Origin of the sequence: Granulicella sp. S156, from assembly GCF_009766105.1 — a bacterium.
Classification (GTDB): domain Bacteria; phylum Acidobacteriota; class Terriglobia; order Terriglobales; family Acidobacteriaceae; genus Granulicella.
The window spans coordinates 3725-99486 of sequence record NZ_LMUH01000022.1 but is presented as its reverse complement, the minus strand read 5'-3'; the positions used below and the strand labels follow the sequence as shown (position 1 = coordinate 99486).

Genomic DNA, 95762 nt, shown 5'->3' with positions numbered 1-95762 from the left:
GATGAACTGCTGACGATTGCCAGCGCCGGCGAGTTTGACGAATTCGACCTAAACGAGTTTTTTGCGGCGACTGGCACAGGAAAAGCCGCACAGTTCAAGCACAAGGTCGATGTCCAGAAGTGGCTCAACATTATCCGAGGCCAAGACACCACGAAGTTTATCGATAGCCTCAAGACGGGCACAACGCCACCATTCCCATATTCAGATACGCGGCTGCTCCCGTACCTACAGCACTCGTTCTGGTTTTTGCCAAACGTGGCTGCCTGCCATGCCATGAGGAACCTTCTGGCCGAAAAGCACAACATCTTCTGGAAAGAGTACGACGTTGTCGTAGCGGCTGGAGCGTCGGCTGGTATTGGATTGGCGGCGCTACCTCCTGTGCGTAAGGCCATTGCAAGTGGGTTCTCAAGCAAAACGATCACGCTTTCATGCGGCAAGCTCACGACGGGCGTGACCGTGCCTCAATGGTCGTCGATCCTGATGCTGCGCAATCTGAAGAGCCCGGAAACCTACTTCCAGGCAGCATTCCGCGTGCAGTCTCCGTGGTCTATCAAGAACCCGAATGGTGACAATCCGAACGAGGAGGAAATCCTCAAGCCAGTCTGCTTCGTGTTCGACTTTGCACCGACGCGTGCGCTGCGGCAGCTCTCCGAATACGGCATCGGCCTCTCTCCGAACGAATCAAATCCGGAGATCGCCGTCAAGGACCTTGTTTCGTTCCTGCCGGTGCTTGCCTACGACGGCGCGAACATGACTCAGATCGATGCTGGCGGCATTCTGGACATAGCAATAGCAGGCACCTCGGCCACGCTGCTGGCGCGCAAATGGGAGAGCGCGCTGCTGGTAAACGTGGACAACGACACGCTGCGTCGAATCCTGGATAACGCCGAGGCGATGGCCGCTGTAGAACGTATCGAGGGCTGGCGCGCGTTGGGTGACAACATCATCGAGACCATCATCAACAAGAGTGAGAACGTCAAGGAGCTAAAGAAAAACGCCAAAGGCAAGGAGCTGACCGAAAAGCAAAAGAAGCAGCTCACCGAGGAAGAGAAGGAATACAAGTCCAAGCGCAAGCTCGTGCAAGAAAAGCTGATCAAGTTCGCGACGCGCATTCCCGCGTTCATGTACCTGACCGATTTTCGCGAGAACACACTACAGGACGTGATCACTAAGTTAGAGCCGGATTTGTTTTTGGCTGTCACTGGTCTAACGGTGAAGGACTTCCATCTGCTTGTGCGCCTCAAAGTATTCAATACCGAGCAGATGAATCAGGCGGTCTTCGCGTTCCGCCGCTACGAGGATGCCTCGCTACGGTACACGGGCATCGAGAGCCACGAGGGGCTCACACACTATGGACTGTATGACACCGTAGTGGGAAGAGAGTGAAGCGCAACGGCCTCCCACCATTACGAAAGTTGATTGAAGTAGGCTTGGGCAGATTGGAAGTCCTGGAACTTCTTACCCCGGAGGTCGGTTAGCTCCATCTCGCCGGCGCTTTCACGATCGGTCCAGTAATGGCCCAGCAGCTTTTTCGAAGGCTCGTCAACGATCTTCAGCCATACTGCGCCGTAGTGAATGGGACTTCTGTCACGCACTTGGAACCGGGGTTCATTCCGGTAAACGCCACTAATGCAGTAAAGGCCGTCGGCAGAGCACACGATTTCTGTTCCTACTAGTTCAGAGCTGGATTCGGCTGTCAAAAGCCTCATGCTCAAAGTGGAGAATGTCTGTCGCACCGTCATGAAGCCTGCAACCGGAGAAATCCCGGAGCCAGTTGCCGGGTTCTTCCAGTTTGACCGGATTTCAACCTTCCAGGTGCCTTCAATGACGGGTCGCTTTACGAACCAACCGTGCAGGAAAGGCAACTTCCAAAGCCAGAGATCAAATGCCAGCACCGCGTAGAGCACGACAGTAGTTACCGTAGACAGGGGCTGGAACCAGGAGGAATGTATTGCCTCATGGTTGATGAGTAGGACGATGGTCCACGCTAAGACAGCGACATAGATGATTGCCTTGATGTATCGCTCAGAGGTCATGGCTATTCAAACCCAATGTAATCCCAGGCTGCCTGCAAGAATGTATTCACTTCGTTGCGATTCCACGGCTGCCATGAATTGAACAGGTATTTGAGTTCATTGACTTCGCCCCATTCGCCACAGCTTTCATCCGTGCGTGTCTCGTTCCATAAATGGGCCAGTGCGTGCCGCACATCCTCAGTCCAAGTGTAGTGGCCGAAATCTTCATTTGGGACATTCCAGACGAGGCACTCTATGAGATATGAGGGTATCGGCTCTGCGGCATCGTATCCCTCATCGGCCATTTCGTTGCGCAGTCGCTTCAAAATCCGCGTGACGGCCTTAAATCTCTGACCTGTATCCTCATTTTTCTGGACACCATTGTCATAATTCTGCCGGGGCCAGTTGATTATCTCTCCGCCATCATCGGGGAGGATCTGCGTGCCTGAGTCAGACCAGTTGTTCTGCGGTGTGCCGTGGAAACGCAGGTGCTCAAACGCAGGAACCACATCGGCATCAATGCGGTAGGTGTTCGCGTGAATATCGAATGCCTTGTTTCCCCGCGTAACCGAGTCCTCGTCGAAGTACGAAACCAAGGCGGCTTCCACGTCGTTCTTGAACTCGGCATAGGAATACTTGCCGTCTGTGTAGCCGAAGACCGCATCGTTCAGCCCGTCACTCATAGAATAGTCGGAGAAGAACGCGCCGGTGTACATCACGCATACATCAACGTCACTATCCTCGCGGACATTAGTGCGGTTGGCGTAGGAACCCTGTGTGAAGACCGTGATGTCCTTTGAGCTGAGCTTCGTGCTGGCACAAATCGCCTTGCGTACCGCGCGCTCTGCGTTCTCACACTTCGTCTGCTGTGTTGTTCCGGGCGCCGCTCCCCAGTTGGAGAACGTCGCTTCCCAGTCGCGACCCGGCATGGCTCCGCCGCCTTTCGTCGTTGTTGTGCTGGAGTTTGCCATCGTTCACTTCTCCTTCGTGCTTGTGTGCCACCCGGTCGATCGAGATGCGCCGGTAGTCCCCGGACTCTCCGCGCTCACCCCTTCTGGATGTGCCGGAATTTTCCATTCAATCCCTTCAGCTTGATGTCGCCTTCGGGAGCCAGTTCCTTGGCCCGACCGATAGCTTCCTGCTGGGTGTCTTCAATCGCGCTGGACCGCTCGGCGTGCGGCTTCTTGATACCCCAACGTCCGTCGTCGCGCTTCTCGATAATCAACTCGTCATGTTTAGCCATTGTCGTATATCTCCTGAGCAAGGTCGTGAGACCCGGTTAGAACTGCGTTGAACTACTGGAGTGGAAGGCCGATCCACGCGCGTGTTGCAGCCTCCGTCACAAAGACGGCATTACTCTTTTTCGTGGCGTTGGCAGCGTCCCGCGCAATGTCACGCACTTGCGCGCTGGTGAGGTTACCTGAGCCGTTGTATTCGGCCCAAGGCAGGTGATAGGTCTGGCCGTTATCGGCGGTTATCAGCCGGGAAAAGCCCTTCTGTTCCATTGCGGCATGAAGAGCGTCATAGTCGGCCCCGATTGCCTGGTGAAGTTCAACGCGAACGGTAAAGTTAGCCATACGAAACATCCTCCTTGTCTCTAAGTCAGGCTCAGTGAGCGGTAGGCGTCGGTCCACTCCAGCCGGGTTGTCGTACCGAGGAAAAAGCGCAGGAATGTGTCATACACGAGGCGGCGCATCATCTTGCCACGCGACGACGTGATGTTCTTGATCAGATCCTGGTACTCGTCGAGGCCGAGCGGGTCTTCGTTGGGTTGTTTGAGCAGCAGGATGAGCTTCTCCAGTGCCCCTTCCAGCATCTTCATGTTGTTGCGGTTGCGGACGTAACCGCAGGCCGCCGCAAATCCAGTGAGGAACGTGCCACCGCCAGAAAAGTAAAACTTCTTGCCGGGTTCGTCGGTGTAGATAAGAAGCACCAGCGGGTGAATATCCTGGGCAACACGCTTGAGCATGTACACCACGTCGGCAATATCCCCGAAATCGACGCCGGTGGCGGTGTAGCCGCTGTCCTTTTCCAGCAGGTCTTCCGCGATCTCTTTCTGCGATGTCTGTGCGTTATTGGTAATGAAGGCTTCCGCTGCTACGGCTATGTCGGAAGCGGCAAACTGGTCACGGGGCTTCTGAGTCTTCCCGGTCGCCTCGATATCGAGCGAGTCTCGGAACACCTTAATGCTGGCGGCGGCCTCAATCTCATCAATCAGGGGCTTACGCATAATTTCGAGCTGCACTTGCAAGCTCATCCGGCGCTGCGCGGTGTTGAAGGTGACCATGTAATGTAGCAGGCCCTCAAGGTCGATGTTGTAATAAATCTCGTAGCGGATAGTCCGGCTTAGCATGGTCCGCGCTGCCGTTTCAGGATCGCCGAGTTTTTCGATGAAGGGGCGAAAGTAGTCCCAAGCCTCGACCGTGATACAGCGGTCGGTGACCAGTTGGTCGCGGTGCAGGGCAATCAGGACCGTGGTCGAATAACACCATGACCGCTGTAGCCCGTCGATGATGCTGTAGTTGATGCCGGTTTCGTCGAGCGATTTGATACGCCCGCTTAAGTCGCGCAGCGCGGCGATCCTAGCTTCCGGCATCTGCGCCCCCTGGATGAAGTCGCGCATCAACCGCCGGTAGATGGGATCGGTGACATGGTCGAACGGTGGCCGTTGCGACAAGTTGTCTTTGATGGAAGTGCGTTGCAGGTACACGGCGAGAGTTTCCTCGACGTGCCCGATTCGCGCGCTGGTCTTCTCATCCACAACTTCACTTGCCACCGGGCGGATCGGCACGAGCGGAATAAGCAGGTCGGTAAAACCGGCTCCTGTAAGCTCCTCCGACAAACCGACGATGCGATTTTTCAGGGCTTCCCGGCGCTCGAATTTCTTGGGAGCCGGAGCTGCTTTAGGGCGTCTTCCGCGTGGCATTTTAGTGATCTCCTTAGGGTCAATCTCGTTATCCGGGGCCGGTGGAGCTATGCTCTCTTCCAGACCGCTCAGTAGCAGTGAATCCATTCAATGGCCTCCTCATGCTTTCTGCCCGAACAACTGAGCATGGAAGAATGTTTGCATATTTGGCTCTAATTTGTCGAGCCAATTTCACAATAAAGCCAATTATATTTTGAGCGCCGTCATGGAGAATCTGTCATATTTCCTCGTAAGCTAAACATTCTAAGGAGCATGGATTGAATTTACCAAGAGCCGCAGGTGCCGAATTTCCTACCGAATAGCTCTCATAAGACTGCACCGACATCGCAAGAGACGATAGAGCACGGCTCTCCTATTGATTCAGGGAGGAAGTTTCCTCCCTCATTCCAGCCGCGTTCCGCGTCTTCCATGACCCACCTCTGCGGGCCGTTCCCTCCCGCAACGCCCTCCCTTACAATTCCTGCGCTCTGCGCCCAGCAAGGTAGACAAGCCTGCTAAGGGGAGCTCCGCCCCTCGCGCCCGCAAGGGGTGTCCCCAGGCTTCCGCGCTGCGCTTGTGCAGCCCTCCGCTGCGCTTCGCCCTTTCCACTCTCGCTGCGCTTCGTTTCAAGGGTGGGAGATCCCCCTCCCCTTGCAGTTGCTACCCCCCGCCTTCGCCAGGAGGCGTTCGGCATGTAGGTACATGCCACGCATGGCATGAAAAGCAACGGCCAAGGCCAAGGAGGAAACACCCATGAACACCATCGCCACCACCAGCAGCGTCACCCCGTCCACCCCAAACCCCAAACAGCCGCAGCAACGGCAGACCGCCAAAGAGATCATCGCCGCCAACGTCAAGGAGCTTATCGAGCAATTGGAGGCAGGTCGTAGCAATGCGCTCACGGCGTACCTCGACGCCATGAGCCGCTTTCACAATTACAGCTTTGGCAACGTCCTCGAAATCGCACGGCAGAGGCCAAACGCCACGCGGGTTGCTGGCCTGTACGCATGGAACCAGTTAGGACGCAAGGTGAAGAAAGGTGAGAAGGGCATCCGCATTCTGGCTCCCATCATCGGCATCAAGCGCAAGAGAAACGAGGAAGCCGAGAAGGACATCACCAAGCAAAACACGGCCGTCTTGGTTGGCTTTCGCAACGCCTACGTCTTTGATGTCTCGCAGACCGACGGCACGGAGCTTCCCACCATGCACGAGGTACACGGCGACGTGGGCGAGAACCGCGACCGTCTTGTTTCATACATCGACCGGCAGGGAATCGAGCTTGTCTTTACCGAGAACATCGCTCCCGCGTTGGGTGTCAGCTACGGCGGCAGGATTGCCATTCTCCCCGGCCAATCGGAAGCCGAGGAATTTTCCACGCTTGTCCATGAACTCGCGCATGAGATGTTGCACAAGGCCGAGCGCCGCACAACGACCACCAAGGTTGTAAAGGAGACGGAGGCCGAGGCCGTCGCGTTTGTTGTCGGCAAGGCGGTTGGTCTGAAAGCAGGAACCGCATCGGCTGACTACATCCACCTGTACCACGGCAACGCTTCACTTCTGGCCGAGAGCTTGGAGGTGATTCAAGAGACCTCCGCTGTCATCCTTGCCGCGTTGGAGCCGTCCCGCACCGAGGAGATGGCCGATGCAGAACTGGCGCAGGTGGCGTAATGAAAACCATCCTCGAAATCCTCAAAAAGGCCGGAGGATGGCACCACGGTCTTTACCTCCGCATCGAAAACCCGCCCTTTATGGCGTTGGTAATCGAGGCGACCGATGAGTCCGGCCCGTGTGGATTGCCTGTCCTGTCTATCGCCCACTATGGCGAACAGAACGGCGACCTCATGCGCGACCCGGAGATGTGTTTCGAGCTGGGCTTTGCGGCAGGAGCGCACCTTACTCCGTTCTATTTTCGCAATGACTATCTCGGAATCGAACAGTTCTCCCGCACCATCGAGGGCGACAACTACGTTTTTGACCGCCACCTCTACGACCAGCACGAAAAGTTCGCTGGGTTGTGGGACAAGAACCTTTCCCGGCAGGGCTTTATCGAAGCCCTCGCCCGGAGAGGCACACGAAGCTAACCGCTTTCCCGTCATGGGCGGGCGAAGCAAGTGTGTCCGTCCCGTTTACCCACCGAATATCCAACCGCTCGAAAGGAGCAATCGCCATGAATACCGCCGTCAACAATGCCACCGAGTACCGCAATCTCCCCCTCGCTTTGCTAACTGAATCCAAGACCAACCCGCGCCGCACCTTCGAGGATGATTCCTTGAAGGAACTGGCCGAGAGCATACGCACCCAGGGCATCCTCTCACCCTTGCTAGTGCGGCCACTCACCGAACAGGGCTTTGAGATCGTCTTCGGAGCGAGGCGTTACCGCGCCGCGCAGATGGCCGAAGCCGCCACCGTGCCCGTCCGCATCAAGAACCTCACCGACGCCGAAGCGTTGGAGGCGCAGTTGATTGAAAACCTCCAGCGCCGCGACGTTCATCCGATGGAGGAGGCCAACGGCTTCCGCGCTCTTCTGAACTTGGAAGAGCCTAAATACTCCGTTGAGCAGATCGCAGCGCGAACAGGCAAGTCGCCCGCGTATGTGGCTGGCAGGTTGAAGCTGACCGAGCTTGCTCCCGTTGTGGTCGAAGCCTTCTACCGCGAGGACATCGGCGTCGGCCATGCGCTCTTGCTGGCAAAGCTCCAGTCCGACCAACAGGAACAGGCACTTGGAGCTTGCTTCAAAGAGGATTGGAGCAACGGCGGGCAGAAGGCGAAACGCATCCTTCTCCCTGTACGGAGCCTCCAATTCTGGATTGAGAGCAACATTCTCCTCATCCTCAAACTCGCTCCCTTCGACAAGCGGGACGCGCAGCTTGTCCCGGCAGCGGGGAGTTGTGTGGACTGCCCCAAGCGGACAGGGCATAACAAGCTCCTGTTTGCGGATGTAAGGCAGGACGCTTGCACGGACCCAAGCTGCTATCACGCGAAGGTCGATGCGCATGTTGCCAAGACTGTTGCGGCGAAACCCAAGCTCGTGCAGATCAGCACGGCCTACGGCCAGCAGCAGGAAGGCAGCGCGACGTTGCCGCGCAACAAATACACCGAGATTCGGCCAGAGAAACCCTCAACCAAAGAAGAGGCGACGCGACCGGAGTTCAAGATGTGCAAGTACACCACCGAAGCCATCGTGTCGGACGGCATCGACAAGGGCGAACTGCGAAAGGTATGCACGGAGCCAACCTGCCCGGTACATCACCCCAAGAAGCAGTCCAGCGCGGACGATGTGAAGTGGAAGGCCGAGCAGGAAAAGCAGCGCAAAGAGGCTGCGATTGCCAATACGACCGGCATCCGCATACTTGCCGCCATCACCGCAGCCGTTCCGGTGCGGTTGATGAAACGCGACCTGCTTTTCGTGGTGGAGCGGCTGGCATCGTTGCTGGACGAAAACCGTCTGGCAGCCGTCGCCCGGCAGCACGGCATCAAGAAGGCGAAGGACAGCGACTCCATCGGGAAGCTGTTTGCTGCCTATCTCCGTCGTGCCGAAGAAAGCGCACTCGGCGGTCTATTGGTAGAGATAACCATTCTCCACGCGGCCACGCGGCAGAACGCAGCACAGATTCTCCGTGATGCCGCAAGCGCGTACAAGGTGGATGTGGATGCCATCGGCCTCAAGGTCAAGCAAGAGTTTGCCGCCAAGGAGAAAGCGAGGCTCACCGCGAAGTCAACAACGAAAGCCGTTGCGAAAGCGCAACCCAAACCCGCGAAGAAGGCGAAGGCCGCATAGCTTCCGCACGTTCGCTAAGGGAGTCTGTCACCCGGCAGGCTCCCTTTTTCGTGCGCCCGTCTTCCCACCCTGGGCGTTGCTCCTGCACGGCAGGAGCTACTATGCCCGCCCACCCGACGGGCTTGCTCCCCGAAGTGTCGTCTGAGTGCCTTTGACGAAGCTAGAGATTACGCCCTTGCGACTTTGGACTGTTCCACGCCGCATTAGAATGTTAGGAAGCGGCGATGTCTTTTGCGCGCGTCTTCTCGGACCCACAAGGAAAACTCATGCCCACCGAACTCCAATACCTCGATACGCTCTTCAATAGCCGCGTCTTCAGAATCCCCGATTACCAGCGCGGCTACGCATGGGAAACGCGTCAGTTGGAAGATTTTTGGAACGACCTGAAGAGGTTGAGAGCTGACCGCAATCACTATACGGGGCAGCTAACAATCGAGAAAGTACCTGAGAATCAATGGCAGAAGTGGGAAGAAGAGAAATGGCTCATTGAGGGTAAAGGCTTCAAGCCCTACTATGTTGTTGACGGTCAGCAGCGACTCACAACGGCAATCATCCTCATTAAGTGTTTGCTCAATCGAGTGGCCGAGGGGCAACAACTCGCATTTACTGAGAAGCCTGACCTCGTGAAAAAGTACATCTTGCAAACGGCAGGCAGCGTGAGTCGTTCATATTTGTTTGGCTACGAACGAGATAATCCAAGTTATGAGTATCTAAAGACAGAGATACTAGGCGAATCATCCAATCAATATCAGGGAGTGACGACTACCTACACAGCGAATCTTGCCGCCGCACGCGATTATTTCCAGAGCCAACTGCAAGGACTTCCGCATGAACAGTTAGAGAGACTCTTCAGAGCAGTAACTCAGAAATTTGTCTTCAGCATATACGAGCTGGAAGACGAGCTAGATGAGTTTGTTGTGTTTGAAACCATGAACAATAGAGGGAAACCTCTGTCACGCTTAGAACTCTTGAAGAATAGGCTTATCTACCTATCAACACTGTTTCCTTCTTCGAGTGAAGGCGCTGACGGAACAACACTCAGACACAACATCAACGAGGCTTGGAAAACCGTCTATGAGTACTTAGGCAAGGTGCAAGGAGAGGCACTTGATGACGACGAGTTTCTGAGAGCGCATTGGATTATGTACTTTAGCTACGCTCGCGACAAAGCTGGTCAATTTGCTTCCTTTTTGCTGGACGATTATTTTACGACGGATGGAGTGCTGTCTGGTGATCTCAAGATTGCAGATATTCAACGCTACGTGAACAGCATCCAGGCCTCCGTTAGGAAGTGGCATTGTATTCACTTTCCGCATCTCGCTACGGATCTAAATGATAGCGTCGGTATTGCCTTGGAACGGCTAGGCAGATTAGGTCGGGGTGCGTTCGAGCCGCTGATGATGACCGCACTTCAGAAAGGTTTTACCGACAATCAACTGTTGAAACTTCTTAGTTTGTCCGAAAGATTCGTATTTCTGGTCAATAGAGTATGTCAAAGGCGCTCCAATGCTGGCGACAGTGAGTTTTATCGAATTGCAGGCCAACTCTACAGAGGCGATGTGACTTCTTCGGACATACTTGAAACGATTACGGAGCGCACCACTCACTTCTTCCGTATTGATGCTGCCGTTGTTGGGATGCGTGATCTATTCGACCGTTCCGAGGGCTTCTATAGCTGGTCGGGGTTAAGGTATTTCCTATACGAGTATGAGCAACAACTGCGGGGCGAGGCCGGTATGGAGATTCCGCGTCTCAACTGGAGTGACCTTGTAAAGTCTAAGACGGATCATGTCACTGTAGAACACATTTACCCCCAAACCGCGAAGTCGGCGGAGTGGCCGGCATTTAGTGATCTTGCGAAGAAGCAGCGAGCGGTTTTGCTCAACTCGTTGGGGAACTTGTTGCCGCTCTCCCGGAGCCGTAACTCCAGATTCTCCAACCGTCCATTCGGAGTTAAGAAGCAAGATTCTGACGGCGTGCAAGGTTATTACAACGGTTCATACAGTGAAGTTCAGGTAGCACAGCGCGATGAGTGGACTCCCGAAACGATCAAAGATCGTGGACTAGAAATGGTGAAATTTCTGGAAGAACGCTGGAGCATCTCTCTAGGTTCCCAGGAAGAGAAACTTCAATTTCTGAATATCCAATTCGAGATCACATGACGTGAGCGGAATACCCCTCGACGAGCAGAATGGGCAGTAAGTTGGCGTGTTGGAAGCAGCAGGCCCAACATCAATGAAAATCATGCGAACGCAGTTCCATCGCGCCATCGACTAGCGCCATGAGCCGCGTAGCCTTCACATGAACCACGCCATCCTGATTTTGCAGGATGCCCTCGGCCAAGAGAAATTTGCTACGCACCACGGTCAGCCGATCCCTCTCGTAGAGATCGGGCGTCACAATGACATTCGCAATGCCGGTTTCGTCCTCCATCGAGATGAAGATGAAGCCCCTTGCCGTACCGGGCCGCTGGCGGGCGATGACGCAGCCCGCCGCTTTCACGAACTCACCATCCCGGCAACGACGAAGCTCTACGGCCGAGAGCACATTTCTCGACTGCAATTCTTGCCGTCGATAGTGCATGGGGTGTTTCCCAACGGTAAGGCCAGTCCCGGCGTAATCGGCTACCAGACGCTCCTCAGTATTCATCTGCTGCAGAGGTAGAGCATCGGAAGCCTCTCGGAGCCAGTCGCTATTCTGTCTGAGTAACGGCCCTTCCAGTTTGCCGGCGCGTTCCACCTGCCAGAGGGCATCCCGACGATGCTCAATTCCATCGAGCTTGTTGAGAGCACCCACACGCGCCAAGAGGGTTAGCTCTTTGCGGTTGAGGAGGGGAACGCGCAGCGCGAGGTCTTCCGCTGAGCGGAAGAGGCCGTCTTGCGAACGAGTCGCAACGACGGCCTCTGCGGACTGACGCCGCAGACCCTTCGCGTAGCCCAGGCCCATCCGCAACGAGAGCGCACCATCGACCTCATGTTCGATGGTGCAAGCCCAATTCGATACTTGAATGTCGATTGGCCTAACGCGCAGTCCGTGACGTTGCGCGTCTTTCACCAGCACGGCGGGCATGTAGAAGCCCATTGGTTGGTTGTTCAGGATCGCGCAGGTAAACGCGGCAAGATACTTCACTTTCAGGTAGGCCGAGGCATACGCAATCAGCGCGAAGCTGGCCGCGTGGGACTCAGGGAACCCGTATAGCGCGAATGAACTGATGTTCTGAATGATGTTCTCTTGCGTCGCAGCATCAAGTCCATTGGTCGTCATGCCCGCACGGAGCTTGCCTTCGAGATTCTTCATCCGCTCCCAGGACCGCCGCATCCCGACGGCGCGGCGCAACTCTTCCGCCTCAGCGCCGGAAAAGTTGGCAACTGTCATCGCTATACGAAGCAGTTGCTCCTGGAAGAGTGGAACACCAAGCGTTCGCTTGAGCACGGGTTCCAGCGAGGGATGCGGATACGTCACCGCCTCTTTCTTCTGACGACGCCGCATATAGGGGTGCATCATCTTTCCGACGATGGGGCCGGGACGAATGATGGCGACCTGTACGACGAGATCATAGAAGCGTGTGGGACAGTTCCGAGGCAGGGATGCCATCTGTGCTCGGCTCTCCACCTGAAACATGCCTACGGTGTCGGCCTGTTGCAAGACCCTATAAACATCCTCATCCTCCGGCAGTTGGGCCAGGTCTACAGACTCCCCATAGTGCCGAGGTATCAGTTCGATGCAGTCCTTCAAGACAGCCATCATGCCGAGACCGAGCAAGTCTACCTTGATGATGCCGAGATCAGCACAGTCTTCCTTGTCCCACTGGACTACGGCGCGACCGGGCATGGACGCGCGTTCGAGCGGCACGACGCAGTTCAACTGACCCTGACAGATCACCATGCCGCCCGAATGCTGTCCGAGATGACGCGGCAGGTCTTGAAGGCGCATACAGAGTTCGAGGTATTTTGCGATGCGTGGGTGCTTGAGGTCGAATCCCGCATTTTGGAACGAATGCGCCATCGTATCGGTCTTGCCGCGCCATTCCCACTGACTGACGAGACCAGACAATCGGGCCAGCGATTCTTGATCGAAGCCGAGGGCTTTGCCAACCTCTCGCGCCGCCGACTTCCCGCGATAGGTAATGACGTTCGCCGTCATGGCCGCTCCCAGTTCGCCGTATCGCTGGTAGACGTATTGGATGGCCTGCTCTCGCTTGTCTTCCGACGGAAGATCGAGGTCGATGTCCGGCCACTCGCCCCGGCTCTCGCTCAGAAACCGCTCAAAGAGCAGTTCCATCCCTACCGGGTCGATAGCCGTTATTTCGAGCGCATAGCAGACGGCAGAGTTCGCCGCACTGCCGCGGCCTTGAATCAGGATGTCGTTTTTCTTGCAGAAACAAACGATGTCCCAGACGATCAGGAAGTATCCGGCAAAGCCGAGCCGCGCGATCAGATCGAGTTCGTGATTGACTTGCTTCTTTGCTCGCTCCAATAAACCCGGATCATTCTTCGGCCCGTACCGGCGCATCACGCCTTCGGCGACTCGCTTTCTGAGAAAGCTGTCCATCGTCTCGCCGTCCGGCACCGGGTAGCACGGAAACTCATACCCAAGATCGTCGAGTTGGAATCTCAGACGAGCGGACAGTTCAAGCGTCTCCGCTACCGCACCTGGTATATCGCGGAAGAGCGCCGCCATCTCTCGCCCAGAGCGCAGATGCCGCCGATTGTTGAGAGCCAATAGACGACCGGCGTGGTCGAGATCGGTGTGATTGCGCAATGCCGTAAAGACATCGAGCACCTCGCGGTCGTATGCCGTGGCGTAGCGAACTCCGTTGGTGGCGAGAACCGGCAGCTTCAAAGACCTTGCGATTCGGATTGCCGCTTGACTGCGCCACTCCTCCTCGCGTTCACGGTGACGCTGAACCTCGACGTAGACGCTGTCCCGTCCGAAAATCCTTACCAGTCGTTCGACTGTCTCACGACCTGCCTCCTCACCGTCGCTTACAAGCGCGGCGGCCAACGGGCCTTCGTCGCCACCCGTGAGGCAGACCAGGCCGACAGAGTATTTCTGCAAGTCGTCGAAGGTAGCCGCACCTTCGCACTTGACCCTCTCCCGCATTTTGAAACGGGTGATGAGCTGACAAAGATTCTGGTAGCCGACTCTCGACTCGCACAGCAAGGACAGCCGCGCGGGTTCGGCGGTATGCAGGTGCGGGAGCCACGCGGGAGGGGTGAGCCGGTTTCCGAAACTCGATACGGCAATCTCCGCTCCGACATGAGCGTGGACGTTATTCCGTTTCGCGCTTGTGTGGAAGCGCGCCGACCCATAGACCCCGTTTCGGTCGAGTAGTGCCATCGCGGGCATTTCCAGTTCGACGGCCCGCTTGATAAGCTCCTCAGGTTGCGAAGCGCCTTCAAGAAAGCTGAAGGCGCTTGAGGAGTGCAGTTCAATGTATCGCTCAGTCATAGAGCGTCACCACCTGCCACGATTGTTCTTTCAGATCGCGCACCAGGCAGCAACAGAGCATCGCTCCGTCCCTGGATCGACCAATCAGATCCCATTGCTCCAGTGCCCAGGTCTGACGGTTCCACCAGTCGCCTTCGGCCAGCCATGGGCCGTAGGCGTGTTCCACTTGATACCTGCAATCTCGAAAGACAAAGGATGCCGGTTGCCGATCGCGCAGCGTGATCGCCGCCCTCTCCGGTGGACGGAGTTGCCGCATCGCCGCCGAAGAGCTAATAGTCGCGGGCGAGGAGCTATGAGCTGACGGTACTTTGAAGGGCTCGACACGAAAGCCGTCCGGCTGATTCGTGTCTCGGAGTACGGGACTGCCCACGCACTCATCCCCCACCAGGGCGCGGATGCGGGCAAGCGTTACATCCAGACGCATCTGCTCCGGCAGTTGCGGAGAGAACAAGCCGAGTTGCACCTTGCTGGTGCTACCGGGTTCAGCGTTGAGCGTGACCGCAACAATCGCCGCTTGTGGCGGATGCGCTTCAAGATCAAGTTGCAACAGCTTGAGCCAGAGAGGACGATCATTCGTTGGTAGAGCAGGCCGCACCGTCCGCGTGTGGACAGCTTTTCCTTCCAGAGACAATGAGATCGTGACCGAAGCGAGTGCAAGCACACGAGCCGTCACTCGGAATATGAACTGTTCCAGCATCACGTTGACGGCGAAAAGCAGACGTTCAAGCTCCTCAACCGGCGTGTCCAACTCCATTCGCTCTTCGAGTTCAAACTTCGCTTCATATGGCACGAAATGATGTGGCAGTTCGCCGCGCCCCAACTGACGAAGGCGTCTACCTTCTTGCCCTATACGCGAAATCAGTTCTTCTTCTGGAAGGGCGGCCACGGCCCCGAGTGTGCGGATGCCCCAAAGTCCGAATGTCTCCGCGTGCTCACTGGATATGTCCAGAACTTTGAGCGGCAGCGGGGCGAGAGCTGGGCCTTCGTTACCGGGCGCAATGAAGGCAATGCGCGAAGATGAACCGCGAACATAAGACAGAGCAGCGTAGAAGTTCCTGCTGATCGCAACCGACGCGTTCACACCAAGAACTTGCACGCGACGCAGCAGTTCCCGCGCCAGCACTTCGGGCGGGCCAAGCAGTTTCTCTGTCCCCGCAATATCAATCACGCAAAGGAAGGCGCAGCCATCGCTACGATCTTCGATGCGCGGGGAGAAAGCGCCCGCACACTCCAGCATGACAGCGTGTGTCGAATCCTCTTCCATGCGTGATCGTGGAAGCACAATCAACGAGGAGAAGGTGTCCAACTCTACCCTCGTCATCCCACGGACTATGCCCAGATAGCGGGCCTTCGCATTGAACGAGCAAACCGTTTGCAGTGGAGGTTCACCTTCAATGGCAACGACGGGCTGCTCTCGCAGCTCTGGCCGCAATCGCAAGACCGCTTGCGCCGGAAACTCCTTCGCATAGAGGCACGCATATAGTTCGCCGGCAGGTTTCATCGAATGGCTGCCCAAGCTGTTTTGCTTTGCCAATCGGCACCGCTTGCACGTTGCGGAGGTTTCCGAAAGGGAACGACCTTCACCGAGGCTTCGGTGAATCGCTGGCGCGATACCTCGATATGGCGTTCAAGGCCGGCAAGCACTGTGCTCTCCCCGGAGAGCGGCGGCCTTGCTTGCAGACGCAGGACAAGACCCGCGCTGCTCTTCGAGCAAGCGTGTTGCGTCAGCAGGAGCACGCTCGTTCGGCTCCTCTCCGCAGCAGCGCCGTAGCGGAACCACGTCGCCAGCGGTATGCGCGAGACGTGCTCAGGCGCAATGCTTCCCAGATCCAGCACGATTGCACTGAATCCACCTGCCTGCAGCAACAAATCGGTGACCCGCAATGCCTGTTCGATCCTCGACCAGGGCTTTGCCGTGCGGGTTGAAGGACTGTGGCGTTTGGAAGGCAGGAAAATATGCGGCTCAACAGTCTCTCGTTCGACTCGAATCCTTCGTTGCGGCTCGGCGCAACGGGGAGCGACGGCATCGCGTCGCAGCAAGTCGCTGACTCCATCGGACAAGCCCTTTGTTTCAGTCCGAGGATGCGGGCCGAAGCCGCCACCGTGCAGCCCTCTCTTCGCTGCGGGTGGGGCAAGATACTTCTCTGGTAGTGCGAAGTCACATTGAGGAGGTGACACAGGTTGGCTGGCAGGCTGTACGCCGCAGCGAACCCAGAGAAGCCGTTTCAGGTCTATGCCGGATGCGGCGGCGGACTCAGGGCTGAGCGCGTTCGACACATCGATCCACGCACAAACTCTCTCCGCCTTCGTGAGCTGCGCTAGGAACGATAGGGCAAGAGCCGTCCTCCCGGAGCATTCAGCGCCGATCATCTCCGTTACGGCGCCCACCGGCAGTCCGCCATCCAGGACGGAATCAATCGCTGCGATCCCCGTAGACACGGCCTCACGAATCGTCTTCGCAGGAGGAGTGAGCGCGGACGGAATTCGGTCCGCCAAGGCAGCTTCGATTTGGGAGCGCAATATGGCAGCGGAGCTCATGGTCTTCGCCTTATATTCGCCTATTGGCGCTCAGCCTGCAAATGCCTCCTGCAACAAAGATTGTGCAGATTCCCTCCCAAGTGACTGCAATAACACGAGTTCACTATGCACAAATTTCGGCAATAACATACTCGACGCAGGTATCATCAGGGTCACCCTTTCAGGAAGCGTACCCTTCACGTGACATTGTCCAATCGCTCGACATAGGATGTTGGAAGATCTAAATATCATCAAGCTGGGTAATCGCCTACGGCGAACGTCTCAAATCATGGGGAAGTTTATGCCAAAGCAAGTGAACATCTGGGCACCAATCTTGAAGGGAGACAGCAAGCCGACGATGAGCTTGGCCGTCCCGTGCGGGGAGAAAGCCCTGAATCGGGAGATGTATCGCCTACACTTGCAGGATCATCTGGACAGCAAAATCCTCTCCAACCCCAAGCGGTCGCGGGAGGAGATGCAGGCGATGGGCAGTACCTCCGAAAACCCCAACCCGGATCTATCAGGCATTCCGGTAGGGTACCCGCCCCACCAGTGGGCAGCCCTGATATTACAGCTCGACGAGATGGGAATGTTGCTTTCTCAGATCGACTGGCAGAGGGACAATCCGCCTCGAAGCCTGTCCGACAAGAACCTGCCAAGCCTGATGGACGTATTGCAAATGCTGTAGACGAGAACTGCCGCGGCTGGAAATGTGCGTCGGCGATTTTGCGCTTTCTAAGGCCCGGTAGATATCGAGGGGCTGAGCGACTTCTCCCGAGTGTTGCCAAGAAGATCACTGAGGTGATGCTGAGTGGGTGAATCGCGGCGCTCACACGGCTTCTTGATCTATCGACTGATACGAATTCACCATCCTCGCCGATTTCGCACCCCGCACCAACACACAACTCCCGTCGTCCGACGATTCAGTGAGTTAGAGTTGTTGCATGCCCTACGGTTTCAAGCCAGATCATCGGGACAATACCACTCTCAAGTCTCAATGGGTGATCTTATGCGCTGATGAAGTCAACTGCTTCAATCTGGCCACCAGTCAGGACTGGTCATCGGACGCCAGCACGCGGTGGGGGCTACATTTTAATCCCAGCGTCGCCAATCTTGGACAATCCGCCCTTGCGTTTGGAATACCCCCTCGAGCCTTATTCATTGCGAAGTTCATCGATGGCAATGCCAATGACTTGTGGCACGGCTATCCAGCCGACCCTTATCGGAATCAGCACGACCTGCCTCCAACGAGCGTATTGAAAATATGGCAATCTGAATCCCACCTTCGGCCAGCTCTGATACGGAAGCTGGTGAAAGGGCAACTATGCGCCCTTTAGAGATTCGGATTGCCGGGTCCTTTTATGATTCACAGATTTACTCAGGAGAACTGTACCTCTGGACGACCACCGGGGCTATTGTGCGCGTGGACTGGAACAAACTCGTGGATTCGGTTGAGAAGAAAGATCAATATCGCGCCACCTTTGAATTCGCCTTCCGCAGGAGCGAATACCTTTACGATCCAAATGTCTCAATCTTGCTTCACGATCCCGAGGTCCGCTCAGTTCTGGAACGGCGCTTCCGTGCACTGTCTGAGTCGCCGATCGAAGTGTCACCTGGTTTGCTGGAGAGATGTACTATCGCGCAATATGACAACCGTTTTGGATTTCCTCATGCCGATTCGGGATTCTACAACGGAAATATCTTTGTCGGCGGACAAGACGGCGTGGAATACGCGTGGCCAAGGGACGATGACCATGCGATGCAGTCCACTAAGTTAACGGATTTGCCTGCGCTCGGAATCGCGCTGGGCTCATCTCGACTTGCGATCGCTGCGGGCAGCGAGGGCGTGTTTCAACTTACCGCCGCTCCCTATATTGAATCTAACTTGAAAATGGTAGCGCCAAGCTTCTCGAACTCGGTTAGATGGATGGAAAGCGCACTATTTGCTTCCAATCGCAGCTCTGCGGGTACGTTCGTCGATTTCAAGCCGGGGAAGAAGAATAAAGATCGTCCGGACGAACCACGGGAAAAGGTCGTTAGACAATTGCTTCCGGTCGAGGAACTGGGTGAGTTTCACGAACAGGTTGAGTACGTTTGGGGTGGCGAGGATCGGCTGTGCATCGCTGCCACGGGACACATCGATGTAGTCAAGTTTTTTCCTCGCCGCAAATTGGCAGATCGCTTCGTTGTTCAAGGCCGAGTAGAGGTGTCCGCAAAGGAGCCGCATCACTTTATTGCTGCCGACAATGCGGTCTTTGGATTTGTGCTCGAGCATGCAACAGGATTGGTGGTCCTCGCTAGCTCGTCTGAGACTATATCCCTCGAAGGGGAACCTGTGAACTGGCGAGTCTTTCCTCGCTCCAAATACTACACAAATCAACTACATGTCGTACGCGAGGAGTTCATGTCGGTTCTTTCCTTCAATGACGACTTCTTCGTAAATCAAGACGAGAAGCTATCAGGGGTCAACGTCAACCGGAATGCCCAGTTTGGTAGCCGGCCTCGTTCTGGACGGCCAGAGCCGCTCGTCTATCCGACGCCAGAAGAACGCTCGGGGCCGCTCGCCTTTCCAATATCAGACGACGACATTCCTTTTTAGCTTTATGCGCCCTCGAAAAAGGCAAATTGTCGGACGAAATCAGGCGGCCCTGAAATCGGGTCGGCTGCCAGCGAACCATATTGTCTCTCGTATTATCGGAAGATTACCGACTCGGACTCATATCGATACGATCGGCTTTGTTATCTCCCGATCTCAGTTGACGCTAACAGGCCGAGTCACTCATTGAGCCCTGAACGAGGAGCCTTGCCTCTCTAAATGTCCGCAATGCGCACGGGCCGGACCGTCGAAGTTGTAGGCTAGAAAACTGGCGGCGTTGGTGTCCAAGAGAGGATGGCGTATGTGCGGCAGGTACTACCGTCGATCCGACAAGCAGCGAATCGCCGAAGCCTTCCATCTCGGGACGCTCGACGACATTCCATTGGAGGCTGCACCGTCATACAACATCGCGCCAACTACCATGCAGCCGGCCATCCGCAATAACCGCGACACCGGAGAGCGCGAGATGGTAGCGATGCGATGGGGCATGGTGCCAAACTTCGCCAAGTCTCTTGCCGACTTCAAAGGCTTCTCAACCATCAACGCAAAGGCCGAGACTTTGCTTTCAAAACCACTGTGGCGGGTTCCGTTTCATCGCCGGCGCTGCCTAATTCCCGCCGATGGCTTTTACGAATGGAAGCGGTTGGATGAGAAGACCAAGCAGCCCTACGCCTTCGCCCTGCGAAGCGGCGAGACATTTGCCTTCGGCGGGGTATGGGACGCCTGGAAAGATCCCGCGACCGAAGATTGGCTCCAGAGCTTTAGCATCATCACCACCGACCCCAACGAACTCACGGCGACCGTTCACGACCGAATGCCAGTGATCTTGAAGCCATCCGATTACGACCGATGGTTGGATCGAGCCGATGCTGAACAACCTCCGACTGATTTACTAAGGCCATACGTGGCTGCCGAGATGACAGCACATCAGGTGGACCCGCGTGTTGGTAGTGTCAGCAACAATGAGCTTGGACTTTGCGCTCCGTGGACCTGTCCCCCAAACTCCCGATAACCAGCCGGAACTCGTCTATGCCGATTTACCATTGTCAAGGCGTTGGAGATTGATCGGCATTTCTGTCATACGGGTATGTGGATATTGGCACGGCAAATAATCACGAGGAGCAGGACTCGACAGATAAACCAACCGCCAAAGCACCGGGTAGGGCGAGCAGAGCAGGAGGGTGAATGTGGATTCGACAGCTCCAGATTGAGAACTTCCGAGGCATACGAAGCGCGCTGGTGAAGTTCAGCGAGCGGCAAACCGTATTAGTAGGATCGAACGGTGCCGGCAAAAGCACCATATTGGAATCCCTCGCTCTTTTGTTCGGTCGTGATCGTCTGGTGCGCACCCTCACCGAACATGACTTCTTTGGGAGCAACCCAGCCGCGAGCGATCGCATACGCTTGATCGCCACAATTACGGGGTTTGGTTCAAATCTAGCAAGCGCGCATAGCCAATGGTTCTCAGAAAGGCGAGGTATCCCCAAGTGGCGTCAAGAATCCACTGGGAAGCTGCTGGCGGAGCCACAGTCGGCCGAAGACGAACTGACAGTCCAGGTGGGGCTTTCCGCGAGATTCGACAGAGGCGAGTTGAACGTGGAGACCATCAGGTATTTTCACGATGACGATGCGGTAGTCGATCCATTCGACGAGGAGGTCGTCCAGATTGTTCCGGCACGACTTCTAAGTGAGATCGGGTTTTTTCTGGTGCCAGCGCATCGCACCTGGGACAAACTCGTATCGTTCAATTCGGAACTCTTCAGAAGGATTCTAGACAGTAGTGGTTCGCTCGAAGCGACAGAAATCTTGGCCGAGCGTGATCGACTACGCCTAGATGAGCACCGCGTGGACCTTCAGGGTTCATTGAAAGGACTTCGGGAAGGCATCAATAACGAACTGAAGCATCTGTTGTCAGGTGATCCCAGCCTCGAACTGCGCCTGACCGGCACCGATTCGGAATCGCTTCTCTACGCGCTTATCCCGCATTACCGTTACGGCACCTCGGTGTCGCTTCCCGCCGGTCGCCACGGCTCGGGCCTGCTCTCGCTCCAGACAGCGCTATTGGTGTTACAGGTCGCCGAGCGTCGGCGCAAAGCCAATCAAAACGTAATCATCGCGGTTGAGGAACCCGAGCTGCACATGCCGCCGGGCGTTCATGCGCAAGTCCTCCACAGGCTTAGGAATGCGTCGAACCAGCTCGTCTGCACGACCCACTCCCCGCGGGTGGCCGCTGTCTGCTCGGCACTCGACATCCGCGTCGTTAACTCAGCTAACACCGTTCAGTCACCCGTGGCCCCGCTTCTTAAGACTCCGCTTCTAGGCTCATCAAGAAACGGCGTGCGCAAGTTATTTCAAGAGAGCAGGCAGGCTTTTATCGAAGCGCTAATGCATCGTTTCGTACTCGTTCCAGAGGGCAGGGTGGACGCCGAATGGTTCAAGCTCTTCTCGCTATGCGCGGTCACCGACCAGGAGCTCGGCTCATGCGCAGAGCCGGTTCCGTTTGGAACTATTTTTGGAATCGTTCCGACTCACGATGCGTGCGTGGTGGAAACGATTGAAAGGATCAACGATATCCGTTCGGGTGTTGTGGCGCTCGTTGATGGGGACGCCGCCGGCGACGGTTACATGAAGAGTCTTCTCAAGGCCAACCGCCCTCCTGAGCATGTTGTTCGCTGGCAAGACGGCTGGGAGATGGAGGATGTGGTCGGCTGGGTACTTGGAGACGAGGAGACTTTAGTGCCGCTCATCCGGGCAGACATGCCGACCGCGCCGGCGTCGATCTCGGAGATCGTGACTTGGATAAAGACCCGTCCAAACGAAAAAGGCGCGAAAGCCGATATTCTTGCCTATGAGGCGATCACTGCGGCGCTACTAACATCTTCCTCGGCCAAATCCAGAGTGAGGAAATTATTGGAGGCGTTGGTCGATCTAACAAGCGAAAAGCCTTCGTCGCAATTTCTACTCGCCGATCAAGCTCGCACGACCTCCGCGACCTCCGTCTGGAGGATTGTTCTTGAGCCTTGAATATTTCGAGGGACCAGCCGGATGCGGGAAGACCTATCAGCTCATCGAAGCTTTGAAGGCGCATCTTGTCTCCCGTCCACTCAGTGAGGAACAGGCGGTGCTCGGGCTCACATACATGCACGGCTCGCGTCGGCGCATGCACAGCCGACTAGCGACACTATCTTCCTTGCGGGGCCGCTTTCTCGCATCAACCGTCGATAGTTTGGCAAGATCAATCGTTTGGCGATGGAGGACTCTCGCGAGGGATATTGATCCACTATTGGATGCCAGTGAAGCAGCCGATTTTGAAGCAGTATGTAAAGTCGCCGCAATTCTATTGCGCAAAGAAATTGTGTTCAGTTGGCTTTGCGTGCGGTATCCAATCGTCGTCGTCGACGAATTTCAGGACTGCAAAGGAGATCGTCTCAAAATCGTCCAGGCAATCGAATCATGCTGTCATGTGATCGCGGCAGCAGACGAATTCCAGGATCTACAGCCGAACGGTTCAAATGCAGCAGTCGCGTGGCTGCATGCAAGTGAGGGTAAAAAAACTGTACTGAGCGGAAACCATCGAACGAAGCAAGCGGTCCTCCTCCAGGCGGCAGGCCATCTGAGATTGTCCCAGGATTGCGGAATCGCGCTGGGGAACACGCTAATGTCAGGTCGCAATGCCAATGCCGCCGCAGGTGGCGTAGCGCGAACGCTCTGCTGGAAGCAATGCAAGGACGTTGTGATTCTCACTCCTACAAGGCCGGAGAATAGCCGCTTTGTTCACGATGTGGTGGAGCGTTTGACATCAAAGCCCATTCAGCCGAGGGGCATCACGAAGCCGGTAGGCCCGTTCCGAGTAGTCTGGGAATCCAATAGCATTGAAGAGAAGTCAGAGATCGTTTCCACCCTTGCCACCATGGCCGAAGGAACAACGCTGCAGGAGATTCAGGATCGGACCGCCGGGGGCGCCGGAGCGTTGGGCGATCTACGCGAATGGGCGGAGAGAAAATACCGGATGAAGGGTCAGGTGAGATTTTCCGCTGTGGAGATTTCGGCGGCGGCAGACCGGATTCTTCAATCCAGGCGTGCTTTCCTTCCATCCGAACATCGTGGCATCATACGGGCGATGACGATTAGCCAGGCTAAGAACCGGGAATTCGAGGGAGTGATTGTGCTGTGGCCGTTTGCAATCGGGGGAGATTTAGACTCGCAGAGACGCCGACTTTATAACGCTCTGACGAGGGCCCATAATTGGGCAGTCGTATTCGTTCAGGACGATGCGAGAAAAGCATCACGTCTCCTTGGGCCGCCTTTCTCGAAACAACCTCAAGCTGTGGTAGCGAAGAAGAACGGGACAACGGCAAATTAGGTTTGCGTTACCTCGTTCTCTGGGCTTGTCGTACTCAGGGGTGAATGGGCAGCGAATCTTTTTCCTCGGGACCGGGAAACGTAGACACCAAAACGGTCACTTCTGATAGACTTGATCTTGTCGTTGCGGTGCTGGTTTTGGTGTCTGTTTGGTGTCTACAGAAGCCCAAAATTGAGTCCACAGCAACGACAAGGTAGAAACGAGCGAAAATAGCGAAAGCTGCGAAACGCTTGATTCTATGTGACATATTCCAAGTGTCTGAAAAGACTCGTGGGGACGTAGCTCAGTTGGTTAGAGCGCTGCCCTGTCACGGCAGAGGTCGCGGGTTCGAGCCCCGTCGTCCCCGCCATACATTCCAAAGGACTTACGGAATATATGGGACCTAAGTGACAAGCAAATCAGGACACAATAAGGGCACAATAAGCGAATTACGCTTCTGTACCCGTTCTTGCTTGATCCCGCGTTGTGCCCACGTTTGTGCCCACGCCTGGCACCATCATTTGAACAATCTTGCTCTGTGCGGCTCGTTTGTGCGAGTTCACGGCCTGCGTGTAAACGTCGAGCGTGATCTTGCTGTTGGCGTGTCGTAAGAGCTCCTGGACGGTCTTCACGTCTTCCCATTGGCCTTCAGCAACGTGCCGAAGGAATGGCAGAAGGTGTGCCAACCGACGTTCTTGTTAATGCCAGCCTTCTTTGCCGCTGGCTTGATATATCGCTTCAAGAGATTGTCCGGCCAATAGGGCTGCTTGCCGTGCATGGCCGGGCTCGCAAAGACCCAGTCGGACTCCATGGGATAAGGCGCAGTTCTTTCTCCAACGCAGAAGATCCTCGGCCATATAGCCGTCCATTGGGACGGGTCTGGCCGACGCCTCTGTCTTGCAGACACCTAACACCTGATGCCAGATGGACTCTGTGACTCGACTCTCCAGGTTCTCGAAATCAATGTCGTCCCAGCGGAGGGATGAGGAGTTCACCGACTCGTAGGCCGGTCGCCGCATCGAGCAGAACCAGGGTGCGTTCTCTGACGGCGAGTTCGGCGAGAAGAGCCTGAAGTTCGTGCAATTCGAGTACATCGGGAATCTTTTCCCTCTTCGCGCTCTGCCGAACGAGCTTGATCGGGTTCTTATCCGACCACTCGTACCGCATCGCGTGACTGAAGAGAGCGCTCATGATGTTCCGAGTCTTCGCTTTTGTTCCTCGTGCCCGCTCGATGCTGCCTAGCCATTCTTCAACGGCTACCGACTTGACCCGTTCCAGTGGATGGTCACCCCACCGTGGAAGAATCCAGCCGTTCAAGTAGCATTCGTAAGCAGCTCGCGTCGAGTGCGCCTTGCGTCCCTGTTCGTCTTCGGTCAACTCCTTCAACCGATAGTGTTCGATCAGTTCTGCTACCGTACTCGGGCAGCTCACCGCCCGCGGGGTTTGTTGGTTGGCGTCGATGCGCAACGCTTGGGCTGCTTTCAGGGCCGATGCTTCTGAAGGGAGGTTGATTAGAGTGCCGATGACGGCTTTGCGCTGAACGCTCTTACCGTTCGGTCCAATCTCTCTCCAGCGGAATACCCAAACATCTGGACCATTCTGCCGCTTGCCACGCTGCACGCTTCCTTGCTGATACCGTGCACGCGTTGCCATGAATACTCCTGGTCTCCGGCGCAACGGATGGCTCACTTAAAGGCTACCGCCGCGCTGGGCAGAGGTCTAGGGAAATCAGCTCGCGAGCTGTTCGGATATCCGTGTTCTTGTTGGCTTTCGCAATGCCTATGTCTTTGATGTCTCGCAGACCGAAGGCGCGGAAATTCCCGCATTGCGTGAGATGAGCGGCGATGTTGGCGAGAACCGCGACCGTCTTCTCTCGTTCATGGAGAAGCAGGGAATCGAGCTTGTCTTCACCGAGAACATCCGACCCGCGCTCGGCAGGAGCTACGGCGGGCGCATCGCCATCCTTCCGGGACAGTCGAAAGCCGAGGAGTTCTCTGTCCTCGTGCATGAAGTCGCGCACGAGTTGTTGCATAAGGCCGAACGTCGCACTGCAACGACGAAGGTAACCACGCGTGGAGAGCGCCACGTTCATACAGTGACGCCAGAGGGTTTGCAGTACTTGTACAAGAACCATCAACGTGATCTCTTGAGGCGTGGCATCCGGAATCTGTCGCTCTTTGAAGCGGAGCCAAGGCCGAGACGGACGTTGCTGGGAAAGCTGCACAGGCCGAAGTGGGTGCGAAGAAGCTTGCCGCGACGAAAGAGCCGCTGAAGGCAGAGCCTGCGAAACCGGTTCCAGCCGTGAAGCCGGTCGAGGTTGCCAAGCCAGAACCGCCGCCGACCTTCAGCTTCTTCGCTACCCATGCTGACGCAACGCGGGTCGCGGATGATGTGGATAAAGAATTGGAGATCCTTACGGAGGCCGCCGCAAACAACGATGAAACGCGGGTATGTTTCGAAACGTGCAGCCTTGGCTGCGAAGGCGACTTTCAATAGGGTTAAACCGTTATAGGATCAAAAGTTCTATCGGGGGTTCCAATCCCCACTCTCCACTAGTTTGTTTTAGCCGTATCCAGTTTCCTCGGAAAGGATACGAAAGAGCCCGCAAATAGCGGGCTTTGTGCGTCTGGGGATCATCAGTCTGATGACTTTCTCAATCCACAACGCGGACGCCACAAAAGGAGCCGGACAGGTTCATATCCGGACGTGCGTAGACATCCTCCCCAGTCGATGGATTTACCGACACTTAACGGCTGCTGCGTTGAGATGGAGTGCGTCCAGAAGTTAATACCAGTAGATCCACAACAGCGTTAAACGCGCAACGCGTGATTGGCGTATGGCGTCGCACGTTGCTGCGCTGCTGGGATGCACGTACAGATTAAGACCACGTTCGAGAAGGTTCCCAAGGATCTCTTCGATATTCTCAGCGGTCTATAACGATCGGGCCAGATGTCATCAACTCAACCTAACAAAGGAGATTCCATGCTGAATCAAGTATGCAGACTTATGGCTTTGGCCGCGCTCGCCGCAACTACCTCGGTGGTAGCAGGTGCGCAAACGATCTCGACTGTCATCCCTTTCCCGGCCGCGACTGCCGGCATTTCCGTTGACCCGGTGCGAAACGAGGTCTATGTGGTCTCCCCGGACACAACCGATACAATCTTTAACCTTGCAGTCATCGATGGAACCTCCAACACGGTAACGACAAACATCCCGCTCCCCTCAGGAGCGTCGTTCCCTGCGGTAGACTATCTGGCCAACCGGATCTACGTAGCTGGCTGCAATTTCCTGGTTACGCCGGCTGCCTGCAGCGTGACGGTGATCGACGGCAATAAGGACAGTGTGGTGGCCACCATTCCGATCACCACGACTGCTGGCGGCGGATTGACTGGCATCGCGGTTAATCCGCTGTGCGGACTAGTATATGTAGCCAATGCGAGCGATAACGTGATCGACGTTATCAACGGTCGGCAAGCCAAACTGGCGGGCTCGATCAGCCTCAACGGCAACTCTCCCAGTGCTATTGCCCTGAATCCGGTTCTAAACCTGCTCTACGTTCCCTACGGCACCAACCAGACCGCAGTTATAAACGCCTGGACCAAGCAGATTTTGACGACAACTACTTTCGGAAACGCAACAGTCGGCGCGGCGGTGAACGTGCTTAACGGAAATGTGTTTGTAACGGACGAGGAATTCAACGGCTCGTCCTTAACCGGTGTGCTCGGCGCGAACGGCCACGTTGTGACGAGCGTTTCGGTGGGTGCCTTTCCGGCGGGTGTGGACGTGGATCCGTTTACGAACTTAACCTTCGTCGCGAGCCCATTGTCTGCGCAGGTTGCTGTGATCAATGGCTCCAACAACACGCTTCAGGCCACGGTGCCCAACGTTCATGCGCAGTACGTTGCTGTGAATCCGGCTACGGAGTTGGTCTATACATCAGGTCAAGATGGCGTGACTGTTCTGACGGAGAAGTAATCCGGACTAGTCATAGAAGCAGTTACAGCGCTCCAGGTTGAACATCTTCTTCCATATCAACCGGGAGGGTATTGCAGTACATAGCCTCTGGGGCCGTCTCCAGCCTCCAGAGGCTATGTGTTGAAGGCCAGGTGTGTACCCAAGTGGAATTTTGTCGGGGTCATGATCGTTCGATCATGACCCCGATCGCCAATTGTAGTTTCAGAAGTAAGGCGTGTAGAGGGGCCAGAAGCCACAGCGATCCTTCTTAGTGCGCGCTCCTCGCCTCGGCGGTATTTTCAGAACCCAATTGTTCTCCGAGCCATTTGACAATGCCGTTTGTGCCCAATGCCTTTGCTTCGGCGGCGATGTCCGGATAGCGCATTACTTCGTCGGGTGCAGGTGCAGCCTTGGCGATCTTTTCTTTCGCGGCATTTGGGGTGATCGTGTCGGCAAGGACCTGCTGGATTCGGATTGCCTTCCCCTTGAGTTGAGGCAGGTAGACGACCGGATCGAGGCCAGAGACCTGCTGTAGAAACTCCGGTTTGAGATATGCAGCGCGCTCCTCTTCTGGGATCTGTTTTGAGCCCTTCAGCCAGTCGGGCCAATCGCCCCAAGGATCCATCAAATCGAGCGCGCGGATGCGGGGATCGGCGGTAGCGGCCAGAACCGCAATGGCTCCTCCCGAGCCTTGGCCCACTACCCCCACATGCTTCAGATCGAGGTCGCCGCGCGTTTCCATATAATTCAGCGCCATCTGCACGTCGTGCGTGGAGGTTGCCAGGGCCTCCTGGAGTTCACTCACGAACCACTCCTTCAGGGGCCTTGGCGGGCGAATCCGTTGCAAGGAGAGCGCGGGCGCAAATCCCGCCACGGCAAATCCATTGCGCGTAGCCACATCGCACCAGCGGTCCTGCGAGAAGGTAGTCGTCGTGTCGACGGTATAGTCATAAAGAAACAGGACAACCGGCAGTTTTTGTTGCCCCCGCGGCCGAATAAGGTAGAGATCCACAGGATCGTTCGCACGCCATGTCAGGCGATGCAGCTCTCGCGTACATCCTTGTACGTCGGTCTTGCTCAGGGGAACGCTTCCTGTTGCTTCGAGCGGAAGACCGCTCTTTGCCAGGTAGATAGTGGTCCAGTCTTCATAGGTGGGCGTTTGTTTGGAGAGCGACTGGGGAACTTCCTGGACCGGAGGCTCAAGCGTGAGTGGGGCTAGAGCCGGTTGCTGGGGAGAGGCTACCGTTTGCGCGGCCAGAATCGTGGGTGCGAACATAACTCCTGCGCACACGGCTATACGAGTGAGAAACATTCTTGGCTCCTGTGAGGTGAGTGATCGACGGAGTGTTATCGAAGGTCATACTGCAATTGCGCAGTCCGGAGGATGTTGCTTGAGGAAGTTTTTCATTGATCTCCCTTGCAGCGGAAAAGGTACTAACAAAAAGACAGGCAGACCCCGTTGAACGGGGTCTGCCGTGTTGAAGAATGCAGTAAAGAGACCAAATCTGCCGAAGGTTACCGGCGATCTCCTGTCTGGCCCGCGGTGGCGGTGCCGCCGGCAGTGCAGACGCTCTCTTCGCTCTTGGTCAACGGACTCTGGCTCAAGGAGGCTGTATTGAGGCCGGCCACTACGCCGCCCACATCGCCACCGGTTTCGGTAGCGGAGCAAGCGGCAGCTTTGTTGCTGCCGAACGCCGAGCTGCCACTGCCATTCGAGGCCGTGAGGGTCTGGGCCGGAGGAGCGAAGTGGGAACGGACAACTAACATATTGTCCAGAGCGACGAAGTCGGGATGGGTGGAGGTGGAAAAGGTTTGTGCAGAGGAGGACAGAGCAGCGACGGCGGTGTTTTGAGTCGCGCCAACGTTCACCAGACGAAGCATCGACCAGATGGGGTACTTTCCATCGGCTGTGGTAGACAGAGAGACGCTTGCCAGTTCGGATGAGGTGGTGGGAATGACGCCGGCCGAAGCCAATGGATCGACACCGTCGACGGTATAGTAGCGGGCGCTGCTGGTTACTGCGGAGAAACCGGCAAAGTTCGCGGCGCTCCAGAAGCCATAGCCCAGCGAGTTGGAGGTGTTTCCGACCACCGAGCTGAGTTCCTGGCCGGTGCCGATGGCCCGCAGACGTACGCCGCCGCCGGTTGTAGCGAAGTCCAGGGGGTTCTTGAGGACAGTTGAGGGGGTGGTTGCGGGAACAGGCCAGGGTGAGGTGACGGTGCAATTTCTCTGGGCGGCGGGCTGGTTAAGACCCACATCCTGCGAAGTTGCGAAGCTGCCACCGCTGGTACCAACCCGGTTGGGAACATTGAACTCCGTCGTGTTGTAGGTCCCGGAGAGCGGTTCGCGGATGTAAACCGTTACTGGCAAGCTTGACGCCGTGCCAGTCGTTCCATCCAGGAAGAACGCGAGGTTCTGGCTGGTGATGTTTGAGGCGGCGCGGAGCCCGGTGCCGGCAGCGTCGTTGACGGCAACGATGATCGGTGTGGCACCGACGGGGGTGACGAAGAACGAGGACGGGAGCGCGAAGTTAATCACATTGAAGGAGCTGGTCGAACCTGTGATACCAGTTTTGATGGCGCTGCCGTTGGTGTAACCGAGCCCCAGATATTGGGTGCTTGTGCCCACCACAGAGCCGCAGTTGGTGAGTGCGCGCGTGATCGCGAACTCAGCATCCTCCGGGCGAATGTCAGTGCCCGCGAAGTTAACCACAGCCGAATTGAGCTTTGTCGCAACGGCTGAGGGAAGCGCTACTTCATTAGCGGCGCCGAGAATGATGCCATTGGAGGCCGGTGTGGTCGTGGGATAGGCGATGGAGCACGTCGATCCAGTCGAGAGATTTGCGTTGTACAGGCAACGGTTGCCGACTACGGAGTCCGTCGATACGTACGCGTAGATTTGTGAACTTGTACCCGGAGCTGCACAGGTTCCTCCCCCCGTTGTCCACGCAACCCAGGCGCTGCCTTTGTCGCTGAGGGTGCTGCCTGTGCTGGTGTCGTTGGCTTGGACAGAGTTCGTGTTCTCGCTCCACACGCAGGAAGCATTGATCGCTCCAGTAGGAGCGTTTGCACCCAACCCGAGTTCGAGGAACAGGCCGGAAGAGCCCAGTCCGTTCAGAGTAACGGTTTGTGCTTTAACTGACGCCGAACCTGCGACGGACGCCAAGCAAACGGCGAATGCAAATTTCAGAATGCCCTTCATAGAGATTGCTCCTTGGTAGCTGCACTGATTTTTTAGAGGATGACCTGGCCTGGATAACTGCAACGAGAACAAGCCAAAGCCGTTCTACCCGACTTGCCCTCGTGAAAATTGGAGAGGCTTGCCGAGTGCTTCTGTGAGACAGGGGAATTGCCGATGTTCTATTCGGGGCGGCGCATAGATGAGTACGCCCCTGTTCACGTAGACAACCAGAGAACGCGCTCTCAACGGGGCATACTTACAATTCACCGCAGAGCAATCGGGAGTTTACGGCAAGTTCAAGAGAAGCTCGCAACCGGCAATTCTGGCGCTGCTGGAGCCTCGAACGAATCGACGGCTACGCTTTTGTGGTTGTCTCTGAGATAGGCACCAGGGCGTTACCTCAGCGGCTAAAGCCGAGTTGCCATGTAGGCATTTACGGCACCCATTCGACTGCGCTCAGGGCAGGCTTTAAACGCGTGCCCTTAACGAAACGTGACTTTTTCGGCGCCCTCTAAAGCCCGGACCTATTCTCAGAAACAGAAACTAGAGACAAAGCCGATGGCTGCCATTGATTGTGAGTGAGCACTTTTTTATATGTCGTTAACATGAGTTGGTGGAGCCATGTGTAACTATGGTTTTCGAAACGGCCTAAAGAGTCTAGTTACTCGAAGCGACCCTCCCTGCGCACTCTGGGAGCTGCTTGTTGCGTTCCGTTTGGAACGAAAGAGACTGGTATGTCATGCTCTTTCCCCTTCTACATTTCTTCTCGATCACACAATCAGAAAATCCAAAAATAATCGCAAGCAGTCGTTGAGAACCGTATTCCCGATTGTCATTTAAGCGTAGCTGTATCTGGGCCCTCATTCGCCATCATTGAGAAATTCAGAATGACCAGGCTTCTGTGATTTTCCAGAAGACTGAAGGAAAAGGTGTGTCGCATGCAGGATGGAATGGGTACGTTGCGTAAAGTTGCCGGGAAGTTTTTGATCGTCGGCTTGGCTCTGATGGAAGTGCTGGCGATGGCGGGGTGCAGCGGCGGGTCCTCCTCCACATCAGGCAATCAAACCGCGACGCCCGCTTTCAGTCCTGGCGGCGGCTCTTACCATGCGTCACAGCCCGTGACCATCTCGGATGCGACCCAGGGGGCGGTGCTCTACTGCACGACGGACGGAACAACACCGACTACATCCTCGCCCCAGTGCAGCCAGCCGACTACGGTATTCCAGTCGGAGTTCCTGCAGGCCATCGCCGTTGCTCCGAACCTCTCGCCCAGCGCGGTAGCTTCAGCGGGCTACACCATTGGTCTGCCCGCCGCGGCGACGCCGACATTCTCGCCCGGTGGCGGTACCTACACGTCCGCGCAGACCGTGACGATTGGCGACACAACCACTGGCGCGACCATCTACTACACTACCGACGGCACCGTGCCTGCAGCGCCTACGTCCACATCGACCTCGAAGCTCTATACCGGTCCGGTGACGGTCTCAGTGAGCGAACCGCTCAGCGCCATCGCGATAGCGTCGGGTTACGTCGACAGCGAAGTGGCGAGTACAAAGTACACCATCAGCCAGCCTATTGCAGCACCCACATTCTCCGTTCCAACAGGAACGTACACCAGCGCGCAGACCGTAACCATCAGCGATACCGCAGCCGGCGCTGCCATCTACTACACTCTCGACGGCTCCGCTCCAACAGCGAAATCCACTCCTTACACAGGTAAGATCACCGTTTCTAAAACCGAGGTGGTGAGTGCGGTCGCGATCCTCGCAGGCAACAGTAGTGCTGTCTCGACTGCGGCCTATGCGATTGTCCAATCTATTCCCGCGCCGACCTTCAATCCCGCCAGCGGCGCCACTATCACGGCAGGGCAAACCGTAACGATTACAGATGGAGATACAAACGCCTCCATCTACTACACCACTAATGGCACGACTCCAACCGCCAACTCCACTCCTTACACCGCTCCGTTTGCGCTTTCCAACGCGGGTACGGCGACCATCGAAGCTATCGCTATCGATGCCGGCAACAACAGTTCTGTGGCGACTGCCACTTATACGGTCGGGGCGGCTGCTCCTTCTGCACCTAGCTTCAATCCCGCCAGTGGCGCCACTGTCTCTGTGGGACAGACCGTGACGATTACAGATGGAGATACAAACGCCTCCATCTACTACACTCTCGACGGCTCTGTGCCAACAGCGAATTCCACCGCTTACACCGCGCCGGTTGCGCTTACAACTGCCGGCACGGCGACTCTTGAAGCTATCGCTATCGACGCCGGCAAAAGCAGTTCGGCGGCGACTGCCACTTATACAGTTACAACCAACGGTCTTCCACTCGCCGGTGTCGTTTCGAGCGGGGCAAAGTTTATCAACGGCGCCAAGGTGCAGTTATACGCGGCAGGACAGCTCGGCTATGGGTCCGCTGGGACCGCAGTGGGAACTGCAGTGACCACGGACAGCAGCGGCGCCTTTACCTTGAACTACAACTGCCCCGCCGCACCGGGCGATCAGATGTACGTAGTCGCCACAGGGGGCGATAGCGGAAGCGGGGCTAACAGCGGCATCGCGCTGCTGGCGGCTCTGGGCACCTGCAGCAGCCTTCCCTCGTCCGTCACGGTGAACGAAGTAACGACCATTGCTTCGGCTTACGCCCTGTCGGCCTTTGCCACAATTGACACAGCGAATGGCGGCATCGATATCGGCGCGCCGGGCACCGTGACGACCACGGCCACTACCTGCAACGCGGCGAACAACTGGGCGAGCTCCGGCCCCAACACCTGCAACTACACCGGACTGGTCAACGCCTTCAACGCGGTGAACAATCTGGTCAATGTCTCGACCGGGCAGGCGCTTACCCATACTCCCGCTTATCCGACGGACCTAGCAGGCGATTCGAATATCGTGAACAACAGCCAAGTGCCGACGACGCGTATCAATGCGTTGGCGGATATGTTGGCCTCCTGCGTGGAGAGCAGTGGCTCTGGTTGCAGCAGCGGCGGCGGCCTGTTTACTGCGGCGTCAACCACAGGTTCCACACCTATCACGCCCACTGATACGCTGCAGGCGGCGCTCAACATCGCGCAGAATCCTGGTAACAACGTCGCGGATCTGCTGAAATTGGTTTCGACGACCCCTCCTTACAGCATCACAAGCACAGATACCGGCACGCTTGTCTTGAGCGGCAGCGGCGCGCCGGTGGATCTGACCCTGGCTCTCACCTTCACCGGGGCCGGTCTGGGGATTTACCCCGCTACCACTACGCTTTCAGACGGCAACCAAGGGATCGTCAATACGTCCCTCGGTATTGATGCTGCGGGAAACATCTGGGTCGGGGCATTCCTCACAGGAAACCCATACTTTGGTCAGCTCAATGGCGAGATGGTTGCGGAGTTCAACGCTCTTGGCGCGCATGTGACGCAGCCAACCACCTTGAGTCCGGGGGCTACTCCTCAGCCGGCTTATGGCGGGTTCAATCCGCAGCCGACCCTTACCCCCGCGAACTCGGGGATCACGATGCTCACCATTGATCAAACGGGGAATATCTGGACGAACAATGGAGGCAGCGGAGGTAGCTCTCTAGATCAATATCTGCTGGAGATAAGCTCCAGCCTTTCCCTGCTGAACACAGAGCGTCAGAGTCAGAGTGGAGCTCCGACGAGCGTCACTCTAGATTCCAGTGGCAACGTCTGGTACACCTCGTCCTTGCCCAATGTGGTTGAGCTTCCGTCCACCGGAACTACCGGCGTCACCGGACCGAACCTTGGCAACACCATCTCCGGCCTCGCCCTGGCCTATCTGGCTTTCGACTCCAACGGGGGATTATGGGTATCTGGCAGTAATGCTTCCGGCACCGATGTGTATCAGATCAACACGTCGGACGGAAGCATTCTCTACGACGCATTTCCGTCGAGTTCTACCGGTCTTCCAACAACTCTGGCAGCGGATGGTGCCGGAAATATCTACGCATGCGACCCGACCGGTTTGAATCTGGATGTATTCAACGGGGGCGTCCTCATAAACTCCCACTCGATTACGACCCAAAGGGCTTGCGGCTCGCAACTGGTTCTGGATGGACAGGGTCACCTGTTTGCGGTGCTCGACAACGGTTCCGGTTTCCCAATTCGCAACCAATACCTCGGTATCGACGAGTACACAATCGGGGGGACGCCGGCTTTACCGGCCATAACGCTGATTTCACCGGCCCTAACTGGTTATACCGGCAGCAGCAGCGCGGAGGCGCCGACACTGAATCCCGATACCACTAACTACACCCAGGCACCTCCAGGAACCGGCGCAGCCATCGACCGCTCGGGCAACCTCTGGGTTCTGAATGTCGACACAGACGGTACCAACTTCAGCGTCCCCGGTGCCCCCACTGTCCAGCCGGGCAATGTGCTGGTGGAGTATATCGGCATCGGAGCGCCGGTGATCACACCCGCATCGACCGGCCTGGCGACCTTCATGCTGGGATCGCGTCCATGACGAGCGCAGGCTGGCGCGGAAAATACTCGGAGAAATAATGTGGGCATCGCAACCGTTTCGCATAGATATGCAAATCTCGACTCTGCTTTCACCGCCCTCTGTATCCACGGCTCACGCTCTGGACACGGAGGAAAGACGACATCCGTCTTCGCTGAGAGATGCGAAGCGTCAAGGACCAGTTGCGCCCTGCGGGCAGGGTATAGGAGCAGCGAGAATGCAGATCGTTCAGAGAACACAGATCTATGTTCGTCGGAACAGCGGCCCAAGCTTTACGGAGCCGGAATTGCCTACGGAGGATGCAACGTATCTGGAGCCGACACCGCTCGAAGAGCGCGCCTCGACTGGAGACAAGGAGTGGCAGGATTCTGTGCAGACTCTCCAGGGCGATTCAAGGGAGGCGTTCATCCTCGCACTGTACGACGAGTACCGGCCCAGGCTCTACCGGTACATGCAGAGCATGCAATTGGGGCGCGATCATGCGGACGAAGTCATCCAGGAGACTTTTATGCGCCTCACCATAGAGCTTCTCAAGGAGAACAAGATCGAGAACGTCCAGGGATGGATCGTTCGGGTGGCCCACAACCTTGCCATCAACGTATTGAAAAAGGAGCGCGGGACAGTGGTGAATGACGAGGCTCGCAGTTTTGTGATGGAGAATCGAGCCGATCCTGCGTTGAGCCCGGAAGAGACCTATGCGAATAAGGAGCAACTCAAGCTCATGAAAACTGTGCTTTCAAGCCTGAAACCGCAGCATCGGCAGTGCTTTCAGATGCGGGCGCAAGGCTTCCCCTATAAGGACATCGGTCTCGCGCTGGGGTTCAGCGAACAACGGGCTGCGTTTGTGGTGAAGCAGGTGGCAGTGCGCCTGGCAGCAGTCTATGGGTTGCGGAATGGTGGGCAGGGTGATCGATAAGCTGCTGCGGCATTTTCATCCAAATCCCGATATCCATCTCTCGGACGAACGATTGGCGGCCTTGTTTTGCGGGGAGCTTTCGCTCTTCGAGAGATGGGCGGCACGGCGGCATCTGGCGCAGTGCATGGAATGCCGGATGCATCAACGGAGCCTCGAAGGGCCACGCGCCGAACATATGATCCAGCTGTTTCGCGAGAGCCTGAACGACGCGGACATGATCCCTCAGGAAAAGTCCCGCACGGCGTTTGCGATGTGGCTGAAGTTTCAGTTGCGGCAGGAGGCTTCGCGGCAAAAATGGACCGTTCCGACTTATGCCACCTGGAGGCCGAGCTTCGCATCGGCGTCGATCGGAGTGGTTTTTGGGCTGGTTACGGGAGCTTCGGTCTTTACGTTCCTATACCGAGAACGCGTTCCGAGTATCAGCGCGAATTCTCTGCTGGTTCGTGCCGAGAATTGGGACACGCCCCATGCCGCAGCGAGCCCCGGAGTTGCGCACCAGACAGTTCAAATTAAGACGGAGAAACAGACATTCAAGCGATCGGTCTACTGGGATGTGCAAGGAAGGCACCGCCCGAAGACAACGGCCTTGTCCGTTGACGAGGAGCAACTCCGTTCGACACTTGGCGAGGCGGGAGTCGACTGGAACCAACCCATCTCCGCCTCCACGTATCAGGCATGGCACGATCGTCAGCACATACGCACCGATCGCATCGACCGTAGCGGCCTTCATCTGCTAACGCTGACAACAACCGTGCCGGACGGGGAAGTGTCGGAAGAATCGTTGACCGTGCGCGACACCGATTTTCATCCGGTCGCACGGAGAGTTGGCTTCCGAGACAACGAGACCGTGGAGATTGCCGAACTCGATTTCACGATCCTTCCGTGGAGCGCCGTCGATCCGAACGCCTTTGAACCGTTGGGAGGGATGGAAGAACAGGTAGGCGGGGTTGGCGGCCATAAGATGGCTGAGTCGCAACCTCTTCTCCCGGTGCTGCATGTTCCGCTGGCGCCCACTCCCGAACAACTGGATGAGACCGAGCTTACTGTCAGGCTCATTCTGAACCAACTCGCCGCGGATACCGGCGAGCAAATCGAGATCCATCGGCTTCCGCAGGCCATTGAGGTGGATGGCCTGGTCGAGACGGAAGAGCGCAAGCGGGAACTGGCATCTCGACTTGCGTTAGTGCCACGGTTGAAGCTCGTCCTCCAGAGCGCGGCGCAGATGCGGGAAGCTCCGCTCACTGGAAGTGAACCGGTCAGCGTGCAGGCGGCGTCTTTGCCCGATCACCCGTCGGCGCTGGAAAAATATCTTCGGGCTCGCGGGCGGAACGTTGACGACATCAATGCTATGGCGCAGCAGGCCTTCAGCGCTGCCCTCGCGATCAGTCATGAGAGCGGCGCGATAGCCGATTTGAAGACGCACTTCGTGACCACACAGCAAACATCCGTCGTCGATTCGGCCACGATCGTGGAGTTGCTCTACAGCCATCATGCTCGTCTGGAAACCGCTCTACGCCAGGAGCATGCGCTGCTGGCGCAGATGGAGGGGGGAGTGCCCTTCGATGGACGCGCACTGGCACAGGGCGCAGGCTCGCTTAGCGATGAGGCGTCCAGAAATCTTGCGTTTGTGAAGGAGTTGACACGGACCGATGCTCCTGCTGAGCGAGGTGCGGAAGCGATCTTCGCCAACATGTCCTCGACGCTGGATCGCATCGCCGGAGCTGCGGACCAAGCCTATGGGGAGTCTGCGAAAGACTCTCGCCGGAATACAGAGAAGTAGGAGAGCCCGGTCATGCAGCACCTTATCGTTCCCAGTCCGCTTTCACGTTTTGCATCTGCCCGGCAATGCCGGAGGCGGCAGGATAGGCGTGCAATCGCCGGTTTTCTCTCCGCACTTTGTATAACAGCGTTGGCCGCAGTGACTGCTGGCTGTGGCAGTGCCTCTACCTCGAAGGCGACTGCTGGGCCTATTGCAACGAGTACGTCCAGCGGGACAGCGGTGAAGACCAGCGTCCTCGCTGTAGGTTCATCTGTGAACTTCAGCATGATGCCGGTTGGAGACAAGAGCAGCGCAGGCGTCGATTGGACCGTGACCTGTGAAGGCAATCCAGTTACGGGCAGTATTGTTAATGGCGCGTGCGGCACACTGGCTCCGGCTCACACCTCGGACGGGGCGCCCACGGTCTACACGGCTCCGTCCGTAGCGCCGATCGGAGGAGCTATTACTGTCACTGCGACAGTGACCAGCAATCCAGCGCAAAGCAGCAGCGAGAGCCTCACCATCGTCGCATCGCCAATTGGTGTTGCGTTCACTACTGCTGTACCAAGCTCTCTGCAGATCAACGTACCGGTAATCCTCAACGTTGCAGTGACCAATGATCCGTTGGCTGCGGGCGTGATCTGGACGGCCACCTGTGGCGCAACTGGCGCGTGCGGGTCGTTCAATCTGCCCCAGGGGCTGTCCACGACGTATACCGCGCCCTCCGTCGTGCCGGCGGGCGGCACGGTAACGATTACAGCGACCTCGCTAACCGACACTACCAAGTTCGCAAGCGCAAAGGTGACGATCACTGCGCCGCCCCCGCCCGTCCCGGTGACGGTGAGCGTGTTGCCATCGAGTGTGTATGTGACAAGCACCAGCGGCCCAGCTCACTCGACCTCATTGACGGCGATCGTTGGCAACGATCCGGCTGCAGCCGGTGTCGACTGGTCTCTCAGTTGTGGTGCGTCGACTTGTGGAACGTTGAATGCGTCGGTCAAGGCGCATACCGCGAGTGGGGTTTCAGTAAGTTATGCGGGCCCCTCCACTGTTCCTCCTGGTGGAACAGTCACCATTACGGCGACGTCCACGACGAATCCGGCGATATCGGCATCGGCTACAGCGACGGTCCTTACGACTGCACCGATTGTCGTTACGATGTCCTCCGCGCCTCCTGCCGCGTTGACTGCGGGAACGCAAGCGACGCTTGCGGCTACGGTAGCTGCTGATCCGAACAGCCTAGGTGTGAACTGGACGGCGAGCTGCGGTGGTACAGGCGGGTGTGGCAGCTTCAATCTGTCTCCCGCACACACCGCAAGCGCAGGGAAGATCGTCTACACAGCCCCTGCTTCGGTTCCCACGGGCGGCCTGGTGACGATCACTGCGTCTTCGCCGGCATCCACGCCATCGAATTCCGCTATCGCCGTCATCACGGTGGTTGTTGCGCCACCCTCTCTCACCTTCAAGCAGGCACCGCCTGCCATGATGACAGCCGTGACGCAGGCTCCTATCAGTGCCACGGTTACGAACGATGTTGCGCCCGGAGGCGTCAACTGGTCGGTGCAATGCAGCAGTACCGTTCCCGGCGGCTGCGGCTGGATCGGTCCTGTCCAGACGGCGAGCGGTGCGACGGCCGTCTACACCGCACCGCCGGTCACGTCGGCTGGAACCACGGTGACGGTTACGGCAACGTCAGTCGCAAATCCCAGCGTGAGCATTAGCTCGAGTGCCATTGCGATTAGCCCGTCGACAGTTCTTTCGGTTGGCTTCATTCCGTCATTGCCTGCGCAGATCCAGACGAATGCAACCGTGAACCTGACCGCCGCAGTGGCCAACGATACGACGAACGCGGGCGTGGACTGGCAGGTATGTGCGAGCGGCTGCGGTTTCTTTACGGTGAAGCCCGCGATCCCAGCGATTCCAGCTACGACGACTACACCCTACGTTCCGGCAGTTCCGGCGGTGACGGCGCCCACCGTCTCGGGCTGGTCCAATGGCCTGCCGATTCCTTACACCGCTCCATCCGAGCCGCCCACGTCGGGTGTGGTTGTGGTGGAGGCGTTGTCCCATGCGGACGGGACAACGGCGAACTCGGGAACCATTGCTGTCACCACAAGCTTGACTGGGCCAGCACTGAGCGGTGAGGTTCAGGCAGGAACGCAGCCGGTGGTGGGTGCCTCCGTCTTTCTGTATGCCGCCGGGACAAGCGGATATGCCTCGGCCTCTTCGAAGATCGCGACAACTACGACAGACAAAAACGGCAACTTTACGGTGCCTGCCGGTTATACATGCCCATCCTCCACCAGCGAGATGTACGTGGTGGCCACGGGCGGAAAAGTTGGGACCAACGCCGCGAATCCGAATCTCTCTATGATGACGGCGCTGGGAAGCTGCAACGGGCTTGGCTCCAGTGCGGTTGTCGTCAACGAAGTCACGACCGTTGCTTCAGCATGGGCAACGGCGCCTTTCGCAGCCAACGATGCGCTCACCGGCAATGGTAGTTCTCTCTACCTGGGCACGAGCAGTGGGAATCTCTCCGGGCTTGCAAATGCGTTTGCCGCGGTGAACAACCTGGTCGACATCACAACTGGGCAGGCAAGATTCGTGACACCTGTCACGAACGCGGCGGTTCCCTATGTGGAGATTGATACGCTGGCCGATTTCTTGAATGCCTGCACGGCAACCTCGGGCGGTGTGGAAGGTGACGGGAGTCCTTGCGGCGTGTTGTTCGCCGCGACGGATACGCTCGGAACAGGAACGTTCAGCGGATCCATTGCGCCGTCCGACACACTGCAGGCTGCGTTCAACATCGCACAGCAACCCGTGACGAACTTTGGCTACACATTAAATTCCACGGACCTCATCAGCCTGGCAACTTCCAGTGCGCCTTTTCAGCCGATCCTTACTGCACTGCCGAATGACTGGTCGATCTCACTGAACTACACCGGTGGGGGCGGCCTTACTACTGCGAGCACAGTTGGTTCATTCGCAGTCGATGCCAGCGGCAATCTTTGGATTACAGACACTACGGCTGGCGATGTCATTGAATGGAATGCTGCAGGCGCCGCACTCTCCCCCTCCAGCGGCTTCCCCGCAGGCGGCGGTCTGGTTGCGATCGATGCAAACGGTAATGCGTGGGTTTCCGGCAACGGCGTCCTAAGCGAACTTACGAACCTGGGAACACCCGTACTTGGAAGCCCCTTCGCAGGGGTGGCTGGAGGCGGTAGCGATATGACTTTCGATGCCCAGGACAATCTATGGATTGCCAACGGCGTGGGTGTAAACGAGTTCAACAATCTCGGAGTGGAGCTGTCACCGGCATCCGGGTTCACCAATACAGGGATTTCTGGCATCACCGCCGTCGGCGTCGACAGCTCGAACAATGTGTGGATCGGAAATCTAAACATCGCCGCTCCCGCTCAGGCCTCTTTTTCCGAACTGACGAATCCAGGCGGAGAGCTGATTACGGATAGCGCTAATAGCGGCGGCGTCGGGATACCAGGGACGGTCCTCCCTGGGTTGGCCGCGGATGGCGCGGGCGATATTTGGGGCATAACCACAGACGATGAGGTATGCAAGGCTCCGCCATACGGCGGCAAAGGATTGAGCTTGATCCTCAACTGCCTCACCGCCGCCAATACCGCTAATGCAGGCGGCGGCTACTTATTTCTAAATGCCAACGGCCTTGCACTCGATGGTGCCGGGACGCTGTGGGTATCGAGTGTTGGTGGACCGGCAACCGGTGGTGGGCCAGCGGTTTTACCGAGCATCCTTCCTTTCTCCGCGAGCGTTGCTAGTAGTCAAAATTTTCTTTCTTCGCCCAGCCTCGCCGCCGGACCACTGCGCGTTGCCGTGGATGGATCCGGCAATGTCTGGGTGCTACTCGCCAACAACACAGTCACGGAATATGTGGGAGTTGCCACGCCGGTGGTCACGCCTATCGCATTGGGCGTGAAGAACAAGAAGCTGGCGGCGAAGCCATGAGAGAGGCAGTTGGATTGTCGCCGGCCCGTTCCTACCGAATATCTGAACAAGAGGAAGTGATGAAGATCCCTGTGAGCACGCTCAAGAGAATTTGTATTTCACAAAGCTTTCGTCCGGCAACGCTTGCCCTGCTGTTAGCCGGCTTTGCAGCGGTTTCGGGCTGCAGCTCCAACAGCTCTGTATCCAATATTAAAGTCGGGTCGATTGCTTTCACGGACACGAATGGAACTCCTTTGAAGACCCCTCCGGCTTCGCTCACAACCGGACAAGGCACCTATGTCGACGTGACGCTGACGAACGACCCGCAGTTGTTGGGCGCGGACTGGAGCGTCTACTGCGGCAGCGCACTGCCGCCAGGGTCCCCGCTGCCACCGGGACAGACGCAGGACGAATCGTGCGGCACGTTTACTCCCGCGCACACGATGAGCGGCCCGATACCAAGTTATGTGACTAGTGGAGCCGGCTACGTGGCGTCCTATACCGCGCCCCTTGCTACACCGAAACTCGGGACGGTCACCCTCTATGCTGTCGCGACCAGCGATCACAGCAAGTTCTCCAGCGTGACGCTGACCATCGGTGGCCTTCCCATCTCGGTTGGATTCGCGCCGACGCCGCTAGCCACCCTGCACACAGCTGATACCACTCAGCTCAGAGTGGTGCTGAATAACGATGTGACAGATGCCGGTGTGAACTGGACTGTGATCTGCGGATCGAGCGATTGTGGCTCGTTCGATCCGGTCAAGACTACAAGCGCTGTGGATACGATCTACACCGCTCCCGCAACGGTGCCGACAGGGGGCACTGTAAAGGTGACTGCTACTTCGATTGCGGATCCGACAAAGGCCGTCAGCGCCACGATCTCGATCAATTGACAGAGATATTTCCTCATAGGGACAACAGGACCAAGGGAGAAGAAAAATGCACAGATTTAGACGGATGGTGGCTGGGCTTGTTTTAGCATCGTGTGTCGTGGCGCAGGCGCAGAGCGGTACGGATCAGGCGTCAGACAAGCCAACTAAGACAAAGACCGCGAAAGCGAAGGCGCCGACGCAGGAAGAAATTCTGCTGGAGCAGTTGAACGAGAAGTTTCAAAAGCTCGATCAGCTCAATAGCAAGTTGAACGATCTGGAGCAGAAGTACGAGGCTCTCCAGCAGCGGATGGCAGCGCGCGATGGAGAGTTGGAGCAGGCTCGCAAGGACGCAGCCGATGCCAAGCAGAAGCTCGAAGCCACGCAAGCTGTTATCGGCACGGATGGCTCCGCTGTGACGACGTTGCAGAGCGACGTGGCAAACCTGAAGACGGAATCGAGTTCGCTTTCATCGCAGGTTCAGGCTGGCCAGCAAGAGACGAAGAAGCTCGAAAATCCTGACACGATTCACTACAAGGGAATCGATCTCAAGCCGGGGGGCTTCCTGGCGGCTGAAACCGTCGACCGGCAACGCGCGATCGGCGGCGATGTGAATACCCAGTTCTCCGGAATTCCATTCGCCGGTACAACAGCCGGCGAACTGTCGGAGTTCAACGCTAGCGGCAGGCAGTCGCGTATTTCGCTGTTGGCAGAAGGCAAGCTGCCGTCCGCGACACTGCGAGGATATTTCGAGGCGGACTTTCTTTCCGCAGGTACTACCTCGAACGACAACCAGAGCAACAGTTATCCATTGCGCTTGCGCCAGGCGTGGGCACAGGCCGAACTGAACAGCGGTTGGATGCTGACGGGCGGTCAGATGTGGTCGCTCGCCACTGAGTACCGGCACGGTCTGAGCAACAACGCAGAAGCTGTGCCGCTGACGATCGACTCACAGTACAACGTAGGGTTCACATGGGAGAGGCAGTACGGTTTTCGTGTGGTGAAGAGGCTGTCGGATAAGTTCTGGATCGGCGGATCTGTTGAAGAGCCGCAGACACTCAACATCGGCGGTCACAATCTACCCACGATTGCTTATCAGGAGACAGGGAATTCGGGCGGCCTTTATAACCCCACGGCGAACTACAGCTTCAACGAAGCACCAGACCTGCTTGCTAAGGCGGCCTACGAAACCAACTGGGGACACTTCGAACTCTTCGGCGTAGCCCGCTTCTTCCGCGACCGTGTCTACCCGAATGGCCCCGCTCCCGCCGGCGCTTCCCAGCCGGTTACGACTTCTGCGCTTGGCGCTTATACAACGAAGACCGATGGTGGCGGCGTGGGCGCGAATGCGCGGGTGTGGTTGTTTGCCAAGCAGCTGGAGATTGGCGCGCATATTCTCGCCGGGAACGGCATCGGACGCTACAGCTCTGCGCAGTTGCCGGACGCTACGGCCCATCCCGACGGCTCGCTCGAACTGCTTACGGGCGGTTCGGCGTTGGGTTCGGTCGAATGGCATGCAACGCGGCGTCTCGATCTGTACGCCTATTACGGAGGCGAATACGCAAAGCGTGCCTGGTACAACACCGGATATACCGTCACGACTGCCGGTCCCACGCTGGGCCAGCCGATCCTGGGCGGTTACGGCGCTCCCACCAATAATGTGGCCGGCTGCTATGTGGAGGTGCTGCCTGTCACCTCGCCAAACGGCGGTGGCAATGTGGCTTCCAGCCCATCCAACTGCAACGCGGATAACCGCAACATCCAGGAAGGAACCTTTGGCTATTGGTTCCGCTTCTACAGGGGGACTCGTGGGACTTTGCAGCAGGGCTTTCAGTACTCCTATGCCGAGCGCCGGACGTGGCAGGGTATTGGTAATCCAGCAGCCGGCTTGACCAACTCTCCAAAGGCCATCGACAACATGTTCTTCACATCGTTTCGCTACTACCTTCCGCAATGAAGACGGGAATGGGAACTGCAACACGGAAACAAGGACTAGGAGCCTGTAAGAAGATGCTTCGATCATTTCGATGGCTGCTGCTCGCGATGGCGCTGATCACAGTGTTCAGCGCCTTGCGCCTTGACGGACAGACGGCCACTGGGCGCTTTTCTGGTCAGATTACCGATCCGGACGGAGCCGCGATTCCTGAGGCAACCATCCAGATCGTCAATCAGGACACGCTGGTGAAGCGTGAGGCCAAAACAGATAGCGCTGGTTCGTACACTGTTCCCGGTCTCCCTCCCGGGCACTATCAGCTCATTGTGGAGGCGCAGGGATTCAGCCGGAGATCGAGCCAGATTCTTTCTCTTGCCGCCGGGCAGGCGGTCGTCTTCAATGCTCAGATCTCGGTCACTACCGTCAGTCAAGATGTAAATGTCAGTGCCGGGGCGCTCACTACGGTCGACACAAACTCGGCGTCCATGTCTACGACATTGAACAGCAGCGAGGTCACCGGCTACGGGTTGAACGGCCGCAATTTTTTATCTCTCAGTGCTCTCTCTCCCGGTGTCAGTAACCAGACTGGGCAGGATGAGGCCAAGGTTGGCGTGTCCGGAAGCGCGAAGTTCAGCGTCAATGGCGGTCGCGTGGAATACAACACCTTCGAGGTGGATGGTAGCGATGTGCTCAACACCAGCATCAACACCAGCCGCGGGCAGGGCGAGCCGCTTGTTGTCTATCCGAGCGTCGACTCTATTCAAGACATGAAGATCCTTACCGCCGACTACAGCGCGCTCTACGGCAAGAGCGCCTCGGGAAGCGTTCTGGTGACAACGAAATCGGGCACGGAGAAGTTTCACGGTGTCGCCTATGATTTTCTCCGCAATGAGATGTTCAACGCGAGAAATTATTTCGATCAACCAAATCCAGAACCTCAGGGTTTCCAAGGGAAGCCCACCTATCGCACGCCGCTCTATCGCCGGCTCGACTTCGGCGGCACAATTGGCGGCCCCATCTATATCCCTGGCGTTTACAACGTCAGCAAGACAAAGACCTTCTTCTTCTTCTCTGAAGAGATTCGCCGCGAAAAGACCCCGGTCGATTACAACCAGGCCGTGCCTACGATGGCCGAGCGGGCCGGGAATTTCTTCGACGTATGTCCGACGCCGTCTCCAGGGTGGTCCGGAGCGTTCAGTACGTCACAGTATCCCGATTGTCCGCAAGCAGGCATCAATGCCAAATCCTTCAACAGCACCGCGGGCGCAACCTACCAAGCCGGCCTTCAGCTACCGGTGGATTACACGAGTGCGGCGATTCTCAACTCCGGTCTGATCCCCGCGCCCAACTCGGCCAGTGGCTGCAATTCGACCAACTCCTCACCGCTGTTTCATTGTTTCGTGGCCTCCGTTTCGCCGCCGACGCACTGGCGGGAGGAGTTGTTTCGCATCGACCACAACCTGACGGAGCGGGAACGTCTGTCGTTTCGTTATGTGCATGATGCGTGGGATACCGTGACGCTTGCTCCGCAATGGGGCATCGTCCAGAACAGCTTTCCTACGGTCGAAAACCAGTTCAATGGTCCTGGCCTGGATATGGTCGTTATGCTGGCGCAGGTCCTGCCGCATGGAATCAGCAACCTTATGTCGGCAGGCTACGAGGTTGAGCACATCTCCCTCGCTCCGCAGCCGGGAGTCGGAGTCGCGTCCCTCAGCCGACCGCCGAGCCTCGGCGATCCAGCTTCTCAGGGAGGAACACCTGTCACCGGTACGTCCTGCGCTGTGTTTTCGGCGCCGAACGCGGCCTATGGTCCTCCGTCCGTGACCGAGTGCCCCATGGGTTACATCTTCAACAATGGCTACGGCGGCGACAAGCTGCCGGGATTGGTCTTTCAAGGGACCAACGGGGCGTATGGGGGGCATGGATTTGCCGTGGATACGGGGTACGCGCCGTGGAAACAGGACAATCCTACGTTTACCATCCGCGACGACGCGAGCGTGATTGTCGGAAAGCATATCTTGCAGTGGGGATTCTGGGGATCCTATGTGCAGCAGAACGAGCTAAGCGCTGTTACAGGAGCCAACTCCGGCGACCTGCAGGGATTGCTCACCTTCAGCAATCAGCAATCGACTAATACCTCTGGCAATGCCTTCGCCGACTTCCTGAGCGGCTCAGGCTTTTTGCCGGAAGCTAACGCGAACCTACAAGCGCAGCTCCCCGGAGTCGCTATCAAGAGTTACACGCAGGATAGCGGACAGGCGGAGTATCACAGCCGCTACAAGACAGCCGACCTCTATCTGCAGGACGACTGGCGGATACTGCCTCACCTGACGATCAACGCCGGCTTCCGCGCCAGCCTCCTCGGCGCGTGGTACAACCCCAACGGCACGGCCTATAACTGGCGGCCCGAGGCCTTCAGCCAATCCCTTGGCTCGTCCATCTATATCGACCCTAAGCAGGGAAACCTGGTGTTCAAGAACAGCGGAAAGGCGGTTGGCCTGAACCTTGCCGCGCTCGATCCTACGATCGTGAACGGATTGATGCAGTGCGGAGCCAAGGGCGGCGTGTCCGATAGCTGCATGTCCAATAGTTTGTTCCATCCCTCGCCGCGCGTAGGGTTTTCCTGGGATCCGTGGGGCGATGGCAAGACCGCGATCCACGGTGGTTATGGTCTTTTCTGGGAGCATGGAACCGGCTATGAAGCCAATGTCGGCTCGCTGATCGGCAGTGCACCTTTGGTCTTGAGCGAGACTCAGTCGAATATCAGTGCGAGTGCGGGCTCCTCTAGCGACGCTTACAACCTCATTGGGGGCTTCTGCCAGGACGGCACTACACAGTGCGGGGGCAACACTGGCGGCGCCACCTTCCCCTTGAACGTAACTTCGATCCCCAAGAAGGCCGTGTACTCCTATACCCAGCAATGGAGCCTGAGCATTCAGCGCGAAGTGAGCAAGGGGATGATCGGCCAGATCGCCTACGTCGGCACCAAGGGCACGCACCTGACGGCGGTGAGCGATCTGAATCAGTTGCAGCCGCTCAGCAACGGGTTGAATCCCTTTGGGCCGGGGCAACCGGTCACTGCTGCCGTCTGCACCACCGGGGCCAACAATGGTGCTTTTTCCGTAGCAGGCCAGAATGGTAGCAGCGGCATCACGATCCCCAATTCTTCTGCCATCGGCCCCAACGATCCTGGTTACGCGAACATATTCATCGCCTGCACCGGCAATCCGGGGTTCGCCAGTTTTGCTGGTGTGGGTCCCAAAAAGCTTGGCGTAAGCGCCGATGCTTTGCGGCCCTATCTTGGGTTCAGCAACATCATCTCGGTCCAGAACGTAGCCGATTCCGAGTACAACGCCCTTCAGGCTACGCTTCGCCAGACGACCGGGCCGCTGACTGTCGGCATCGCCTATACCTACAGCCACTCTCTCGACGACTCCTCCGACCGTGCCTCGGCGAACTTCGCCAACTCACTCGACATCCACTCCAATCACGCCACCTCAGACTTCGACCAGCGGCAACTACTGAACGTCAGCTACATCTATGATCTTCCGCTACTGCATCTGCTCCATGGCTTTACCCATCTGACGGGCGACGGTGGCGATTCGGATGATGCCCCCGTCCCCAGCCCCGCTCCAACCGCAACGGACTTCTCGCCCCTTCTGAAGACAGCGCTGGGAGGATGGCAGATTAGCGGCATCACCAGCTACTCCACCGGGACGCCCTTCAGCGTCATCAACGGAGGCGGCGGGGACGGCACGGGCGCAGCGGACAATGCCGGCGTAGGCGATGGGCTGGGGGTGGGGTCCTATCCGGATGTGATCGGCAAAGCGGGCGCAGGCAAGCCGTTTGTCGCGCAGAGCGCCAATAATGTGGGGCCGCTGCTGCTGAACCCGGGCGCCTTTGCTGCGCCGCGCGGCCTTACCTTCGGCAATGCTGGACGCAACTCCTTGAACAACCCTTCGCGCATCAACTTCAACGTCTCCCTGTTCAAACACTTCAAGCCGACGAAGCTCCTGGATATCGAGTTTCGCGCCGAGGCTTTCAACGTCTTCAATCACACCCAGTTCCGCATCACCGATCCGAGCCATCCGGGCAATACCGGCAACAACGTCATCAACTGTTACGGCAGCCAGACCGAACTCTACTCCGCGGGCGCCTCCGGCTGCCTCGCCGGAAACTCCTTTCTGCATCCGGTGGACGCGCACGACCCGCGCATCCTGCAGTTCGGCCTGAAGGGCAGTTTCTAGCAAAGAGGGAATAGTTATGCAACGTTTCGAATCGCACATCGATCCATCCGGACAATTCGCGAGGGCGGCCGCTCGCCTGGGGACAGTCCTGCTTCTCTGCTGGCTTGCCGGATGCGGCAAAGGCGTGGCTCCGGTCACGCAGACGGCCCCTACCACAACGGGTCCGCAAACCTACTTTGCGCCGTATGTTACTGGAGTCACCGGTTCAACAACCCCTCTGACTTATACCATCGACGATGTGGCCCCAGGGACATTCTCACAGACAACCTACCAGCCTCTGACGCAGCCCGGTCCTCAGGTTCTCAATGCCGGTGTTCTTACGGTCGGCCAGCGCGGCCTGCGAAGCCTGGGCATCACGGCCACTTACACATTTAGCAATGACACAATTTCGTACCAAGTGACTCCTTACCCCATGCCCGGACTGCCCGGAAGCTTCGCGGTGGAGCTCGCCGGCCAGGCCGGAGGGCTTGTGCAGCTGGTTGGGCAGCCGGTCCAGCCTCTCGTTGCGGCCACTCAATGTCCGAATTCCTCCGTGCAGACCTATCAGTTCGTCACCATCCCGACTGCGCAGTGGGACCCGACCACCGATACCGCTTACGGCAGTGTGGAGATCGCCTCCAGCGGCAGCGACGTCACCTTCAAGAACATTTCTCAGTCCACCCTAGCGGGGGGAGAGCCCACCCAGCGCAGTGCTTCGTCGGTAACCGGAGCTTGCGGACCTACGTTCTTTGGCAATATCACCAATGTTCCAGGGCAGTTGGTTGTCACGGATCCTGGAATTGGGACGGTACTGCCTGCGCAGGCGCAGATAGGTATCGGCTCCAGTGGCCTTCTGGTGGAAAATAATGGGGCCGGTGGAGTGATGGCGGGAACGTCTCCTCCCCTTGATTACGAGAATGTTCTCGGTGCAGGTACCGGCGCCGTCGGCTTGCCTAAGCCGACGAGCGCGTTGGACACCGGTACGCTCGTTGGCGCACAGTATCTCGGCTTCATCTATGAAGCTGGGGCAAACAGCCCCGCCGTGACCTGGTCCTCGAATCTCGCCTCGTTCGGCTTCTCCAGCGGGCCCTCCGGTTGTCCATCCGTGAAAGGCAACAACCCCTCTAGCACGATCTACGGAGGCGATTTTCCTGTGAACCTCAAGACGGGTCTCTCTGACCCCGGCCCCAACAATAGCCAAAACCCCAACTATCCTTACGGCAACTGCGACTTCGTTATCGATCTCGGTGCGCCGCAGGATTCTTCGAATAGCTTGTATACCCAGGCCAAGGTTTGGCTCGGCGCGTCGTATCCGGGGTATTCACCGAGCATCACGTATCCCTTTTCAGCCGTGGCCGTTGCCGGACAACTGGGTGACCAATACGCCATCTTTGTCATTGGGTTCGACTCCACGCAGCCCTGGGCCATTTATCTGCTGCAGTCGTCGAATTGAAACGGGGCTGCGGCACACCACCGCAGCATCCGCCTTATTGAGGATGTCGACGATATGACGACGTGCTTCGAAAACAGTGCGGGATGCTGTTGCGCCAAAGCCCCATTAGGCCCTGAATCAGCCCGAAATACTGTTGCTCGATTCCAGGACTTCAGAAGTGCAGCTCCGATTTCGTCAAGAGAGAAGTGCGCCTTGGGTAAAGGATGTTTCAGTGGATGCCGGTTTGCTGTTCCATCGCTTCGCAAGCAAGGCGGCTGCGATCAGAGAGCACACCACGAATAAATTGAAGATGCTGTTCCAGCCAAACCAGCGTATACAGAGTGAGATGAGTAAGGGCGAAAGCATTTGCCCCAGAGAGCCGACTCCATTGACATAACCGCTTGCCCGCCCTGCTTGCTCCGGCGGCACTGCCTCAAGCACCGCAGTGGAAGATATCAGCACATCAGGGCCGAAGATCAGAATGCCGATGACGGAGATACTGATGCCAACCGCCACGGGCCCAGCTGTACTGATGATCGGGTGAAGAAGAAAAACGAATGCGGCGAGGAACAACATCGTTGCTCCGACAGGATATCGGCGTCCATCGAGAAGCCGGTCAGAGATGTAAGCTGCCAGAAGCGCACCGACGAAACCCACGAGTTCGAAGAGGGATGAAAGTTTCAACGCCGAGCGACCTGTTGCATGCTGCGATTCTATGAGATAGACCGGTAACCAAAAGAGCAGCGAATAACGCGTCAGTTTCAGGAAGAAGTACATCGTTGCGAGCAGCTGAAGCTCACTGTTGTATAGAACTGATTTCCAACTGCTCGTGCGTGCTGCGAGTGGGGGATTTGAGTTGATCGGTTCAATCCCTGCGTCGGATGGAAGATCCCTACTCCTCCAAAAGAAGAAACACGTTGTAACCAGAAGTACTCCCGACGGCACCAGAATGGAAAGCCGCAAGCCGGTCTGGATTGGAATAGAGTCGGCGGTCGAGAGAGCTGTCGCAAGTGCTGTAGCGAGGAAGCTGCCGAGTGCGTAGGACGAACTCCACCATGCCATGCCGATGGCCAGACTGTGGCGCGGCAACCATATGCTGAAGAGTTTGTTGATTGCCGGCCATCCAAAGCCCTGACCTAAACCGTTCAAAACTTGCAGCATCATTACGACAGAGATCGGTAGACTCAACGCCAGGAACGCCGTTACGGTCAGGGACAAGAGGCCACCGCAGAGTAAGGTGCGCCGCCCTCCAAAACGATCGGATGCCCACCCCCCGATAATTTGGCCCAATACATAGCCGAGGCTGAAAAACATCAACAGGTCTGCAAAGCCACCCAGCCAGGCATGTTTGCTCGTAGCCGGAAGAGGTGTCCACGCGATATTTTTCCTGCAAAAATAGAACCCCGCGTAACCTACCCAGGCAGCCACGAAGATTCGGGCGCTCCAGTAGGATCGCCGATCCATCTCGATTTCAGACTTCTCCACCTCCACTTTAGGAGGGCTCTCTAGTGCGGCCATGGTTCGCCGCCAGATGCTGCACTCTGCACTGTAAGTTTTTGACCTTCCACAATGCGGATGCGCGTGGGCGTTTTGCGTCTCAGTGCCATCTCCAGCGCTTGAGGAAAGGTATCCGTACTGCTCAACGAGTGTATTGCCAACTCGATCGCTGCTCTGGATGTACCTGCGATCCACAACTCTGGCTGGCTTCCTGGGACGACGGAGAGATAGGCTTCTTCCGGCTCTTCCGGGGATGTAGAGCTACCTGAAAGTAGCTGGTGCGTGATGTGAATTGGGACAATCGTAGCCCCATCCTGTTTCTGATCTGCTGAGGTGCGCACCTGTGACTGGACGTGTAAGGCATCCGTTGCTTGTAGGAGGGGACGCACCGTTTCCAAGTCCTCTGTAGTAACCGCATGTGGATCCGCGGGGTCCGCATCCAATATCAGTGCGACAGCCGAATGTCCGGCCATCAGCGAATCCCAGAAATCGAGATAGGGAGTGCCGGTGAAGATTTGCCACCTGAATGTAGCTACACAGAGAAAGAGCGCAACTAAGGTTGGCATCATCATTTGAGAGAGCGTCACCACAACTCGTGGGACAGCAGGAGTTGCTACAGGTTCACGCGGAGCAAGGGCTAGTACTGGATTGTCGAACGGCAGCTCGGGCAGAAACTTGGGCACATAGCTGCGTAGTGGCATTTGGATTCGCCACCCGGACTGGGAGGGGTGCTCTTCGTAATAGCACGCGAGCCGCTTGCGTACTTCATTGGCCCGTACCCGAACCACCGCATCAGAGCCTGTGTCATACGTGATAGGTCGCCCGAACAGTTCGGCGCCTATTGTTCGCTCTTTAATTTCTGAGGCTCGCCCCTCCAGTGTCCCGATAACAACGTAACGCAGAAACTCACAGTTTCGGGGGCTCGACCCGAACTGTGAATCATTGCAGATTGCCTCAAGCTCCGACTCGATCGCCAGACGCATCTCTGGCGTGAAGCAGGTACCTAGTCCCTTCGTTTCTGAGCCGAGGAGTGTTGCGTTCGATATCAAACCGCTTCCTCTTCTAACTGTTCAGGGTGCAAGCCCAGCATAGTTCAGTAGTGCTGATCGTAAGCAGCGATTGTTACTGACAAATGAAACGATTGCGCGGTGCGCGACTAAGTCCATTCTTTTCAATCGAGGCGTTGTTCCTGAACTGTTCGGAACGTGGCGACCTGCCAAGAAACCACCCTACTGTGAAGCCACTGCACCATGACGCCGGTCATTGCAGGCCAGTGTTCTGAATAGCGAAAGGGAGATTTGTCATGTCACACCGCACCGCAGATGTAGCCATCGTAGGAGCCGGAATCCTCGGCCTAGCCCATGCGTACGTTGCCGCACGCGCAGGAAAGTCCGTTGTTGTGTTTGAGCGCAATCCACGTGCCATGGGAGCATCGGTGCGCAACTTCGGAATGATCTGGCCAATCGGGCAGCCTAACGGGGCCATGCACCAGATGGCCCTTCGCAGCCGCTCGCTCTGGCTCGAAATGCTGCAGGCGGCCAAGCTGTCTTATCGCCCGCACGGTTCGCTGCATGTGTTGTATCGCCCGGACGAAGTAGAGGTCGTAAAGGAGTTCGTGGAACGGGCTCCGGGGCTTGGCTACGACTGCGGCTGGCTCGATCGCGAGGCCACACTCGCCCGCAGCCATGCTATTCAGCCGGAGGGGTTGCTCGGGGCACTGTGGAGCGACACCGAGTTCACTGTCGACCCACGGCAAGTGCTTGCCGCGCTGCCCGCATTCCTCGAAGAGCAATACGGCGTCCGCTTTCACTTCAGCACTCCGGTGCGCTCGATCACGGCTCCGCATCTCGAGGCAGGATCCGATCGCTGGAGTGCGGAGAACATTATCGTATGCAGCGGAGAGGACTTCGAGACACTTTTCCCCGGCCACTTCGCGGCCAGTGGGCTTACCCGTTGCAAGCTGCAGATGTTACGCACTGCTCCACAGCCAGCTGGATGGGAGTTGGGGCCGTCCCTGGCTGCCGGTCTTACGTTGCGTTTCTATCCGGCCTTCAACGTTTGCAGTTCACTCGATGCGCTGCGCAAGCGTATCGCCGAGGAGACCCCGGAGTACGACCAATGGGGCATCCACGCACTCGTCTCGCAAACAGCAGATGGAGCGCTCACTTTAGGTGACTCTCACGAAAATGGGCTGACCATCGACATCTTCAACAAAGAGGAGATCGATCGCCTGATTCTCCGCTATACCCACCAGTTTCTACGTGCGCCGGACCTCTCCATCGCTGAGCGCTGGTTCGGCGTCTACGCCAAGCATCCTGACAAGCCCACCGTTGTCATGCACCCGCAACAGGGCGTACGCATCGTTGCCTCACCCGGCGGCTCTGGGATGACTCTGTCCTTCGGAATGGCTGAACAATCCATGGTTGAACTCGGCGTTCTCGCGGGAGATGCGGCTCATGTCTAGCAAGCGGCGTAATGCAATTGCTGCTGTGATCTTCGATTGGGCCGGTACCACGGTGGATCATGGCAGCCTGGCTCCGGTCCGCACGCTGCAGCGGGTCTTTGCTAATCGAGATATTTCCCTGGCGGACGATGTAGCCCGCCGCGATATGGGGATGGCAAAACGCGACCACATCCGCAATCTGCTGGCAGAGCCAGAGGTGCAAGCGGAGTGGCAACGCCGCTATCAGCGAGCTGCGGTGGAATCCGACATAGATGAGCTCTACCAGGAGTTCATCCCCCTGCAGATGTCCTGCCTTCTGGACTACGCACAGGTTATCGACGGTGTGGTTCCCGTTGTCGATACCCTCCGCTCCCGAGGTATCCGCATCGGTGGCACCACTGGCTATACCCGCGCCATGCTGGAAACTCTCGAGGCCGCGGCACGAAAGCAGGAGTACCGTACGGATCTTTCGCTTTGTCCGGAAGATGTAGGTGCTGGCAGACCACACCCGTTCATGTGCTATCAGCTTGCCGTCAATCTCGAGGTTTCTCCGCTTTCGGCATGCGTCAAAATCGGCGACACGATCAGCGATATCGAAGAAGGCCACAACGCCGGTATGTGGACGATTGGTGTATTTCGCACTGGGAACATGATCGGGCTCTCCGCGCAAGACTGGAAGGAACTTCCGGCTGTAGATAAGAACTCCGCACTTGTTCGCGCAAAAGCTTCCATGCGGGAGCACGCTGCTCATTACGTGATTGAGTCTGTCGCGGATGCGCTTCCAGTCCTTGAAGAGATTGAGTACCGCATCACGCGAGGAGAGCGGCCGTGATCGCGAACAATGTGGATAGCCGCAAAACTGTCAGTCAACGCATCACAGGCCGGCACGTTCTCACAATCTCCCTGCTGGCTTTGGGTTACTCGGGATACTATTTCTGCCGCTCAGATTACTCCGTGGCGTTGCCTCTGATCCTTGCCGAACAGGTGAAGCATGGTGTGGACGCACACGTGGCAGAGATACGACTGGGCTCGATCGCATCGCTTGGCGTGCTTGCTTACGCCATCGGCAAGTTTCCTTCCGGTGCTATCGCCGATAAATTCGGTGGCCGCAGGAATTTCCTCGGCGGCATGATAGGCGCAATCCTCTTCACCCTGCTCTTCATGATCGGAGGAGGGTTCCCGATCTTCACTCTGGCCTGGATCGGTAACCGCTTTGTCCAGTCGCTGGGTTGGGCGGGGCTCGTCAAAATCACCTCGCGCTGGTTCTCTTATTCCACCTATGGCAGTGTGATGGCGATTCTTAGTCTGAGTTATCTCTTTGGAGATGCGATCTCGCGCGGAGTGATGTCGCTGTTGCTGGCGCACGGCATGGGCTGGCGGGGACTCTTTATCGCAGGCGCCAGCTTGCTGGCTTTACTCCTGGTGTGCAATCTCATCTTCCTGCGCGAGTCTCCGGCTGCATATAACCTGCCCCTCCCGGAAGAAAGCCCTCTCAATCTCTTCACCGGCACAAAGGAGAATCGCAACCAGCCGGACACAGCCGCAATCTTTCGTACACTCCTGAGTTCCTCCGCATTCTGGCTTGTCTGCATCCTTTCGCTCGGGACTACGCTCCTGCGTGAAACCTTCAACCTCTGGATGCCCACGTACTTTACGCAGGTCGTCGGCATGACGAATGCGCAGGCCGCTAGCGGGAGCGCTCTCTTCCCACTCTTCGGAGGCTTCTCGGTCTTGCTCGCAGGCTTTCTCAGCGATTCTCTCGGTACCGAAGGTCGTAGCCGCATTCTCTTCGCAGGACTCTCTCTGTGTGTCCTGGCACTTGTAGGCCTCGCACACGTGCCCATGCACGCTCCCCGATTGCTGCCGCTTGTCCTCGTTTCAGCTGTGGCCTTTCTGCTGATCGGACCATACTCCTATCTTGCTGGCGCGATGTCTCTCGACTTTGGGGGGAAGGAAGGCAGTGCTACAGCCTCCGGTCTCATTGATGGTGTCGGTTACCTCGCAGGTGTTTTATCTGGCAACGGCATGGCGCACATTGCTGTCACGTATGGGTGGCAAACCATGTTCCTCGTGCTGGCTGGTGTTGCAATTTCGTCGAGCGCTGTGGCGGGACTTGCTCTATGGCAGCAACGCCGGCGTGTGCTCTGCCTTACCGCACAACTCGGGGAGTCAGCATGACCACTCAGATTCAGATTGCCTCAAATTGAACCCTCCACAAGTCTGGATCGGGCGTCCTGTACAAGCAGCATTTTCGAAGTAACCGGCTATCCGATCAGCAAGTCCCAACTCCAAACGAACGAATACCACGGAAAACATGAGAGAGGATCTATGCTCAGCCACCTATATATATTGAGACGATGCAAAGGGATCATCCCAAAGGCCAGCCTACTGCTTGTCCTTCTGCTTGCGGTCATACCAGTCCTGGCACAATCCATTCAGGGAGCCATTCTCGGCTCCGTGAAGGATTCTAGCGGTGCAGTTGTGCCCGGTGCTCAAGTCACACTCACCAATATCGATGAAGGCACCGTGCGCACCGCGACGTCGAATAGTGCAGGCGACTTCCAGTTTCTGGACGTGAAGGCCTCGCACTATGCGGTGCAGGTAGTGGAGCCGGGCTTTGAGAAGTGGGCTACCTCGGGTGTGGAGCTGGCCGCCCGGCAGCAGCTTCGTATCAACGTATCCCTGGCCGTAGGCAGTGACCAGCAAACAGTGACGGTCTCCAGTGACAATGCCAGCGCCATTGAAACGGAATCTCCAAAGATCAGCGCAGTCTATACGTCAGACGACCTGCTGGATCTGCCGACGAACTTTCGGGCAAGTACCAGCGGAACTTCTGTTGTCAACGCGATTGGTTCCATGCCCGGTGTGCAGACGCAGCAGGGAGAGTTCTCGCTGCAGGGCTCTTTGCCGAACCAGACAGAAGTTACCGTGGACGGCATCAGCATTCAGAACATCGCCAGCAGCAGCTCACCTCTGACTGCGACGCCCTCGGCAGACGACGTTGCGGAGATGCGAGCCGACGGCATTATGAATAATGCCGAATTCGGCGATCCCGCACAGGTGACTATCACCAGCAAGGGCGGAACAAACACGTATCACGGAGCCGCGTGGTGGTATCACCAGGACTCCGGCTTGAATGCAATCAACTTCGGTTCCGCAACCAAGCCGCACGTCGTAGGAAATACATTTGGCGCCAAGGCCAGCGGCCCGGTCGTGATTCCGCATCTCTATAACGGCCATAACAAGACGTTCTTTTTCGGGGACTATGAAGGCTATCGCTTTCCGCAATATGCTTCCGAGCAGTACACCGTGCCCACAGCAGCGATGAAACAGGGTGACTTTACGAACTACACGAACCCATCCGTAGGCTTTAGCGGCCTCACGAATCCTTACAACGGTTCGAGCTGGGGTAATGCGATTCCTAGTGGAAACCTAAGCTCGATTGCCAAGCAGTTCCTGCAGTTCTATCCCGATCCAAACCATGCGGCAACCGCCAATGGTATCTCTGTGCCAACGACGTCCTTTGTGAGCGGCCAGACAGCAAACTACTACGTGAACAAGGACGAATCCACAAAGCAGGATCAAGTGGACCTGCGCGGCGATCAATACTTTGGCTCGAACCAGAAGGTTCTTCTGTGGGGTCGCTACACGTATATCAATACGCCATCGAACGATCCGGAGCCACTTGGCTTTCCCGGCTCAACCACCAAGCAGAACCAGAAGCAGATTGTGACCAGTTTGAACTGGACGATCACACCCAACCTGATCAATGAGTTCCGCTATGGCTTCACGCAGCTGAGCTCCAATACGAACAACTCCTTCAATGGCCAGGCCTTTACGGAAGGCCTTGGGCTGCAAGGCCTGCAGGATCTTTCCTTCTTCAATGGAGTCCCTTACGTCGGTGGTTTCACAACCATCTCGGGGTTTTCTCCAGGACGGCTGGAGTATCCCTCCACACTGGACACAACCATCTTTACCGACAACCTGACCTGGTCCCATCGACAGCACAACATCAAATTTGGTGTGGATTTTCGCTTCTACAAGGATGTAGGCTCGACAGGGTTCAGCACCGGCGAGCAGTACGGCAACTTTGACTTCTCGAACCAGGGCAACGGCATCGGCGACTTTACAGGAGTCGATTTTGCGGACTTTCTGGTTGGCATTCCCGATAACACCTTTTATGACATCGTGAACCAGAACATCGATGGTGTTGCGAAGCAGTACCACGCCTATGCGCAGGATGAGTGGAAGGCCACACCACGGCTCACCCTGACCTACGGAATACGGTGGGAGTATCACCCACCCTTCTATGACAAAGGAGGCTACATCGGCAACTTCGATCCTAGTGTGCCGTTGTCCGGACGCATTATCTATCCGGACGGAGCATCCGGAATCCTGTCGCAGCCGTTCCTGGCCAGCGCCAATGCGTGTGATCCGGATGGCGTGACCACCACTAACGGCACGATTGCGAACGGCGCGCCCTGCATGCCCGTAGTGACAAACAGCGCGGCGGGCCTGCCGTTGGGCCTGAGGAAGGCCCACCAACGCTTTCTGCCTCGCTTTGGCTTTGCCTATCGGCTCACTGATGACAGCAAATGGGTGCTGCGCGGCGGCTACGGCATGTATAACGTGTCGATCCTTGGTCAAACTTTCCACGCCATGACCGCCACGATTCAGGGCGACTCGCTTCAGTACGTCAACAGCACGAACCCCGCGACGCATCAGCCAACATACCAATGGCCGCAGATCTATGGCGGGCAGGGCAACGGCGGCTGCACCACCTGCTACGGTCAGGATGAGTTCGACGAAGCCAACGACATAAACTTTCAGGAGCCCTACACTCACCAGTTCACGCTGAGCGTAGATCACGACTTCGGGGCAGGCTATGGGGTGCGGGCTTCCTACATTGGCTCCCTCACTCGGCATCTGGAGTGGGAGCCGGATCTGAACACACTCCCTTTCTCGAATACCGTGTCGGCCTATGATCAGCCTGCCAGTGCACGGCGCTTCCCGAACTGGGGTCGCATCTTCAACTTCGACACTGGCGCTAACGAGAGCTATGAATCGATGCAGCTTGAGGCGACACACCGCTTTCAGCATGGGCTACATATCGATTCCATCTTTACCTGGGCAAAGGCGCTGGCGGATAACCAGGGACCGGATGCGAGCGGTTTTGCCGGTGAGCGTGGCGGCGGCGTTGCCACCTCAGTGCTGGATCGTGAAGCGGACTTCGGTAATGTGGCCGGCACACGCCGGCTACTGTGGAACACTACGGCTGTCTATGATCTGCCCGTGGGACGCGGGAAGAGCTTTGGCAGCAACATGCCGCGGCTGTTGGATGCCATCGTGGGTGGCTGGCGTTTGAGCAACATCTTTACCTGGCAGACTGGCGATTACCTCACACCGGTCTTCAGCGCCGGACAGGGAGACCCCGCCGGCACTGGTTCCGGACTGACCTCGACGGCCGCTGGCTGGGACCCGGGTCACATCTCACAGCATCCGGACAGCGTACCCGGCGTGAGTTGGAGGCCTGCGCATCAGAACCGCAACAGCTGGGTGAATCCGGCTGCCTTCACGTGCCCGGGCTGGCCCGAATGGAAGCCGGGTGAACCGTGCGCCACGGGAGCGGGTTATCAGGTCGTGAATGGAGTTGTGACAACAACGCCTGTCTCCCCGTATGGACCGCCGCTGCCGATCGGCCGCTTCGGCAACACGCAGATGGGCAGCATCGAAGGGCCGGGACTCATCAATCTGAATACTGGTCTGGCGAAGACATTTGCACTTGGTCAGCGCTTTAGGCTTCGTGCGGAGGGCAGCTTCACGAATGTGTTGAACCATACCAATCTAAATGAGGGTTCGATGAACCTGAACCTCTCAAGCGCCAGCTTTGGAACGATCACATCGGGTATTGCTGCCCGCAACGGCCAGGTCTCCATGCGGCTTGAATTCTAAGAAGCAGCAAAAGAGAACCGCCTAAGAGTGGGATTCTCCAACCCTCTCGGAGAATTCCACTCTTAGGTCGAAAGGAATAATATGAACGACCAAAGTTTGAGCAGACGCGGCTTCCTCAGAAACTCCGTGGCCACGACACTCGGCGTCGCGGGTCTCGGTACACTGCCTGCATCGGCAGCATCGGAGAAATATCCATCCATACGAATCGGAATCTGTGCCGATCTGCACCAGGACATCATGCACGACGGTCCGGAACGATTGACGGCTTTCATTGAAGCCATGACTGTACAACGTCCGGATCTCATTATTCAGCTTGGAGATCTTTGTATCCCTCATGAAAGGAATCAGGTGGTCCTGGATATCTGGAATCGTTTCCCGGGGCCACGCTATCACGTCATTGGGAATCACGATACCGATGGTGGCTTTACTCGCGACCAGGTGGTGTCCTTCTGGAAGGCTGCCGGCAAATACTATTCCTTCGATAGGAAGGGATACCATTTCGTGATTCTGGATGGTAATGAGAAGAACCCATCTCCTGACCGTGCTCCCGGTTATGCCCGGTACATCAGTGAGGAACAATTGCGTTGGTTGGATGCGGACCTGGAAAAGACAATGTTTCCCGTGATCGTTTTTTGTCATCAAGGTTTGGACAACGACATGGGCGGCATTGAAAACGGAACGCAAAGCCGGTTAGTACTGGAGCGCGCCAACGAGAAAGCCGGTTTTCGAAAGGTGCAGGTTGTTTTTTCAGGCCATCACCATCAGGACTATCACAACGTCATCAATGGCATTCACTATGTGCAGATCAACAGCATGTCTTACCAGTATTTGGGTGAGAAGTATCAGCATATCCGCTATAGCGAAGCAGTCGACAAATCGCACCCCATTATTAAGGAAACCGTCCCTTATAGAGATCCGTTATGGGCGATGGTGAATATTTCTCAGGATGGAACCTTTATGTTGCGAGGCAAGAAGTCGGTCTTTGTGGGTCCATCGCCAGCAGAATTAGGGATGCCGATGTATGAACAGGGCTATCCCGTAGTCCCGATGATCTCTAACCGCAAACTCGCTCTCACAAAGAAGCCCTTCGAAGTTTGATTACGGTAAAACCGCAGCCACAATCCAATGCGCATGATTATGAGACTAAAGCTCGATTTGGTTCATTTTGCGATCAATGTTCGCCGCTCATAACTTCATGCTGCAAAGGAACAACGCCATAGGAGATGATCATGGTTTCTAAAGAACGCCGGGACTTTCTACGCATGTCGCTACTCGGGGCTGGCAGCACGGCAGCGCTGTCACTGATTCCGGCATCCATTCGCAAAGCAATGGCACTTCCGGCAAACAATGCAACGGGCAGCATTATGGATGTTGAGCACGTCATCATCTATATGCAGGAGAACCGCTCTTTCGACCACTACTTTGGCGCTCTTAATGGCGTACGTGGCTTTGGCGATCCTCGCGCCATTCGCTTGCCAGGTGGGCATTCGGTATGGAAGCAGCCGAGTCAGGAGCACGCCGATGGCTATGTCATGCCGTACCATGGCGACTCTGCCACCACACGCTCTTTCTCCGTGGGCGGTTCCGGGATGAGCCATCAGGACAACCTAACCATACTCAATAATGGCCGCCATGATCGCTGGGGACATACTCGCGAGTTACACAAACGCATGATGCACTACAACGCGAACGATCTGCCTTACTACTATGCGTTAGCCAGCGCCTTCACCATCTGCGATCACTATTTCGGCTCCACCTTGACCCAGACGAATCCCAATCGCCTACACCTTTTTAGCGGATGCAACGGTGGAGGCAAAGTGGGAGGCGATCCGGATATGAGCAATGCCGGCAATGACGAAACTCCTACCTCGGACATGGAAACGGATATGCCGTTCAATGCGTTTACCTGGATGACCTATGCAGAACGTCTTGAAGCAGCAGGTATCAGTTGGAAGGTGTACCAGGAATATGACAACTTCCAGGACAATCTGCTTGCCCAGTTCAAGAACTTTCGGAATATCAAGGATAAAAACTCGCCGCTGTATCGCAATGGCCGCTCCTGGGTCTCTGAATACGATTCCAACCCGGCCAACCGTAAACGTTCTGATGGCGATCAACTAGTACAGGCTTTTCGCAAGGATTTGGCAGCCGGAACTCTGCCGCAAGTGTCATGGATCGTTCCAGCCTCACAGTTATCGGAGCATCCAGCGTATGTGCCTCCCAACGGCGAGAACATTACAGCGAAACTCATCGAGGCGCTGGTGGATCATCCCGAGATGTTTGCCAAGACCGTACTCATCATGAACTATGACGAGAATGGTGGAATGTTCGACCACATGCCCCCACCACTGCCGCCAATGGAAGCACGCGACGGCTACAGCACGGTCTCTATCGCTGGAGAGATCAAGACCTACGAGTCGAGCAACGTCGAAAACCCAGGGAAACATCCGATTGGCCTGGGCATTCGTGTGCCGGCTATTGTCGTTTCTCCGTGGAGCCGGGGTGGCTGGGTCTGTTCTGAGGTCTTTGACCACGTCTCCACTCTGCGTTTTCTGGAAGCGCGGTTTGGCGTGAAGGATGAGAACATCAGTGACTGGCGACGCGCCATCAGTGGAGATCTTACATCTGCCTTCGATTTCAAGGATCCTAACCGCGACTGGGCGAGCCTCACCTTACCCGACACAGCTGGTTATCTTGCACGCGTTACGCGCTCTGCAAACGGCGTTGATCTATCCATTCCTCGGGTGCAGGAACTAACCACACAGGACGACCGGCAGCGCCATGCCCGGCCACTACCTTACGAACTTCACGCCAATGGATATGAAGATGCATCTGGCCGCTTCTTGATTGAATTCGTCAATACGGGAAAGATTGGAGCGGTGTTTCAGGTCTATGACCACACTGACAAACAAGGAGCATGGCGCTTCACGATTGAAGCCGGAAAACGGTATGTCGCATCACCCTGGCACGATGTATCTATCACCGGTGGTTACAACCTGGCGGTGCATGGACCGAATGGCTTTTATCGTCATTTCCATAGCGATCCCGTGGCACGTGCGGGAGAACTCAAAATCGACTCCAGCTACGATGTGGCTCGCGGCAAAATCGTCCTTACCCTGGAGAATCATGGCACCGCATCACGCACTCTCTATGTTGGACAGTCCGAAGTCTACTCACTCGATCCTGGGCAATTGCGTAGACGTGGCTATGTGCTACAACCAGGCGATATCAAGAAGGCTACGTGGACACTATCAGCCAGTGACCATTGGTACGACTTGAATGTGACGCTTACAGATGCTGACACTTTCTTATACCGCTATGCTGGCCACTTGGAAACTCACAAGGCCAGCATGACTGATCCTGCGATCGGCCAGATGTGTTTGTAGCAGACGATCCGTTGTGAAGCGAGGATAGGGTTCAACCGGAAAATCTCCTTCAATCAGTGAAGAGGTCTATCAATCAAACGAATAAGGACCGATAAAAGAATCGGTTCGAATGAAGATTGGTTTTTGGACGAGACTTGCTTTATAGGCAGCGATCACATTTTCCCTTTCGCAGGATTCGATCAAGTGCTGTGGGTCAGCGCTGTTTTCGTCAACAACCCTATGTCTGAGCCTGCCAGTTTGACCGCGAGCGCGGGAGGTTTCGCGCTTACGCTACAGACTGTCGCCGGTGTGACAAGTTTTCACAATGCCTGGCCTGGGGGGAGCGGTTGGAGAGGCTATGCAGAAGTTGCGGCAGAAGACAACGCTTCCTCTGTCCCAAGATGTGACCGCTGGGCGTGGCACACAGTTTGCGGTTAGGATGCAGAGCTCAGCGAAGAACTGCAATCGCTGAATGGAGAGCAAGCTGTATCCAAAGCCACTCACTCGCCACTCCACCACCAAGTTGGGAAACAAAGAAAGCTCTGCACGATTTCAACGACCCCTCCCAGGATGGTTTCGTCTCTTTCGTTGCCCTCGATAAGCAAATTTACTTATAAAAACATAATTCAATACTTGAATTGGATTGGAGATTGGAGTCTGTGGCGAATGCACGTATCGGTGGGCCGGAAGGCAGGCTCGAAGCACATTTTTCCACGCAGCGAGACTACCCCACTAAAAACCCAATCGCGGGTAGAGAACGGGTGCAAAATTTCAGGGTATTTAGGCTAAGTGATTGAAAAAGGGTGGCCGGAGACGGATTTGGTCAGTACTACACACACCCTTTCCGGGTGCCGACAACCGGGATCGTGTTGAATCCGCGCATAGCCCCAGATTCTGTGCTCGTGTGGCGATGGTCCGCCGGATCACCTGGAAGTTCAGCTTCGGAATCTCCAATGACTCCGCGAGGGGCTTCAATACTCTGCTGCGGTAGTTGGAGGTATCCAAAAAACCTTCGCTATGTATGCGGGCGCAGTCATCTGTCTCGGCGGTCTCATCTTTGCCGGGATCTGGATGATGAGTGGCCGCTTCCAGGATGCAATTCCAGGTCAATGGTTCTCCTAAAATCGTCAACTGGCCCGCAAGGTTGATGATGAGGGCCACGATTGCTGTGTCGAACTCCATCTCTAAACGGCTGCCTCTGGACTGTCAACCTACTACCGGTGCAGTGCAGGTGCAGTATTGTATGATTGCTCCTCTGGTAAAGCTTTACGTTTCTTTACCATTGACGAGCTTGGTGATGAGGGCCGGGATTCGAGGTGATGCGATGCTTGCCGCAGACGAAGTCGACACCACAGGCGAACAGTCGCAGGTAGAAGAACAAGACTCCTCCAGGCGGATTGCAGAGGCGCTGGCCGATATTCTCCGCAGCCCCCGGTTCAAAGACAGTCCCCAGTTTCAGAATTTGCTGCAATATGTCGTCTGCGAGGCCTTGAAGGGGGACGACGATGCTCTCAAGGAGCGGATGATCGGGATGAACGTCTTTGGGCGACGTCCCGACTACGACACGACGAATGATCCGATTGTTCGGTCCCGGATGGGACTGCTTAGGAAGCGGCTCGCGCAGTATTACGAGGGTAATGATGGGGAGCACGCTGCAGTCCAGATTGTGATTCCCACGGGTGCCTACCGTCCTTCTTTTGTATTTCGTCCGGACGCAGAGAAGCCGCGCACGGAAGGCGTTCGCAATGGGACAAAAGTGCCATCACTTTCGATTGAGGGAGTAGAGAGGTTCCCCGGCAATCCCGTCGTGCCGCCGAACATGGTCCGGCGCACTAGCGTGGCAATCGTTTTCCCGTGGTCGTCCGAGACGGCGCGCAAATTCAAAATTGTAGCCGTCGTAGCGGCCGCCGTTCTCATTCTCATTGGAGCGTGGTGGCTCTTCCGAAGGACCGCGCCCAGCGAGCTCGATCTACTATGGGCACCGATCGTGAAAAGTAAGCAGCCTGTATATGTCTACACCGGGACAATGCCGGTCTTTGAAGAGGAAACTCCTCTCGATGAAGCGACCTCTCCGGAAGATCGAACTTCGCCGGTACGGGTACCCGAACCACCGTCGGTGGATGCACCGCGGATTGGACCCGATCGTGTCTTCTCATGGGGGGAAGGAATGCTTACGGGCTCCGTATATGCGGATATCCGATTGGCTGCTTTTCTACGGGGGTATAACCAAACTCCCGTTATGCGTACCGGAGCTAACCTTCCCTTCATGGATTTGAAGGGATCCCCTCTCATCCTTGTTGGTTCCTTTGACAACTATTGGACACGGGTGATCAACGAAAATCTCCCATTTTATCTGGATCGCGGCTTCGGGATTCGCGAGCGTGAGGGGACGCACCGGCGGTGGTTTAATCCTCTCAAAGCGGAGATGACACCCCGGATGATGGAGGATTATGCTCTCGTTTTCCGAATCCTGAACTCGAAAAACGGAGCGCCGGTATTGGGTATCGTCGGCCTTTCCACTTGCGGGACGCACGCTGCGGCCGACTTTGTCACTGATCCGGTACAGATGCGAGCGTTGTCAGGTATTTCCCGTGGATCCCTCACGAACAAGAACATCGAACTCGTTCTCCACACGTCCCTGGTGAACTGCGCGCCCACCTCAGTAGAGATCATTGCAAGCAAGGTCTGGTAGCAGATCTCCGCGACCCTCGTCAGGGGATAGCGCAACCTCTGCTGGACATGCATGACTGTCGCGAGTGACGCTCTCTCTTGCAACATAGCGAACGCCCTGCCGTGGGCGGCTCCGGAGTGCTGAACTCCCTCCTTTAAGAACGCGTGCACGGCACCGTCGAAGGACCTGCGGGTCCATGCTCTCCAATTGCAGTCAACCCAATACTGTCGCGCCCACAGCACGTGATCTCGCCACCTCCTACGCCAGTTGTTGAAGGCATGCGGTTTAGGACCTTCCGCCATTGTGACCCGTCTCGCACCGCACCTGCACCGCACCTACACTGCACCCGCTGACCGTTGACAGTCGATCAGGCCAAACCATACCACTCTTGAGACTTACAACTCACGAGTTTGAAGTTGGCAGTCCTCTTGAGGAGGAAAATATGAGCTTCATACTGATCAATCGAATCTTGCAATCCCTGTTCACCCGGAAAAATACAACAACACACACACCGGGGCAAGTACAAAGGAAGGCGGCGCTTGCCGGCTTCGCCTTACCTATCTTGCTCCTTGTCATTCTCGTGTCGGTTCCCCAGAGGCAGGTATTTGGTCAAACAAACTTGGCCAGCATTACAGGAACGGTGACTGACCACACGGGAGCCGCACTTCCGAACGTCAGCGTCAGCATTCTGAACACAGACACCACAGCAGTGCGCGAGGTCACGACGGACGCAAGCGGCTTTTATACGGCCCCCTCGTTGAACGCCGGTTCGTATCGCATTACGGCAACTGCCGCCGGCTTTAATAAAGAGGTGGTCTCAGCCACGCTGACTTTGGGCGGCCTGAACCTTGACGTTCACATGAAGGTAGGAAACGTTTCGGAAGAGATCACGGTGACCGGATCATCAGGATCGGTAGCTCTCCAAACGGACAGCCATGAGTTGTCCACATCCGTGGACAGTGCGCAACTGACGCAGCTTCCAAACAGTGGCCGTAGCATTCTAAGCGTCGCCACTTTGGGCCCGGCTTCACAGAACGGCGTAGACGCTTCCAACTCGGCCGGCGACCAAAGCTTTTTCGGCCAGACGAGCAACGCAGTCATCCTGGCCGGGCTGGGGCCTAATCAGACGCAGTTTCTACAGGACGGAATCGACAACACAAATCTCCTCACGCAGACCGCGAACATCCTCGCCTCCGTCGAGGCCGTCAACGAGGTATCCACTCTTTACAGCAACGCCCCCGCCACCTTCAGACAGCCTGCGATCGTCAACGTCATCACTAAGAGCGGCTCCAAAAAATTCCATGGGACTGCGTACGACTTCCTGCAAAACGACGCCGCAAACGCAAAGAACTGGTATGCGACGTCGAAGGCGCCGCTGCGGTACAACCTCTTCGGCGGCAACCTGGGGGGGCCGGTCTTCCGAAACAAGATCTTCGGTTTCTTCGACTACTCGGGCCTGCGGAGTCACTCATCCGGGTTATCGCAGAATCGCGTCCCCACAGCGGCCGAGCGTCAGGGAGACTTCTCAGCTGACCCGGTCATCTATGACCCCTCAACGTACAACGCTACGACTGGTACATCCACCCCGTTCCAGAACAATACGCTGCCGGCTATCAGCCCGTTCGCCCAGCTATGGCTACAAAACTACCCGCTCCCGAACATGCCGCTGAACGCGAATAATGTGAACTACCAAGTAAACCTTCCCTCGATTAGTAACTATGACGAATATCTTGGCCGCGTCGATTGGAACGTTTCCGAAAAGAACCAGATCTTTGGCACAGTAGCTCGCTTCAGCAGTTCCGGCGGGGGAACCAGCATCGTTCCGGGATTCTTCGGCATCAGCGTTCCTCTCACGGGCACCAATGCCTCCATTACGGACACCTATATCGTGAATGACCACACCGTAAACGCCCTGAAGATTGGCTATAACCGGAGCAATCTATTCCGTACGCAGCAAGGAACCGGCGCGAAGAATTACGCGACCTACTACGGACTGAAGAATCTCGACCCGCTGCTGGAGCAATCGACGCCGCCAGCGATCTCTGTCTCGAACTACACCTCGCTCGGTGATCCGTACTCTCCGCAAGGCGCCATCCAAAACCGTTACCAATTCGCCGATCAGGTCACATGGAAGGCTGGTAACCACACATTGAGCTTCGGCGGTGAGTTCATTCGTGTTCAGTTTGATGGCGACTGGGTCGTTACGAACAATGGCAACTACAGCTTCGACGGATCAGCAACATCCCAGTACATCGGCGGACAACGCAGCTCGTCTGATCAGGGCAACGCGTTAGCCGATCTGGAACTCGGATTCCCCGTCAGCGGAAGCGGTCTCACGGGAACCTCCGCAGGAGCATTCCGGGAGTTCGACGTGTCCGGGTTCCTTCAAGATGATTGGAGAGTCACTCCACGCCTTACGCTGAATATGGGACTGCGATACGACTACGTCAATCCTCCCACCGATAAAAATGGGCACGGTGCGATCTACGTCTTACCGACTAATTCAAACAGGCCGGGAAGCTGGAACGCGAACTATGGCGACTGGGGCCCCCGAGTCGGCTTCTCATATAAGGCAGCCAACAATCTCGCCATTCGTGGTGGCTATGGCATTTACTATGCGCCCATTCTCTACAACAATCTCCAGTTCATGCTTCTGTACTCGCCGAACGTGGTCTCTCAGAGCTATAGCCTGAACATTCAATCGCCGCAGAATATACAGAATCTGTTTCAGGCCAATCCATCGTCGGTCCCTGGCCAGGGCGGCTATTCAATCACTCCAACCCTCAAGGACACCTCGACCCAGGAATGGAATCTGAACATCGAGCAGACTCTCGGAAGCAACACATTGCTCACGGTGGAGTATCTCGGCAATGTCACCCGGCACCAATCTGCTCGAGCTGACCTCAATCAACCAAACGCCCTATCCGCTGGGAATACCTCCGGCAAGCTCGATGTCCGGCCTTATCCCAGTGCCGGACCCATTGACGGTCAGCTGAACGCCTTCAGCGCGAACTATAACGCACTAGGTGTCAAGCTCGATCGAAGTCTCTCCAAGGATCTTCAAGTTCTAATCAGCTACACCTGGCAGAAAGCGTTGGACAACGTGGACGGTGACAACAACGATATCCAGTCGATCTACAACCCTCGGCTCACCTACGGTCCGGCGAGCTTCAATCGTGGTCAGGATCTCAACATCAGTCCGATTTACTTCCTGCCCTTCGGACCAGGCAAGCGATTTGCAAACTCGAACAATATCTTCAATCGAGAGCTGATCGGAGGCTGGGAACTCTCCGGTCTGCAGTACTTTGCGTCCGGCCAGCCTATATCCGTGACCGCGAATAACAACGCGGACACAAGCCCTTACCATGCTGTCTACGCAAACCTTACCTGCAATCCCATGCAGGGATTTCAGCGCACACGGTTCAACATCTTCAATCCTGCATGTTTCGCACAACCTGCAGCGGGCCAATACGGCACCACACGTGCGGTGGGATCCCAGCCCCGAATCTTCTCCACGAACCTATCCGTCTTGAAGAACTTCGCTGTCACTGAACATCACCAGCTTCAGTTCCGGGCAGAGGCGTATAACCTCTTCAACCATCCACTCTTCAGTACCGGAGGTGGCGGTGTCACCTCTCCGACGCTCGGTGTGGCAACTTCGCAGTCAAACAGTCCGCGGTCGATGCAGTTTGGCCTCAGATATTCGTTCTAACGGCGGGTTGACGTATGTTCACCCAGGCAGGATCGCTCCACCAGCCTCACCCAGAAGTAAGGAGAGAGTTAATGTCAGTAACAAGACGCACCTTCGTTAGAAACGGCACTATCAATGCTTTGGGCCTTGCGGTAGTCGGCACCATAAAGCCAATCGCTCTTTGGGCGCAAGCCACTCAGAACGACATGCGGCCATATCTGATTGGCGTTCGTATGGCCGCTACTCCAGCGACCAGCTACCGCGCGTATCGCTCGAAGGTTGTCTCGAAGCCTGACGTCACCACCTGGGTTCAGGTAGACCTGAAGAAGAGCGTGGCTATCTCCGCCATCCAACTCTTCCCAGCATCCGAGCGGATGTACCCCGGGCACGACCAATACTATGGGGGCGAGGCCTTCCCGTTAAGATTTCGTCTTGAAGCTTCGGACGACCCAAACTTTGCGAAGGCGCTCACTGTCGCCGACTTCACTGGCTCCGACTTTCCTGATCTCAAGGACAACATCTCGCAGTACGCCGCGAACAACATTCATGCGCGCTACGTGCGTCTGACCGCGACCAAGCTGCGCTCCGTTCGAGCCGACGGTACCGATAGCACACCACTCGGCAAGGAGCCCAGGGACAGCCCCGAATACAGTCTTAAGATCGCAAAGATTGCGGTGATTTCGAACGGTCATGACATCGCGGTCGGATGCTCGGTCACCGCCGATCCGATCAATGGCAATCCGGCCCTCACCGCACAGCTCACACGGCCCGCCCGGCAGGACGGCGAAGGTATTCGCATGGACAACCCACACTCTGTCACGGATGCCGCAACCTGGAAGCCGGCTAGATATAAGGCGGAGGCACCCCGCACCGGCGTCACGCTCAATGGCGGGGTCTTCCAGACCGCCATGCAAAACAACATAGAGTACCTGCTCAACTCGTACACCACCGACGATCTACTGCGGCAGTTCTACGAGCGCACCGGTAAGGTGCAGGGCTTTAAACCCACCGGATCGCAAATCTTCTGGGAAGAAGATCTCGCTGGCTCAAATGCTGGCCGCTTCCTGATGGGGGCAGGAAACACCGTGCGGTGGATAGACCACCCTGAACTGCATCGGCGGCTCAATGTCGTGGTAGATGGCATCGATGAGTGCAAGCAGGCCAACGGCTATATCATGGCCTATCCCGAAGACACCATCTTCTACTCCGAACGCGCCGCGTACACACGCGCATGGCTTACGCACGGGCTCCTCGAAGCGGCGTACAGCGGCAATCCCAAAGCTCTTCCTCTGCTCCGTGGTTACTACGACTGGTTCAATCAACAACCGTTCCTGCCAGACATGCTCCGCGGCGCAATTCAAGGGGGCCAAGGCATGGTCGCCAACACCCGTGTGTCCGCCTGCCCCGTCGGCAAGCCAGCGGATGCACAGGTCATTCAGCGCTACTACCAGGAAGACGGTTGGCTGGAGGGTCTCGCCAAGCAGGAGAAGGAACAGATCTGGCAATACCCTTACGACCGGCCGCACTGTTATCTGCTGACCAACCTGGAAGCATATCTGGACATGTACCTGGTCACGGGCGATCCTCGATATCGCGACGCGGTTCTTGGCGCATGGGAACTCTACCGCGCACATTGGCAGCAGGCGGGTGGCAGCATCTCCATCATCGAGTTCGAGAAGGACCCGCCAAACAGCAACTACCTTCATCAGAAGCTAGGCGAGTTGTGCGGCAGCGCCTTCTGGGTCTTCCTCAGTCAGCGCTTTCAGTTACTCGACCCAGATAACGAGCGGTACGCAACGGAGATCGAAAAGTCGATTTATAACGTCGGTATGGCCAACCAGGATCAAGGCCACGGGCTCCGGTACCACACGATCCTCGAAGGAACCAAGGAGAAATCGACTCGCGAGAATACTTGCTGCGAAGGGCAGGGCACGCGCTTGATCGGTTCGCTACCGGAGCACATATACTCGATCGCACCCGATGGCCTCTATGTGAACCTGTTCGAAGCCTCGACCATTCGCTGGCGACAGGCAGGCCAGCCTATTGAGTTGAAGTTGAAGACGCGCTTCCCCTATGAGACCCACGTGAGCGCCTTCATCAAAGTGGCGAGCCCGGTGCAGGCAAACCTCCGCGTCCGGGTGCCCTCGTGGGCTGCTCATGACATGTCGGTTTCGGTTAACGGCAAGGTCACGGGGACCGGAAAGCCAGGCAGCTACTTCTCGCTCGACAGACGCTGGAGTGACGGGGATGTTGTCGACTTCACGCTTCCTGCGACGCTTCGCGTGCGACGGTATGTGGGCGAAGACCAGACAGCCGATGACCATCGTTACTCGGTCGAGTATGGTCCTATTCTTCTTGCCGCAGTGGGAAGCTCCAAGGTTGATCTCAACGTCAGCCCGGAGCATCTCGTCGATCACCTGGAATCTTCTGCCGATGCTCCGTTACATTTCAGCGTGCGCGGCAGCGATGGACAGAAACTTATGCCGTACTGGCTCATCTCGCAAGAGGAGTTCACCTGCTACCCGAGCGTTCATGCATTGGCTTAAACATTGCTGAACCATTGAAAGCTGCGGAGAAGCTGGGCGCCAGCAAAGTTTCTGAACAGTGCCGGTCGGACCACAAGAATCAATCGGTAACAACAAATCAGCTTCTGGGAAGGTACTGTCAAAATCGAGAGCGAGCAATTCGAGACAAATCGCGAACTGCCTCGAAAGTCGATGTTATAGGCAACTTCGACTAACTCGATCCTCACACGGTTATGGGGGAAGATCTCGGCCTTGCTATGTCGTCAATCCGGCGTACGGTTATGTTATAGGCATACCAAGCTATGGACATGTTGAGCGCGACAATTCCTAAACCGATGACGTATATCGCTCCGTGAACCATTGTGGGACTGATTAGTCGCGGGGGGCGCTGAGTAACGTTGAATGGATGGTGTATCACAATGTAGAGATACACAAGCAGCGTAATGGCAGCCCGAATCGCAAGTAGATGAGCGGCTACTGGTCGCATTCGCCAGAGCAAAATTGCGGCAAGAATTGCCACTGCGTAGCTCAATTCTGACGCTACGATTTGGGGGAACGGTGTCTGATGGTAGCGCGACGGATGTGCGACCCGCAGCCAGTGGTCGAAGGAACGTCCTAGAAGAGCGAGTAGGACGACCACGATCTCGTAAATGCAGATAGCCGTCGCGAGTGCAGGGCGGGCAGGCTTATATCGAATCAGAGGTTCCTTTCGCACAAGAGGTTATCGACGGTATCAGTCTGAGCGAAAATGGGTTCAGCTACATGTTCCTTGAAAGTCGGGATTTCGGCAAGTTCGGTCCTGAGGTTTCCCAAAACACCGTTTTGCGGGAGTGTGCAGGCAGTCTGTTGCAGCTATGCCCTCCGATAGTCTGCTAGCCGCGATCGCTTTCGCTCCGCGACCAGTGCTATTAGGGGCAGAGGAAACGGTCCACAGGCGCCACCAATGCCGCAGGACGGCAGGGGTCTCAGGACGTTCATGAGGGAAAATCGAGGGCACAATAAGGTCACAATAACGGTTCCTCAGCGTTACTTTTAGGGCTTATTGGAGCCATCCATTGCCCGGCGTTTCTATAATTTACGGGTTTCAGGCTCACTGTCACGGCAGAGGTCGCGGGTTCGAGCCCCGTCGTCCCGCCACTCAATCTAAAGAACTTACGATTGAATGGGGCCTAAGTAACAGCCAAAAAGACAACAGAGGTCCGGGTTTGATAGGGGTGCAACCCCAGTGACCTCCGACGTGTCTGCGCGAATCTCTGGCGAAAGAACGTCGGGGATAAGGGGCAGATCATTCCCGCTTGGCTGCTCCTCGATACGGACCGCCGAATGTTATCTTTGTGCCGAGTTTGAGACCGCCATTGCAGTGAAATTGGAGAAGTACGGCAAGCCGAATGGCGCTGGTCCAAGACGACTACCAGAATTCTGTAGCAATAACTTCCGGAGCTTCGGGTGTATCTCCAATCACCTTCAAGTGCAACACAAGCTGAAGATTCTTCTTGGACCAATCTTGCGGCGCTCGCCGAAGGGCTGCACTCAACAAATCACTGTTCGTCACGAGCTCCGCGGCGCTCTCGGTTCCATATTGCGTTGCCCCGCTCACTAGTACCACCATGGCTCTGGCTTCAGGAACATACACTCTTGACACGATCGCGTAGTCCTCGTCAGTGTGCAGATCTTTAGCAAGATGATGTGGATACCACTCGGTCGATTGGCCGCGATCCGTGATCATCCCTCCTCGGCTGTCATCGATGAAATAACGAAATTCCTTACTGATTGCCGCCCATTGGGTGCTCGAATAGCCGATCAACACTAACGAGTGACGGCTAAGCTCATGGAAGTCGACGGTGCTGCTCGTCATCATTTTTGATGCATGCCCCAATCCTTGAAGCACAGTAGAGATCTGCTCGGCAGCGCGTACATCGCCCTGCCCAACGAACTGGTCAGTCGTTAATACATATTCGGTCGGTCGCCTGGGAATCTGTATTTGCGATGATGCATAAGAGATATATGCTGGCACTGGAGTGGTTACGATTAATACGGGAGCCGGATTCTGAAAAACAGGATTCCAGAATTGATTAACGATAGAAGCAGGTTTGGTGTGTTTGAGCCAGAAGAGTCCCGCAACAGCCAATAGGAACGCTGCCAGCAATAAACCACTTCCAATGCGCCATTTGTAACTGTAATGATGAGGGCCCGGAGTTGGGACCACGTCTAACTGGATCGACGGTAAAATTAGTTCCGTCGTCAGTGGTCGATTGCTTTCCCCTCCGGTTTGGGGACTCTTGGCTCGAACAAAATCGGGTACATAGCCTCCCGTCGGCAAACTGATCCAGACGGCAGAATTTTTCCCCAGCCCGGCATAGTAAAAGCCCAGCCTCTTCCGAACCTCGCTGGCTTTGATACGCACGATTGCATCTTCACTCGTGTCATATGCGGGATCACGACCGAAGACTCCGACTCCAATTGTCCTCTCTTTGAGCTCATGTTGATGGCCGAGGAGGGTCTGCTCAACCACAAAAGCTAAGAAGTCACCGCATCGTTTACTCATGGCGAAAGCAGAGCTCTGGAGCAGTTCGTCCAAGGCGGTCCTGATCTCTTCGACCGAGATTCCCGAGAATCGCACATTCGTCTCCTGCATGGAGACTCCACTGCTGCGCGCATTGTGGCTGGGAGTGGCACTCATGTTGCGACTATATACCTGATCATCCTTCCCCTAGTTTGGCGTGTGCCGCTGCCGGCTTCCTTAAATCATTGTTTTATTGCGGGTTAGGGACCGTTAGGAACGTAGCGAGAATTCTTGCCACTGCTAACTTCATGTAAAGCAAGCGGACAAAAAGTGAAGTGGCGCTTCCAGCGGAGGGTGATACATGAATACAAGAGCTTCATGCTTTAGAACGATTTGGCAATTTCTTCTGCTTCCAATCATTGTCTTCGGCGGGGGAATCGCTGCCTTCAGTCAAGCCGGTCGCGGCGGCCTGAACGGCCTAATCTCCGATCCAGCCGGAGCCATCGTCCTGGGAGCCAGGGTGACGGCGCTCAATCGAGCAACGGGTGTCGCGCAGTCAACCGTCACCACCACCGCCGGCCTGTACTCATTTGTTTCGCTAACCCCGGGTATTTATACGGTGACCGCCAGTGCAGCAGGTTTTGAGAGCACCGCTGAGGATAAAGTGATTGTCAACGTGGACCAGGTAAGTTCCATCAACATCACGCTCCAGGTGGGCAGCGTGAATCAGGTGGTGACGGTGTCTGGGGCTACCGATCTTGCAGAGACAAATAACTCTACGGTTGGCCAGCTTATTTCGGCCGAAGTCATTGATCGAGTCCCACTATTGACCCGCGATGTTTTCCAGTTGGTGCAACTGAGCGCCGGAGTCCTTCCCACCAACGGCACACCCAATGCATCTGACACACCCAGCATCTTCGCTGCGCGGGCGGGCGCGGATGTTTCTGCTTACACCATCAATGGTGCACTGCAGGGCAGCGTCTACTATATGCTTGATGGCAGTCCGATAGGTATTGCCGAAAACAATACGGCCTCCATCATCCCGGCTCTTCAGGTTCCGGAGGACGGCGTCGATGAGTACCGCGTAGAGACCCAGAACGCTCCTGCAAGCTACCAGAGCGGAGGGGCGGGCGTAATTAGCCTGGTCAGCAAATCTGGCGGGAACCAGTTTCATGGTGACGGTTTCGTCTATATCCGCCCAGATACTCTGGGAGCAAACGATTACTTCAATAAACAGAATCAGTTGCTCGCGGGCATGCCTAACCAGACTCCTGCCTTCCACCGTTATCAAGAAGGCGGAGCGATCAGCGGCCCCATCCTGCACAAAAAGCTGTTTTTCTTTGCCGACTATGAAGCTACCCAACAGCGAACCTATGATGCCGGATATTTTACGGTGCCCACTCTGGCGGAGCGCTCCGGAGACTTCTCCGCAGATGCGGGAAACTTTACCGTCTACAATCCGCTGGTTCCCGATAACGCAAACGGAACCAGGCAGCCATTTAGTGGCAATAAGATCCCCGCAGGTGACATCGATCCAGTAGCGAAGAACTTCCTGTCTCAATTTCCTCTACCGGCACCAAATCTTTCCGGAACAGGACCATATCACATCAATAACTACTTCGGCGCTGGTCTTGATCCGAACGATGCTCAAAAATTTGATATTCGGGGAGACTACTATCAAAGTGAGAAGCAGCGTTTCTTTGCGCGATTCTCGTTTGATCGGATTTTCTTTTCCAATTCAAATCTCTATGGCAGTGGCCATCTGGATCCGTATTACTTCCAAAATACGACGAATGGCCGCAACATCTTGCTGGCTGATGACTACACACTGAGCCCTACATCTGTTCTTCAGTTGCGGTATTCCTTCACCCGCCACTATGAAGATCAAGTGGGCGATACCAGTCAAGATGGATTCAACATAAGCACCTTGGGATTCCCCCAGGAGCTTGCAAGCCAGGTGCTCTTTCCACAGGTCCCTACAATTCTCCTTTCTAACACCACCGGCATGGGGGGGACGACGAACTACAACACCTTCATCTTTGCCAGCGAGAATAGCGATTTTAGTGCGACCTACACCAAGTCGACAGGGAAGCATGAGATCGGCATTGGGCTGGAATATGAGAAGAAGTTCATGAATGTAGGCCAACCGCCTGCGCCGGCAGGATCCTATAGCTTCGACACCACGGGCACAAGTTCTACGACCTTTGCCGGTGACGGCAGCGATTTCGCCTCGTTTCTGCTCGGCATAGGCGAAGCCCCTGGTAGCGAGTCTGGGAACTTCACCCAGGATCTGTTTGCCGCAGAGGCCAACTCCTACTATGCGAGTTTTTTCCAGGATAACTACCATGTGACTCACTCTCTAACTCTTGATTTTGGGGTTCGCTGGGAAATATTCGGTTCCCGAACGGAACGCCATAACCGCTTAGAGTACTTCGATCCAGGCCTGCAGTATTCCGCCGGCGGGGTATCTCTAACTGGAGGAGAAGTCTTTGCGAATGGCGCCCACCGCAGCCCTTTCACCACAAATCTGACCAATTTCGCTCCCCATGCTGGTTTGGTGTGGCAGGCTATTCCTCATCTCGTCTTACGCGGCGCAGGTGGGATCTACTATGGACCCAGCACAAAGATGGTATCCAATGCCTTCCAGGACAGCGACGGATTCGCGTCAACCTCGGCATGGGACGCAACCAATTACAACGCTGACGGCAATACGACAATCAACAATCCATTGAGCAATCCCTTTCCCAACGGCATCACTAAGCCTACTGGCGCATCGCTGGGACCCGCCACGTATCTTGGCTCTGTCTTGAATACCGTCTCGCATTCGCCACGTACATTGACGACCTATGACTTCAACTTTGGATTCGAGTACGAATTCCCCCACCAGATCATCTTTAGCGCTGCTTATGTTGGCAGCAGGGGATTGTTCTTGCCGCTGGGTACGAGCTCTGCCGATGAAAATCAGCTCTCCTTGGGCACCATCCAACAGTATGGTGCCTCTTTATGCGTCGTTCCTAACCCCGATTGCGTCATGGTTCCAAATCAGTGGGCCGCAACACAGCCATCGACAAACGCCAACTATGGCTCGCCTACCGTCCCGCTTTGGGTCGCGTTGCAGTCATACCCTCAATTTGGTACCGGTAACTATGGCGCGGGCAATGGAGTTCTGGTCAATGGCTATCCCGCTGGCGGCTCCAAATACAACTCACTACAAAGCAAGGTGGAGAAGCGCCTGACCAGTCACTTTACAACGTTGGCGAGTTTCACCTGGGGGAAATTGCTGACAGATGATTTCACGCCGCCGCTCAATTTTATTGGCTATCACGTTGGTCTTCCACAAGATTGGAAAAATCTTAACATTGAACATTCCCTGGCTCCGCAGGATGTAAAGTTTCAATTCAACTGGCAAATATCGTATGACTTGCCAATCGGTAAGGGCCGCGCGCTGAACTTGAACGGAATTGCGAATCAGGCATTCGGGGGCTGGACGATCAATACAATCGCCTATCTGAGCACTGGCGTTCCAGTCGCGGCCCCGAACGGCACGGGTGATCCCTACTTCCTGCAACGGGTCAATCAGAATTGCGATCCTGGCAATGGTGCGATGCACACACCTGCTCAGTGGTTCAACTACACTTGCTTTTCGACGCCTGCCAGTCAACTTCTCCCCGGCTCAGCGCCCGCCTTTCTTTCTCATGTCCGCACAGATGGTGCGCACGATTTGGATCTTTCTCTCTACAAAAACTTTCGCCTGGGACATGAGAGAAATCTTCGCTTCGAGGTCTCTTCATACAACTTCACCAATTCGGTTCAGTTTGGATATCCGAATGTATTTTGGTTTCCAACGCCGACTCCGCAAAATATGGCCGGCTTCGGTCAGGTCACGAGTGACGCAAATACACCGCGCCAGTTTCAGTTCGGGTCGAAGTTCACATTTTGAACGATCGAGTCAATTGGCGGTGTAGCAGGCTGCACTATAGTGCGAAGTGATACATCGATATCAATAAACAAAAAACAACGACTATGGCCTGGGAGGTCATAGTCGTTGTCCTTACCTCGTAGCAGCTTAAAATCCCGTCGATTGATATTAGTAACCCAGACGCGACCTTGTTTTTCACAACCTATTATTTTTGAGGGTTCACGGCATTTACGAAGGTGGTCCAATTGCCGACAACCGCTGCATCTGGGTAGGTATACCAGAGAAGTAATTGGGGATCGGCGTCGGTGACCGCATCCGTCAGCATTGTCTGGAGTTGACTGCTTGTGGGAAAGACGCATACTGAAGCGGATACGCAAGCGGACGGCTCATAGGTCTCCCAACTATATGCTTGTAGGTCCACATAGTCCGGCTTTCCATAGTTGTTCGCAATCGTAGTCAAGTCCGCGGCCGCCGTGGCTTCGTCACTGGCTGGGGCGCCTGTACCGACTGGGTAGTAGTCAGCGCCCAGTAAGTCAGCAAAGCTGAAAGGATCAAGATATGCTTTCAGGTTCGAGAGGGTCGGCTGCTCGGCATTGGTCCAGGTGGCGGCAATCAACTGTGGGTGAGTGGTATCAAGAGAGTGAATCAGGTTGTAGAGATTGTGAGTGTCTGTTTCAACCGTGGATGTATCGTTGGGTTCGTCTCCTGTCTGGTATCCGTATGTGGCAGGAAGATCCTTTACCAGGTTGACCAGGTAGGTGATGAACTGCGGGTTGGTGGTGCAATTGCAGTCGGGACCGACTTCGCTGTAGTCAGAGATCAGATACCCCGCATTTTTGCCTGTTGTTGTGCCGACGTATTGCGCGAACGCCGGGTCGCCGAACGGCCAGATGATCTTCAGCCCCAGCGTATTCGCTTCAGCAGCATAAGCCAGGATCTGTGCTTGGGATCCCCAGAAGGCACTATAGTTGAGCACGACAGTGAAGTTAGCAGCTGCGATCGTTTGCAACTGAGTCTCTGCGGTCTCGCCGGGCAAGCCATAGCAATTCGCGCTAACCGATTCCTCCCCAGTACTGCCGTCGACGTTGCAACTCTGGAAGACTCCTTGCGGAGTGGTTGTGATTGGTACGGCAGCAGTCTCCTGTGTGGACGGTGAGCTACTTGTCGTTACATAGACCAGCGAATGGTGCTCGAGAACTCGTTCGGCAAAATCAGGACTCGAGCTGCCGAGATCCACCACATACCTTCCGTTCTCGTCAGCTTGAACCGAAAGGGTTTCTTTCCAAAGGAGCTCTCCCGAAGTGTCAGCTCCTGCCCGAATGTTGAAGGTAATTTCGTGGACTCCCGATAGAGGTTTACCATCTGCGTCGAGAAGAGTTGGCCTCAAATGAATGGAATGTTTATCGGAGGGTTGAGAAGAACCTGCAATCGATTGCCCAAGTCCAGGGTCTGGACTGGATGCTGCGTGAATGAACGCGGGGGTAGCCAACATTAGGGTTGCCCAGGTGATACAGAGAACACGAAACTGGTTCATAGGTTCATCCTTCGAATGAATTCCTCGGTGATTGCCAAGGTTGGACGAACTGTAACTGGTAGAACCAGGATTTGTAACGTTTCGAACAGAACCTAACCGTTGTATTTTATCGTGACAAATCTTCGTTGGCCCCAAAGGCGGACGAAGAGCATCTTGTGCATTCTCGGTGAGGATCTCTTACGCTCGGGCACCGCTTCAAGCACAGGACCAGAAGGGCAATTGGAGAGTTCGTGTGAATCACTTGCGTTATAGACAGAGTCCTCCCATTGGACAGGGAATTCTCTTGTCATGCAGCTGCATTTGGGGCGGCATAGATTCAGTGCTCTGAAATGGTGACACCATAGAGGTACAAAATCCTTTAGACCCATACTGCAATATGGGTTAGGCACCGTTAGGAACCTAGTCAAATCGAAGACGCCTGTTAGTTTCGGAGTGGGAAATCGGGGGGGGAAACTAGGTGTTACTTCGCTCTATCTGTTTAACATTTGCAAGTGCATGCGTAGGGCTGTCTTTGGCGTCCGCTTCAACGATCGGTGACACCAGGAATACGAATTTAGATCAGGGATGGCAATTGCACTCCGGTTGTGACCTCAACACATCGGGTTCAACGATTGCGAGTACAAGTTTCTCTCCCGTAAGATGGCTTGACACCTCGGTGCCTTCCACGGTGCTTGCAGCCCAGGTCGCTGCCGGTCAATATAAAGACCCTTATGTTGCGAGGAATTTGCGAGCCATCCCCGGTACCGACTATCCGATCGGCGCGAACTTTGCCAATCTTCCCATGGCAAAGGAGAGTCAATATCAATGCGCCTGGTGGTATCGGAAGCGATTTGACATGGAGAAAATAGCTCCCGGACGCGTAGTGTGGCTCCACTTCGATGGAATAAACTACAGGGCCAATATTTGGATCAATGGAAAGCTGCTGGCGAACTCGTCGAAAGTTGCAGGCGCATATCGGAGGTATGACTTTGACGCGACAAAGGTTCTCCTTTCCGGAAAACCCAACGTAATTGCGGTGGAGACGTTCGCGCCAAGCCCTACCGACCTGGGAGTGAACTGGGTCGATTGGAGTCCGGCTCCTCCCGATAAGGATATGGGAATTACAGGCGCAGTCTATTTGAAGACAACTGGCCCGGTCTCCGTGCGTTCGCCGTTGGTCAGTACCCATTTTATCGACGCATCGTTGAACACTGCTGAGTTAACCGTGGCCGGTGAATTCCACAACGCATCCATGATTCCGACGCATGGTATCGCATCTGTGTCTCTTCTCGGTTTCAATCTGCAGCAGACAATTGATCTCGCTCCCGGTGAAGAGAAGACCGTCGTATTCGCTCCGAAGCGGTACTCGCAATTGATCGTCCAACATCCGTCCATCTGGTGGCCCTACCAGATGGGAAAGCCACAGTTACAGAACCTCACCTTGCGCTATTCAGACGCTGCAGGGCTTTCAGACGAGCAGGATGCACAATTTGGAATTCGAGAGATGACCTCTGAGTTAACTGGAAAGGGATATAGGCTCTTTCGGGTGAATGGAAAACCGATTCTCATCCGCGGCGGCGGCTGGTCACAGGATATGATGCTTCGCGTTGACTCTGAACGCTTGCAGAAAGAATTTGCTCTCATCCGTGACATGCATCTCAATGCAATTCGCTTGGAAGGCAAGTTGGAAACTGATGAGTTCTATCGTCTTGCCGACGAACAGGGAATTCTCGTGATGGCAGGATGGTCCTGCTGCGACCAGTGGGAACATTGGGATAAGTGGACACCGGAGAACTTTGATGTGGCGATTGCTTCGTTGCGGTCCCAAATGCTTCGTCTCCGTATCCATTCGAGCCTGTTTGCGTGGTTGAACGGAAGCGACAATCCTCCTCCCCCTAAAGTCGAGCAAGCCTATCTCGACATCGAGCACCAGACTCGTTGGCCTAATTCGATCCTTTCGAATGCAACCAAGATTCGCTCGGATGTGAGTGGTGACAGTGGCGTCAAGATGTCAGGACCGTACGATTTTGTAGCTCCTTCCTATTGGCTTACAGATCACGACCAGTATGGCGGGGCATACGGGTTCAACACAGAGACTGGCCCCGGAGCCGCGATTCCGAGCATTTACAGCCTTGAAAAATTTATACCCCACGATCAATTGTGGCCGCCCAATGACGTATGGAGCTTCCACGATGGTGGAGGCGGATTCGACAATCTCGATGTCTTCAATGCCGCGATGAAGGCGACCTATGGTGTTCCAACGTCACTCCACGAGTATGAGCAGATGTCACAAGTCATGGCATACGATGGCGAACGTGCGATGTTCGAGGCTTACGGCAGGAACAAATATACCTCCACTGGTGTTGTGCAGTGGATGATTAACAACGCTTGGCCATCGATGATTTGGCATCTGTACGACTACTATCTTGATGCAGCCGGCGGCTACTTCGGAGCAAAGAAGGCCTGCGAAATGATCCACATCCAATATTCCTATGACGATCACGGAATCTTTGTGGTGAACAGTCGATATGAGCCAACAGAGACGATGCACGCCTCCGTACACGTATATGACATTCGGTCGAAACAGATCTTTGAACAAAGTGCTGATTTCGGCGTGACAGCCGACTCTTCCACAAAGGTGATCTCAATTCCCGATTCTCTGTTCTCCGGCAATTCACGAGTGTTGTTTGTGCAACTGGAACTGCGCGATAACGCTGGAGCAGTATTGAGCCGAAACTTCTATTGGGTTCCGACGAAACTGACCGAATTCGATTGGAGCAAGACGGACTATATGAAGACTCCGGCGCTCCATCCCGAACTCATGACTGATTTGCGAAACATGCCACGCGTAAGAATTGTGGCAAAGCTTCTCCCTTCGACCCTGGCAGGCGCAGTTACCGTCCAGCTTAGCAATCCTTCCGATACGCTTGCATTTCAACTTTCCGTAAGAGCTCTAGACAAAAACGGGGACGCCATTGATCCGGTGTTCTGGTCCGACAATTATGTAACGTTGATGCCGAATGAGACTCGCATATTGACGGTCCACACCTGGCCTCATGAACAGGCTGCAATCGGTTCACTCGTCGTTTCAGGATGGAACGTTGACGACACTGCCGTAGAAGTTACGGCGGAGAAGTTCGAACCCCGGCCTCATTGAACGTTTCGTAGCATTCTACGAATGTCCAAGCAACAACGCTTCCAAAGCCATTGACGCGGGACTTACCCGCTCGCCTATCCCCTATCGGAGCCCACAACGACGTCAAGGAAACTATTATGTCCAAGATCAAATCGATAAAGTGGATTTTTGTTGGTGCGAACCACATAAGAGCTGGCTGGCGCCCTTTTGTTCGTTGTGTGTTGGATAGCGCTCTATGCGGCAATCGGACTACCTTCGCGTCACCTTCCTGCACGTTGATAAGGGGCACGAAGTTCCCTTTCATGTTGCTTCGGTCGGTAAAGCTTTGCAACTCATCGCCACACTCGGTGCAACGTGGGTGATGTCGAAAGTGGAGCGTCGCAACATTTTCGCCTATGGATTAATAGGACCGCGTTTCCTTGCCTGGTGTGTGCGAGGCTGGCTAATTGGTCTGGCTGCGGTATCGCTCATGATTTTGAGCCTGTGGAGCCTTGGCTGCTGGCATTTCGATGGAATGCATACTCACGGTAGCTCAGCACTTCTTTACGCGATCCTTTGGGGGTTCTTATTTTCTGCGGTTGCCTTCAGCGAGGAGTGCACTTTTCGTGGTTACCTGTTCGTTACTCTGAGCCGTGGCATGAATGCCTGGCCGGCTGCAGTATGCCTATCCATACTCTTCGCAGCTGTCCATTTGAGTGGTAGTGGTGAGAATTGGTTTGGCATCTTTGCTCTTTTCTTTACGGGCCTGATGTTCAGCTTTATCGTTTGGCGGACTAAATCCTTGGCCGCCGCCTTCGGTTTACACGCATCCTGGGACTGGGCACAATCCTATCTATACGGAGTCGCAGACAGTGGCAATCGAATACATGGATATCTCCTCAAGTCGCATATGAGTGGAAGTGAATTGCTGAGTGGAGGTTCTGTCGGTCCAGAAGGAAGCATCCTGGTCATCCCAGTCATGCTGCTAATCGCGGTGGCCGTCCATCTCACAACGGCCCCCAGGCATCCGTCTGACTAACGCCTTCCATCCGAAGCACATTCGGTTCGCTCATTGGCGATTTAGCATCAATTCCTAATTATTCCTTAAGGCAGGCGTGTTTCTCAGGAGATAAGAGGGCTTAGTTAGAATGAGTAGATCTGGTGCGCCCTTTCCCCGATGTGTGAAGATAGTTGCGGAGAATCTATGAATATCCTTCTTTTCGGAAGAGGCGTTATTACGACACTTTACGGCTGGACCTTTGAGAAGGCCGGTCACAATGTCACGTTCTACGTCCGTCCGGGAAGGTCGGCAGAATATGGCTCTCATGTACATTTGGATATCTTTGACATGCGCCGTGGAGCGCAAAGGAAGCACGTCGACGAAGATTGGCCGATTCGCATGGTGGAGGAGTTGCCCGCGGATCACTCCTACGATTTGATTTTGGTCAGTGTTCAGGAGTGGATGTTTGCTGAGGTGGCGAAGCTCCTCGAGTCACGCGCGGGGCACGCCACGATCCTCATCTTCAGCAATTTCTGGCGTGACCCTGAAGAGGCAACACGAGGACTACCCAAAGATCAAGTGGCCTGGGGCTTTCCGCTCGCAGGGGGCGCCTTCCATGCGAATGTGCTGCGCGGCGCGATCTTTGCTTCGGTCAACTTCGGAACATTTTCTGCATCGCTGACCAGGAGCGAGGTAGTGGCACGGAAGCTTTTTCGCGATTGTGGATTCAAAATTGCAGAGAAGACTAACTTCAGGGACTGGCTGTGGATTCATTTTGCGACGAACGCCGGCCTGATGTCACAGGCTATTTACGCTGACTCCATGGAATCGGTGATGGGCTCATTCAGCCAAGCGAGAGAGGCAGCGTTGACCCTGCGAGAGATGCTTCCCGTTCTTCGGGCACGCGGGATTAACCTACGGCAAAACTTCATGGAGCTGACTCCCCTCCGTATGCCACCGTATCTATTCGCCGCAGGTATGGTGGCCGCATTCTCTTTCAGCAAACCTTTCCAGGCTGTAGTGGGGAGGGGAGATCACAAAGAGGAGACTAGCAGGACCGTTATTAGCGTTCTGCAGCAGGCAGCGGAACTTGGAATCGAAACCCCAAGACTACGGAGAGCAGCAAACAGGCTCGGCAGTCTCGGCGCTTGAAGTTAACCATTCTGCGATTGCAGTGATGTTGCATCTTCGCTCGCTGTCCGGCGGCGGATCGGCCAACTCATTTGGTCCCAATAAGTCTTAGTGCAAGTCGTCTTGTGTTTAACGACAGCTCTCCAAGTCGTTTAGATTGTTTGCTGACAGGCCAATGCACTCATTGAGTTTCTTTGGACAAGTGCATTGGGGATTATGCAGGGTCGCGATACCCGTTCTGGCCAACCAACGAGACATCTTCGGGGATCACTTACTACCCTCGGGGCTCCCACGACGCCTGGATTTCGGTAAAAGGTGAGGCTGTTGCGGATCGTATTCCTCAAGGAGGAGACGCAGTCCCATTTGGAAGCGATCTTTTCCGATCTCAACCCGGCCGCTTTTGAAGACTTCCGCAATCCGGGGGAAGTTACCTGTAGCTATCTGTACTGTTGCGAACTCCCAGTCAACCTCTTTTTCTCTGGCTGCTTCGCGGAGCGCATGACCAAAGACGAAGTCGTCGACCATGGCGAGCAGTGTGAGCTTCTGTTTCGCTGTCATCGAAGTCTTTGCGAGTGCCTCCAGGCACTGCTCCATATGGCGCATCGCATTGACTCCGGGAGGAGCCGACTGCATCGAGACGAGCGCCCAGGGGTGACGGAGGAACATCGAGTGAGTCCGAGTGGCAATCTCCGTGATCGCACGTTTCCAATTCTTGGGCACCGACTCTAGAAGCGCTACGCTCATCAGCGCGTCATCCATCACCGCGATCAGATCGTCTTTGGTCTTAACGTAATAGTAAAGACTCATTGTTCCGACATTGAGTTCCTGCGCCACACGACGCATCGAAACCGCTTCAAATCCTTCCGTATCGGCGATGGCGAGTGCGGCGGCGGCGATCGATTCGCGACTTAGTTGTACTTTTGTTCTTGACATTCGTACACCGTACCATTATATCTTTTCGTACAATGTACGAAACTAATATGATGCCCCCAAAAAACGTATTGATCGTCGGAGCTGGACCAACCGGGTTGACGCTTGCGCTTGACCTTTTACGCCGGGGAATACCCTGCCGCTTGATTGAGGCTGCGGAAACACCCTTCACTGGTTCGCGCGGCAAAGGCCTCCAACCGCGAACGCTCGAAATCTTCGATGACCTCGGGATCATCGAGCCGATCCTCGCCGCCGGTGGGTGCTATCCAAAGCTACGCATTCACCTGGGCCCTCTTTCGATGCGCGTAGGCTCGCTAGGCTCCTCCAAACCGCCGACTGAGAGCACCCCTTATCCAAACCTCTGGATGGTGCCGCAATCGCGCACCGAGGCAATCTTGCGCGAGCGTTTACAGGCTCTCGGTGGCCGAGTTGAGTTCAATCGGACGATCACCAACGCCCACCAGAATCAGGATGGCGTTGACGCTACGTTATCGAACGGGGAAACGGTGAGAGTGGACTACCTGATCGGATGTGATGGCGGCCACAGCACAGTGCGAAGAACGCTTGGACTCAAGCTGGAGGGCGAAGCGATCGACGAAAAGCCCATGATCGTCGCAGACGTCGAGATCGCTGGACTTGATCGCCGCGACTGGCATCTTTGGCCATTCGTCAAAGGTGGCGTGATTGGGCTTTGCCCGTTGCCGAACACACCGCTTTTTCAACTGACCGCGAAAGGGGAACTGGCAGGAGCAGATATCGAGGGCGTAGTACTTAAGGCCACCGGGCATCGCATCGACCGCATTGTCTGGAAGTCGATCTATCAGCCCGCAGTCCGCATGGTAAATCGCTATCGCGTTGGCCGCGTGTTCCTGGCAGGAGACGCCGCACACGTGCATCCACCGGCCGGGGGACAGGGTCTCAACACTGGCGTGCAGGATGCCTACAATCTGGGCTGGAAGCTGGCACACGTCCTGCGCGGCGGACCTGATTCATTGCTCGACAGCTACGAATCCGAGCGTCTGCCCATTGCCGCCGCTGTATTGGGTTTGAGCAAGCGTCTGCACCAGACACGGTCAATCAAGCGCGGCGATGCGACCAATCAACTCGCCTTGCATTATCGATCCAGCTCTCTGTCGTCGGGCAATGCACTGGGAAATTTGCTGCCCGGAGATCGCATGCCGGATCTCCGGCTCGACGACGGTAGCAGGCTCTTCGAACACATGCGCGGATCCCGCGCAACCGAGGTTGTCACGATCGAAGGACAACGCATTCTGATTCGCCCCGACGGCTATATTGCGCACATCGGTGAGACGCACTTCAGCGAATACGCCGGAGAGCCCACGCAAGCTATTATGGGCGCAGTCTCTCTGCCAAGTCGCCGATAGATCAAGCCCTTGTGCTCTCTCCCCGAGAGCACAGAGGCTTTTTTACGCCCAGGTCGCGGAGATGTCGCATGACGCTTCGACGGCAGACTATGGAGATACGGCGATTGTGCAGCAGCTACTCGCCACCTTTGCTGCCTTTCTGGACGATTGCTCAGATCCTCCAACGTTTATTCTCAAATCGAGCAGGATCACGCAGAGCCACGTTCCAAATACTCTCTGGTCGGGTGCCAGCTCGGACTTGGTCTACGATCTGCTGTCGATGGGCTACGTTGATGGCCAATCCTGAGTCATTTAGGCCCTTAGAGCCGAATCTTTCGATCGCCTTCATATTCTTAGGTCAAGGCCTAAGATCACAGGTCTTTGTGGTTGATTTCTCCCAAAATACAACAGATTCATCATTCACTCCACGGCGAGCCCTGACTATCATCGCAATTGATAAAGCTGCTAGGACGCGCTCTCTCATGGAGCCGATCGCCAGCAGAGGTAAAACATCTCACGCAGTATCCAAAAAGGAGCAACTCCCGTGGCCACAAATGAGAATCGTCGTGCAGTTGGCGACGTAGCAGCACGCCAACTAGCGAACACTACAAAAACAGCTCCTCAACTCAGTGCCATTACACCGCGCTGGCTTGTACAGCTACTCTCATGGGTTCCGGTGGAGTCGGGAACCTATCGCGTCAACAAGGTTAAAAACGACACTGATATCGAAGTCGCTTGTGGGAACCGCGATGAACGGAAGCTGCCGGAGACTTTTGTCGACTATATTGAGAAGCCTCGTGAGTACACACTGAGTTCGATCTCAACCGTGGTGGATGTGCATACGCGCGTCTCTGACCTCTACAGCCATCCCCACGACCAGATCCGTGAGCAGTTGCGGCTGACAGTGGAGAAGGTAAAGGAACGGCAGGAGAGCGAGCTTATCAATAACGCGGAGTATGGCCTGCTGAAGAATGTGGATCAGGCCTTTAAGGTGAAGACGCGCAAGGGAGCTCCCACCCCTGACGATCTGGATGAATTGATCGCAAAGGTATGGAAAGAACCGGCATTCTTCCTGGCTCACCCTAATGCCATTGCGGCCTTCGGACGTGAGTGCACCCGCCGCGGAGTTCCTCCACCAACGACAACGATTTTCGGTTCACCGTTCCTTACGTGGCGCGGCCTGCCGCTGGTGCCCTCGGACAAGCTGGCCGTGGATGCCGCAGGCAAGACGAATATCCTTTTGCTGCGCACGGGCGAGAAGAAGCAGGGCGTGGTTGGATTGTTCCAGCCTGGGCTGCCGGGTGAACAGACTCCTGGTCTCTCGGTGCGTTTCATGGGAATTGATCGCAACTCCATCGCCTCGTATCTTGTCTCGCTCTATTGCTCGGCGGCGGTGCTCACCGAGGACGCCTTAGGCGTGCTCGAGAACGTTGAGGTCGGCCATTATCATGAGTACAAGTGATCAGGACAAAGCCGGAATCTTTTCGCCGCTCATGACTGAGGATGCGGGTGGTGCACTGCCTCCCGCATCGGCGGGCCTGCCGGACGTTACCGCCTTAGCCCAGATGGCAAACGAATTCTTTCGTGCGCTTCCTGGGCAGGCGGGGCAGTTTGGCGGCGCGCAATCTGCCGTGACGGTGCCGAGTATGGCTCCGCAATTCGGCGCTACCCCGTCTTCGATACTTGCTGTTCCGTCGGCAGACAAGCTTCCCAGCGAAGCTGACTTGCAGCGACTCTCAGGGGGCGGCGCTTCGTCGTATCAGCCTGAGGTTGCAGCGGCTCCAGCTCCTGCGACTTCCGGGCCGTATTTTGATCAGGGGTTGCCGAGGGATAGGGCACAGAGTCTTCCGACGGGTGATTCTTCATCTCCGTTCGCGCAGTCACTGCCTTCGTTCGAATCCCCATTTCCTCTGTTCGAATCTGTGCTCCCTGCCACTGCGCCTTTGGCTACGTTTCCGACTGAGGACGACGTGATGGCGGCTTTGAATTCGGTCTCTTCCTTGTACTTCCTGGAGGACGCCGGTGCGCTTTCAAAGCCGACGACGGCCACAGCTGCTCCAGTAAGTGCTGCGAGCATCTCTCCTTCGCTACTGCCGGACCTGCAACTCCCTCGCAAGCAGTTCGATGTGGGGGCGGTGCGGCGGGATTTTCCGATTCTGCAGGAGCGGGTGCATGGCAAGCCCCTCATCTGGCTGGATAATGCAGCGACGACGCAGAAGCCGCAGAGCGTGATTGATCGCATCTCATATTTCTATGAGCATGAGAATTCAAATATTCATCGTGCGGCGCATGAGCTTGCGGCCCGGGCCACCGATGCTTATGAGGATGCTCGCGAAAAGGTAGCGCGCTTTATCAATGCCTCTTCCGTGAAAGAGGTTGTCTTTGTCCGCGGTGCAACTGAGGCAATCAATCTGGTGGCGCAGAGCTGGGGACGGCGGCACATTGCGAAGGATGACGAGATCGTCATCAGCTGGATCGAACACCACGCGAACATCGTTCCCTGGCAGATGCTCGCTGCGGAGACAGGCGCGCGTCTGCGTGTGGCTCCCGTGGATGACGACGGACAGATTCTGCTCGATGAGTTTGAGAAGCTACTCGGTCCGAAGACACGTCTCGTGTCGGTGACACAGGTCTCAAATGCCCTGGGCACAATCACGCCCGTCCGCCAGATGGTCCAGATGGCCCATCGCTATGGAGCACGCGTCCTGGTGGATGGAGCGCAGGCGGTGTCGCACTTGCGCACGGACGTACAGGCGCTCGATTGCGACTTCTACGTGTTCTCCGGCCATAAGGTATTTGGGCCTACGGGTATTGGCGTGCTCTACGGCAAACCCGACGCGCTGGCAGACACACCTCCCTGGCAGGGCGGCGGAAATATGATCGTTGACGTTACTTTCGAGAAGACGATCTATCATGCGCCACCGGCACGTTTCGAGGCAGGAACGGGAAACATCGCCGATGCGGTTGGACTTGGTGCCGCCATCGACTATGTGGAACAACTTGGCATGGAGAATATCGCTCGCTATGAACATGACCTTTTGATCTATGCGACGAAGGGGTTGCTAACGATTCCTGGTTTGCGTTTGATTGGAACGGCTAAGGAGAAGGCCAGCGTTCTCTCGTTTGTTCTGGATGGTTTTCGCACCGAAGAGGTTGGGGCAGCGCTTAACCGCGAAGGGATCGCTGTGCGTTCCGGTCACCATTGCGCACAGCCTGCTCTACGTCGGTTTGGAGTCGAAACCTCTGTGCGTCCTTCGCTGGCGCTCTATAACAATGATGAAGACGTGGATGCCTTGATCACTGCATTGCGCAAACTGAAGAGCAGTGGTGCATAGATCGAGTTTCAATACCGTAGACAGCATGGTTGGCAGGATGATCAGATCCGCTGACCACTGCTGAGAATCGCTGCATTACCCTGATCATCTCGTTGAGACAAAGGGTGGGCAGTACATTTGAGGCCGGACCGAAACAGAGGCAATACGTCTGTTGCGGTTCGGCTTTCGCATTGTGGAAACGGTGCATGGCGCTTTCATTGCCAAATGCGATTACCTTGACGAGCAGATCCTTGGCTTCCTCTGGATTCTGATTGGACTAGCGGTGTATTGGCTCCGACGCGGTAGCCGGCACCGGTCGGTTGTACCTACCTTCGACGACGAGTCGCTCTAAACTACTGCACCTACGATTCTCCCTGCTCGATTTTCAGATACAGTCTCCACTAGCCCGGTCAGTTTCTTGCCTGGGCCATCTTCGTTCTATAACGGATGTGATTGTCAGTATCCATCCGGCCAATCCAAATAGGCAGTGCTGAGGTCAGTGGGGTTAGATGGATGCTCCTCTCGGTAAAGTAGAAACAGGAGAATCGTGTGCGCATTGTTTTGCATCGCATCGCAGCAAGCTGTCTTGCAATCGGAGTAAGTGTCGGGTTGGCGGCGCAGACGGCTGTGCCCGGAGCTGAAAGAGTCGCAGAACCGCCGGTCGTGGCAGCTTCGGCGATGCCGCCGAAGGTCCTTGGGGAGGCGGTCAATCCGGTGGCCGACCCCAAGGCCGTGATTACGCTGACCAATGCGAGGTTTACTGTACTGACTCCTGAATTGATACGCATGGAGTGGGCAGCGGATGGGAAGTTCGAAGACCACGCTTCGTTTGTGTTTCTGAACCGGCGGTTGCCGGCTCCGAAATTTGAATATCAGTTGGAGAAGACGGACGCCGGCCAGCGTCTCACCATCAGGACAAGTGCGCTGACACTTACCTACACTTCGGTATCGACGCCGGGTGCCGACAACCGGTTTTCAGCCAACAACCTCACCATAAAGCTCACGGTGGACGGCAAGGATGTGGTCTGGCATCCGGGTCTTGCCGATCCGGAGAACCTGCAGGGAACCACGCGCACGCTCGATGGAGCCGTTGGCGCGAAGACCCCGGAGCCGATCGAGCCGGGCCTGGTCTCCCGCTCCGGATGGGCGCTGGTCGACGACTCGACACGTCCTCTCTTCGACTCCACAGACTTCAGCTTCAAAGAAGGGGAGAAGAGTCCCTGGCCCTGGGTGATGGAGCGTCCCGCCGGCGAGCGGCAGGACTTGTACTTCTTCGGCTATGGTCACGACTACCGCAAGGCGCTTGGCGACTATGTGCGCGTGGCAGGCCGTATTCCACTGCCGCCGCGCTTTGCCTTTGGCGCCTGGTGGTCACGCTATTGGGACTACACCGACCAGGAGCTCGATGAGCTCGTAAAAGGTTTTCACGAGAACGATGTGCCGCTCGATGTGCTGGTGATCGACATGGGGTGGCACATCGGCAAGCCGCAACTCAGAGCCCTTGGCGAAAAGGATCAGGCAGGTTACGACCTTGGCTGGACCGGCTACACCTGGAACAAAACGCTCTTTCCCGATCCGGAGCCGTTTCTCAAGAATCTGCATGAAGAAGGTCTCAAGACCACGCTCAATCTGCATCCGGCTTCGGGTATCGAACCGTGGGAGCAGGCGTATCCCGCCATGGCGCATGCCATGGGTATCGATCCGGCGACGAAGAAGTACGTACCCTTCGACCCCACCAACAAGTTCTGGGTGAGCAATTACTTCAACCTGGTCCTTCATCCGCTCGAGAAAGAGGGCATCAACTTCTGGTGGCTGGACTGGCAGCAGGACCACGACACCAAACTACCCGGTGTGAACAACACCTGGTGGCTCAACTACCTCCACTTTACCGACCAGCAGCGCGAAGGCGCGCGGCCATTGCTCTTCCACCGCTGGGGCGGCCTGGGGAATCATCGCTACCAGATCGGGTTCTCAGGCGACACGATCTCCGTGTGGGATTCGCTGGCCTTCCAGCCCTGGTTTACAGCAACGGCGGCCAACGTCGGGTACGCCTATTGGAGCCACGACATCGGCGGCCACCAGCCTGGCGCCGTTGAGCCCGAGCTCTACACCCGTTGGGTGCAGTTCGGAGCCTTCAGCCCTATTCTGCGCACCCACACCACCAAAAATCCCGGCAGCGAGCGCCGCGTCTGGGCCTATCCAGAGCCCTATTCGTCTGTCCTGCGCTCTGCCTTTCAGTTGCGCTACGCCCTTGAGCCGTACCTCTACACCGAGGCGCGACGCACGTATGACACCGGCGTAGCCTTCTTCCGCCCGCTCTACTACGACTGGCCTCAAGACGCAGCCTCGTATGAGAGTAAGGGTGAGTATCTCTTTGGCGACGAGATGCTGGCCGCGCCGGTGACGACGCCAGCGGACAAGACCAGCGGCCTGGCTACGGAAAAGGTGTGGTTGCCAGAGGGCGAGTGGATCGAGTGGCCCACCGGCAAGCACTTCACCGGTCCCGTCAGCATGGATCGTAACTTCTCCATCGAGCAAACGCCCGTCTACCTGCGCGCCGGAGCCATCGTTCCGATGCAGCCCCCCATGCGCTACACCGGAGAAAAACCCGTCGATCCACTCATCGTGAACGTCTGGCCGCTGGCGCCGGGGACCGTTTCCAGCTACTCCGTCTATGAGGACTCCGGCGTCTCGGTCGAGTACCAGCACGGCGTCTTTGCGCGCACGCCCATCAAGGCTGCGCAAACTGGCGACACCCTGCGCGTTGAGATCGGTCCCGTTGAGGGCGGCTATCCAGGAATGCCGAAGGCTCGCGGCTTCGAGTTGCGCCTGCCCGCCGACTGGCCGCCGGCTTCCGTCACAGTCAATGGCGTTGCGGTTAAGCACGCCAGCAGCACAGGCAAAGGGGGCTGGTCCTTTGAAGGCAATACGCTGACTACGACGATTCCCGTGCCCAGTGAAAGCGTGAGGGGCAGAGTGGCGGTCGAGGTGCGCAGGACGGCGGGAATGACTGCGCGGCGTGGTGAACTGGACGGCTTTGCCGGGAAGATGACACGGCTGCGCGGCGCTTATGACGCCATTCAGCAGACCTGGCCGCTCTCTGATCCGCCGGATGCCCTCGTTGAGGCCATGCAGACTGGCGATCGCCTGAGCTATCACCCAGAGACAGCCCAGGAAGAGATGGCCAACCTTCGTCAGTTGTTGCCTAAAGCACAGGCCGCCATAACGGCAATCGACTCGACCTACGCCTCGCGCCTGGAGGAGTTTGTGAAGCATCAGTCGACCAGTTCCTGGCGTCCTGCTGGGATGGATATGAAGGCCGAGAAGCAGCGCCGGTTGGATGCTATGTCCAGAGCGCAGAGGCTATTGGCGGAGGCTGGTAGGTAACAGCTAAGCACCAGGAAAGAAACAGCAAGCCCATTCCTCCGGTGTTCTGGATATAGTTAATAAAAAGCGGGGAGCGAGATGGAAGAGTTTAGACGGCTGACACGTCTGCCGGCATATGTATTCAACATTACGAGTGAGCTTAAGGCTGCAGCACGCAAACGGGGCGAAGACATTATCGATTTCGGGATGGGGAATCCCGATGGAGCGACACCGGCGTTCATCGTCGACAAGCTCATCGAAGCGGCGCAACGAACGAGGACGCATCGTTACTCCCTTTCAAGGGGAATACCAAGGCTGCGAAAGGCGATCTGCGACTGGTACAAGCGGCGCTATGATGTCGACCTCAATCCGGAGACGGAAGCGATCGTCACGATCGGATCGAAGGAGGGCATAGCGCATCTCTGCCTGGCCCTGCTTGACGACGAAGATACGGTCGCGGTGCCGAATCCGAGTTATCCCATTCACATCTTCGGACCGGTCATTGCAGGATCGAAGATCCAGAGCATTGCGTTGGATGGAGTCGATCAGGCCGCTCTATTGGAAAAACTGGAATATGAGCTGCCGCGCATGGAGCCGCGGCCGAAGTTGCTCATCCTGAATTTTCCCGCAAACCCCACCGCGGCTTGCGTGGACCTCTCATTTTTCGAACGGCTTGTGCCCCTATGCAAGGAGTTGGGCATCTACCTGGTGCACGATCTGGCCTATGCGGACCTGACATTCGACGGCTATAAGGCGCCGAGCATCATGCAGGTCCCTGGAGCCAAGGACATTGCGGTCGAGTTCTTTACGCTCTCGAAGAGTTACAACATGCCCGGATGGCGTGTCGGCTTTATGGTCGGCAACCCCAAACTGGTGGCAGCGCTGGGGCGGATCAAGAGTTACTTCGACTACGGGACCTTTACTCCAATCCAGGTAGCGTCGATTGCCGCGCTCGAAGGCCCACAAGACTGTGTGGCGGAGATCCGCGATATCTACAAGGCACGTCGAGATGTGCTGGTACCAGGACTGAACAAGCTAGGCTGGGCCGTTGATCTGCCTAAGGCAACGATGTTTGCCTGGGCGCGTATCCCGGAACAGTACCGGACTATGGGCTCGGTCGAGTTCTCCAAGAAGCTGCTGCTGGATGCC

At 56.2% G+C, this 95762-nt stretch carries 57 protein-coding genes, 1 tRNA gene and 1 pseudogene; 41 read left to right on the top strand and 18 right to left on the bottom strand.

The features are described from left to right. Nucleotides 1–1386: hypothetical protein (locus GSQ91_RS25730; RefSeq protein ID WP_216845283.1), on the top strand; the 1386-nt coding region annotated here is incomplete at its 5' end. A 20-nt stretch (nucleotides 1387–1406) separates the two neighbouring features. Here GSQ91_RS25730 and GSQ91_RS16170 read toward each other — a convergent pair. The 5 genes from GSQ91_RS16170 to GSQ91_RS16150 all read right to left on the bottom strand — a co-directional run bounded on the left by GSQ91_RS16170 (nucleotide 1407) and on the right by GSQ91_RS16150 (nucleotide 5028). Then, nucleotides 1407–2036 (bottom strand): hypothetical protein, encoded by a 630-nt coding sequence (locus GSQ91_RS16170; RefSeq protein ID WP_158822799.1) that lies wholly within the window; start codon nucleotides 2034–2036, stop codon nucleotides 1407–1409. Nucleotides 2037–2038: 2 nt separating this feature from the next. After that, entirely contained in the window at nucleotides 2039–2986 is a 948-nt protein-coding gene (locus GSQ91_RS16165; protein WP_158822798.1) for a nucleotidyltransferase, read from the bottom strand. A gap of 74 nt (nucleotides 2987–3060) precedes the next feature. Then, nucleotides 3061–3258: a DUF2188 domain-containing protein gene (locus GSQ91_RS16160; RefSeq protein WP_158822797.1), complete on the bottom strand. Its 198-nt coding sequence runs from the start codon at nucleotides 3256–3258 to the stop codon at nucleotides 3061–3063. A 52-nt stretch (nucleotides 3259–3310) separates the two neighbouring features. Then, nucleotides 3311–3592 carry a hypothetical protein gene (locus GSQ91_RS16155; protein ID WP_158822796.1) on the bottom strand — a complete coding sequence of 94 codons (282 nt, stop codon included), beginning with the start codon at nucleotides 3590–3592 and terminating at the stop codon, nucleotides 3311–3313. Nucleotides 3593–3612: 20 nt separating this feature from the next. Next, the gene (locus tag GSQ91_RS16150; protein WP_158822795.1) at nucleotides 3613–5028 is read right to left on the bottom strand and encodes a hypothetical protein; all 1416 of its coding nucleotides are present in this window, start codon (nucleotides 5026–5028) and stop codon (nucleotides 3613–3615) included. A 645-nt stretch (nucleotides 5029–5673) separates the two neighbouring features. On the opposite strand from GSQ91_RS16150, the gene GSQ91_RS16145 reads away from it, so the two are divergent. The 4 genes from GSQ91_RS16145 to GSQ91_RS16130 all read left to right on the top strand — a co-directional run bounded on the left by GSQ91_RS16145 (nucleotide 5674) and on the right by GSQ91_RS16130 (nucleotide 10860). Then, entirely contained in the window at nucleotides 5674–6588 is a 915-nt protein-coding gene (locus GSQ91_RS16145; RefSeq protein ID WP_158822794.1) for an ArdC family protein, read from the top strand. Further along, a complete protein-coding gene (locus GSQ91_RS16140; RefSeq protein ID WP_158822793.1) occupies nucleotides 6588–7001 on the top strand; it encodes a hypothetical protein in 414 nt (137 codons plus the stop codon). Before GSQ91_RS16145 ends, GSQ91_RS16140 begins: the two co-directional genes overlap by 1 nt. Nucleotides 7002–7087: 86 nt before the next feature. Then, nucleotides 7088–8698 carry a ParB/RepB/Spo0J family partition protein gene (locus tag GSQ91_RS16135; RefSeq protein ID WP_158822792.1) on the top strand — a complete coding sequence of 537 codons (1611 nt, stop codon included), beginning with the start codon at nucleotides 7088–7090 and terminating at the stop codon, nucleotides 8696–8698. A gap of 266 nt (nucleotides 8699–8964) precedes the next feature. Beyond that, on the top strand, nucleotides 8965–10860 hold the full coding sequence (locus GSQ91_RS16130) for a DUF262 domain-containing protein (RefSeq protein ID WP_158822791.1): 1896 nt from the start codon (nucleotides 8965–8967) through the stop codon (nucleotides 10858–10860). A 70-nt stretch (nucleotides 10861–10930) separates the two neighbouring features. Here the strand turns inward: GSQ91_RS16130 and GSQ91_RS16125 are convergent, their stop codons facing one another. From GSQ91_RS16125 to GSQ91_RS16115, 3 genes are read right to left on the bottom strand one after another with little or no spacing between them, the layout of a single operon-like run. Continuing rightward, nucleotides 10931–14149 (bottom strand): DNA polymerase III subunit alpha, encoded by a 3219-nt coding sequence (locus GSQ91_RS16125; RefSeq protein WP_158822790.1) that lies wholly within the window; start codon nucleotides 14147–14149, stop codon nucleotides 10931–10933. Next, complete coding sequence (locus GSQ91_RS16120) at nucleotides 14142–15683, bottom strand: DNA polymerase Y family protein (protein WP_254064634.1); 1542 nt, start codon at nucleotides 15681–15683, stop codon at nucleotides 14142–14144. The genes GSQ91_RS16125 and GSQ91_RS16120 overlap by 8 nt, the downstream gene beginning before the upstream one ends. After that, nucleotides 15647–16687: a recombinase RecA gene (locus GSQ91_RS16115; protein WP_158822789.1), complete on the bottom strand. Its 1041-nt coding sequence runs from the start codon at nucleotides 16685–16687 to the stop codon at nucleotides 15647–15649. Before GSQ91_RS16115 ends, GSQ91_RS16120 begins: the two co-directional genes overlap by 37 nt. A 280-nt stretch (nucleotides 16688–16967) precedes the next feature. On the opposite strand from GSQ91_RS16115, the gene GSQ91_RS16110 reads away from it, so the two are divergent. From GSQ91_RS16110 to GSQ91_RS16085, 6 genes are all read left to right on the top strand, one after another. Further along, entirely contained in the window at nucleotides 16968–17354 is a 387-nt protein-coding gene (locus GSQ91_RS16110; RefSeq protein ID WP_158822788.1) for a hypothetical protein, read from the top strand. Nucleotides 17355–17990: 636 nt separating this feature from the next. Further along, the gene (locus GSQ91_RS16105; protein ID WP_158822787.1) at nucleotides 17991–19265 is read left to right on the top strand and encodes a hypothetical protein; all 1275 of its coding nucleotides are present in this window, start codon (nucleotides 17991–17993) and stop codon (nucleotides 19263–19265) included. Between the two features lie 298 nt (nucleotides 19266–19563). Then, nucleotides 19564–20274, top strand: a complete 711-nt coding sequence (locus tag GSQ91_RS16100; protein ID WP_158822786.1) for an SOS response-associated peptidase — start codon at nucleotides 19564–19566, stop codon at nucleotides 20272–20274. Between the two features lie 173 nt (nucleotides 20275–20447). Continuing rightward, entirely contained in the window at nucleotides 20448–22286 is a 1839-nt protein-coding gene (locus GSQ91_RS16095; protein ID WP_158822785.1) for an AAA family ATPase, read from the top strand. Further along, nucleotides 22276–23625, top strand: a complete 1350-nt coding sequence (locus GSQ91_RS16090) for an ATP-dependent helicase (RefSeq protein ID WP_158822784.1) — start codon at nucleotides 22276–22278, stop codon at nucleotides 23623–23625. Before GSQ91_RS16095 ends, GSQ91_RS16090 begins: the two co-directional genes overlap by 11 nt. 272 nt (nucleotides 23626–23897) lie before the next feature. Then, nucleotides 23898–23974, top strand: a tRNA-Asp gene (locus GSQ91_RS16085). A gap of 258 nt (nucleotides 23975–24232) precedes the next feature. Here GSQ91_RS16085 and GSQ91_RS16080 read toward each other — a convergent pair. Both GSQ91_RS16080 and GSQ91_RS16075 read right to left on the bottom strand, forming a co-directional pair. Further along, nucleotides 24233–24415 carry a hypothetical protein gene (locus GSQ91_RS16080; RefSeq protein WP_158822783.1) on the bottom strand — a complete coding sequence of 61 codons (183 nt, stop codon included), beginning with the start codon at nucleotides 24413–24415 and terminating at the stop codon, nucleotides 24233–24235. 149 nt (nucleotides 24416–24564) lie between these two features. After that, nucleotides 24565–25257, bottom strand: coding sequence for a hypothetical protein (locus GSQ91_RS16075; protein WP_158822782.1), 693 nt, complete (start codon nucleotides 25255–25257; stop codon nucleotides 24565–24567). Nucleotides 25258–25357: 100 nt separating this feature from the next. Between GSQ91_RS16075 and GSQ91_RS25945 the strand changes: the two are divergent. The 3 genes and pseudogenes from GSQ91_RS25945 to GSQ91_RS16060 all read left to right on the top strand — a co-directional run. Continuing rightward, nucleotides 25358–25684: pseudogene (locus GSQ91_RS25945) on the top strand (DUF1738 domain-containing protein); the annotation flags it as partial. 152 nt (nucleotides 25685–25836) lie between these two features. After that, on the top strand, nucleotides 25837–26100 hold the full coding sequence (locus GSQ91_RS16065) for a hypothetical protein (protein WP_158822780.1): 264 nt from the start codon (nucleotides 25837–25839) through the stop codon (nucleotides 26098–26100). Nucleotides 26101–26586: 486 nt separating this feature from the next. Then, entirely contained in the window at nucleotides 26587–27579 is a 993-nt protein-coding gene (locus GSQ91_RS16060) for a YncE family protein (protein WP_158822779.1), read from the top strand. Between the two features lie 247 nt (nucleotides 27580–27826). Here the strand turns inward: GSQ91_RS16060 and GSQ91_RS16055 are convergent, their stop codons facing one another. Together GSQ91_RS16055 and GSQ91_RS16050 are read right to left on the bottom strand one after the other, a co-directional pair. After that, complete coding sequence (locus GSQ91_RS16055) at nucleotides 27827–28870, bottom strand: S9 family peptidase (protein WP_158822778.1); 1044 nt, start codon at nucleotides 28868–28870, stop codon at nucleotides 27827–27829. A 203-nt stretch (nucleotides 28871–29073) separates the two neighbouring features. Next, the gene (locus GSQ91_RS16050) at nucleotides 29074–30759 is read right to left on the bottom strand and encodes a hypothetical protein (protein WP_158822777.1); all 1686 of its coding nucleotides are present in this window, start codon (nucleotides 30757–30759) and stop codon (nucleotides 29074–29076) included. Nucleotides 30760–31676: 917 nt separating this feature from the next. Here GSQ91_RS16050 and GSQ91_RS16045 point away from each other — a divergent pair. The 8 genes from GSQ91_RS16045 (at nucleotide 31677) to GSQ91_RS16010 (ending at nucleotide 50335) form a co-directional block, all read left to right on the top strand. Then, on the top strand, nucleotides 31677–35219 hold the full coding sequence (locus GSQ91_RS16045) for an S-layer family protein (protein ID WP_158822776.1): 3543 nt from the start codon (nucleotides 31677–31679) through the stop codon (nucleotides 35217–35219). A 214-nt stretch (nucleotides 35220–35433) separates the two neighbouring features. Continuing rightward, nucleotides 35434–36132: an RNA polymerase sigma factor gene (locus tag GSQ91_RS16040; protein ID WP_158822775.1), complete on the top strand. Its 699-nt coding sequence runs from the start codon at nucleotides 35434–35436 to the stop codon at nucleotides 36130–36132. A 136-nt stretch (nucleotides 36133–36268) separates the two neighbouring features. Next, a complete protein-coding gene (locus GSQ91_RS16035; RefSeq protein WP_158822774.1) occupies nucleotides 36269–37912 on the top strand; it encodes a hypothetical protein in 1644 nt (547 codons plus the stop codon). Between the two features lie 138 nt (nucleotides 37913–38050). Beyond that, nucleotides 38051–41875, top strand: a complete 3825-nt coding sequence (locus tag GSQ91_RS16030) for a hypothetical protein (protein ID WP_254064697.1) — start codon at nucleotides 38051–38053, stop codon at nucleotides 41873–41875. Between the two features lie 59 nt (nucleotides 41876–41934). Then, nucleotides 41935–42747: a hypothetical protein gene (locus GSQ91_RS16025; RefSeq protein WP_158822772.1), complete on the top strand. Its 813-nt coding sequence runs from the start codon at nucleotides 41935–41937 to the stop codon at nucleotides 42745–42747. A 46-nt stretch (nucleotides 42748–42793) separates the two neighbouring features. Beyond that, nucleotides 42794–44680 carry a hypothetical protein gene (locus tag GSQ91_RS16020; RefSeq protein WP_158822771.1) on the top strand — a complete coding sequence of 629 codons (1887 nt, stop codon included), beginning with the start codon at nucleotides 42794–42796 and terminating at the stop codon, nucleotides 44678–44680. 53 nt (nucleotides 44681–44733) lie between these two features. Beyond that, nucleotides 44734–48903, top strand: coding sequence for a carboxypeptidase-like regulatory domain-containing protein (locus GSQ91_RS16015; RefSeq protein ID WP_254064630.1), 4170 nt, complete (start codon nucleotides 44734–44736; stop codon nucleotides 48901–48903). Between the two features lie 16 nt (nucleotides 48904–48919). Continuing rightward, nucleotides 48920–50335: a hypothetical protein gene (locus GSQ91_RS16010; protein WP_158822769.1), complete on the top strand. Its 1416-nt coding sequence runs from the start codon at nucleotides 48920–48922 to the stop codon at nucleotides 50333–50335. A 174-nt stretch (nucleotides 50336–50509) separates the two neighbouring features. Here GSQ91_RS16010 and GSQ91_RS16005 read toward each other — a convergent pair whose 3' ends face one another. Together GSQ91_RS16005 and GSQ91_RS16000 are read right to left on the bottom strand one after the other, a co-directional pair. Further along, nucleotides 50510–51832 carry an MFS transporter gene (locus tag GSQ91_RS16005; protein ID WP_158822768.1) on the bottom strand — a complete coding sequence of 441 codons (1323 nt, stop codon included), beginning with the start codon at nucleotides 51830–51832 and terminating at the stop codon, nucleotides 50510–50512. Continuing rightward, entirely contained in the window at nucleotides 51820–52512 is a 693-nt protein-coding gene (locus GSQ91_RS16000) for a hypothetical protein (protein WP_158822767.1), read from the bottom strand. Before GSQ91_RS16000 ends, GSQ91_RS16005 begins: the two co-directional genes overlap by 13 nt. A gap of 602 nt (nucleotides 52513–53114) precedes the next feature. Here GSQ91_RS16000 and GSQ91_RS15995 point away from each other — a divergent pair. From GSQ91_RS15995 to GSQ91_RS15970, 6 genes are all read left to right on the top strand, one after another. Beyond that, nucleotides 53115–54275 (top strand): TIGR03364 family FAD-dependent oxidoreductase, encoded by a 1161-nt coding sequence (locus tag GSQ91_RS15995; RefSeq protein ID WP_158822766.1) that lies wholly within the window; start codon nucleotides 53115–53117, stop codon nucleotides 54273–54275. After that, nucleotides 54268–55086, top strand: coding sequence for a phosphonoacetaldehyde hydrolase (gene phnX, locus GSQ91_RS15990; protein ID WP_158822765.1), 819 nt, complete (start codon nucleotides 54268–54270; stop codon nucleotides 55084–55086). The genes GSQ91_RS15995 and phnX overlap by 8 nt, the downstream gene beginning before the upstream one ends. Then, nucleotides 55083–56432, top strand: a complete 1350-nt coding sequence (locus tag GSQ91_RS15985) for an MFS transporter (RefSeq protein ID WP_158822764.1) — start codon at nucleotides 55083–55085, stop codon at nucleotides 56430–56432. The genes phnX and GSQ91_RS15985 overlap by 4 nt, the downstream gene beginning before the upstream one ends. A gap of 150 nt (nucleotides 56433–56582) precedes the next feature. Then, the gene (locus GSQ91_RS15980; RefSeq protein ID WP_158822763.1) at nucleotides 56583–60206 is read left to right on the top strand and encodes a TonB-dependent receptor; all 3624 of its coding nucleotides are present in this window, start codon (nucleotides 56583–56585) and stop codon (nucleotides 60204–60206) included. An 81-nt stretch (nucleotides 60207–60287) separates the two neighbouring features. Next, entirely contained in the window at nucleotides 60288–61304 is a 1017-nt protein-coding gene (locus GSQ91_RS15975; protein ID WP_158822762.1) for a metallophosphoesterase, read from the top strand. Between the two features lie 131 nt (nucleotides 61305–61435). Further along, complete coding sequence (locus GSQ91_RS15970; RefSeq protein WP_158822761.1) at nucleotides 61436–63592, top strand: phosphocholine-specific phospholipase C; 2157 nt, start codon at nucleotides 61436–61438, stop codon at nucleotides 63590–63592. A 759-nt stretch (nucleotides 63593–64351) separates the two neighbouring features. Here GSQ91_RS15970 and GSQ91_RS15965 read toward each other — a convergent pair. Then, nucleotides 64352–64753: a hypothetical protein gene (locus GSQ91_RS15965; RefSeq protein ID WP_158822760.1), complete on the bottom strand. Its 402-nt coding sequence runs from the start codon at nucleotides 64751–64753 to the stop codon at nucleotides 64352–64354. A 142-nt stretch (nucleotides 64754–64895) separates the two neighbouring features. Between GSQ91_RS15965 and GSQ91_RS15960 the strand changes: the two genes are divergently transcribed. The 3 genes from GSQ91_RS15960 (at nucleotide 64896) to GSQ91_RS15950 (ending at nucleotide 72479) form a co-directional block, all read left to right on the top strand. After that, nucleotides 64896–66263, top strand: coding sequence for a hypothetical protein (locus GSQ91_RS15960; protein WP_158822759.1), 1368 nt, complete (start codon nucleotides 64896–64898; stop codon nucleotides 66261–66263). 421 nt (nucleotides 66264–66684) lie between these two features. Next, complete coding sequence (locus GSQ91_RS15955) at nucleotides 66685–69954, top strand: TonB-dependent receptor (RefSeq protein ID WP_256370387.1); 3270 nt, start codon at nucleotides 66685–66687, stop codon at nucleotides 69952–69954. A 71-nt stretch (nucleotides 69955–70025) separates the two neighbouring features. Then, a complete protein-coding gene (locus tag GSQ91_RS15950; RefSeq protein WP_158822757.1) occupies nucleotides 70026–72479 on the top strand; it encodes a beta-L-arabinofuranosidase domain-containing protein in 2454 nt (817 codons plus the stop codon). A gap of 1387 nt (nucleotides 72480–73866) precedes the next feature. On the opposite strand, the gene GSQ91_RS15945 is transcribed toward GSQ91_RS15950, so the two are convergent. Further along, entirely contained in the window at nucleotides 73867–75093 is a 1227-nt protein-coding gene (locus GSQ91_RS15945; protein WP_158822756.1) for a hypothetical protein, read from the bottom strand. A gap of 229 nt (nucleotides 75094–75322) precedes the next feature. Here GSQ91_RS15945 and GSQ91_RS15940 point away from each other — a divergent pair, with 229 nt between their 5' ends. Next, nucleotides 75323–78901, top strand: coding sequence for a TonB-dependent receptor (locus GSQ91_RS15940; protein WP_158822755.1), 3579 nt, complete (start codon nucleotides 75323–75325; stop codon nucleotides 78899–78901). 184 nt (nucleotides 78902–79085) lie between these two features. Here the strand turns inward: GSQ91_RS15940 and GSQ91_RS15935 are convergent, their stop codons facing one another. Continuing rightward, on the bottom strand, nucleotides 79086–80414 hold the full coding sequence (locus GSQ91_RS15935; RefSeq protein WP_158822754.1) for a hypothetical protein: 1329 nt from the start codon (nucleotides 80412–80414) through the stop codon (nucleotides 79086–79088). 457 nt (nucleotides 80415–80871) lie between these two features. On the opposite strand from GSQ91_RS15935, the gene GSQ91_RS15930 reads away from it, so the two are divergent. The 3 genes from GSQ91_RS15930 to GSQ91_RS15920 all read left to right on the top strand — a co-directional run bounded on the left by GSQ91_RS15930 (nucleotide 80872) and on the right by GSQ91_RS15920 (nucleotide 85660). Beyond that, nucleotides 80872–83550: a sugar-binding domain-containing protein gene (locus GSQ91_RS15930; RefSeq protein WP_371417118.1), complete on the top strand. Its 2679-nt coding sequence runs from the start codon at nucleotides 80872–80874 to the stop codon at nucleotides 83548–83550. Between the two features lie 214 nt (nucleotides 83551–83764). Then, on the top strand, nucleotides 83765–84547 hold the full coding sequence (locus GSQ91_RS15925; protein WP_158822752.1) for a CPBP family intramembrane glutamic endopeptidase: 783 nt from the start codon (nucleotides 83765–83767) through the stop codon (nucleotides 84545–84547). Nucleotides 84548–84712: 165 nt separating this feature from the next. Beyond that, nucleotides 84713–85660, top strand: a complete 948-nt coding sequence (locus GSQ91_RS15920) for a ketopantoate reductase family protein (RefSeq protein WP_158822751.1) — start codon at nucleotides 84713–84715, stop codon at nucleotides 85658–85660. Between the two features lie 246 nt (nucleotides 85661–85906). Here the strand turns inward: GSQ91_RS15920 and GSQ91_RS15915 are convergent, their stop codons facing one another. Beyond that, a complete protein-coding gene (locus GSQ91_RS15915) occupies nucleotides 85907–86572 on the bottom strand; it encodes a TetR/AcrR family transcriptional regulator (RefSeq protein ID WP_158822750.1) in 666 nt (221 codons plus the stop codon). Between the two features lie 47 nt (nucleotides 86573–86619). Between GSQ91_RS15915 and GSQ91_RS15910 the strand changes: the two genes are divergently transcribed. The 6 genes from GSQ91_RS15910 to GSQ91_RS15885 all read left to right on the top strand — a co-directional run. Then, nucleotides 86620–87954, top strand: a complete 1335-nt coding sequence (locus tag GSQ91_RS15910; RefSeq protein WP_216845281.1) for an FAD-dependent monooxygenase — start codon at nucleotides 86620–86622, stop codon at nucleotides 87952–87954. 61 nt (nucleotides 87955–88015) lie between these two features. Beyond that, nucleotides 88016–88240 (top strand): hypothetical protein, encoded by a 225-nt coding sequence (locus tag GSQ91_RS15905; RefSeq protein WP_158822749.1) that lies wholly within the window; start codon nucleotides 88016–88018, stop codon nucleotides 88238–88240. 237 nt (nucleotides 88241–88477) lie between these two features. Further along, a complete protein-coding gene (locus tag GSQ91_RS15900) occupies nucleotides 88478–89395 on the top strand; it encodes a family 2A encapsulin nanocompartment shell protein (RefSeq protein WP_158822748.1) in 918 nt (305 codons plus the stop codon). Beyond that, complete coding sequence (locus GSQ91_RS15895) at nucleotides 89382–91268, top strand: family 2A encapsulin nanocompartment cargo protein cysteine desulfurase (RefSeq protein WP_158822747.1); 1887 nt, start codon at nucleotides 89382–89384, stop codon at nucleotides 91266–91268. Before GSQ91_RS15900 ends, GSQ91_RS15895 begins: the two co-directional genes overlap by 14 nt. A gap of 528 nt (nucleotides 91269–91796) precedes the next feature. Next, complete coding sequence (locus tag GSQ91_RS15890; RefSeq protein WP_254064629.1) at nucleotides 91797–94634, top strand: glycoside hydrolase family 31 protein; 2838 nt, start codon at nucleotides 91797–91799, stop codon at nucleotides 94632–94634. A 78-nt stretch (nucleotides 94635–94712) separates the two neighbouring features. Next, nucleotides 94713–95762, top strand: a 1050-nt coding sequence (locus GSQ91_RS15885) for an aminotransferase class I/II-fold pyridoxal phosphate-dependent enzyme (protein WP_158822746.1), incomplete at its 3' end; no start/stop codon positions are given.

Coding starts and splice junctions, on each gene's coding strand:
- GSQ91_RS16130 (WP_158822791.1), top strand. CDS start 8,965: ATGCCCACCGAACTCCAATACCTCGATACGCTCTTCAATAGCCGCGTC.
- GSQ91_RS16045 (WP_158822776.1), top strand. CDS start 31,677: ATGCAGGATGGAATGGGTACGTTGCGTAAAGTTGCCGGGAAGTTTTTG.
- GSQ91_RS15905 (WP_158822749.1), top strand. CDS start 88,016: ATGTCGCATGACGCTTCGACGGCAGACTATGGAGATACGGCGATTGTG.
- GSQ91_RS16055 (WP_158822778.1), bottom strand. CDS start 28,870: ATGTTTCTCACTCGTATAGCCGTGTGCGCAGGAGTTATGTTCGCACCC.
- GSQ91_RS16075 (WP_158822782.1), bottom strand. CDS start 25,257: ATGGCAACGCGTGCACGGTATCAGCAAGGAAGCGTGCAGCGTGGCAAG.
- GSQ91_RS16170 (WP_158822799.1), bottom strand. CDS start 2,036: ATGACCTCTGAGCGATACATCAAGGCAATCATCTATGTCGCTGTCTTA.
- GSQ91_RS15995 (WP_158822766.1), top strand. CDS start 53,115: ATGTCACACCGCACCGCAGATGTAGCCATCGTAGGAGCCGGAATCCTC.
- GSQ91_RS16050 (WP_158822777.1), bottom strand. CDS start 30,759: ATGAAGGGCATTCTGAAATTTGCATTCGCCGTTTGCTTGGCGTCCGTC.
- GSQ91_RS16060 (WP_158822779.1), top strand. CDS start 26,587: ATGCTGAATCAAGTATGCAGACTTATGGCTTTGGCCGCGCTCGCCGCA.
- GSQ91_RS16020 (WP_158822771.1), top strand. CDS start 42,794: ATGCACAGATTTAGACGGATGGTGGCTGGGCTTGTTTTAGCATCGTGT.
- GSQ91_RS16165 (WP_158822798.1), bottom strand. CDS start 2,986: ATGGCAAACTCCAGCACAACAACGACGAAAGGCGGCGGAGCCATGCCG.
- GSQ91_RS16125 (WP_158822790.1), bottom strand. CDS start 14,149: ATGACTGAGCGATACATTGAACTGCACTCCTCAAGCGCCTTCAGCTTT.
- GSQ91_RS15975 (WP_158822762.1), top strand. CDS start 60,288: ATGAACGACCAAAGTTTGAGCAGACGCGGCTTCCTCAGAAACTCCGTG.
- GSQ91_RS15915 (WP_158822750.1), bottom strand. CDS start 86,572: ATGTCAAGAACAAAAGTACAACTAAGTCGCGAATCGATCGCCGCCGCC.
- GSQ91_RS16100 (WP_158822786.1), top strand. CDS start 19,564: ATGTGCGGCAGGTACTACCGTCGATCCGACAAGCAGCGAATCGCCGAA.
- GSQ91_RS16010 (WP_158822769.1), top strand. CDS start 48,920: ATGCAACGTTTCGAATCGCACATCGATCCATCCGGACAATTCGCGAGG.
- GSQ91_RS16040 (WP_158822775.1), top strand. CDS start 35,434: ATGCAGATCGTTCAGAGAACACAGATCTATGTTCGTCGGAACAGCGGC.
- GSQ91_RS16080 (WP_158822783.1), bottom strand. CDS start 24,415: ATGGAGTCCGACTGGGTCTTTGCGAGCCCGGCCATGCACGGCAAGCAG.
- GSQ91_RS16025 (WP_158822772.1), top strand. CDS start 41,935: ATGAAGATCCCTGTGAGCACGCTCAAGAGAATTTGTATTTCACAAAGC.
- GSQ91_RS15955 (WP_256370387.1), top strand. CDS start 66,685: ATGAGCTTCATACTGATCAATCGAATCTTGCAATCCCTGTTCACCCGG.
- GSQ91_RS16145 (WP_158822794.1), top strand. CDS start 5,674: ATGAACACCATCGCCACCACCAGCAGCGTCACCCCGTCCACCCCAAAC.
- GSQ91_RS15940 (WP_158822755.1), top strand. CDS start 75,323: ATGAATACAAGAGCTTCATGCTTTAGAACGATTTGGCAATTTCTTCTG.
- GSQ91_RS15920 (WP_158822751.1), top strand. CDS start 84,713: ATGAATATCCTTCTTTTCGGAAGAGGCGTTATTACGACACTTTACGGC.
- GSQ91_RS15910 (WP_216845281.1), top strand. CDS start 86,620: ATGATGCCCCCAAAAAACGTATTGATCGTCGGAGCTGGACCAACCGGG.
- GSQ91_RS16000 (WP_158822767.1), bottom strand. CDS start 52,512: ATGCCACTACGCAGCTATGTGCCCAAGTTTCTGCCCGAGCTGCCGTTC.
- GSQ91_RS16155 (WP_158822796.1), bottom strand. CDS start 3,592: ATGGCTAACTTTACCGTTCGCGTTGAACTTCACCAGGCAATCGGGGCC.
- GSQ91_RS15895 (WP_158822747.1), top strand. CDS start 89,382: ATGAGTACAAGTGATCAGGACAAAGCCGGAATCTTTTCGCCGCTCATG.
- GSQ91_RS15925 (WP_158822752.1), top strand. CDS start 83,765: ATGCGGCAATCGGACTACCTTCGCGTCACCTTCCTGCACGTTGATAAG.
- GSQ91_RS16115 (WP_158822789.1), bottom strand. CDS start 16,687: ATGAGCTCCGCTGCCATATTGCGCTCCCAAATCGAAGCTGCCTTGGCG.
- GSQ91_RS16160 (WP_158822797.1), bottom strand. CDS start 3,258: ATGGCTAAACATGACGAGTTGATTATCGAGAAGCGCGACGACGGACGT.
- GSQ91_RS16035 (WP_158822774.1), top strand. CDS start 36,269: ATGCATCAACGGAGCCTCGAAGGGCCACGCGCCGAACATATGATCCAG.
- GSQ91_RS16140 (WP_158822793.1), top strand. CDS start 6,588: ATGAAAACCATCCTCGAAATCCTCAAAAAGGCCGGAGGATGGCACCAC.
- GSQ91_RS15945 (WP_158822756.1), bottom strand. CDS start 75,093: ATGCAGGAGACGAATGTGCGATTCTCGGGAATCTCGGTCGAAGAGATC.
- phnX (WP_158822765.1), top strand. CDS start 54,268: ATGTCTAGCAAGCGGCGTAATGCAATTGCTGCTGTGATCTTCGATTGG.
- GSQ91_RS16095 (WP_158822785.1), top strand. CDS start 20,448: ATGTGGATTCGACAGCTCCAGATTGAGAACTTCCGAGGCATACGAAGC.
- GSQ91_RS16015 (WP_254064630.1), top strand. CDS start 44,734: ATGCTTCGATCATTTCGATGGCTGCTGCTCGCGATGGCGCTGATCACA.
- GSQ91_RS16135 (WP_158822792.1), top strand. CDS start 7,088: ATGAATACCGCCGTCAACAATGCCACCGAGTACCGCAATCTCCCCCTC.
- GSQ91_RS16005 (WP_158822768.1), bottom strand. CDS start 51,832: ATGGCCGCACTAGAGAGCCCTCCTAAAGTGGAGGTGGAGAAGTCTGAA.
- GSQ91_RS16150 (WP_158822795.1), bottom strand. CDS start 5,028: ATGGATTCACTGCTACTGAGCGGTCTGGAAGAGAGCATAGCTCCACCG.
- GSQ91_RS16110 (WP_158822788.1), top strand. CDS start 16,968: ATGCCAAAGCAAGTGAACATCTGGGCACCAATCTTGAAGGGAGACAGC.
- GSQ91_RS15965 (WP_158822760.1), bottom strand. CDS start 64,753: ATGGAGTTCGACACAGCAATCGTGGCCCTCATCATCAACCTTGCGGGC.
- GSQ91_RS15950 (WP_158822757.1), top strand. CDS start 70,026: ATGTCAGTAACAAGACGCACCTTCGTTAGAAACGGCACTATCAATGCT.
- GSQ91_RS15935 (WP_158822754.1), bottom strand. CDS start 80,414: ATGAACCAGTTTCGTGTTCTCTGTATCACCTGGGCAACCCTAATGTTG.
- GSQ91_RS15980 (WP_158822763.1), top strand. CDS start 56,583: ATGCTCAGCCACCTATATATATTGAGACGATGCAAAGGGATCATCCCA.
- GSQ91_RS16105 (WP_158822787.1), top strand. CDS start 17,991: ATGCGCCCTTTAGAGATTCGGATTGCCGGGTCCTTTTATGATTCACAG.
- GSQ91_RS15960 (WP_158822759.1), top strand. CDS start 64,896: ATGCTTGCCGCAGACGAAGTCGACACCACAGGCGAACAGTCGCAGGTA.
- GSQ91_RS15970 (WP_158822761.1), top strand. CDS start 61,436: ATGGTTTCTAAAGAACGCCGGGACTTTCTACGCATGTCGCTACTCGGG.